Source organism: Nocardia niigatensis NBRC 100131 (genome assembly GCF_000308655.1).
GTDB lineage: Bacteria > Actinomycetota > Actinomycetes > Mycobacteriales > Mycobacteriaceae > Nocardia > Nocardia niigatensis.
Window position 1 is genome coordinate 56,206 of record NZ_BAGC01000040.1, and the last position, 112,333, is coordinate 168,538.

A 112,333-nucleotide genomic window follows, 5' to 3' on the forward strand; every position below is an offset into this window, starting at 1 on the left:
ACTGGCTCGACCACAGCATCGACCTGACCGCCGACCAGCTCGCCGCTCACTGCGCCCACATGTGCATCAGCGTCATCGAACGAACACCGCACTGAGATCTCCGGCAGCCCGCAAAACAGTGTCGCTCAAAGGCGATCGAGAGTCGCGGCCAATTTGGGGAGAAGGTTGCGCCAGCCCCGCTCGACGTTGTTCCGCTGCATACGCTGCCGTTTGTCGGTGATGTCGAAACCGGTGGTGGTGACCGTCAGCCGAGTGCCGCGCCCCTGGGCATGCAGGCCCCAGATCACCGTCCAACGCACGGGATCGGGCCCGCGCATATCCATCCAGCTCCAGGTGAGCGCCTCTGGAGGCGTCGCGGCAAGGACCTCGCAGGCGATCTCGGCCGGCGGCCTGGACGCCACCGTGAACAGGAAATGTGTTCCCACCACCGCACCTTCGTAGCCGATGGACGGCAGCAACCACTGCTCCATGAGCGTCGGGTCGGTGATCCCACACCAGACCAGCTCGGGCGGGTGCGGATAGAACATGCCCAATTCGACTCGTGACGGGTCTAGTTCGAATTCACTGTCCACTGGCCAGTCTCCTCGGTCGGCGCGGTGCGGGATGAATGCCGATGGGCGGCAAAGCAGTCAGGACGCATACGCCTTCTCCTGCCGCCGAACCGATCTCGCATCGCTGCCGAGCGCGTGCGATTCCCTCACAGCGACAACTGTGTCACGCTCCGAAGATGGCCGTGGGATCCCCGGTGTACCAGGTGTTGTCGATGCGCATGCGGCGGATGAGCCAGCGGTCGCCCTCGCGCTGGAGTTCGAGGTCATACGGGTTCCCGAGCAGGGCACGAACATTGGGGTCGGCGACGAGCAGGTGCCGGGCCCGACGCGCCGACGGTGGCGTGGGGGTTGGTTTGGCCCGCGGGCCGCGACACCGCCCGTGTCCGCGCGTTCGCCGCCGCGCCCGGATCCTCCATGCGTAGTCGAAAGGATCCGACCAGACCATGGTCTCCATCCGATTGGCGTCGGGGTGTCACAGATCGGCCGGGCGCGGTGTCTTGTGGGGTGACACAGGTCGAGAGTGAAGGACAGGAGCCACCTATGACCGGGACCACGGCCGCCACCGAGGCGTTCGTCGCGCATCGGAATCTGCTGTTCACCGTTGCCTACGAGATGCTCGGCTCGGCGGCCGACGCCGAGGACGTACTGCAGGAGACCTGGCTGCGCTGGACCGGCGTCGACCTGGACACCGTCCTGGATGAGCGCGCCTACCTGGTGCGGATCACGACGCGGCAGTCGCTGGTGCGGCTGCGCACGCTGGGCCGGCGCAAGGAGTCCTATGTCGGCCAGTGGCTGCCGGAGCCGCTGCTGACCGCGCCCGATGTGGCCGAGGATGTCGAACTGGCCGAGAGCGTTTCGATGGCCATGCTGCTGGTGATGGAGACGCTCACGCCGACCGAGCGGGCGGTGTTCGTGCTGCGCGAGGTGTTCGATCTGCCGTATGACGAGATCGCGGAGGCCGTCGACAAGACCCCGGCCGCGGTCCGCCAGATCGCCCATCGGGCCCGCTCGCACGTGGCGGCGCGGCGCCCGCGCGAGGTGGTGACCGCGGCCGAGACCCGCAGTGTGCTCGAGGCGTTCCAGCGTGCGCTCAATACCGGTGATCTTCAGGGGCTGCTCGACCTGATGGCCCCCGACGTGGTCGCGCTCGGCGACGGCGGTGGCATCAAACAGGCACTACCGCGGCCGATCACGGGTGCGGACCAGGTGGCGCGGCTGTTCACCGCGGGCTGGCGGACCATCGTCGCGGGCATGGACATCGAGCCGGCCATGGTCAACGGCCATCCGGCACTGGTCTTCCTCGCCGACGGCGAGGTGGACGCGGTCATGGCGATCCGCATCGACGACGGTCTCATCACCGGGTTCTACTCGGTGCGCAACCCGGAGAAGCTCTCGCGCATGACGCAGGAGGTCAGCCTCAGCCGGTGAATCCGGTTACGCGGCAGCGCCGTTCAGGTACGCGTCCACGGTGGCGCGGGCCAGTTCGGCCATGCGGGAGCCGTAGGCCCCGTGTCCGTCTCCGACGAAACCGCCGTCCGCGTCGCGCAGGTCGTGCACCGACCGCGCGAAGCGGGCCGGGGTGCCCGCGGGCAAGGGCCGATATGCCGCGAGCGCGTCGGTGTCATAGGCGAAATCCTTGCCCTGCAAGGCGTTTCGCCGGCGTTGCGTCTGCCCGAACCGGTTCAGCGCGCCCAAGCCCTGGTCCAGGTACAGCTGCAGGATCCGGAACTGACTGTCGAGATACTGGTCGCGTGCCGCCGATTCGCTCGGATGCTGCAGCACATAGGCCAGCACCAGCGGGGTATGCCAGGCATACATCGCCGGATCGCCCTGCTCCCGCGCCAGCGCCTCGTACCAGGTGGGTGCGCACGGCGGGGCCGCGCCGCACGAGCAGGTCTCCGAATGCTGTTGCACGCCTTGTGATACCACGAGCCGCTGGCAGTCAGCCGCGCCCGATGTAGGGCATGCCGGTGGCCATGACGGTCAGGAACGGCACGTTCACCTCGAGCGGCAGTTCGACGGTCTGGACCACCAGCCGCGCCACGTGGGTGGCGTCGATCGTCGGTTCGGGCCGGATGCTGCCGTCGGCCTGCAGCGACCCCGCCGCGATCCCGGCGGTGAGTTCGGTTGCGGCATTGCCGATATCGATCTGCCCGGCGGCGATATTGTGCGCGCGCCCCTCCAGCGCCAGCGCCTTGGTGAGCCCGGTGATGCCGTGCTTGCTGGCCGCGTACGCGACGGTGTTCGGCCGCGGCGTGTGCGCGGAGATCGACCCGTTGTTGATGATCCGGCCGCCCTGCGGCGTCTGGGCCCGCATGAGCCGGAAGGCGGCCTGCGCGCACAGGAACGACCCGGTGAGGTTGATGTCGACGACCTGTTTCCAGTCCGCCACGGACACTTCGTCGATCGGCCGGGTGGGCCCGAAGATCCCGGCATTGTTGATCAGCACATCCAGCCGGCCCCACCGCTGCGTGATGTGCGCGAACATCGCGTCCACGGCCGCCGGATCGGTGACATCGGCCGGAATCGCCTCCGCACTTCCCGGCCCGGGCGCCGCGGCGACGACCTCGTCCAGGGTGGCCGACGTGCGCCCGACCGCGACGACCTGATGTCCGGCCGCGGTCAGCGCGTGGGTCATGGTGCGGCCCAGCCCGGTCCCGGCGCCGGTGACAAGAACGATCTTCGATGTGGTCACGGATGCCGAGCGTATTCCACCGGAGCCGGGGCCCGGCGACACCGTCACGTCACGCACTCCGGATATGTTCCGGCGGCAGGCACATTCAACGCCCTGACCGTCGAGCTGATCGAGGTCATTCCGCGGGTTTGTCCGTGGCGAGGACGTTCATCCGCAGATGCCGCACCAGCGCTACGAGTCGTTCGATCGTGGCGTTCTCCGGATCGGCCAGCCGCAGCTGCAGCAACTCACGGCCCGCGGCGTGCAGGATCCGGGCGGAGTATTCCGGATCGGGCAGATCGGGAAAAGCTTCTACCAGTTCGTGTTCCAGGAATCCTCGGACCGCCGCCGCCGAGCGGGCCAGCCGCTGATGCAGTTCCGGTGGCGCTCCCTCGGGCGGGAACAGGAACAGCCGCCAGGTCGAGGGATGGGTGTCGATCGCGCGAACCGCGCCGGAGAACGCGCGCACGAACGGGTCGGTTTCCTCACCGTCGTCGTCGGGTTGAACGAGCTTCTCGATGAACTGGGCGGCCGCACGCCCGGCCTCGCGGTCGATGAGCGCGACGAACAGCCCGGCCAGATCACCGAACTGCTGGTAGAGCACCGGCCGGGTGATCCCGGCGGCCTCGGCGATCCGGTTCGGGGTCGCGGCGTGAAATCCCTCGGCGTCGACGATCGCGTGGGTGATGTCGAGGATCTGCTCGCGGCGGCCTTCCGCGCTCATCCGCCTGCGTGTGCCCGGATCGGTCGTCACCATTGACAGCCTAACTTACAACCTGTCAGCCTTCTAACTAACAGGTTGAAAGTTGAGGTGTTCCATGACGCTCCACTACCCCGAACTCGCCGCGCGGGCACGCACCCAGCGCGAACTCCAGCCCGCCCTCTACGGCACGTTCGACTTCGACGAGATCCCCTACCGATTCACCACCGATCCCAGCGTCAAGTCCTCGCTGCCGGGGTGGGTCGCCGAGCGTGCGCCGCTGCTCGCGGACGAGCGCATCGTCGAATTGATGCGCACGGCAACGATGCTCGGCGACGTGGTCGCCGACCCGTACGCGTCGCTCGCGCCGCGATACGGGGTGCGCGGGCTGATCGGCATGCTGCAGCAGGCCTGCCGCGAGGGCGTGGACGCGGTGCCCGGCGCTCCTGCCGAGCTGCGGGCGTTCATCGAATCGATGGAGTCGACGCCCGGCTGGCTGGATATGCGACTGGTCGAGGAGGGCGCGCTGGCCTCGCGGGTCGGGGCCGCGTTCCTGGCACCGTTCATCACGCGCGGCGCCTTCCTGGCGACCTTCCTCAACACCTATGCCGCCCTGCCCATGACTCTCACCGGGGCTTTGTCGGGCCGGCGCGCCGCGCGACGGGTCAACGAGACGTCGAATTTCTTTGCGGTGACGACACTTCCGGGTGCCCTGGAACGCTTCGGTGAGGGATTCGAGGCCGCGGCCATGGTGCGGTTGATGCACTCGATGGTGCGCTACAACGCTCTCGAACGCACCGAGCAATGGAACGCGGACGTGTACGGCGTCCCGGTGCCGCAGGTCGACCAGATGCCCGCCGGCCTGATCAACATGTACCTGCTCGCCATGATGGCCGTCCGCCGCGGCCGCACCGAATTCAATGCCCGCGAGCGAGCGATCCTGGAGTTCAGCCGCTACCGCTGCTTCCTGCTCGGCCTCCCCGAGGAGTTGCTTCCCACCACCGCCGAGGGCATCATCGAGGTCTTCCACGCCCGCGCCGCCGTCCTGCGCGACGACTTCGACGACGCCACCTGCGGCGAACTCGTCCGCTCCACCATGGCCGCTTACCTGCGCCCCGGTGCCTCCCGCTACGACCGCGTCGCCGACGCCGTCGAAAAGAGCTGGAGCCGAGCCTTCTTCCTCGGTTTCTGCGGCGGCGACCGCAAAGCCGCCGCCGCCATGAGCATCACCCTCACCCCCGCCGACTATGCCCGCATCGCCCTCACCGCCCCCTTCATCACCCTCCGCTTCCTCCTCATGACCATCATCACCGCCCGCCCCACCCTCACCGGTCTCGCCGACCGCTACACCACCCGAACCGTCAAGAAGCGCCTCGCCGCCTACGGCAATGCCGAATACACCACCGAATCCCACACCTACCCCACCCAGCCCAGTACCACCCCCGCCGCCTGAAGGCCGGAGGCTGCGAGATTCGAGTTCAGGCAGCTCTCACAGCCCAAGATGAAGACCGAGAGCTCCTGATCTTGTTGTGCGCGAAGGGTTTCGCCCCGATCAGCCAGTGACAAGGTTGATCAGGGTTGGGGCTGACGATCGTTGTGGTGATTGCGCGGCCGGCCAGAGCGGCCCGGACGGTGGCGGAGGCCGGCGCGCCGGGCCGCGCAGTGTGGGTGTGTCGGCCGTGGTCGAAACCTGTAGGCGCTCGCGGACTCTGCCGTTGATGTGCACGATGCAGGTTCTCGTCCAGGCGGCGTGACTACCGTGCTGCCCCGGCCTCCGAGAGCCTGAGCACGACTCCCCCGATAGGCCCGGGTTACGGCGTGCGGGAGAACCAGCGGCGTAGCCGGCCGCCGGAGGAGGTGCTGCGCTGCTGGGCACGACTCTGTTCGAACCAGGCGGGCAGGGGTTCTCGTGCGGTCAGCCAGGTTCCGGGCAATCCGCCGGGACGATCGCCGGTGTATGCCGCGACGATTCCGCCGACGATGGCGCTCGTGGTGTCGGTGTCGCCGCCGACCGACAGACAGGTGGCGATGGCGGCGCGGTAGTCGTGCAGGAACGTCGCCGCGACCCACAGTGTGAAGGGCACGGTGTCCTGGGCGGTCACGGCGGCGCCGTTGCCGACTTCCGCGGCGACCTGGTCGGCGGGCGCCCCGAGCAGCGCGTACGCCCGGCGGATCAGGCGGGTGGTCTCGCCGTCGTCGAGCCGGTCCAGGACGGCCGCGAGGAATTCCTGTGGGGCGGGCCGGGTTCCGGCGAGCCGCGCCCGGGCAGCCGTCGCCCCCGCCACCGCCACCGCGACGGCGCCGCTGATTCCCTCGCGGTGCGCATGGGTGACCTGCGCCGACCGAACCGCTTCGGCAACAGCCCGATCCGGATCACTCGCGTAGAACGCGCCCAGCGGAGCGACGCGCATGGCCGCACCGTTCCCGCAGGAACCCTGCCCGCCGAACGCCGCCGCCGTCACCTGCCGCCAGGGCACGCCACGCCGGATGCGCCCCAGCGTGTCCACGGTCATGAACCCGTAGTCGCGGCCCTGGTCGATGCGTTCGGCGAAGGCCGCCACCAGCCGATCCTGGTCGACCGCACCATGTTCGAGCAGTTCCCCCGCCACCGTGCAGGCCATCTCGGTGTCATCGGTCCATTCCCAGCGTCCGGCCGGGAGATCACCGGTCCGCAGTTCGTCCAGCGGCCGGCGCAGGACGAGGAACTCGGCGCCGACCGCGTCCCCCACGGACAGTCCGTTCAACGAATCCAGCATCAAGTCGACATGCACCGCGTCGATGCTAGCCATGGTCGGTGATGACGGCATTGTCTGCGCCGACCGCGCAGGGCCGATCGCGCCCACCGCCCAGGGACCGTCTCGACCCGCTCCATCGCACCGTCGGTCCTCGCCACAGGCATCACCTGCATCCGCCGCCAAGGGATCGCCAGTGTTCACTGCGCCAGGATTGTCTGTGCCCACTGCAAGACTCATCGGTATGCGATGGGCGCTGGCGGAGACGAGTGACGGCGGGGTACGGGTATGCCCGCTGGATCCGGCCGGTCGACCCGCGGGCCCGGTGGTGGACGAGGCCTCACCGGCCGAGGCCGTACGCTCGCGTCCCGACGTCGATCGGTGGGTGTGGCGGTCGACCGCGGGGCTCTACCGGCGGCTGCTCGACACAGGTGTGCGGGTGGATCGCTGCTATGACGTGGAGGCGGCGGAGTCACTGTTGATCGGGCATGAGGAGGGCCAGTCCGGGCAGGCCCGCTCGCTGGCGGCGGCCTGGGCGCGCCTGCACCGCCTGCCCGTGCCGGAGGATGCGCCCGCCCGCGCCGCAGACACTCAGCCCACGCTCTTCGAATCCGGGCCGGTGCCACTGCCGTCCGGGACCGACGAGTTCACCGCGCTGCTCGAGGTCTACGCGGGGCAACTCGCCCGCACGGCCGCGGCCGTGGATCCGCATCGCATCCGCATGCTGCTGGCCGCCGAGTCGGCGGGTCTGCTGGTGGCCACGGAGATGTCGCGGGCCGGGATCCCGTGGCGTGCCGACCTGCACCGCGAACTGCTCGATTCCATGCTGGGCGAACGCATTTCGAGCGAATCCGAACCGCGCCGGATGGCTGAGCTGGCCGAGCAGGTGTCGCGCGCGTTCGGCGGCGCGCGGGTCCGCCCGGACCTGCCCCAGGACATCATCCGGGCCTTCGGTCGCGCGGGAATCTCGTTGTCCTCCACCAGGAAATGGGAACTCCAGGAGATCGATCACCCGGCCGTCGCCCCGCTGCTGGCCTACAAGTCCCTGTACCGCCTCTACACCGCGCACGGCTGGTCCTGGATCGACCAGTGGGTGCACGACGGCCGCTTCCGCCCCGAGTACCTGCCGGGCGGCACGGTGACCGGCCGCTGGACCACCAACGGCGGTGGCGCCCTTCAGATTCCGAAGGTGGTGCGCCGGGCGATCCGCGCGGATCCGGGCTGGCGGCTGGTGGTGGCCGACGCCGATCAGATGGAACCGCGCGTGCTCGCCGCCATCTCCCGCGATCCCGGACTGATGGAGGTGGCGGGCCGCGGCGAGGATCTCTACGCCGACCTCGCGGCCCGCGCGTTCGGCGGTGACCGCGCCCAGGCCAAGATCGCGATGCTGGGCGCGATCTACGGCCAGACCTCGGGCGACGCCCTCACCCACATGGCCGAGCTGCGGCGTCGCTATCCGGCCGCGGTCGCCTATGTCGACGATGCGGCCGCCGCCGGTGAGGAGGGCCGCCTGGTGCGCACCTGGTTCGGTCGCACCTGCCCGCCGCCGACTTCCTTCGACCAGGCCGACACCGAGGATGGGCCGGCATACAGCGCCACGCCGAGGGCGCGGGCGCGCGGTCGCTTCACCCGTAACTTCGTCGTACAGGGCAGCGCCGCCGACTGGACGCTCCTGGTCCTGGCGGGGCTCAGGAATGCCATGCACACCGCCGGATTGCGGGCCGAGCTGGTCTTCTTCCAGCACGACGAGGTCATCGTGCACTGCCCCGAGGAGGAAGCGGCCGCGGTCGCCGCGGCGATCACGGCCGCCGCGGACACCGCCGGAGAGCTGGCGTTCGGCCCGACTCCGGTCCGGTTCCCCTTCACGACCGCGATAGTGGAGTGTTATGCGGACGCGAAGTAGGAAATCCGCGGCGGCGCCATGGTTTTCGCTCTTACGTCCGCAGTGCCGACAGTCCCGCCGCCAGCAGCGGCTCGACCCCTTCGCCCACGTGCTCGAACCCGGATCCCACGGTCTGTCCGTGAATGTGCCGGAAATGGATACCCTCGCTGATCACGGCCAGTTTGAACGAGGCCAGCGCGACATAGAACCCGATCTCGGACACATCGCGCCCCGTCCGCGCCGAATACCGTTCCAGTACTTCGGTTTCGGCCGGATAGCCGGGTGCGAGCCCGACATCGCTGACCCCGAGCATCCCGCGATCGCTCATGCGCTGATAGACCAGCAGCAGCCCGATATCGGTGAGCGGATCACCGAGTGTGGCCATCTCCCAGTCGATCACGGCCGCGACCCGGTCCTCGGCGTCGACGAGCACATTGTCGAGCCGGTAGTCGCCGTGCACGATGCCCGTGGCCGATTGCGCGGGCAGGTTCTTCGCCAGTAGGTCGTGCAGTTCGTCGGCGGCGGGCAGGTCCCGGCTGTAGGAGGCGTCGAGCTGCTTCTTCCAGCGGCGCACCTGCCGTTCCAGGAATCCGTCCGGCCGCCCGAAGTCGGCCAGCCCGACCGCGTCCGGGTCGACGGTGTGCAGAGCGGCCAGGGTGTCGATGAAACCGGTCACGATGACCCGCGTCCGGTCGACGCCGAGCTCTGCCAGTTCCGCCGCGTTGCGGTAGGGCGTGCCGACGATCCGTTCCATGACATAGAAAGGCGCGCCGATGATTTCGTCGTCCTGGCACAGCGCGAACGTGGCGGGTACCGGGACGGGGGTGTCCGCCAGCGCGGTGATCACCCGGTACTCGCGGGCCATGTCGTGCGCGGTGGCGAGCACGTGCCCCAGGGGCGGGCGCCGCAGGATCCACGCCGATTCGCCGTCGCTGATCTCATAGGTGAGATTGGACTTCCCGCCCGCGATCAACCGTCCGCGCAGCGGCCCGGTAACCAGGCCCGGCCGGGTCTCGGCCAGCCACACCGCGAGTCGTTCGAGATCCAGGCCGGGTAGCCCGGCTCGCTGATCGTCGCTCAATGTGTCTCCCGAATGCTCAGTGGCCGTCGCCGCCGGCCAGCAGCCGCGCCTGATAGTGCCGCATGCCCGACAGCCAGCGGTCGTAGTCCGCGCCCTTGCGACGGTACATCTCGAGCACCTCCGGATGAGGCAGGATGAGGAACCGCTCGTCATCGAGCGCGGCCATGACCAGCTCGGCCACCGCGTCGGGGGTCAGCACCGCGCCGGCGGAGGTGACCGCCCGGGTGGCGGCCACGCCGATGGCGTCCCCGGAGTTCTCCCCCGCCCGCAGCAGCGGGGTCTCCACACCCATCGGGCACAGGCAGCTGACCCGGACGCCCTGGTCACCGTAGGTGACCGACAGCCACTCGGCGAAACCCACGGCCGCGTGCTTGGTGACCGAGTATGCGGCCGAGCCGATCTGGGTCAGCAGCCCGGCCGCCGACGCCGTGCTGACGAAGTAGCCCTCGCCGCGTTCCACCCAGCCGGGGATCAGCAGACGCGCCGCGCGGATGTGGGCATTGAGATTGACGTCGAGGGTGGTCTCCCAATCCTTCTCGTCGCCGAGCCCGACCGGCCCGATCACGCCCGCATTGGCGAAATACAGGTCGACCGGCCCGAATTCGGCCTCGGCACGCGCGATGAGCTCCTCGATGCGGCCGGTGTCGGACACATCGGCGCCGACCGCCACGGCTGCCCCCGGGTACTCCGCCGTCAGCTCGGCCGCCACCGCGGCGGCGGCCTCGCCGTTCAGATCGGCGACGACGACCCGCGCTCCGGCCCGCACGAGCCGGGCGGCGATCGCGCCTCCGATGCCGCCACCACCTCCGGTGACGATGGCGTTCTTACCCGCGACCTGCACGTGTGCTCCCTCCGGCCTGAACCGGCGCCCGACCCGGACTGGATCGGAGCGACCGGCTGATGGAATATGAAACCTGCGTCGGATTCAAGTTCATGACCCGTCCGGCGTCAACCGGCCCGGCGGCGAGAGGTGAACGACCGATGCGGACAGCACATCTGGTGGACGAGTGGAAGAGGCTGGGCAGCACGCAGGTGGCGGCCAATGGCATCGAGCTGCGGGTGGTCGAGCACGGCACGGGGACGCCGGTGGTGTTCTGCCACGGGTTCCCGGAGCTCGGGTTCTCGTGGCGGCATCAGGTTTTCGCGCTGGCCGAGGCCGGATTCCGGACGCTCACCCCGGATATGCGCGGGTACGGCGGCAGTTCGCGGCCCGAGCGGATCGACGAGTACGACATGCTCACGGTGTGCGCGGATCTGGCCGGGCTGCTCGACGCCTACGGGCTCGAGGACGCGATCTTCGTGGGCCACGACTGGGGCGCGTCGGTGGTGTGGCACATGGCCCGCGAGTATCCGGAGCGGGTGCGGGCCGTGGCGGGGCTGAGCGTGCCCGCGACCCCGCGATCGTCGGGGCCGCCGGTATCGATCATGCGGGCGCGGCTGGGCGACGACTTCTACATGGTGTGGTTCCAGCAGCCCGGGGTCGCCGACGCGGTCCTGGCGGCGGACCCGCGGCGCACACTGCTGCAGGACGAGGTCCTGAGCGCCGCCACCTTCCTCGACACGTCCACGCCCGAACCGCCGCTGCCCGAGTGGCTGAGCGAACCCGAATTCGATTACTACGTCGATACTTTCACCGCCACCGGGTTCACCGGCGGGCTCAACTACTACCGCAATCTGGATCGCACCTGGGAGCGGACGGCGCATCTCGAGGGCGTGAAGATCGCCCAGCCGTCCCTGTTCATCGCCGGGTCCACCGATCCGGTCATCCGGTTCACGCCGATGGAGAAGATGTCGGCGCTGCTCAGCGATCTGCGCGGGACGGTCATCCTCGAGGGCGCCGGGCACTGGATCCAGCAGGAGCGGCCGGAGGAGGTCAACGCCGCGCTGATCGAATTCGTGCGCGGGCTCTGACCGCTATTCGGTCAGCTGCAGCGCGTTCACCCACAGCTGGGTCAGCGTGGTCACCAGCTTCTCGAACGGAATCCGTTGCTTCTGCACGTAAACCATGTACGCCATGCGGCTGACCATGGCCGAGAGCGCGTGCGCGGTGATCATCGGATCCAGGTCGGTGCTGGCCCGCCCGGACTCCTGCAGTTCGCGGATCATCCGGGCATTGCGCTGCGCGAACGCCTTGCCGCGTTCGACGCGCAGGCGGCGGAAGTTCTCGTCGATGTGGGCGACCTGCTCGAACAGCGCCATCAGGCGGGCATTGCGCTTGTAGGACAGCAGGTAGTCGCGGTTGGCGGCCTCGATGAGTGCGCGGGTATCGGTGATCCCACTGCGCTCACGCACATGCGGGTGCAGCATCTCCTCGGAGACCTGCTCGACCAACGCCGCGAAGATCTCCTCCTTGCTGTCGAAGTAGGTGTAGAAGGAGCCCGACGCCATGCCGGCGGTCTTGGAGATGTCGGCGATCTTGGCGTCGAGGTAGCCGTCGCGTTCGAACACCTCACGCGCGGCTGCGATCAGCGCGCTGCGGGTGCGCTGACCGCGTCGGGTGGGCGGGGCGGCGCGGCGGGACTCGCCCTCGCCTGCCATCGATTCGGACGCCAACACTGATCACTGCCTGTCGTTTCGCGGACAACTTTCCAGGCGGCCACCGTATCAACCCGGCGCGGCCGCAGGTGACCGCCGGTTACCGGGAGTGCGCGGCCAGGCGCCGGTCGATGACCGGCAGCGCGAACTCGGCCCAGCGAATATTCTCCTGTTCGAACGCGATTCCGCGCAGCAGGCTCAGGTACGGGCCGATGCGATCGACCTCGGCGAGGTAGGCCTGTTCGCTGCGCCCGTCCAGCAGACGGCCGCGAAGGCGTTCGTAGCGGGCCAGTTTCGCCTTCGACCATTCCAGCTTCTCGGCGACGGCCGCGCGCACCGCGGGGGCGTCCTCGGCCTCCATGGCCTGCACCTTCACCATCATCTCGTCGCGGATGGCGGTGGGTTTGGAGGGCTCGGCGATGAACGCGCGCAGCGCTGCCCGCCCGGCCGCGGTGATCGAGTGCAGGCGCTTGTTGGGGCGGCGTTCCTGCTCGACGACGCGGGTCTCGATGAGTCCCTCGGCGGCCATGCGCTCGAGCTCCTTGTAGAGCTGCTGTGGGGTGGCCTGCCAGAAGTTGGCGACCGAAGCGTCGAAGCCCTTGGCCAGGTCGTAGCCCGAGGCCTCGCCTTCCAGCAGGGTGGCCAGAACCGCGTTGCGTAGCGCCATCCGCCCAGGCTACCACCATCGGCGATTATTCAATTTATTGTCTAATTTGCCATCGAAATTTCTATAGTGCCGCGTATGAAGTGCGAATCAATTACTCAATTAATTGGTTACTGCAGCTGGGTAAGCAGGGCTGCGACGCGACTGTCATCGGCGTGGGCAATGCTGGATCGACGACGTCGCGAGTCGAGCGCCGCACGGACCGGCTGCACGCGGTGACACGCGCTCCTGGTCGCGGCCGGCCGGTTCGCTCGGGGGAGACTGGGCGGGTGGAGGATGCCGGGCTGGTGGTTGTGGTGGACGCGGCGAATGTGGTGGGTTCGCGGCCGGATGGGTGGTGGCGCGATCGGGCGGCGGCCGCGCGGCGGTTGCTCGGGGAGTTGGGGATGTTGCGGGAGCGGCTGCCCGGGGTGACGGATGTGGTCGTCGTGCTCGAAGGGGCTGCGAAGGCCGCTGCCGATGGCGCCGACGGCGAAGGGGCGGGATTGCGGGTGGTGCCCGCGGAGGGGTCCGGGGACGACACGATTGTGGAGGTGGTCGCGGCCGAGATCGAAAAGAGCACGGCCGGAACGGGATCGGTCACCGTGGTTACGGCCGATCGCGGGTTGCGAGCTCGGGTGGAGGCGCTCGGCGCTACGACGGTCGGTCCGAGTTGGCTGCGGAACGCCTTGGAGTAGTACCGGGCTGGGGGCCATACCCTGACCGCACCCTGAGGGCGCATCCCCCGCGGGTGGGATTTCCGGGCGGCGGTTTTTCGGTAGCTTCGGAATGGTGCAGCCGCCGTTGATCGTTCGCCTGCGCGGCGCATGCCTGGTGGTGGGCGTGCTCTGCGCATTCCTGCTCGGGTGGGGATTCGCGTCCGCGCCCGACGCCCGGGCCGATGGCGCGGTGAGCGGGGGTGATCTGACGGTGGCGCAATCGCTGGGGGCGCGCGAGCTCACGGTGGTGATCCGGCGGGCCGAACCGGGGCCGCTGCGGATCGAGGTGGTGAGCCATGCGGGGTCGGCGGCGGGGACGTTGAACGTGAGTGCCGCACCGGTCGATCAGGGTGGTGAGACCTCCTCGGGCACGGTCGAACTCGGTGACGAGCCGGGGCTCTACGCCACGACGCTGCGAGTGGATCACGCGGGGCCGTGGGAGCTGTCGGTCTCCGACGGTGAACGGACCGCACGGATTCCCTTCCTCGTCGCCGCGCGCGTCGTGACGCCTTGGGAGCGAGCGGCCTACGGGGGATTCTCCGCGGCGGGCGTGCTGCTGCTGGTGGCCCTGGGCACGGCGCTCATCTCGAAAAGGGGCTGGCCGACGCTGATTCCGGTGGGAGCGCTCATCGCCGCGCTGACCGTCGGAACCACGGGGGCGGTGCTGTCGTCGAGTGCGCCGCAGCCACGGCCGGCGGGCAGCCTGCTCGATCCCACCTCGGGCAATATCGGCAATCCCTTTCCGGAGCGCGATCTGCCGCTGACCACGAACTATTCACGCCCGCCGGTGAATCTGATCGTGCGGGCGCAGCCGGCGGCGGGGCAGCCGGCCGAGGTCCAGTTGTCGCTGACCGATTCGGCGACGGGGCGGCCCGTGGATGACCTGCTGGTCACCGATGACGCGCTGCTGCATCTCATGGTGGTCGGGCCGTCCGGGAAGTTCTGGCATCGGCATCCGATCCGCACCGGACCCGGGGAGTACCGGGTCAGCCTGGGGCTCGGGGAATCCGGTGACTACGCGGTCGCGGCCGAGATCGCCCGGCGTGGCGGCGGCGCGCAGTTGCTGCGGTCGGCCCTGCATGTGAGCGGTCAATCCGGTTCCGGCGCGGCCGATCCCGCGGCGAACGGGACCACCCTCACCACCACCGACACGGTCGCGGGCGAACCCGTCACGCTCACCGCCGCCTACGGCGGTGCCGCGGACCTGCAGCTCTGGCTCGGAATGGTGGGCCATCTCATCGCGGTCGGCCCACTGCCGGACGGTGCGCCCGCCGGGACCTCCGCGACGACCGCGCCGATCTGGGCGCACGCGCACGCCATGGCCCCGCTGCCCGCCGCCGGCGCCCAGCCGCCCGACGAGACGGTCGCCGCCTACGGCCCGAATGTGGCGTTCACCTTCACTTTTCCGCTGCCCGGCCGCTACCTGGTGTGGGCGCAGGCCGAGCGCGGCTATTCCGTCATGACCATTCCGACCACGGTCGATGTCCGAGCGGGGGTTCCGCAATGACCAGGCGCGCAGGACTGATCGCGGCGGTCGTCGTCGTGGTGGCCGCCCTGCTGACGTGGTGGCTGTGGCCGTCCGACCACGCGAAACCGGTGCAGCGCACTACCGCCGGGCCCTACCAGGTGCAGTGGAGCGTCTCCGACGGATCACCGCACACCGGCGACAACACCGTCGACCTCGATATCACCGACCAGCACGGCACCGCCGCGTCCCCGGATCGCGTCTCGGTGGAGCCCGCCATGCCGCAGATGGGGCATGCGCTCCCGCCGAGCACGGCCGCCGTCGTCTCGCCCGGCCACTACCGGGCGACGGTGACCCTGCCCATGCCGGGCCAGTGGGAGATTGCCGTGAAACTGTCCGGCACACCGGGATCCGGCAGCGCCATCTTCTCCGTCCAGGCCAACTGAATCGCAGGAAAGAGGATCAGGAGCAGATCATGGACCTCACCGCCAATGGTCGCGGGCTCACCGCCGAGGCGACCGCACCGATCACCATCCGCCCCTGGCTACCCGCGGCCATCCTGTTCGCGGCCAGCCTGACCTTCGCCGTCGGATCGACCTGGGACATCCAGTGGCACTCCGATGTCGGGCCCGACACGTTCTTCACCCTGCCGCACCTGTTCATCTACGCCAGTGCGGCGGTCGCCGGATTCACCGGTCTCACGGTCATTCTCGTCACCTCGGCGGCCGGCCGGGCGGGCCGGCGGGTGGACGGCGAACTGGGCGGGCCGGGCATCAACGTGTTCGGGCGGACGTTCACCGCGCCGCTCGGATACATGGTGGCGGCGCTGGGCGCGGCGTCGTTCCTGCTGTACGGGTTGTGGGATCTGTGGTGGCACAGCCTCTACGGGTTCGACGCGATCATCGACTCGCCGCCGCACATCGGACTGTTCCTGTCCAGCACCGTGATCTCGGTGGGCACGGTGATCGTGTTCGGGGCGGCGCGGGCGCATCGCTGGGGGCGGATCGGCGCGCTGTTCGCGCTGGCGCACCTGGCGACCTCGAGCACTGTCACCGCGCTGGCGGTGCAGCGGCTCAGCGCCGGGAACGTGCGGTGGACGGTCGCGGTCACCGCGTTCATGGTCGTGCTGCTGATGGTCGTGGGTGCCGGGTTCCTGCGGTGGGGCGCGACCGTCACCGCCGTGTTCTCCTCGGCGATCCAGGGCGTGTTCTGGTGGTTCGCGCCGTGGGCGGCGCGCACCTACGCCGATTTCGTGGGATTGCCGATGCGCGAACACATCCGGGGCATCCCGGCGACGCCGGCGTTGATTCCGTTCTGCCTGATTCCGGTGGGCATCGTCATCGATCTGCTCCTGCGCCGCGCCGCCGGCCCGGCACGCCTGCTGCCCGCGCTGGCGGGTGGGATCGGCGGCGCGATCATCGGCGGGTTCAATCCGGTTCAGCAGCGCATCATCTACGAAGTACACCCCTCGCACGCGTCCGTCATCATCGCCACCACGGTCGCCGCCGCCCTGCTGGGTGCACTCGGCGGCTTCCTGGGCTGGCGTTTCGGCGACATGCTGCGGCTGTCCGCCCCGTCCGAAAAGGTCAGCGCATGATCAACCGCCTGCTCGCCACCGCCGCAACGATTCTCGCGATCCTCGGCCTGACCGCCGGCACCGCCGCTACGGCGTCGGCGTATCAGCCGGTCAACATCGTGCACACCGAGCACGTGCAGGCCGGGTCGTACTCGCTGACGGTGGGGTTCAGCGAATGGCCTTTGCGCGCAATGCAATCGCTGGACTTCACCTTCATCCCCGACGGCGGCATCGAGGACAAGACCGGCACCCTCACCGAGTATCAGCCCAACGGCAAAGTCCGCCGCGCCGAACAACTCTCGCGGCATCCGCGCAAGCGCGACGTCTGGGGACTGGACGTCCGCTCCCTGGATCAGGAGGGCGCCTGGACCTTCCACTTCGTCATCGACGGCCCCCAGGGCCGCGGTGAAGGCGACCTGGCCAACCTCCCGGTTCTCCAGCAGCCCGGTCCCCCACTGGGGGTGAGCTGGGCCGTCAGCACTGTTCCGCTGATCGGCCTGATCGCCTTCCTGGCCTACGCCTGGCGCCGCACCCGCCGCCCGGCGGCGACGCCGCAGCCCGTCTGACGGTCAGTCGGTGTATCCGGCGAGCGCGCCCGCCTCGTAGGACCCACCCTGCTGATGCAGGATCACACCCATCCGGTTGGCGGCGTTGATCATGGCCACCAACGCCACCAGGGCCGCGGTCTGGTTGTCGTCGTAGTGCTTCCGAACCAGCGCCCAGGTCTCATCGGATACACCGAGGTGGGCATCCGCGAGCCGCGTGCCCTCCTCGGCGAAGGCCAGCGCCGCCTGTTCGGCCTCGCTGAACACCGACGACTCCCGCCACGTAGCCACCAGATTGATCCGCACCGCCGGCTCCCCCGCGGCGGCCAACTCTTTGGTGTGCGCATCCGTGCAGAACCCGCATCCATTGATCTGGCTGGCCCGCAAACTGACCATCTCCTGCGTCGACTTCGGCACCTCCGACTGCGTGATCACCAAACTCGCATTGGCAAACCGCTTCGAGAACTTCGCCCCGAGCTCATTGGCGAACATATCCAGCCGAGCACTCATAACGTCCATCTCCTTCATCGTCAGTAGGACGCCCATCAGGTGCCGCCGACCCCGAAAATGTGACACCCGACCGCTATGACCCATCCCACACCCGCCCCGTCGACCACGCCGCCACGGATGGACAGAACGGCGTATACCTGCCTTTGTGACCGATCTGCGTGACTTCCACAGGGTTTGCTACGCAGCCGCCGAGCAATCCAGCGGAAGAGTGGTCGAGTTCCGCGTTGCCACTGACGTAACGCTCAACTTCCACCAGGGCATCGTCACCCACTCTGAACGCCGGGCCGGAGTCGTCTGCCCACGTGATTCGAAGGTCCTCGCAGTCGCCGAACCTCGAACGATCGAATTCCTCGACAACGCACGCACGTCAGGCCCGCTGCCCTTCATCGAGGCCCCTGCCCTGGTGTGTGTCCTCCGTCGATGGCCAGAGTTCCACGTGCTCGACACAGCCGAACTCAACGGCCCGTTCGACCCGACAGCCTGGCCCGGCATCAACCCGACAGACATCGAGTACTGGCAGCCCGAGACCCTCGGCGAAGCCCTGTTCAATTACTGGGACTGAGGACTTCGACCCGAGGCGATAACCGCCTTACCCACGGGGCGGATGCACTTTCCGTCCAACCGTTCTCTGCGGCAACGTTTTCCCATCTCCGGCATCACCGCTCCGGGGAGTGTCGGCACTCGGTGCTACGGTCCTGTCTGCCAATGAGGGATGGGGAATCATGAGCTATACCGTCGCCGCCTGTGCCGTCGATCTCGACATGCTCGGCCGGATGATCGGCAGTGGTGACCAAGAGCTGGCCGAACACCTGCTGGAACGCTTGTCGGGCGAGCTCGGTGACATCGCTCGTGGGCGCGTGACTACCCAGGCGAATCGCTGTCCACACGACAGGCATTGGCGAACATGATTCTTGTGCCCGACTACGACAAGGGCGTACCGGACCATTACCCCGCCGCCTTGTACGGCTACATCTTCGACGCGCCATGTGCAAAAGCTAGGGTACGTGGCTCGATGACAACTACTGGAACAGCATGCGGTACAGCTGGCGACCTTCTGAAGCTCGGCATCACCACCGACACGGTGGGTGTGGAATACGAGTTTCAGAAGGGTGCCGATCGGATGCTGTTGTGCCGCAGAGATATCCGCTGGCGCGAACGCTAGTGGGGCCAGCACGCGGGAGCGGTGCTGTCCATCCAGCACTCCGAGCTGCCTGTGGGGACGAGCAGCGGGCCGAACATCCCCAACGCCATCGAGATGAAGTACATGTCTTCCAACCTTTCGCAATAGGAATAGAACCGGCACGGTAGTTCGCCTCCGCGTCGGTGGGCAGCCCCGACTCCCAGGGGCGTTGCGCATGGTCGACGGCCACGGTGGGTTCAGAGGTCCCGAACTCTCGGCTACCCCGTAGCCGGGAGGGCAGGCTGTCGGGATCTCGAAATGTGCGGTGGGCCTTGCACTGTGGCGGGGTCACTGACAGGTGAGGGAGGGCAACCGTGGGACGCATGATCGGTATCGATCTGGGGACGAGTAGTGCGCGGGCGAGCGTGCTGAAGGATGGACGGCCGGTGGTCATCGCCGGTCCGGTGAGCGGATCGGCGTCGCAGATGCTCGCGCGGCCGAAGCACGATGCGGAGGCGCGGCTCGGCGTACCGGTGACCGATGTGGTGGTGTCGATTTCGACGGCGTTCGGCGGGCGCCCACGAACGCAGCCACCTTTCCGCGCCCCGCGAGTCGCCCCGACTCCCCGGCCGTGAGTAACGGCGATGAGTAATTGGGCGGATTCCCCGGCGGTCACGGATCAATACTGTTGTGGTGTCGGCGCATTCGGGAGGAAAGGCGGCACGACGATGAATTCTCCGCACTGGCAGGGATCCGAGGCTTCACGGCGGGCGATACAGTCCGCCCAGGAATCGGGGCGGCTCGCGCGGCGGGGCGGAGATGGCGGCGCCGGCGGCGGATGCCTGGCGAGCACGCTCGTCGCACTGCTGATCGTCCTGGCCCTGCTGGGCCTCGCCGCACCGATCGCGTGGCAGATTCTCACCGAGGCCGGCCTGTAGAGCCACCCGCGGATGCACCACCCATCGAGCCGCTCGCGGCCTCCCGCGGAGAGGCCGAGCGGACACGCGGATGATCTCTTGCCGTATTCAGGCAGCCTCGGCGCCCGGATTCGCCTAGCGTGAGCAGGGTTGACGTCGAGAGGGGTCAAGGATGCGGGCCGGGATGCTGAGCGTGACGGAGCTGGTGGCACAGGTCGAGGCGGGAACGCTCGACACGGTGCTGGTGGCCATGACCGACATGCAGGGGCGGTTACAGGGAAAACGTTGTTCGGCACGGTATTTCGTCGAGGAGGTGCTGGATCAGGCGACCGAGGCGTGCAACTATCTGCTCGCCGTCGATGTGGAGATGACCACGGTCGAGGGCTACGAGATGTCGTCCTGGGACACCGGCTACGGCGATTTCGTGCTGCGGCCCGACCTGAACACACTGCGCCTGCTCCCGTGGTGGCCGGGTACCGCACTGGTGCTGTGCGATGTGGAGCAGGTGGATCCGCACGGCAGGCACGGGCAGCCGGTCGCCGCCTCGCCGCGGCAGGTGCTGCGCGCCCAGCTGGATCGCCTGGCCGAACGCGGTCTGTCCGCGTACGTCGGCACGGAACTCGAGTTCCTCGTGTTCGACGACAGCTACGAGTCCGCGTTCCGCGGCGGCTACCGCGACCTCACCCCCGCCAACCAGTACAACGTCGACTACTCCATGCTCGGCACGGCTCGCATCGAACCGCTGCTGCGCCGCATCCGCACCGAAATGGACGGCGCGGGAATGTATGTCGAGTCCGCCAAGGGCGAATGCAACCCAGGCCAGCACGAGATCGCCTTCCGTTACGACGAGGCGCTGACCACCTGCGACAACCACAGCATCTACAAGACCGGCGCCAAGGAGATCGCCGCCCAGGAGGGCCGCAGCATCACCTTCATGGCGAAATTCAATGAGCGGGAAGGCAATTCCTGCCACATCCACCTGAGCCTGCGCGGCAGTACGGGCGAGCCGGTCTTCGCCGATGGCGACAACCCCTCCGCCCTCATGCGGCACTTCATCGCGGGCCAGCTGGACTGCCTGCGCGAACTGACCTACCTACTCGCCCCGAACATCAACTCCTACAAACGATTTCAGGCCGGCAGCTTCGCGCCGACCGCGCTCGCCTGGGGTCGTGACAATCGCACCTGCGCCCTGCGCGTCGTGGGCCACGGCCCGTCCCTGCGCCTGGAGAACCGCATCCCGGGCGGCGATGTGAACCCCTACCTCGCCGTCGCCGCCGTCATCGCGGCCGGACTGCACGGCATCGAGCACAATCTTCCGCTCGAGCCCGAGTTTCACGGCAACGCCTACCGCTCGCACCGCCCGCGCGTCCCGCACACCCTTCGGGACGCCGCGCAGCTCTTCGGCGAGAGCAAGGTGGCGCAGAAGGCCTTCGGCCCGGAGGTGGTGCGGCACTACCGCAATGCTGCGCAGGTGGAGCTCGACGCCTACGACGCGGCGGTCACCGACTGGGAGCGGATCCGTGGCTTCGAACGACTCTGACCCAGGCCGCCGGCCCGTCATCGGCCTGCCCACCTACTCCGAACGCTCCCGCTTCGGCCACTGGGACGTCGACGCCGCGGTGCTGGCGCGCAGCTACATCGACCTGACCGAGCACGCGGGCGGCATCCCGGTCCTGTTGCCGCCCACCGGAACTCCGCGCCCCGAGCTCATCGAGCGGCTCGACGGCCTGGTGCTCACCGGCGGCGCGGACCTGGATCCCGCCCGCTACGGCGCGCCACCGCATCCCGCCACCCGCGGCCTGCGGCCCGACCGCGACGAATCCGAATTCGGCCTCTTCACGCTCGCCCTCGCCGCGGGCCTGCCGATCCTGGCCGTTTGCCGCGGACTGCAATTGGTGAACGTCGCCCTGGGCGGCACTCTGCTGCAACACGTCCCGGATACCGTCGGGCACACCGACCACTCCCGCTCGCCCGGTGTCTTCACGGTCAACACCGTCACCACGGTCCCCGGCAGCCGCCTCGCCGCCCTCGTGGGCCCCGAGGCGAAGGCGCACTGCCACCACCATCAGGCCATCGGCACGCTCGCCGCCGAGCTCACCGCCACCGGGCACACCGCGGACGGCATCATCGAGGCCGTGGAGACCCGTGACGGCCCGTTCCTGCTGGGCGTGCAGTGGCATCCGGAGGAGAACCCGTCCGACCTACGCCTGATGCGGGCCCTGGTCGACCATGCGGCACAGTATGGAAAGGAGCGAAACCCGTGACATCCACAGACATCATCGATCCCGCCACCGAGCAGGTGCTGGCCACCATCGACGCTGCCGACGCGGCCGCCACCGATGCCGCCATCGAACGCGCGCACCGCGCGACGGCGAGCTGGCGTGCGGTCTCCCCCGGCGACCGCGCACGCCTACTGCGCCGCTTCGCCGAGGCGGTCGACGCCGAGATCGAGCAGCTGGCCCGGCTCGAGGTCAGCAATGCCGGCCACACCATCGGCAATGCCCGCTGGGAGGCCGGCAATGTTCGCGACGTCCTGCACTACAGCGCCGGCATGCCGGAACGCTTGCTGGGCAATCAGATTCCGGTCGCGGGCGGCGTGAACATCACCTTCTGCGAGCCGCTGGGCGTGGTCGGCATCATCGTGCCCTGGAACTTCCCCATGCCCATCGCGGCCTGGGGCTTCGGCCCGGCACTGGCCGCCGGGAACACCGTGGTGCTCAAACCGGCCGAGCTCACCCCGCTCACCGCCATCCGGCTCGGGGAGCTCGCCGTGGAAGCGGGTCTGCCACCGGATGTCTTCCAGGTGATCCCGGGCCGCGGCGCGGTCGTCGGGGCCCGCTTCGTCACCCACCCGGCCGTGCGCAAGGTGGTGTTCACCGGTTCCACCGAGGTGGGCAAGCAGATCATGGTCGGCTGCGCCGACCAGGTGAAGCGGGTGACCCTCGAATTGGGCGGCAAGAGCGCCAATATCGTGTTCGCCGACGCGGACCTCGAGCGCGCCGCCGCCACCGCACCCTACGGGGTGTTCGACAATGCCGGCCAGGACTGCTGCGCTCGATCCCGGATCCTGGTGCAGCGCAGCGTCTTCGATCGCTTCCTGGAACTGCTCGAACCGGCCGTCCAGGGCGTACGGGTCGGCGATCCGGCCGACGAGTCGACCGAGATGGGCCCGCTCATCTCGGCCGCCCACCGCGACCGCGTCGCCGGATTCCTGGAACCGTCGACCGAGGTGGCGTTCACCGGCACCCGCCCCGACGGCCCCGGATTCTGGTTCGCGCCCACGGTCGTCCTCCCGTCGAGCCCCGAGGACCGGGTACTCACCGAGGAGGTGTTCGGACCGGTGGTGGCCGTGCTGCCCTTCGAGGACGAAGCCGATGCCCTGCACCTCGCCAACGACACCGAGTACGGCCTGTCCGGCTCCATCTGGACCTCCGATGTCGGGCGCGCGCTGCGGGTGGCCCGCGGCGTCGAGGCCGGGAACCTGTCGGTGAATTCCCATTCCTCCGTGCGCTATTGGACGCCGTTCGGCGGATTCAAGCAGTCCGGTCTGGGCCGCGAACTCGGCCCGGACGCCGCGCGCGCCTTCACCGAGACCAAGAACGTCTTCCTCGCCACCGAATGAATCCGCCCGCCCCTCATCGAAGGAGATACGTTGCAGCGCTTACAGGATCGAGTCGCGGTCGTCACCGGCGGCGGCAGCGGCATCGGCCTCGCCACCGTCCGGCGCTTCGCCCAGGAGGGCGCGAAGGTCGTGGTCGCCGATATCGACGCCGCCGCCGGTGAGGCCGCCGCAGCCGAGGTCGGCGGGCTCTACGTGAAGGTCGACGTCACCGACGAGGACCAGGTGCGGGCCATGTTCCAGGCCGCCGTCGACACCTACGGCGGCCTCGACATCGCTTTCAACAACGCGGGCATCTCACCGCCGGAGGACGATTCGATCCTCACCACCGGCCTCGACGCCTGGAAGCGGGTGCAGGAGGTCAATCTGACCTCGGTGTACCTGTGCAGCAAGTACGCCATCGAGCACATGCTCGTGCGCGGCAAGGGCTCGGTCATCAATACCGCGTCCTTCGTGGCCGTCATGGGCGCGGCCACCTCGCAGATCTCCTACACCGCCTCCAAGGGCGGCGTGCTGGCCATGAGCCGGGAATTGGGAGTCCAGTTCGCGCGCCAGGGCATTCGCGTGAACGCGCTGTGCCCCGGCCCCGTCAACACCCCCCTGCTGCGGGAGCTGTTCGCCAAGGATCCCGAGCGCGCCGCCCGCCGCCTGGTACACATTCCCACCGGCCGCTTCGCCGAGCCGGAGGAGATCGCCGCCGCCGTGGCCTTCCTCGCCAGCGACGATTCCTCCTTCATCACCGCCTCGCAGTTCCTGGTCGACGGCGGCATCTCGGGCGCGTACGTCACCCCGCTGTAGCCCAACGCATTTCAGGCGCTGACCGGGGCCTCCTCGGCCTCCGGCGGCTCCTCCACCGTCCGTTTGGGCCCGGTGAACCAGCGCCGGGCCGAGACGAACCACCAGATCGCGATCGCGCCCACCACGCCGACCAGGGTGAGGGGCGCGTAATTCACCGCGTTCCAGGTGAATCCGTCCACCCACGGATAGCCGTGGTCGTCGGTGGGCAGGATGAACAGCACACTGATGATCACGATCCAGATCAGCGCGATGATCCCGATCGGCCGATACCAGCGGCCCAGCTGCCACGGGCCGGCCTGGAATCGGTTGCCGCGCAACAGCCGCAGCAGCACCGGAATCCCGTAGGCGATGTACAGACCGATGGTGGCCACCGAGGTGGCGGCGGCATACGCGGTCGGGGCATTGGCAGCGGGCACCAGCATCGACGGAATCAGCAGCATGAACGCGAACACCGAGACGAAGAAGACCGCGTTCACCGGAACCCTCCGCACCGACAGTTTCGCCCAGAGCCTGGACCCCGGCACCGCGCCGTCGCGCGCGAACGCGAACAGCATGCGCGAGGCCGCGGTGACCGAGGCGTAGCCGCAGAACAATTGGGCGACGGCGGCGATGATCAGCAGCAGCCCCGACCAGAACGAATTCAGCGAATTCTGCAGGATGTAGATGACCGGATATCCGCTGTTCTTCGTCGGGTCGAGCGCGTCGTCGAGATTCGGGATCGCGAAGGTCACCGCCATGATGAGCAGATAGCCCGCGACCGCCGACACCACAATCGTGTTGATGATCCCCTTGGCCGCCATGCGGGAAGCATCGTGCGTCTCCTCCGACATGTGCGCCGAGGCGTCGTACCCGGTGAACGTGTACTGCGCGTGCAGCAGCCCGAGCAGGAAACTGAACGCCACGCCGCCGAACCCGATCGCGCTGTTGTCCACGGTCTTGGTGAACACGAACCCGATGCTCTGATGGTGGCGCGCACCGAAACCCAGCACCACCACGAAGATGGCCACACCGCCCACATGCCACCAGGCCGACACATTGCTGATGACCGCCGACAGGTGCGGGCCGATGATGTTCAGCACCGCGTGCAGCACCAGGATCCCGGTGAACACCGCGAAGATGGCGTTGCGGTCGGTCCCGATATCCCAGCCGATCACGTTGAGTACCACGGTGGTGAAAATGGCCGCGCCGTAATCGATGGCCGCGGTCACCGCGATCTGCCCGATCAGGTTGAACCAGCCGGTGAACCAACCCCACATCGGGCCGCCCAGCTCCGACGCCCACCAGTAGAGCCCGCCGGAGGTCGGGTAGGCCGAGGCCAATTCGGCCATGGCCAGCCCGACGAACAACACCATCACCGAGACCAGCGGCCAGCCCCACGCCATGGTGATCGGCCCGCCATTGGACAGGCCGATCCCATAGCTCGCCAGGCCACCGGTGAGAATCGAGACAATGGTGAAACTGATGGCGAAATTGGAGAATCCGGACCAGGATCGCGCCAATTCCTGTTTGTAACCGAGTTCGGCGAGCCGCCGTTCATCATCGGATCGAGGCTGAGTTGCGGTCATGCTAGCTCCCGAGTGAAAACGCCGCCCTCACACGGCGTTTGCCAGGAGCCCAGTGTGCGGTAATCCGGTCCCGAACGCAGGCCAACGGGCAAACTAGTCGGCCGGTCCGGAAACCCAGGGGAGCGCGCGGCGCGGGACGTCACCGCGGCGCGGCTTCCGTCCCGCCGTGGAATGGGCGCGGGCGCCGAGCTTTTCGGCGATGGCCGGCCGCTCGGGACAGCTCGCGACGGGCGCCCGCGGTCAGCACCCCGGCGGGCAGGGTCAGGTGAATCAGCGGCATCTACGTGTTCCTTCGCTTCCGATCGGCTGCCTATAACAGTCGTTATGATCGAGGGACGGTACGCTATGACGGTTGTTATAGACAGGGAGGAAGTCGATGGCGGGGACGCCGGGCGAGACCGCGGATTCGCGCGGGAAACTCGTAGCCGGGGCGGCCGACATGATCCGGCGGCGCGGTCTGAACGCGACCAGCGTGCGCGAGCTGGCCAGGTACGCCCGCGCGCCGCTGGGATCGACCTACCATTACTTCCCCGGCGGCAAGACCCAGCTCGCGACCGAGGCGGTCACCTTCGCGGGAGATCTCGCGGCGACGCTGCTCGCCCGGGAACTGGAGAAGGGGCCGATCAACGGACTGCGGGCCTTCCTGCACATGTGGCGGAAGGTCGTGGTGGACAACGAATTCCGCGCCGGCTGCCCTGTGCTCGCAGTCGCCGTGGAGGACCTGCCCGAGGCCGAGGGCGCGCCGCGCGAGGCGGCCGCGGCGGCGTTCGGTCGCTGGACCGAGCTACTGGCCGACTCCATGTGCGGACATGGGGCCGAGCGGGCCGAGGCCGAGCACACGGCGACCCTGATCGTCGCCGCCGTCGAAGGAAGCGTGGCCATGTGCCGGGCACAGCAGAGTGTCGAGCCCCTGGACCGGATAGCCGCACAGCTGGAACCGCTTGTGCGGTCGACGATTTCGCGCCACCGGACCTGAAGCTCGAACCGGCGGTCCCGTCAGGCCCCGATCGCGACCGGATACCCGGCCAGCCGCCACTCCAGCATCCCGTCGGTGAGGCGAACGGCGGTGCGCCCCTGCGCAGTCAGCAGTCTGATGGCGTCATAGGCCAGCACGCAGTACTCGCCACGGCAGTAGGCGACGACCCTGGTGTCGGCGGGCAGCTCCGAAATGCGTTCGGCCAGTTGCTCGATCGGGATCGACAGCGCCCCCGGGATGTGCCCGGCCAGGTATTCCGCCACCGGGCGCACATCGAGCACGACCACCGACGGATCCTCGGCCACGGCAAGAAGTTCGGCGGCGGTGATCTCCTGCGCCCCGTCTTCGCCGAGATAGTCGGCCCGCGCGCCCGGGACGGCCGCCTGGTGCGACTCGGCGACCTTGAGCAGCAGAGCCAGCAATTGCGCGACATCATCACCGGCGAGCCGGTAGTGGATGCGCACCCCCTCCCGCCGGGTGGTCACCAGACCGGCCTGCTTGAGGGTCTGCAGATGCGCCGACGCGGTGGTCAGGTTCAGTCCGGCGGTACTCGCCAGCGCCTCGACCGTCCGCTCGCCCTGAGCCAGCAAATCCAGCAGCTCCAGCCGCTTTCCGCTGGACAGCGCCTTACCGCTGGCCGCGAACGCCTCGTAGAGACGGGTCTTCTTCTCACTCTGGGCGGTATCCACCACGACATCCTCCAATAATCCTTGGAATATTCTACGCCTCGTAGCATGGAGCGCCCGCCGCAGTCACGCCGATCCGCACCTCAGGCGCTGGACCGCGGGGCAGTCAGACCGCGCGAAATCCCGACGCGGTGACTGCGACCAGCCGATCCACCGCGGCCTCCGAGGTCGCGTAGACACAGTGTCTCGATAGATTCGAAGGACCAACCACGGCCGACCCTCCCGACAGGAGAATTCCGTGTTCCCGCCCGAAGACCCCCACCCCGAGTACCACGACCCCAACGCACCCGACACCCTGTACGCGACGAAACCGCCGTGGGACATCGACCGCCCCCAGCCCGCCTTCGCCGCCCTCGCCGAGGCCGGCGCCCTGCGCGGCCGGGTCCTCGATCTCGGTTGCGGCACTGGCGAACACGCGCTGCTCGCCGCGAGCCTGGGTCTGGACGCCACCGGGATCGACCAATCCGCGCACGCACTCGAACTGGCCCGCGCCAAGGCCGCCGACCGCGGCCTGAAAGCCCGTTTCGTACGGCACAGCGCCCTGGATCTGGCCACCCTCGGCGAAAGCTTCGACACCGTGCTGGACTGCGGTCTGTTCCACCTGTTCGACGGCGCCGACCGCACCGCCCTGGTGGACGGGCTGGCCACGATCATCCCGCCCGGCGGGCGCTATTTCCTGCTCGGTTTCAGCGACAGCCAGCCCGGCACCTGGGGTCCGCATCGCTTGCGCCGCACCGATATCGAGTCCGCGTTCACCGATGGCTGGCGAATCGATTCGCTCGAACCGACCACCCTCGACATCCTTCCCAGCCCCACCCCGGTGGCAGCCTGGCTCGCCGCCCTCACCCGGCAGTGATTCCCGTGCCCGCACTCGAATCCCGCGTTCCGACGGACCGGTCGGCCCCCAACCTGCGTCAGTTCCGCACCCACGCCGAGGCCATGGCGTCTCCGCGCGGCCACCGCGTCCACGCCGATGATCCCCAGTCCGCCAATGACATTCACCTGCGCGTCGAGGGCGCCGACGGCAGCACCACGGCTCACTTCGACCCCTGGGGCCACTGCACCGTCACCGCCGAGCCCCAGGCGCTGGTGGTCCGCATCGACGCGACGGACACGGCCGCTCTGCACCGCATCCGCGACATCCTCACCCGCGATCTGACCCGTTTCAGCGGCGGCACGCTCACCGTCGACTGGCGCGATCCGGACTGATCCGAGCGTTCCATTGCTCAGCCGAGCAATCCGGCTGGTCCGGGACAGCTGGCGCTCCGGCGCACCGGGGCTGTGGACACCGGCCACGCTGTTCACGCAGCGACCCACGATGCGCGGCTTCGCCCGCACCATCGTCACGGTCAAGATCGGCGAAGCGGGCTCCCGGGAGTGGGATGCCCGCTGGGACAGCGACTCCCGCTTCCGGCACCAGGCGCGCGTGCTGACCGCGGTGTGGGGCACGGCGTTCACCCTCGACGCCGTCATCCGCGTGGCCTTCGCCTACACCCTGCCCCTCGACCCATTCCCCTGGCCACCACGCTGCAATGGCTTGTCGTCCTCACCGGGCTGATCACCTTCCACATCGTCCATGTCGCCCGCCACGGCCTGAAAGTCCGAAGCGCGCCCGGCAGCCGGTCAGCGGCCGGGCGGCGCGAGCAACTGCAGCCCCTCACGGACCGCGAGGGCGGCGAGCTCTGTACGGGAACCGCAGTGCAGCTTGGCGAGGAGATGTTCGATATGGGTCGCGACAGTCTTGGGACTGACCACCAGCCGGGCCGCGATCCCCGCATTGGTGTCGCCGAGGGTGACCAGGTGCAGGGTGTGCAGTTCACGAATGGTCAGCCCGTGCGGGCGGGCGGTGCGATGCTCGGTGACCAGCACCTCGCCACGCGGTCCCGGAATGAGTTCGACACGGTGGCAGACTCTTTCGGCGTCGAGCCACAGGAATCGCCCGGCCGCCGGGACATGAGCGAGCAGGTTCCACAGCGCGGCGCCGTCGCGCAGGTGCGGGCCCGGCTCGCGATGATCGAGAGCGACACCGCCCGCGGCCGTGCGCACCCTCGCATGGGTAGCCGGATCGAGCCGGCGGGCCAGCAGATTCGGTTCCTTCATGAGGTCGCAGGCGTGAGCGAAAACCGGCAGCAGCCGGTCGATGGCCTCGCGCCGCCGGTCGGTGGCGGCATCGGCCCGGGTCCAGCTGACATGCACCGACCCCACGTAGCGACCGCCGCGCACCTGCAGCGCGGCCGACGCCCCCTCCCGGAAGCCCGCCGGAATCAGCAGCCTGCCGGTGACGGTATCGGTCACGTCGATGTGCCAGCCATCGCGGAAATCGCGCCACCGCATGGCGTGCGGCACCGTGCTGACCAGGTGATAGGTCGCGGTATCGGCGCCGAAACCCGTGGTGGCGTGCCGCAGGATCGCGGCGGAGTAGCCGTGGCTGGCCAGCACGTGATGGCGGCCTGCCGTGTCCAGCGGATCGAACACGATGACCGCCACCGCCTGGGCGGCGGTGAATCCGCGCAGGGTGTCCAGCAACTGCGCGGCCTGTTCGCCGATCTCGGGATCGAGGTTCGGTGGCGGCGAATCCGCCTGTGCGGCAGCCGCTTCCGTCCCTCCGGGGGCGAGGTGATCGTGAACTTTCGTGGGCGTGCGCTTTCCGTGAATCCGCTGAGCTGACCCGAGGCTAGCAGTCCCGCGAGCGATCCGGGGGCAAACTCGGGCGGTCCGAGAAATCGGTGAATCGACCGATGGTCGTGCCGCACCACGACGGTCAGGATGACTCGCAACGAACAGCGATTCAGTGTTCGGACCAGAGTGCAGAGGAGATTCCGGCATGGGTGAGCAACTGTGGCGCAAAGGGGCGGGCGAGCTCGCGGCGCTGATCCGGGAGCGCGCGGTATCCGCGAGCGAGGTGGTCGAGGCGCACCTGGCGCGCATCGAGGAGGTCAACCCGGAACTCAACGCCGTGACCGTCGTCCTCGCCGAGGACGCCCGCGACGGCGCCCGCCGGGCCGATCGGGCGGTCTCCGAGGGCGCGGAACTCGGCCCGCTGCACGGGGTTCCGGTCACCATCAAGGAGAACATCGACGTCGCCGGCACCGCCACCACCCAGGGCATGGTCGCGCTGGCGAGCGCGATCGCGGCCCAGGACGCCCCCGTGGTCGAGCGGCTGCGCGCGGCCGGGGCGATCGTCCTCGGGCGCACGAACATGCCCGACTCGGGATTGCGGATCGCGACCGAGAGCTCGCTGCGCGGCATCACCGAGAATCCGTGGCGGCGCGGGCGCACGGCGGGTGGATCCTCCGGCGGCGAGGCGGCGGCGCTGGCCGCCGGCATGTCACCGCTGGGGGTCGGCAACGATCTGGGCGGCTCACTGCGCAATCCCGCGCACTGCTGCGGAATCTCGTCGCTGAAGCCGACCACCGGCCGCATCCCGCAGGCCACCGATCTCGAGCCGCGGGATCTGCCGCCGTCGATCCAGCTCATGGGGGTGGCGGGACCGATGGCCCGGACCGTCGCCGATGTCCGCCTCGGATACGGGATTCTGTCCGGCGCGCATCCCCGCGACCCGATCAGCGTCCCCGCACCCCTGCATCACCCCGATGCCGCGCAGCGCGTGCGGGTGGCCGTGATCGCCGAACCGCCCGGCGGCAGTACCGATTCCGCAATCGCCGACGCGGTCCGGCAGGCGGGCGCGCACCTGGCCGCCGCGGGCTACGAGGTCGAGGAGGTCACCCCGCCGGAGTACGAGGCGGTGCTCGACCTGTGGCGTCGCTTCCTCATGACCGATGTGCGGATCATGTGGCCCGCGCTCGCACAGATCCTGGGCCGGCCGGGAAAGGAATTCGTGCTGGCCGCTTTCGACGAGATCCCGGCCCTGGACCGGGACGGCTATATCGGGGTGTTGATCCAGCGACAGCGCCTGCAACGCCTGTGGTCGGAGTTCTTCCTCGACTACCCACTGATCCTGTCGCCGATCTGGACCCGGCCCGCCTTCGAACACGGCTGGGACGTCGTCGATCCGGACCATTCCTCGGCCACCCTGGAACTGCTGCGGCCGGTCATGCCCGCCAATGCCCTCGGGCTGCCCGCCGTCGCGACCACTGGCGGATTCGCCGACGGCATGCCCGTCGGGGTCCAGCTCATGGCTGCGGCCTTCCGCGAGGACCGGGCGCTGGCCGCGGCCGAGGTGCTGGAGGCGGCGATCGGCGTCCACACGCCCGTCGACCCGTTCGTCCGCGGTCGGTAGCCGTTCGTCGGCGAGAAGAAGAAAGCCGCGCGAAAGAAATCTGCTGTGCGGTCGCCTGTTCCGGGGCTCGATATTGCCTCGGAACAGGCGAAAATTGTGTCAGCCCCCTCGACAGAGCTCCGGTCTTTGCGTCGCAAAGTGATACGTTTTCTCTATGGCCGGTTCGGCCGATAACTCTCATTGCGCATCAGGGAGATGCCGTGTCCAAGGCTGTGAAAGCAACCGCCGCATGGGTTTGCGGGGGAATCCTCGGGATTGTTGCCGGTTTGTTCGGCGCGGGCAGCGCGTACGCCGACGGGTCGGGCGGGCCCGTCCAGATCGGCGACACCGTGTATTTCAGCCTCGGCGACTGGAACTGTTCGATCGGCGCGGGCGGCGCGGTGGGGTGTGATCTGCCGGTTCCGGTCACCATGAATGTGCTCTACGCGGGGGCCCAGGTGCCGTTCCCGAATGTGCCTGCCATTGCCATAGATTCGACCGCGCTGCCGGCGCATCCGGAATGGAACTCCAACGGCAGCCACACTCTCGCGGGCGGAAATCCGAGCCTGGCGCCCATCGCTCAGGTGAGCGGACACGATCCGCAGTTCTCGATTACCCATGCCGGCGCGACCTGTCAGATCACCTTCAATGGTTCGGCCGTGTGCACGGCGATGGGGCACGGGTTCAGCCAAAGGGGATCAGCGCCTTTCGGCTACTGATCCCCTTCGAATCACGGTGATTTACCGGTACCAGATGCCGGAATCCCAGTCACCGTAGTCCCAGACATTGAAATCGTAACGACCGTGCGCACCCCCGAAGAGGTAACCCCACCAGCCGGCCGAAGTGTCGCAGATCTGGTCGTCGCTGTTGCACACCGTCAGTACCGGGAAGTCGCCGAACCAGTCGTCGACGCCGGCCAGCGGATAGCCGATGATCCCGCTGCCGGGAGTCGAGGACAAACCGCCCCAACCCGGGCCGGGAGCCCGCTTGGGATCCGACAGCAGAATGGCATTGGCATTGTCGACGTCCTGGTGTGCGGTGACCCAGGCGTGCACGATGCCCGCACCTTCACTGTGTCCGATCAGCCGGATGTGGTCGCCGGGACATTCGTTGCGGTGCTGCCAGAACAGCCGATCCAGTTCGTTCAACCCCGACATCGGATCGGCGGAGTTGTATCCGACCGGCTGATCGACGTACGGGGCGAAGATGGACGAGGTGTTGTCGCCGAGACCGCCGATACCGATCGCCCAATCACCGGTGCAGTCATCGGCATGGGCCGTCGGCGCAGTCAGGTGTGTCATGGAAAAGAGGATTGCCAACAGTAATGCGGCGAAGAGCGCCGTTGCTCTACGCATGGTCGTAACTTTCTTTATTTGTGTAACCTCCGGGGCGGACCCGGCTTGCGCATCATGTACCCAGAAATTGCTGGGGTTCTTGATTTCTGGCGAAACAGTTACACACGCACTGTTTTTGTTGGCCGTATCGCGATGTCAGCGGGCCGCGCCCGCCCGGGACCGCGCGCTTGCCGGACATTGACGCCGACAGGCCGCAGTCGAAAGCCCTGTGCGAGTGGGAAACTCCCCGTAACCACGGATGCGCTGTGCGAAATCCCCGCGCCGCCGGCTCAGTTGCGCAGGCGAACCAGCACGATCGGGCACTCGCTGCCCTGCAGCAGCGCGTGACCGGTCGAACCGAGCGCCATGCCGGGATAACCACGGGTGCCGTGGCTTCCGATCACCAGCAGTTGTGCACCGGCGGCGGCATCCAGCACAACCCGGGCCGGATGCCCTTCCACCACAAGTGTTTTCACCTCGACACCCGGGTAGTTCGGGATATTGTGGTCGAGCACGCCGGTGAGCAGCCGGACCGCGTCGTCCTCGGAGCGGGTGTCGCTCTCCGGGGCCGGTTCCCAGGCATGGACCACGATCAGGGGCACGCCGCGCCGGGAGGCCTCGTCGAAGGCGATCTCGAGCGCGCGGACGCTGTGCGGTGACCCGTCCACACCGGCCACCACAGGCCGGTCCGAGAGCGCCTCCGTCTCACCGGGAACCACCACCACCGGTCCCTGCGCGTGCCGGGCCACACCGGTGCTCACCGATCCGAGCAGGCTGCGGTGATAGGCGCTCATCCCGCGTACACCGACGACCACGTAGAAGGCGGTCTCGGCGAGACCCGAGAGCACGGTGACGGCCGGGGCGTCCACGAGGAAGGTGCGGATATCGGGAATCTCGCGGTCCCCGGCCGCTTTCCGCGCCTCCTCGGCGGCGGTGTCGAGGGCGGCCTGGGCGGTGTCGCGCAGCCGATCGTGCAACAGCCGGATCGGGCTCTCGTCCAGGGGCGACTCCGCGACCGCCGGCACCGCGTACACCAGGTGCAGGGGTGCGCCGCGCAGCGCCGCGTCCACGGCCGCCCAGCGCACGGCGTGCAGGGCGGACTCGGAGGCATCGACACCGACCACGATCGGCCGGTCGAGACTGTTGGCAGGCACCGCGTTCGGCCTCCTTCCGCGGGGAAAGATCCTTCCGCGGCGATCCTACGAGCCGACCGGCCGGTCTTCGGGTCGACTCGCCGTGGGCAGTCCGACGATGAACAGGGGCTGATCCGGATTCATCTGCGTGGACTGATCCCGCAGGATCTGCCACAGCAGCGCATACGGTTCACCGGTCTCGGCATCACGCAGGTGCATGACCGTCGGTCCGCCGTTGAGGCTGTGGTGCTCCTCGGTCCACATGCGCCGGAAGATGTCGAAGCGGCCGAACTCGGTCAGCAGCCGGGCATCGTCGTCGGCCTCACCGACGATGGCCATCACGCCGCGCAGTGTGGCGATCGCGCGCCGCAGATCGGTCTCCCAGCGCGGAAGCACCTGGTGCGCAGCCGGATTGGTGAGCAGCCACCGCAGATAGTTGCCGTCCTCGCCGACGCCCGGAAACGTCCGCAGATGAGCGGTATTGGAGGCCAGCACATTGAGATACCGGTCCAGGTAGGCGGCGGGGTGCGGGAGGTGCGCGGCGAGAATGCCCGGCATTTCCGCGGTGATCAGTCCCCGGTCCGCGGCCGGATGCTGCGGCAGGGCGGCCAGCTCGAGCAGGTGCCGGTATTCGACCGGCGTCACCGAGCCGACGCGGTCCAGAAAGCGCACCATGGCGGTGAGCACCTGCTCGGTCGGCCGGTCGCGGTCGCCGCGCTCCATGCGGGTGATGTAGCTGGCGCTGACCCCCGAGCCGAAGGCCAGCCGCTCGCGGGAGACGCCGCGTCGTTCGCGCAGCCGCCGCAGCGTACTGCCGAAGCTCGGCGGTTCCACCCGCCCGAGCACCGCGTCGCCAAAAGTACTATCGCTCATATCCCGCCCCGGAAACACTCCACCCACCCGTATGGACCACGATACTGGCTACTGCGTAGCAGCGTGCTCTCTTGTCGGCAGATCGAGAATACGGCAGAAATAGGGGCAGAACAGCGAATTCCCAGCGGCTCACTCGCCGCCCGCGGGGGCCGCGAGCGCCGGCGGGGCGGCGGGAACGTCTCGCCGCGAACGGTATTCGCCGCGCCAGCGCACGAACCCGAGCACGACGAGCACGAAGAACAGGCCGTACACCGCGCCCGAGGCGTACAGGCCGGACTTCATCGCGAGCGGCACACCGACCAGATCGACGAGCATCCAGATGATCCAGAAGTCGGTCAGCGCCCGGCTCTGCGCGAAGGTGGCGATGGCGCTGCCGACGAAGACGTAGGCATTCGCCCACGGCGACCAGGCGATGTGCAGCCAGCCGAGGTGGGAGAACGCCTCGGCCACCGCGGCCGTGCCCACCACCAGCAGGGTCAGCAGCGTCAGGCGTTCGCGGCGGGTGGCCGGCCGGACCATCAGGTCCCGGTGCTCGGAAGTGCCGCGCCGCCAAGCCATCCAGCCGTAGCCCGCGAGCCCGATGAACAGCAACTGCTTGAGTGCGTTGCCCGGAACGTGGGCGTGAATCGACGCGGCCAGCAGCAGGATCGCGCCGGCCAGCTGGACGGGCCAGGTCCACGTGGTCTTGCGCATGGCCAGCCAGACCACCGCGAGAGAGAGCAGATTGCCGAGGGCATCGGTCCAGAGGATGTGTTCACCGAACAGGTCGAATCCGGCGTCCACCGGGCCTCCTCCGCTGCCTGCCGAGCACAGCTACCGGATCCGGGTTCCGGGGCGTGCGTTCTGATGGTGTGCGGAACCACCGTGCCACAGCGCGATATTCCCGCCGTCGGCACGGCGGGTGAGGCCGCGGCGGCAAACTCGGCGGACCGCGCCGCCGGAGAACCACAGCTTCGTGCGGGCCGAGAGTGATCGCCGGTTGCGCACCCCACGGGCGGGCTCGGGATCCTTCCCGGCCTCGGTCTCCTCGGAATTGCCGATTCACCGGCGGGTGATCAACACCGCGGCTCGTGCTGTGCGGCGGATCTCCGGGTATCTGAACAGCCAGGATGATCAGATCGATCGCTGATCAGATATTCGACGGCGTAAATCACGACGAAGCGGCAGATCCGCGTCGGATTCCAGCCGACTTCGCGTCGCGGAATGACCTTGTACGCAAGCGTGAGTACGTTGGCGAATATGCGCACCGAAGGTGATTCCTGGGATATCAAGACCAGTGTTGGATCCACGGCATTGTTCGTGGCGGCCGCCCGGGTGCTGGGTGGCCGCGCGGCCGATGCGCCGGCGCACGACGAGTACGCCGAGCTGTTCGGGCGGGCGGCAGGCGGGGAATGGGCCGACCTGGTGGACGGGCGGACGCCCGATCATGCCCTGCTGACCCCCGAGTTCGGGTTGGGGTTCCAGCAGCATCAGATCGCTCGCACCCGATACTTCGACGACTACCTGGCAGCCGCCGTGGACGCGGGCATCCGTCAGGTGGTCATTCTGGCCGCGGGCCTGGACTCCCGCGCGTACCGGCTGGCATGGCCGGAAGGCACCGTGGTCTACGAGCTGGACCGGCCGCAGGTGCTCGAATTCAAGCACGAGACCCTCGCCGCGGCCGAGCGCCGGCCGCGCGCCGAGCGGCACGAGGTGGCGGTGGATCTGCGCGAGGATTGGCCGAAAGCCTTGCGCGCGAGCGGATTCGACGCCGACGCACCGACCGCCTGGCTGGTGGAGGGCCTCCTGATCTATCTGACACCGGACGCCCAGGACCAGCTGTTCACCACAGTCGCCGAGCTCAGCGCACCCGGCAGCCGCGTGGGCATCGAGCAGATGGATCCGCTGCCCCAGGAGTCCGTCGCCGAAATCACCGCGGACGACGATGCGGGCTCGGACTGGGTGGGCATGATCTACAACGAACCGCGCAGCGATGTCTCCGAATGGTTCGCCGACCGGGGCTGGGCGGGTTCGCAGGTCAATCTGGCCGACTACATCGACGACCTCGGCATGACTCCGGCCGGCGAAGGTCCCCGCCAGCAGTCACTGATCAACCTGGTGACCGTCACCCGGCCCTGACCGTCGACACCTCCACCGCGCGGTCCTGGACTCACAATGGCACCCTGTCCAGGGCCGCGCGAATTTCGGCGAGCGCCAGCGGAAGTTCCTCCGGGGCAGGCGATCCCAGTGCGATACGCAGGCCGTGGGGCACGTGGGCGGTGGTAGCGAAGGCTTCGGCGTCCTGAAGGCGCTCTGATCGACGTCCGGCGATCGGATCGCAGCTGTCCTCCCCATCGTGCCGCAGATACGAAGCAGCGCAGGCTATTTGCGGGCGCCGACGATGCGGAGGGCCAGGTCGACGTAGTAGTCGCCGATCTCCTCGGGGGACAGCGGACCGCCCTCGCGGTACCAGCGGGCGAGGTCGATGCCCAGGGAGAGCAATGCCACCGCGGCCATGCGGGGGTTCGGGTTGTCGAATACGCCTGCGGTGACGCCGCGTTCGATCAGTTGCCGCATCTCGGTGTCGATGATGTGGCGGATGTCTTTGATCTCGCGCTGGTGCTCGGGACTGAGGGCGGAGAGTTCGTAGTTGATGACGCGGGCCACGGTGTGGCCGCGGGCGTGATGGATGGCGAACTCACGCATGACCGCGATCAGTTGCTCGACCGGGTCGTCGGAGGCGGCCACGGCCTCCCGCATGCGCTCGAGGGTGTTCAGGTGCCCGCTGCGCGAAACCTGGTAGAGCAGTTCTTCCTTGGAGCGGTGGTGCACGTAGATGGCAGCGGTGCTGAGCCCGGCGATCGAGGTGATGTCGCGCGTGGTGGAGCCGTGGAAGCCGCGTTCGGAGAAGGCGGCTACCGCGGCGTCCAGTAGTCGGGCGCGCGTCTCGTCCGCGCGCGAGCGATCCTCTGATTCGGTCACCGGGACAGTCTTACATCACAGCGCCAGCACGAGCTTGCCGGTGTTACCGCCGGTGAACAGCAGGTTCAGCGTCTCACCGAAGTGCTCCACCCCGCCCTCGACCACGTGCTCACGGCTCTTGATCTTGCCTTCCGACAGCCACTTCCCGATGTCCGCGATCGCCTCGCCGTACCGGTCGGCGTAGTCGAAGACCACGAAACCGGTCATGGACGCCCGGAACACCAGCAGCGACATGTAGCGCGACGGCCCGGGCCGGAGTTGGTCGTCGTTGTAGGCGGCGATCGCCCCGCACAGCACGATGCGGGCGCCGCGGCGCAGATTCGCCAGCGCCGCATCGAGAATGTCGCCGCCGACATTGTCGAAGTAGATGTCGATGCCCTTGGGAGCGAGTTCCCGCAGCCGGTGCAGCACGTCCTCGTTGCGGTAGTCGACGGCGGCGTCGAAACCGAATTCCTCGGTGAGCAGCCGGCACTTCTCCGGGCCGCCCGCGATGCCGATGACGGTAGCGCCCTTGGCCTTCGCGATCTGCCCGACCACGCTGCCGACCGCGCCCGCTGCCGCCGAGACCACCACGGTCTCACCGGCTTTCAGCTTCCCGACCTCCAGGAGCCCGAAATACGCTGTCATGCCGGGCATCCCGAGCGCGCCCAACCAGGTCGGCCCGGGCGCGACGCCCAGATCGACGTGCTGGACGCCGCGGCCGTCGCTGATCGCGTACTCGGTCACCCCGAAGGTGCCGCTCACGGCGTCGCCGACCGCGAAATCGGGGTGGGTGGATTCGACGACGGTGGCGATGTCCAGCGACCGCATCACCTCGTCCAGCCCGACCGGCGGGAGGTAGGAGCGCACGTCGTTGAGCCAGCCGCGCATGGCCGGATCAAGGGAGATGAAGGCGATCTTCACCAGGATCTGCCCCGCCTCGAGCGGAGGCAGCTCCTCGGACGTCACCTTCCAGGTGCCCACACCGGGCAATCCGGTGGGGCGCTGGGCCAGCCGTACCTGCTGTGTCTTGGTCATGGCCGGTGCCTCAGATCGCGCCCAGGTCGGGGTCACCGGCCGGCAGCGGCTCGAAGACCGTCACCTCCGGCGGTGCCGCGAGCGCCGTGGCCAGGGCGGTGCCGACCTCACGCAGGGCGGCGCCCTGACCGTGTTCGCGCAGCGCCTCCTTGGACGCCCACTTCTCGATCATGACGAAGTGCGCGGGATTCTTGGCGTGCCGGTGCAGCGCGTAGCGCAGGCAGCCGGGTTCGGCGTGCACGGCCGGAGCGGCCGCGCGCAGGGTCTTCTCGACCAGGTCTTCCTGGCCGGGCTTGGCGATCATGGTCGCGATGATGACGCAGGGATCGGCCATGGGGTCCTCCTGAGGAGCGATGGTGTGTCGAAACTCGGTGCGGTTACCCGCGTTTACCCCAGTTGGGGTCGCGACGGCGCAGTTCCCACTGCGCGATGGAACGCTTGTGGACCTCGTCCGGTCCGTCGGCCAGGCGCAGGGTGCGCAGGTGGGCGTACATGCCGGCGAGCGGGAAGTCCTCGGAGACGCCGGCGCCGCCGTGCACCTGGATGGCCCGGTCCACGACCTTCAGCGCGACATTGGGCGCGGCCACCTTGATCGCGGCGATCTCGGTGCGGGCGGCCTTGTTGCCGACGGTGTCCATCAGGTGCGCGGCCTTGAGCGTCAGCAGGCGGGCCATGTCGATCTCGATGCGCGATTCGGCGATCCAGTCCTGGATATTGGCCCGGTTCGCCACCGGCTCACCGAAGGTCGTGCGCGACTGGGCACGGTCGATCATCAGGTCGAGGGCCCGCTCGGCCATGCCGATGGCGCGCATGCAGTGGTGGATGCGGCCCGGGCCCAGGCGGGCCTGGCTGATCATGAATCCGTCGCCCTCACCGGCGAGCAGCGCGGTCTTGGGCACCCGCACGTTCTCGAACAGCACCTCGGCGTGCCCTTCGCGGTCCTGGTAGCCGAAGACCGGCAGACCGCGCTGCACGGTCACGCCCGGCGCGTCGATCGGGACCACCATCATGGACTGCTGGCGGTGCGTGGGCGCGCTGGTGTCGGTCTTGCCCATGACGATGAGGACTTTGCAGTTCTTGTGCAAGGCGTTGGAGGTCCACCACTTCCGGCCGTTGAGCACGTAGTCGTCGCCGTCGCGGTCCATGCGCAGCTGGATATTGGTGGCGTCGGAGCTCGCGACCGCGGGCTCGGTCATGGCGAACGCGGACCGGATCTCACCGTCGAGCAGCGGGCGCAGCCACTGCTCCTGATGCTCGGGGGTGCCGAAGAGGGTCAGCACCTCCATGTTGCCGGTGTCGGGGGCGGCGCAGTTGGTGGCCTCCGGCGCGAGATGCGCACTGCGGCCCATGATTTCGGCCAGCGGCGCGTACTCCAGGTTGGTCAGGCCCGGGCCCCACTGCGGGTGCGGGTGGAAGAGGTTCCACAGTCCCCGCTTCTTGGCCTCGGTCTTGAGCTCCTCGACGATCGGCGGCTGGAAGTGCGGGTCCCCGGACTCCACCATCTGCGCCTCGTACACCGCCTCGGCCGGGTAGACGTGCTCGTCCATGAAGGCGAGCAGATCGTCCCGGTAGCGCTGGGCCCGTTCGGTCATGTCGAACATGGTCACTCCTCGTAATAGTCTGTGCCGCGCAGGCGCAACTATACTTGAATCCGGATTCAACTTCGGGGGCGGTCGGCCGGGCCGAGATCGACCAGGCCGGCCAGCGCGGCGCGGTGCCGGCCGGGGCTGCCGAGCCCGAGCTGATCGGCCTTGGCACGCTTGAGATACAGATGCACCGGATACTCCCACGTCATGCCGATGCCACCATGCAGCTGGAGGGTTTCCTCGGCGGATTTCACCGCGACGTCGGCGCAGTAGGCGGCGGCGACCGCGGTGGCCACGGCAGCGTCGGGATCCCCCGCCGCGATCGTGCCCGCCGCATAGCGAGCGCTGGCCGCCGCGGCCTCGACATCCACGAACAGGTCGGCGAGACGGTGCTTGAGCGCCTGGAATCCACCCACGACACGGCCGAATTGGCGGCGCATCTTCAGGTAGTCGACGGTGGTCTCCAGGCACCACGCCGCGATGCCCGCCTGCTCCGAGGCCAGCAACGCCGCACCGGTCCGCAGAGCCGCACCGAGAGCGGCTGCGCCCGCCTCGGCCGGGACCACAAGTTGTCCCGGCGCGGAGTCGAGCACGACATCGGCCAGTGGCCGGGTCATATCGAGCGACACCACCGGCGTCACCGTGGCCGCGGCCACCGGAACCGCGTGAATCTCGGTACCGGAGGCGGTTTCGACCGCGGCCAGCAGCACGTCCGCGTCCAGCACGCCCGCGACACTGGTCACGCGACCCGACAGGCGGCCGTCGGCGTCCTTGCCGAAGGACGGCACCCCGGCCGCCGACTCGGCGGTGAAGGGCGCGAGCAGCGCGACCGTCGCCTCGCCGTCGGCCAGCATCCCGACCAGATCGTGCTCACCGGCCAGCAGAACGGTCGCGCCGATGACACTGCTGGTGAGAAACGGGACCGGTGCGACCGCACGGCCCAGCTCCTCCAGCACGACCGCGGCATCACGCGCGGAGCCGCCCGCGCCGCCCCGTTCCTCGGGCACGAGCAGTCCCGCCAGACCCAGGTCCCGTGCCAGCGCCTTCCACAGTCCCGGCGTCACCGCGCGATCGCCCTCGTAGGCCCGCGCGACAGCGGCCGGATCACACTGGGCCGCAAGCAGATCCCGCACGGCGTGCCGCAGCGCGGCCTCGGTGTCGGTATCGAGCAGCAGGATGTCGTCGCTCATCGGGTCAGGTCCTTCCAGGCGGCGTCCTTGTCCCCGCGCGCCTCGGCGGGCAGGCCGAGGACCCGTTCGGCGACGATATTGCGCAGGATCTCCGACGTGCCGCCCTCGATCGAATTGCCCTTGGCGCGCAAGTAGCGGTAGCCCGCCCCGCGTCCGGCGAAGTCGACGCGGTCGGGCCGCACCATGGTCCAGTCGTCGTAGCGCAGCCCATCCTCGCCGAGGATCTCCAGTTCGAGACCCGTCAGCAGTTGATTCGATCGCGCGAAAGCCAGTTTGAGAGCGGAACTTTCGGGTCCTGGACTGCCGGCGGCGGTCCGCTGCCGCATCCGGGTGGCGGCCAGCCGCCCGGCTTCGGCCTCGACCCACAGCCGCAGCAGCCGGTCCTGCAGCTCCGGCGTGTGCTTGTCGGGATTATCGCGCCAGCTGCGGGCGACCGCCGCCAGCACACCGCTCTCGCGCGGTGTCGCGCGCCCGCCGATCGCGGCCCGCTCGTTGTTGAGGGTGGTGGTGGCGACGCGCCAGCCCTCCCCCACCGCGCCCAGCCGCTGGGCGTCGGGGATGCGGACGTCGGTGAGGAAGACCTCGTTGAACTCCGCCTCACCGGTGATCTGGCGCAGCGGCCGCACATCGACGCCCGGATGGCGCATATCGCAGATGAAGAACGACAGCCCCGCGTGCTTGGGCCGGTCCGGATCGGTGCGCGCCAGCAGAATCGCCAGATCGGCCTTGTGGGCCACCGACGTCCACACCTTCTGCCCGTTGACGATCCAGTCCCCGCCGTCACGAACCGCGCGGGTGCCGACCGCCGCCAGATCCGATCCGGCGCCCGGCTCGCTGAACAGCTGGCACCAGATCTCCTCACCGGTCCACAGCGGGCGCAGATACCGCTCCCGCTGTTCCGGCGTGCCGTGAATGGCGATGGTGGGCGCCGCCATACCGAGGCCGATGCCGTTGAGTTCGGCCTGGTGGCCGGGGGCGCCCGCCTGCTCGAACAGCTCGTCGACGAACAGCTGGAAGTCGCGGTCGGCCCCGCGGCCGCCCATGCCGACGGGGAAGTGCACCCAGGCCAGCCCGGCGTCGAAACGGGCGCGATGGAAGGCCACCGGGTCGGTGGTGGCCGGATCATGTTCTGCCAGCAGGGATTCCACCCGCCGGCGCAGGTCGTCGCGAACCGTGTCGCTCATCGATCCGTTCCTCTCAGGGCACCAGCAGGGAGACGGATTCGGCGACGCAGGCCGGTTTTGCGGCGCCGTCGATCTCCACGGTGACGCGGCTGATCGCCTGGTACCCCATGCTCGCCTGTGTCAGCGACACCAACTCCACTCCGGCACGCAGCCGGGAGCCGACCGGGACCGGGGACGGGAAGCGAACCTTGTTGGCCCCGTAGTTGACTCCCATCGACAGTCCCTCGACCGCGTACACACTCGCGGTGAGCATGGGCAGCAGCGACAGGGTGAGGAAGCCGTGCGCGATGGTCGTCCCGAACGGACCGGCCGCGGCCCGCACCGGATCGACGTGGATCCACTGGTGATCGCCGGTCGCCTCGGCGAAGCGGTCGATCTGTTCCTGGGTGACGGTGTGCCAGTCGCTGTAGCCGAGGTGGGTGCCGACTGCCTTCTCCAGTTCGGGGAGCCCCTGGAATACCCGCATTGCTCGCGTCCTTCGTGTCGATGGTGTGGTGGGCCGCTGCGGCGGCCGGGTGAATCAGGCTGTGGGCGTGCAGACCACGCGGCCGACGGTCTTGCCGTCGGCCAGTCGCTGGACACCGTCTGCCACATCCGCCAGGGTGAGCCGCTCGCCGATCAGCGGGCGGATCGCGCCCGCGGCGGCCAGCCGGGTCAGCTCACGGTGGCATTCGGAGACCGCGGCCGGGTCGTGGGCGTTGTAGAGCCCCCAGTGCAGGCCGACGATCGAATAGTTCTTGACCAGTGCGTGATTGAGCGCCGCGCTCTGGATGTCACCGCCCGCGAAGCCGATGACCAGGATGCGGCCCTCGAACGCGATGCACTTCGTCGAGCGGGTGTAGGTGTCGCCGCCGACCGGGTCGTAGATGACGTCGGCGCCGCGGTTGTCCGTGACCCGCTTGACGACCTCGACGAAATCCTCGCTCCTGCGGTCGATCACGACGTCGGCGCCGAGTTCGCGGGCGTACTCGGCCTTCTCGGGCCCGCCCACCACGCCGATGACGCGCGCCCCGGCCGCCTTGCCGAGCTGTACGGCGGCGCTGCCGACGCCGCCGGCGGCCGCGTGCACCAGCAGCGTCTCCCCTGCCTGCAGCGCGGCTCGGCGATGCAGCCCGAACCATCCGGTCTGGTAGCCGACGAACAGGGACGCGGCCTCCGCATCGTCCAGAGCCGGTGGCGCGGTAAAGGTCTGGGCCGCCTCCATGATCGCGTACTCGGCGAAACCGCCGTACGGCAGCGAACTGCCGCCGAGCACGCGCTCCCCGATCGCGATGCCGGTGACCTCGGCGCCGACGGCCACCACCTCCCCGCACAGCTCGATGCCCGGCGTGAACGGCAGCGGCGGCTTCACCTGATACAGGCCCCGGCACATGAGGACGTCGGGAAAGTTCGCCGCCGCGCCCGTGACCCGGACGAGCACCTGACGCGGGCCCGGGGCCGGGCGATCCACGGTGTCCAGCCGCATCACCTGCGCGGGCTCACCCAGTTCGTGCACGCGCCACGCCCGCATGCCCGCCACGCTAGACACCCCCGGTCAGCGTGATGCCGCCGTCCACCACGAGCAGCTGGCCGGTGAGCCAGGCCGCGTCCTCGGAGAGCAGGAAGGCGACCACGCTGCCGATGTCCTCGGGGACGCCGAGCCGCTTGAGCGGATAGGTGGCGGCGATCTGCTCCTCACGGCCCTCATAGAGGGCGGTGGCGAACTGGGTCTTCACGACCGCGGGCGCGACGGCGTTGACGCGGATGTCGGGACCGAGCTCGACCGCGAGTTCCTGGGTGATGTGGGTCAGCATCGCCTTGCTGGAACCGTAGAAACCGATGCCGGGCGCGGGCTTGAGACCGGCGACCGAGGAGACGTTCACGACCGCCCCGCCGTGTTCCTTCATCCACGCCCGGTAGGCGTGCTGCACCCACGACAGCGCGGCAAGGCAGTTGACCTCCACGATCTTTCGCGCCGCGTCGAGCGAGAGCTCCACCATCGGCCCGAACACCGGATTGATGCCGGTGTTGTTCACCAGCAGATCGGCGCCGCCGAAGGTCTCGACGGCCCGCTCGAGCGTCTCGGCCTGATGCGCGGCGTCGTCGGCGCGCCCGGCCACGGCCAGCGCCTTCGACGGTCCGCCCAGCGCCGCGACGGCTTCGTCGAGCGCGTCCTGCTTACGGGCGGTGATCACGACCTTGGCGCCCTCATCCACCAGGCGCTGCGCGATACCGAGGCCGATACCCCGGCTGGCGCCGGTGACAATGGCGGTCTTGCCTTCGAATCTGTTCACGGACAGGTCCTTTCAGGTCGCCCTCGGCCGCGACGGTCATCGGCGCGACACGGCCCGGGTCCAACCTTCGAGCGGGAGGTTACTAAGCGCTTATTTTCTTACGCAACCATGCTTGAAACGCCCGCCGCGGTCAAGACCGCAGACGGGGTTGAATGCCTGTGATACGGCACACAGCGATCACGAAAGTAGAGGTCGCACCAGGGAAAACGATGCGAACCCGAACCCGGATTCAGATTCCAAGGCCGGTCGCGACGACCGCCGGCCGGGCCGTGGACTACTCGGACTTCAGCTGCAGGGCATTGACCCACAGCTGAGTCAGCGTGCCGACCAGCTTCTCGAAGGCAATGCGCTGATTCCGAGCGAAGACCATATAGGCCATACGGCTGACCATGACCGACAGCGCCTGGGCGGTGATCAGCGGGTCGAGATCCGCACTGGCCAGCCCGGATTCCTGCAGCTCGCGAATCATCCGGGCATTGCGGGCAACGAAGGCACGGTTGCGTTCCGCGCGCAGCGAGCGGAAGTTCTCGTTGATCTGGGTGACCTCTTCGAACACCGCCATCAGGCGCGCATTGCGCTTGTAGGCGAGCAGGTATTCACGATTGGCGGCCTCGATGAGGTCGCGGGGGTCGGTGACGCCGGTGCGCGCCCGCACGTGCGGGTGCAGCATTTCCTCCTGCACCTCCTCGACGACAGCGGTGAAGATCTCTTCCTTGCTGTCGAAGTAGGTGTAGAACGACCCCGAGGCAGCGCCGGCCGCCTTGGAGATGTCGGTGATCCTGGCATCCAGGTAGCCGTCGCGTTCGAACACCTCCCGAGCTCCGGCGATGAGGGCGGCACGGGTGCGCTCTCCGCGCTTGGTGCGCGGGAGCACGCGGCGAGGCACAGTCTCGCGGGCGACAGATTCGGACGTCACGGCGGATCACTCACTCGGTCACAGGGACGGCTGCCGATTGCCACCGTATCACCGCTCACACCAGCGCATATCGCCCAACGTCGACAATATCCCGTCCGCCGGCGCGCATCGCAGACACGACGGCGACGTTTATTGAAGTTGACACCGGATTCATATATGGTCGCGGCCAGGGCCGTGACACCCCTCACAATCGGCCCGGTCTCATTCGATCTCTACATATCTGGATGTTCTATGACAAATGTCGCCGACCGCGTCTGGCAGCACGCGTCCGAACGCCCCGACGCCATCGCGCTGCGTCACCTGGACGACACCCTCTCCTACGCCGAGCTGGCCCGCCGCAGTGCGGCCTTCGGCGGTCACCTCACCGAATCCGGTGTCGCGGTGGGAGATCGCGTGCTGCTGGTGGCGCCGACCGTGCCGGAGTTCGTGATCGCCTATCTGGGCGCGCATCTGATCGGAGCCGTCGCCATCCCGGTGAACACCATGGCGACCGCGCCCGAAATCGGTTATGTGCTCGACGATTCCGGCGCGCGGTATGCCGTTGCCTGGCATCTGGCGCGCACCGCGACCGAACAGGCCGCAGCCGAGCGCGGTATCCCGGTGCAGGTGCTCGAACCCGGTGCGCACACCTCCCCCGCCCAGCCCGTGGTCGAACCGGTCCGGCGCGATCCGGACGACACCGCGATCCTGCTGTACACCTCGGGCACCACGGGCAAGCCGAAGGGCGTCGAGCTCACCGTCGCCAATCTGATCGAGACCGCACGCATTTTCATCGATCAGCTGCGGCTCACTCCCGAGGAGCGCTTCGGCACCGGACTGCCGCTGTTCCATGTATACGGGCAGGCGGTGTGCCTTATCACCACCCTGCACGCGGGCAGTTCGTTTTCCGTGGTGTCGCCGTTCACCCCCGGGGCGATGATCGAGACGATCCGCGATCACGGGCTCACCGTGGTAGCGGGCGTGCCGACCATGTGGAATGCCATGCTGCACAGCGCCGGCGACTACGGGCCGGAGGATTTCGCGAGCCTACGGCTGGCCTGTTCGGGTGGCGCGTCGCTGCCCGTGGAGGTGATCCGGGCCTTCTCGGAACGTTTCGGGTGCACCATTCTCGAGGGCTACGGGCTCACCGAATCCAGCGGGGCCGCCACCTACAACGCCTTGGATCGGGAGCAGCGGGCCGGATCAGTGGGCACCGCGCTGCCCGGCACATCGATCGAGGTGCGTGATCCGGAGGGCACGGTGCTGCCCTCCGACACCGTCGGTGAGCTGTTCATGCGCGGTCCCAGCGTGATGAAGGGGTACTGGCAGCGCCCCGACGCGACGGCCACGGAACTGTCCGGCGGTTGGCTGCGCACCGGCGATCTGGGCCGCGTCGATGCCGACGGCTACGTCTACATCGTCGACCGCGCCAAGGATCTCATCATTCGCGGCGGCTACAACGTGTATCCGCGCGAGGTCGAGGAGGTGCTCTACGAGCATCCCGGCATTGTCGAGGTGGCGGTGATCGGGCTGCCCGACGACCACTACGGCGAGGAGGTGGGCGCGGTGGTGGCGTCCGCGCCCGGGGTCGACCTCGATCCCCAGGAACTGCGCGCCTGGGCCAAGGAACGTCTGTCGGCCTACAAGGTGCCGCACCGCTTCGCCTTCACCGACCAGCTCCCCAAGGGCGCGACGGGCAAGATCCTCAAGCGCGCCATCGACCCGAACCTATTCACAGACAAGGCATCCCGATGAGCACAGTCCCCACCGTCAGCGGAACCGTCGATTCCAGCGCGCTGGGCCGGGTGCTGGTGCACGAGCACGTCTTCGTGCTCGGCGAGGAGTACCAGCAGAACTACGGCGACTGGGATGAGCAGGCCCGCGTCGACGACGCCGTGAAAAAGCTCGACGAGCTGAAATCGCTGGGCATCGATACCATCCTGGACCCGACCGTGCTGGGACTGGGGCGCTACATCCCCCGCATCCAGCAGATCGCCGCCCGCACCGAGCTCGAGATCGTCGTCGCCACCGGCATCTACACCTATAACGACGTACCGTTCCAGTTCCATTACAGCGGGCCGGGTTTGATGATGGACATCCCCGAGCCGATGGTGGAGCTGTTCGTCAAGGACCTCACCGAGGGCATTGCCGGGACCGGGGTGCGCGCGGGATTCCTCAAGTGCGCCATCGAGGAACCCGGGCTGACGCCGGGTGTGGAACGGGTGATGCGCGCGGTCGGACAGGCCTCGGTGCGGACGGGCGCGCCGATCACGGTGCACACCAACCCGCACACCCGGTCCGGGCTGGTGGCCCAGCGGGTGCTGCGGGAGGAGGGCGCGGATCTGACCCGCGTGGTGATCGGCCACTCCGGTGATTCCACCGACCTGGACTATCTCACCGAACTGGCCGACGCGGGTTCCTATCTCGGCATGGACCGCTTCGGCGTCGACATCCTGCTGCCGTTCGAGGACCGCGTGAACACCATCGTGGAACTGGTCCGCCGCGGCTACCGCGACAAGATCGTCATCGCCCACGACGCCGCCTGCTTCATCGACTGGTTCGACCCGGCCGCCAAGGCCCAGATCGCCCCCAGGTGGAATTACCGCCACATCAGCGAGGACGTCCTCCCCGCCCTCCTCGCCAAGGGCCTCACCGAGGACGACATCGACACCATCCTGGTCCGAAACCCCCGCCGCTACTTCGAGCAGTGAGAACGCGTGCCGCCGCACGGGATTCCCTGCGGCGGCAAGCGATTCGATCCGTCATCGGTCGCGCCGACGTGGTCCCGGCGGCCGACGCCCGGCACAGCCGGGGCGCGGGCCCGCCGCTGCTCGCAATTCACGATGGATCAGGACACGGAATTCGGTGCCGGTCCAGGCGCGGAGCGTGGCGTCGGCGTGCACCGTGCTCGCACAACGCAGCAGGGCGGGCGGGGAGAGGGGTTCGTCCCGCATGGTGCTGGGCATGGGCAGGTCGAGCTCGTCGTAAGTCATTACGCAGATGTCTTGCTCGGATTCCGTCCGGCGGTGCCGCCGGTGAGCCGGGCCGGGTGCGCTGCTGCGCGGGGAAGGCGCACCCGGCCCGGTTCGCCGCGCTCAGCCGCGCAGCGCGGAGGCGAAGATGCCCGGCAGTGCGGCGGCGCCGGGACGCTTCGCGAAGTCGGTCAGACGCCGCAGGGTGGTGGCGCCGGTGCGGTTGGTGACGAACCACGGCGGTTTCGGGGAGAGCGCGAACTCGCCGTGCAGCAGCGACCGCGGGGCGGGGCGGAAGGGTCCCCGGACCACGGTTCGCTCGGGTTCGGCGATGAGCAATCCGTTGTGCACCACGCCGATTCCGCTCTGGATATCGGCCAGGGAGTGCCCGGGATAGGCGCCCCACGTGGCCCGAGCGGTCAGGTAGCCGAACCCGGTCCAGGCGTTGATGGCGACAGTGCCGTAGCGGAGATCGGCGACGGCCTGATCGAATTGGTCGCCCAGCCGGTCGATGGTGGCAGGGTCGGCGATGATGTTGACGCCGAGGGTGCCCTCGAAATCCGCATTGGCCACCCGCACCGCGTGGGACAGGAATTCCGCTGCGTCGCCGGGCAATTCGAGCACGCCCAGCACGGGGGCGAAGTACTCGGTGCGCAGCGCGGTCTCGTCCGGATCGGGCAGCAGGCCCGTGATGAGGGTGCGCGGGCCGATCCGCTCGGCGTCGGGATAGGACTGCCGGGCGTCCTCGACGCGGGCGGCGGAACCCGGGTAGTAGTCCGGGCGCTGCGGTGCCCGCTCGAGCGCGGCGCGCAGTTCGGCCAGGAACCGGTCCTTCTGGGGCCAGTCCGCGGAGACCACCGCCACCTGCGCGGCGACGCAGTTGTAGCCGTTGTTGTGCAGGCGCTGGGTGGCCAGATGCTCGGCCTGGAACCGCAGGTCGGCATCGGACCACTGACCCGGGATCACGAGGGTGGGTGATACGCCGCCCAATTCGCTGGTGATGGGCTTGGCCAGTATCGGCGTGCCCGCCGCCTTGTTCCGCGCGCCCTCCTCGCCGGTCCCGAAGACGATGGCGTCGTGGGTGAGCGCGCTGCCGGTCATGTGGACCGCGTCCACGCCGGCATGGTGCACGAGCGCGGTGCCCACCTCGGGGCCGCCGGTGAGCAGACGCACGAAGCCGCGCTCGATCAGGGGCGCGAAGATCTTCTCCAGCACCGGCAGCAGCCGATCGGTGATCGGATTGAGCTTGAGCGCCACCACCCGGTTGTCGGCGTAGAGCTGGTAGAGCACGTCCAGCGGCGCGATCGAGAAGATATTGCCCGCGCCCAGCACCACGCCGACGCCGCCGGTCTCGGCCGGAGTGCGCTGACCCAATCCGGCGCGGGCGCGCACGGTTTCGGCGTCCACGCCCGGTCGCGACCACACCTCGGCGTGGAAGCCGTTGAGCAGCAGCCAATCGAACATGCCGTGCGGGAAGACCTCCACGGCGGTCCGCCCGCCGGGCGCGGAACGGATCGGGTAGCCGTCGACCGGGCTGCGGCCCTCCTCCAGCGCCAGCAGCGATTCCGCGAGCGCCGCCGCGCCGGCGAGCAGCGAGTAGGGGCCGCTCACCCATTCCTCGCCGAGCAGGGGCGAATCCAGGGGCAGCTGTTTGATGGCGGCGGCGGTCTCGACCCACTCCTCCGCGTAACGCGCGGTATTGGCGTGAATCTCGTTCAGCAGCTGCCGTCGTGCGGGCAGAGTGGTTCGGGCCCAGTCGATCTCGCCCTGCCGGAGCGCGGCGACGGCGCTGTCGACGGTCGCCGCGATGGTGGTGGTCACGATGCGTTTCCTTCCGAGTAGGCGTCCTCGACGAGCATGGCGGCGGCCTTCTCGCCGATCATGATCGTGGGCGCGTTGGTATTGCCCCGCACCACCGACGGCATGACCGAGGCGTCGGCGACGCGCAGGCCCGCGATGCCCAGCACGCGCAGGCGCGGGTCCACGACCGCGCCGATGGCGCAGGTGGAGGTGGGGTGGTAGAGGGTCTGGCCGGTGCGGGCGGCGAAGTCGAGCAGCTCGGCGTCGGAATCACCGGCGGGAGTGGAGAATTCGCCGGTGGTCAGGTCGCGCAGGGCGGGCTGGTCGGCGATGTCGAGGGCGCTGCGCAGACCGGCGATGATGCTGGCGCGATCGGCCTCGGTGTCGAGGTAGTTGTGCCGGATGCGCGGCGCGGTACCCGGATCCGCCGAGCGCAGCGTCAGTTCGCCCCGGCTGGTGGGATTGATCAGGCAGGGGCCGAAGCCGTAGCCGTGCTCGGTGGCCGCGCCCATGCCCTCGGCGTGGAAGAGGACCGGGGCCTGATGGAACTGGATGTCCGGGCCCGCCAGTCCGGTGCGGGTCTCGAGGAAGCCGCCGGCCTCACCGATATTCGAGGTCAGCGGGCCGCGGCCGGACTCATGGAGCAGAGCCAGGTTGTCGGGCGTGAGCGCGGTCATCAGGGATTCGTGGTCGGTGCGGTAGTTGAGGAACACCGCCAGGTGGTCCTGGAGATTCTGCCCGACCGGGAGATCGCGGACGGTCTCGATGCCGAAGGCCGCCAGCTGCTCCGCCGGGCCGACACCCGACAGCAACAGCAGCTGCGCGGAACCGTAAGCGCCTGCGGCCAGCACGATTTCGCGCCGGGCGTGAAGGGTCTCGGTGCTACCACCGCGCGCGATCACGACACCGGTGGCCCGCCCGTTCTCGATGACGATCCGATGCGCGAGGGCGTCGGTGAGGACGGTCAGGTTCTCGCGCTCCAGCGCCGGATGCAGGTAGGCGACCGCGGCGCTGCAGCGCATGCCGTTGCGCTGGGTCACCTGATAGCGGCCCATGCCGAGCTGGGTGGCGCCGTTGAAATCGTCGTTGCGCGCGTGCCCGGCCTGCTCAGCGGCACGCAGGAACGCCTCGCCCAGTGCGTGATTCGAGCGGCTGTCGCTGACCGACAGCGGACCGCCGACACCGTGATAGGCGTCCTTGCCGCGTTCGTTGTCCTCGGCCCGCACGAAATACGGCAGCACCTCGTCGTAGCTCCAGCCGTCCGCGCCGGCGGCGGCCCAGGCGTCGTAGTCGGCGCGGGCGCCGCGAATGTAGATCATGGCGTTCATGGAGCTGGACCCGCCCAGGACGCGGCCGCGCGGCAGATAGGCGCGGCGGCTGTGCAGGCGGGGTTCGGGCTCGGTGTCGTAGTCCCAATCCAGTGCGCTCTTGAACAGGGACGGGAAGGCGACCGGCAGATGGATCTCCTCGGCGGTGTCGCGCGGCCCGGCCTCGATCACGGCCACCCGGATCGCCGGATCCTCGGACAACCTGCTGGCCAGCACGGATCCCGCGGATCCCGCGCCCACGACGATGTAGTCGTACACGGTCGGCACCTCTTTCCACCTCATTCGCCCCGGGGCGGCTATGACCCCGGTCACTGTCGCTGTCGGTGTCGATACTGCGGTTCCGGCGCATCCGCCCACCATGTGCACGGGTTTGCCGATGCCGCCCGGGCCACTGTGCTGGAGCACAATCGCCGTCGAGAGCAGGTGCCTACTATCGAATCCATGACAGCGCTGACCGAGCCGCCCCGCAACGGCTCCCCCGCAGTGCCGACAGGTACCACCGCAGTGTCTTCGAACGGTTCGACCGCAGTGCCCTCGAGCGATTCGACCGCAGTGCCCTCGAACGGTTCGACCGCGGTCGCACGCACCCTGCTCATCGAGGTCGACGACCTCACCACCGAGCTCGTCGGCCGCATCCTCACCGGCGAACACGCCTACGCCGAGGCCGCCCTCACCGAGGCGCAGCTGCGCCCCGTCGTCCGCGACAACCTGGCGGCTCTGCTCGAGCAACTCTCCGGGGGCGCCGGTCGCCGGCTGCAGCCGGCGACCGTGGTGGGACGAGTCAAGGCCGAAGTGGGGGTGCCGATCGCGGCGGTGCTGCACGCGTACCGGATGGCCGGACGACTGCTGTGGGAACGCGCGCTCATCGCGGCGACCGGAACGAATCTGGATGCGCTGCCCCAGCTCGGCTCGGAGATGTGGCGGATCCTCGACGACTACTCCGGCGCCGCCGCCGACGCGTACGCCGACTACCTCACCGAACGGGTCCGCCGCCACGACTTCGAACGCCGGGCCATGCTGCGGCGGCTGTTCGACGGCGAGGCCGACGATCCGACCCAGCGCGATATCGCGCGGGCCCTGCACCTGCCGCCGGTCGGCAGCTTCGTCGTCGTGCACGCCGAAACCGATTCCGGCGCAATCGAACCGCTGTTCGGAATCGAGGAGCGGTTGCGCACCGACTTCGTCGAATCGATCTGGCTCAGCGAGCCGGGAGCGCGGATCGGGCTGCTCAATGTCGCCACCGCGCGATCCCACGACCGGGCGCTGTCGCGCCTGCGCTCCCACGCGACCGGGCGGATCGGGGTGAGCCGTCCGTTCCCGACGCCTGGATCCGCCGGGACCGCCCTGCGCGAGGCGGAACTCGCGGGCCGGTGCGCGCCGCCCGGCAGCGCGACCGTGACCTCGTACGGGAGCACGCCGATCCCGCTGGTGCTCGCGCACGCGCCCTCGGCGTCACGGGAACTGGCGGATGACGTCCTGGGCCCGGTGCTCGAACTGCCGCCCGAGGAACGCGACACCCTCCTGGACACCCTCGAGCTGTGGTTCGAGTGCGGTGGCTCCAATACCGAGGTGGCGCAACGGCTGCATTATCACCGCAACACCATTCACTACCGGCTACGGCGCATCGAGACGCTCACCGAGCGCCGGTGCTCGGACCCGAAGGCCGCCGCCGAGTTGTACATCGCGTTGCACGCCGCGCGGCTCACGGGATTCGACCAGGCCTGAGCCAGCAACCGAGTTCAGCGCCGCGATCGCCCGAGTCGTCCCCGCATCGGGCCGGGTGACGCTCATTCGTGGCGGCGCGTGAACGGCGCCGTGCGGCGCGCCGCCGGGCCGATGCCTCCCGCGCGGCGGCGCTGCGGGCCGAGATCGGAACGGGCGAACCGGCCCGGCGTCTGGCCCTTCCAGTCCCGGAAGGCGGTCGCGAAGGCCGAGGGGCTGGTGTACCCGAGCCGGGCGGCCACCGTGTCGACGGTGAAGCCCGCGGCCAGCAGCTCCTCGGCGAGCAGGCCCGTTGTCTCGCAGGCCAGTTCGCGGAAGGTGGTGCCCTCGTCCGCCAATCTGCGGCGCAGGGTGCGGACGCTCATGTGCAGGTCGGCGGCGATGGCGGCCTGATCGATGGCGCGGCCGTGCCGCATGAGCAGGGCCCGGACCTGACCGGCCAGCCCGACCCGGGCGCGACGGCGTTCGACGATCTCGGCGCACAGCTGCTCATACTGCTTGCGCAGCATCGAATTCGCCTGCGGCATGGGACGTTGCAGGTCGGCGGCGTCCAGGACCAGGGTGTTGGCGGGCTGGTCGTTGGCGATGTCGCCGACGCCGAGCAGCACGCCGACCGCCTCGTAGACCGGGGTGTAGGGCAGGGTCAGTTCCAGGCGGTGGACGAGGACATCCCAGGACAGCAGCTCGCGCTGAATCGTGCGCAGGGCGGCCAGGTCGCGCTCGAGGGCGAAGCGACGCAGGCGCGGCGGGACGGGTTCGGTGTCGAGCGACACCAGCACCCGGTCACCGGCGTCGGTGAGGGTGAATCGACAGTAGGCGAAGGACAATTCGGCGCGGCGGGCCCACAGTTCGGCCATCTCGCGCACGGTGGAGCAGCTGCTCATGGCGATGCCCAGGCTGCCGAGCATGGACAGGTGCACCGAAAACCCGGCCAGCAGGCCCATTCCCGGGTCGTCGCCGGTGGTGTCGAGGATATTGCCGATGATCCGGAATTCCTGAGCGATGTCGATCTCTATGTCGGGGTCTTCCAGGTCGGCCACGGTGAGCCCCGTGTCGGCGAGTGCGGCGGCTATGGTCATCGACCGGCTAGCGGCGAATTCGACCAGTACGGCCGCGCTGTGTATCGAACGGACACACCAGGAGTCGTCGAGCATGCCGACGATGATCTCCCACCGAATCGCTTCGCCGGCGCAATTCAGCAATTTGTCAGCTAATGCCATGTCGGTCCGGGCGTGTCGCCCACGCGCCGGTCACAGCGGGTGTGGGCATGGCCCAAATTCGCAGAGGCATGGCCTCGTGTCGTGCGGGCAAACTCGCGTGGCGGACATAGCCTGATCCTCGTCGGTCGCTCGCCCTTGGCGGCCTACCCGTTCCCGGCCGGCACGGGACCGGACGCTGTACCCAGCAAGTCCCCCCTCGGCGGGCGCGGTACCCAACAGGCAATCCTGCCGCGCCCGCCGGCCCCGAATCCCCACGCCCCGGTGCCTTCCGTGCCGGAGCGTCGAGCACCCGGTGGAGACGATGACGACGGCGAGCGACACCCCCGGCGGCGCATTGCGCCTGCTGGCCGCGATCCTGACCCGCTACGACACCCTCGATGCCTTCCTCGCCCAACTGCACCGCGAACTCGACGATCCGACCCAGGAGATCCCGCGGATCACCGCCGACACTCAATATCCGACTTATCCGCAGGTCACCCCGCACTGAGCGGGCGTCAGGGAGTGAACGGGAGCCGTTCGGGAATACGGGAGACCGCTCGGCCCGCGGCGGCGGCGAGTGCACCGAACCGGATCGCGTCGCGAACGGCCGCGCCACCGGCATCGTTGTTGAAGTAGACGTAGCCGTCGAGTGCCGGATCCCACGCGTCCTCGATGCGCCGAACCCATTCACCCAGAACGCGTTCCGGGTAGCGGGGCGCGGACCGGCCCGGGCCTTCATGAAACCGGACATAGCCCCAGTCGGCGGTGCGCCAGAGCGGCGTGATCGGCTTCCCGAGGCGGTCGGCCCAGCACAGGGCCGCATTATGCGCTTCGAGGACGGCCCGGACGCGGTCGTCCCACCAACTGTCGTGGCGGGGTTCGACCGCGACGCGCAGTCCGGCGGGGAACAGCCCGAGTACGCTGTCGAGCCGATCGGGCGCGGCCGCGAGGGTGGGCGGCAGCTGAATCAGTATCGGCCCCAGCCGATCCCCCAGTCCGCGCGCCGCGTCGATCATCTTCTCCACCGGGACTTCGACGTCGCCCAGCCGCCGATAGTGGGTGATCACCCGGCTGGCCTTCACGGCCATCACGAAATCCGCCGGCGTATGTTCTCGCCAGCCCTCGAAGGTCTTGCGCGCCACGGGCCGATAGAAGGCCGCGTTCAATTCCACCGTCGCGAAGGCTCGCGCGTAGACCTCGAGCCAGCGCCGCTGACCGGTTCTCGGCGGGTACACGATCTCCCGCCAGTCGGCATACTGCCATCCCGATGTCCCGACGAACATCGTCACGGTTCGCCGCCGTGGCCGCGCATCATGAGAGCGAATCTCCCGACGCCATCACCCCACTGTCCCACCACGGGTCCAGGAATGCACGGAGTCGGGTCCGGGCAAGGCCGGCCGCCGCACAGCACCGTGCGACAGACCGGACCGAGCCCTACCGGACAGGACACCCTGGGATCCGGACCTGCCTCGGCAGGATCAGCGAGGTCGCGGATCGTTGATGCGATCGTCCCTCGCGGCGGGGGATGTCCTCGGAAAAGACCGGCGCGCCGAGGATTTCGTCATCGCGGGCGACGATCGTCAGGGTGCGCACGTTGAACAGGCTCATCCGGTCACCGAAGTCCGCGGCATCGTGCAGCACGACCTCGGGCACCGGCTCCAGTGCCAAGCTCGACGCCGAGCACGCGGACCGCTAGTTGCGGTTCAGGCCGTACTGGCGTGTGAGCAACGCGCGCTTGAAATGCGCCTCAGCCTGGTCCACATCGGCGGACGGGGTGCTCGGCCCGAAGACCCGCAGGATGCTGAACTGGAAATGGCGAGCGTGGCCAGCGTCGAGTCCGGCCAGCGCACGCAGAGCGACGTTGCCACCGTGGCCGTCCCGCGCATACGCGCTCCACCGTGCGAATATTCGTTCAGCTCCGTTGGCCTTACCCACGTAGAGCTGGCCGGTAGTGGTGTCAGCGATGAGGTAGATGCCCTGCACCGCGCTGAGGGCGGTGCGCCACGCCGCGTATCGGGAATCCTCCACAACGGCCCCGAGCTCGTCGAAGGTAATGAGCACCTCATCGTAGCCGGGGAAGGGCACCGACTCGGGGTCGGCGATCTCAACGACAGGGAAATCCGCTGCGGTCGTGGCACTTTTGGCCCAGTTGACGGCGTCGGGCGACCACTCGATGACGAGCCGATGGATCAGAGCCGACAGCACGTCGGAGGAACGAAGGTCGAACAGGCGGTATGCCGCCGTACCTTCGGCGGGATGCGCACCATGGTTTTCGTAGGCCGCCAAGAGCCGAGAGCGCCGACCGCCGTCGGCGATGAAGACGAGCCACACTCGCGGCGGGTTCTTCCCGAGCTTGCTGTTCTTGTTCAATTGGCGGCGGGTATAGCCGAGCACCTTCTCCGGTGTGAGGTCGACGGGTGATGCGAGCCCGTCGTCGTTGGAGGTGTGCCGGAGAATCGCGATGTCGCTCAGGTCGATCCCGGTCGCGGCAAGGATGTGACCAAGGCAGAGATCGCCGGTCATGGTCGCTGGTGTCACGACGGCAACCTAACGACTCAGGCCGGCACATTCCCCCACCACCAGCACACTCGAGCAACGACGCTCGTGTACCGCAGTCGCAGTGAGAGCGTGATGCGCTGTGCCTCTACCAGAGCGGCCTACCGGGCCGGGACTGGCCCCAGCGACGCAGCAATTGCTAGAAGCTGCGCTTCCCGTCCGTGTCCGCCGCCTTCCCGGTGTTCGCCGCGCTTGCGACTGGACGTGGCTCGATATGGGCCGGGCGGAAGTCCGGAACAGGATCCAGTGGGACTGGTGGCGAGGGAAGCTGCCGTTCCGCACCGAGGGTGAGTTCCCCGATGGTGGACACGACCGGCGTTACGCCCGGCCCTTGAACAGGATCTCGTTCATCTCGACGTCCCAGTACACCTGGCGAGCCCGGCGAGATCGCTCGCGCGGCGAGTCGCGCCAGTCGTAGCCCGGGAACTCCAGCAGTTCCCGCAACCGCTCCACCGATGTGGTCGTGTTGGTGACCAGATCGGGCGAAGCAGTTTGACGCATCGCCCCTCGATCGCGAGGACGGTCCGTCCGGCCTGTTCGGCCATCTGCTCGACGCTGAGCCCGGACTGCACCAGCGAAACCAACTCGGCATTTCGTTCATCGGTCCACCACTCACCATGATGGCTTGCTTTCTCGGACACAATCCCTCCCTGCGCCGAACCACACCGACTCCTCGCAGTATCGACGGCACCCCCGATAGACATGGTCCGATCATCAAGAAGCCATGCGGCATGAGTCCCCCTGCGCAAGAACGACTCCCAAAGACCGCGGCGCCGATCAGCGTCCGGAACAAAGTCGTATCCCGTTGCCTGAGCACGCGAACCGGCTATATCCGACGGCCTCGAGCGTTTCGCTGACGCTCTGGCCCACGTAGGAGAATACGAACCGACAAAGTGGTTGCCCAGACACAGCCGGCCACAGACGGAAACCGTCTCCCGAGCCGTTTCGGACGGCTGCTCCGCCATAGTCGTCGGATGGTCAGCGAACGGCCGCGGAAGGGCGCGCGAAGATGTTGTTCAGGGGGCCGGATGGGGCGGGGTGGAGGCTCTCCTCGGCGAACCATTCCCAGCGGAACAGCTGGGTGCGGATCGGGGCGGGGAGGCGGTGCAGGCCGCGGGCGATGGTGGCGAAGCGGCTGCGGCCCTCGAGGACGGTGCGGTGTTCGGCGAGGGCGTTCATGCGCTGGGCCGCATAGGCTCCCACATCGATGCGGTGGGTGATGTCCGCCCGGGCCGTGTAGCCGGTGCGGATCTCGGTGGCGTCGTAGCCGAGCCAGCGGGCGGGAGTGGTCAGCCGTAGCAGTAGCTCCCGGGGCAAGGTCGCATCCAGGACGCGTTGGACGCCAGCCATTTTCGCGGCCGCCGCGCCGACCTCGTGGACGCGGACGTGATCGCGGTGTCCGTATCCGCCATTGCGGTCGTAGCTCAGCAGGATCTCGGCGCGTTCTTCGCTCAGAATCGAGGCCAGCCGTTCGGCGGCCTCCGCAATATCGGCGCGCGCGAACCGCATCCGGTCCGCGGGATCGGGATACAGAATCGGCCCGTGCCCGCTGTCGGCGTACCCGAGGTGCTCAACCCGGTCGACGCCCAGCACCGCCGCGCTGGCCCGCAATTCCCGCAGCCGGGCCGCCCCCTGCTTGCCGAGTTCCTCCATGTGCCCGTCGCTCGCCACCACGATGACCGTGCGATGCCCGGCGTGCGCCAGTTTCGCCAGCGTTCCGCCGGTCAGAATGATCTCGTCATCGGGATGTGCGTGCAGAGCCACGATCGTCGCCATCGCGGCAAGTATGCCCGACCCGTCGCCGGGGCGGCTGTCGCCTACTCTCGGATGGCATGAGTTCAGCCGATGACACAACCGCTGTGACGAACTTGATCGCCAAGTACGCGGAATTGGTCGACAGTGGGGACTTCGCGGGAGTGGGCGCGCTGTTCGCGCACGGCGCGTTCACCGGCGGCGGGGCCTGCATCACGGGCAGCGAGGGCATCGAGAAGATGTTCCGCGGCATGGTGATCCTGTACGAGGACGGCACCCCGCGCACCCACCACGTCACCACGAACATCGCCGTCGAATTCGGCGACGATCCCGACACCGCCACGGCCCGTTCCTATTTCACCGTTTTCCAGGCCACCCCCGACCTACCCCTCCAGCCCGTGGCGGCCGGCCGCTACCGCGACCGATTCGAGCGCAACGGCGGCCGGTGGCGATTCGCCGAGCGCGAGGTCCACATCACCCTGACGGGCGACATGGCCCACCACCTCCGCACCGCGGCCCCGCAGCAGGGCTGACAAGCGCGTCGAACCGGCACTCTTCGACCCGATTCCGAACAGGCGCTGGTGGCCTGCCAGATCGACTGCACCCGGCTGCCGAACTCCCCGAGATCGAGTACGCCGGCGTCCACGGCACGGCGCAGCGTCTCCTCCAGCTTCTTCCGTTCCGCATCGGAAACGCGAATGTCGTTGGGGTGCACCGGCTCACTCACGATCCCGATCCTGCCGTCCCCGGGCCGGCCCCGCTCGCGAGTCGATGCCGGTGCCGCCGATCAGTCGAGGCGCCCGACTCCGTAGCGGCCCGGCTGGTAACCGATCTGCTCGAGGTCGACGGGCCCGGCGTCGTCCCGGCGGAAATGATCGACCCAGGATCGATCGAGCCGGTGTGGACGGGCGGACTGGAACCTCATGTACGAGTTGATGATCGGCGGCGCGATGCGCCGCACGGCGGCGGACGGGTCCGGGAGCCGGTGGGTCGCGCGTAGCTGGTCGTCGAGGATCAGCAGCAGCACGTTGTCGGCCAGCGGGCGCAGCGGACCCGGGAACCAACGTTGCCGCCAGTCCTCGAAGAGCTGGTCGACGATGACGCGACCACCTTCGGTGTAGGCATAGTGGGTGTTCTCGTAATCGATTGTCCAGGAAAGCAATTCGCTGCGCGTGGCAGGTACCTCGAGCCCCATGTGCTCGCCGACACTGCGCCAGAAATGGAACCGCGCCAGCCGCTCCGCGTCGGTGAAGACCGTCAGACCGAGGTGGTCGAGGATCCGGTCCGCCTCGAAGGCGAGGGAGCCGAGGGTGTAAAGCTTGTCCTGATCGCTGATCCCGAAACGGCTGTGGATGGCTTCCATCCGATCGATGGCCGCGCGCCCGCTCACACTGCTGTGGCCGTGCCTCAGCATCTCGCCGAAGAACACCAGTGTGTCGTCGTTGCGGCGGCGCGCGTCGTGCATCATGTCGCCGGTCCCCCGCCGGTACAAGACCCGGGAGATGGCCGGAACCGCGACCTGCCGCGCGAAGGCGACCGTGTAGGCGGCGTGCACGAAAATGGCGTCGCCGTACCGGACTTCGATGCCGAGCCGAGTCGCTTCCTCGTTCTCGCGCACCGGGTCGAGGGCAGCCAGCCGGCGGGTGAGCGCGCGGCCGGAGATCAGTTCTCCCCTACCGCGGGGCGATGTGCATTTCATGACGACCTCCGAGATCGATGTCGATGAGGGCTTCGCCGGTGAGCGACGCGGCGAACTCCGCGTCCCGTGCTCCCGCCACGGGCAATACCGCAACCCATACCTGACACACTGTCAGCTTGTCTGACACGGTGTCAATAGTGGGTAGACTGAGCGAGGAACCCAGGATCCGGAGGTGCAGTCGATGACACAGGCAGCCGCGCGCAATGTGACAGGGGACCGCCGCCCGCCCAGCCGCGGCGACCAGCAGCGTGCCCTGATCATCGACGCGGTCACCGACCTGCTGCGCACGGTGCCCATCACCGACATGTCGGTGCTGCGGATCGCCAAGCACGCCGGTGTCTCCCGCCCCGCGTTCTATTTCTATTTCGAGTCCAAGTATTCGGTGGTCGCCGCCGCCCTCGAAGAGGTCTGGACCGAAATAGACCAGGAGACAAGCGAATTGACCTCCTATGACAACGAGGAACCCCCGACGGACTTCTCCATCCGCATGATCGACAACGCGGTCGCGGTCTGGCGCCGCCACGCCCACCTGGTCAATGCCTGCGCCCAATCCCGCGACACCGACGCCCAACTGCGCACGATGTGGGACACGTTCGTCGGAAACCTGGAGAACAAGCTCGCGACCTTCATCCAGTCCCAGGTCGATGCGCACCGGATGCGCCCGGCCAGCGCCGATGTGCCCGCACTGGTCAGCGTGCTGGTCGCCATGACGGTCGCGGTCGTGCGCGAAGAAACCGTTGGCAGCGACACCGCGGCCGCCGACCGCAGAATGGCCGCCGCCCGGCGGGTGTGGCTGACGTCGGTGTGGGGCAACGAGATTCGATGAACGACGATCGGCCCGCCACAGTTGGTGGCGGGCCGATCGTCGTCGGGATCAGCGGCGGTTCGCCGCGGGACCGACGGCCCGGAAGGTCAGCGCTACCACGAAGGTGAGAGTGGCGATGGCCGCCGCCGCGGCGAAGGCGGTGGTCATGCCACTGACCAGGGCATGCTGGGGCGAGCCTCCGGCGCTGCGGGTCGCGGTGCCGAAGAGGGTGACCAGAATGGCCAGGCCGAGCGAGGCGCCGGTCTGCTGCAGGGTCTGCAGCGCGCCGCCGGCGGCACCGGCTTCATGCGGTTCGACATTGGACATGATGATGACGTTCAAGGGTGAAACGGCCAGGCCGAGACCACATCCCATGAGGATCATGGCGAGGAACAGCAGCGGGAAGTAACCGCTGTCCGACGTCAGCTGGGTCAGCAGGACCAGGCCGGCGACCATCGATCCGGCGCCGGTCAGGGTGACCGGCTTCGGGCCGAATCGGGGCAGCAGCCGGGGGATCAGCCGGATCATGGTGAACATCAGCGTGGCGGTCGGCAGGAAGGCGAAACCTGTTGCCAGAGCGCTCAATCCGAGCACATCCTGCAGGAACTGGGTGAGAAAGAAGAACATCGACATGCCTGCCATGGGGGTCAGAAACATGTTGGCATAGGCGGCGGCGCGATTGCGGTCGGCGAACAGCCGGAGCGGCAGGAGCGGTTGGGCCGTGCGCGATTCGATGACCAGGAAGGCGATGAGCAGGGCCGCGCCGACCGCCAGGAAGATGTCGGTCGTCGCACTGCCCCAGCCGTCGGAGGCTGCGCCGATGAAGCCGTAGACCAGGGCGGCCACGCCGCCGGTGGCGGTGAAAGCGCCGGGCAGGTCGAGGTGCGCCGACTGTCGTTCGACCCTGGGCAGATACCGCAGCGCCAGCGCCACGACGGCCAGCCCGAACGGCACATTGATGAACAGCACCGAGCGCCAGCTCAGCCATTCGGTCAGCAGCCCGCCGACGATGAGGCCGATGGCGAAACCGGCACTGGACATTCCAGAGAACAGCGCGAGGACGCGCATCCGGGCTTTCGGATCACTGAAGGTGGTGGTCAGCAGGGCGAGGGTGTTGGGTCCAGCCATGGCGCCGCCGATGCCCTGCACGACACGCGCGGCGATGAGCCAGCCCGCGGAGGGCGCGAGACCGCCCGCGAGCGAGGCCAGGGTGAACAGGGCTGCGCCGGCGATGAACAGGGTGCGGCGGCCGAACAGGTCGCCGGCGCGCCCGCCGAGCAGCAGCAATCCGCCGAAGGCCAGGCTGTAGGAGTTCATCACCCAGGACAGTCCGGTGGCGCTGAAGTGCAGGTCGGCCTGAATGCGCGGCAGCGCCACATTCATCACGGTGATGTCGAGGACGATCATCAATTGGCAGGTCAGCAGCGTGACCAGCACGATGCCCGACTGCAGCCGGTGAGCGCGAGCAGGTGCCGGTGCACGCACGGCAGTGCTCGAAGTGAGGGTGGTCGACAAGGAATGCTCCATCGAATGGGATTCAAACGGAGGAATCCTCCGTTTCCGATGGAGCTATCATATGGAGGGTTCCTCCATTTGTGCAAGTCTATCCGGAGGGTCCATCCGTTTCTAGGTGGAGGGTTCATGGAAGCACCGTCGACGGGAAAGCCGATGCGCGCCGACGCGCGCCGCAACTACGAGCGGATCGTGACCACCGCTCAGCAGGCGTTCGCCGAGCTGGGACCCGAAGCGCCACTGGAGGAGATCGCGCGCCGGGCGGGCATCGGGATCGGCACCCTGTACCGGCACTTCCCCAATCGCGAGGTGCTCATCGAAGCCGTCTACCGCTCCAATATCGAGCAGTTGAGCCAGCGCGCCCACGACCTGCTCGAAACCCACACGCCGGCGACGGCTTTCGAGTATTGGCTGCGCGAACAGGTGCAATGGGTGATGGCCAACCGCGTCCTCGCCACCACTCTCAAAGCCGGAATGGACCGGGAATCACCGACCTTCACCCTGTGCCGCGCGTCGATCCTCGACGCGGCCACCCTGCTGGTCAAGGCGGCCCAGGACGCGGGCGCTATCCGCGGCGACATCGAGCCCGTCGACCTGATCCGGTTCGGGCACGGCATCGGCATCGCCTGCGAGACCACTCCCGACGCGGCCGAGCGCCTGATCGCAGTGACCATCGACGGCCTGCGCAGCGAACCCGGCACGCAACGGCCGTAGCTGCGGTCAGCGGTTGCAGTGCTGCTCCTGGACCCAGCTGAAAGCAACGGAACGACTTCGGATCGAGCTGGGTGAACCAGGCGTGGATGCGATGACCGGAGTAGGCCCTACAGCAGGCTGCTGGTGGCGAGTCTCGTGAGGCAGTTCTCGACGACGTCGGCGGCGGTGCCGGATTCCTCCCCCGCGGCCCAGAGTTCGGTCGCCAGACGCACGGCGGCGTTGGCCATGGCGGCGGCGAGGGCGACGTCGAGGTCGCCGGCGGGGCGGCCGGTGCGTGCGGCGATGATCGGGATGAGCTGGGTTTCGCAGTCGTATTGGACGCGCAGCCAGGTCGCGCGCAGGGCGGGCAGCTGGGTGGCGGCCAGGACCAGCGGCCGCAGGCGGCTCTCGGCAATGCCCTCCGCCGCCAGGGTGCCGACCGTGGCCGTGCGGTACGAGCGACTCAAGGCCTCCCGCAGGGACAGTTCGGGTGGGCAGGCGGCGAGTTCGTCGGCCCAGGCCTGGGTTCCGATGGCCAGCAGCGGCGCGACGACGTCCTCCTTCCCCGCGAAGTAGCGGTAGAACGTGCGCAGGCCCATCCCGGCGGCCGCGGCGATTTCGTCCACAGTCGTTGCGGCATAACCGTTCTCGATGAACAATCGGGCCGCCACCAGCGCCACTTCCCGGCGGGTGGCCGCCCGCCGGGTCTCACTGAGCGCCGGACGCCCGGCACGGCTTCGCTCGCTGGTCACCCGGGGAACTCTACCGATGCGGAAAACGTTTTATGGCGCGTCGTGCCATTTGCGGCATATCGTGTCAGAAAGTAGTCCTACCGATCAGGAAGTGATCCATGAACCGTCTCGAGCAGCGCCGCGTCCTGGTGACCGGCGCCGGATCCGGCATCGGCCAGGCCACCGTCCTCCGTCTGCTGTCGGAAGGCGCGGTCGTCGTCGGCGCCGACGTGAACGCCGACGGTCTCGCACTGACCCACAAGCAGGCCGCCGAGGCGGGCACCGACGCGCGGCTGTCCACCGTCGAGCTGAATATCGGCGTGGAGGCCGAGGTGGTCGCGGGTGTGCGCACCGCCGTCGAGGCGCTGGGCGGGCTGGACGCGGTGGTGAACGCGGCGGGCATCCTGCGCGCGGCCCACACTCACGAGACATCCCTGGATCTGTGGAACCAGATCATCAACGTGAACCTCACCGGCACCTTCCTGGTGATCCGTGAGGCACTGCCCGCCCTGCTCGCCAACCCGCGCAGCACCGTCGTCAACTTCAGCTCGACGTCGGCGAATTTCGCCCACCCGTACATGGCCGCGTATTCCGCGAGCAAGGGCGGCATCCAGACCCTCACCCACGTGCTGGCTCTCGAGTACGGCAAGCAGGGTCTGCGCGCGGTGAGCGTCGCCCCCGGCGGCATCAAGTCCGGTATCACCGACGCCACTCCCGGCTACCTCCCCCAGGATGCCGACTGGTCGCTGTTCAGCCGCCTGATCGCCGTTCTACCCCAGGACAATCCGGAGGAATTGGCCGGCCCCGAGAATGTGGCCGGTGTCATCGCCATGCTGGTCTCCGATGACGGCCGCTTCATCAGCGGCACCGAGATCCGCATCGATGGCGCGGCCCACACGTAAAGCCGAATACGGCAGGCCCCGATCGGCGATCCGATCGGGGCCTGCTGCCGCTGCTACTTCCCGGCGCCCACCAGTTCGGCCGACGCGCCGCGCAGAATGCCGTCGGCCGTCCCCGCCGCCCATTCGAGCGCCGCGTCCAGCTTGGCCAGCACCTCCCCCGCAGGCGCCTCGACCAGGCCCCGCTCGATCTGACTGATCACACCGGCCGACGGCCCGCCCTTCTTGGCCACATCAGCCTGCGTCCACCCGTTCTCCCGCCGCCGCGCCTTGACCCGCTCGCCCAGCGCCTTGATGTCCGGCGCGCCGGGCGCCCCCTCGGCAACAGGCTCCAGGGCAACAGACTTCGAACCCTCGGCCATATCCGAGACGCCGACTCCGGCCGTCTCGGTCACCGCGACCTGCTCCCGCACAGCCCTCCCAGAACTGATCACTCCCTGCGTAATCAGCCGAGACCGCTTCCGCCTACCCAGTTTTGCCATACACCGCTCCTCAATCCGCAATCCCAGCCTTCACTGAAGCCCCGGCAAGGTTGCCACAAGTTCGCGAGAATCCCCCACCACCACCCTCTCCTCGGCGTGCCACCCGCCCGGAACCCACTCGGACAATAGATGAATCGGGCAGCACGGACCTCGCGCCCGGCGGCTGGGCACGCCTACTCGAACTCGGCGAGAACCTGGCGGAGGAAGACACGGAGGACTGGCTGGGTTGATGTCGTTGTGTTGTAGAGGGTTTGGATCGCCGGCTGGAGGGCCGCACCGGTGTCCACGACCAATCGGATGAGGCCATTCTCGGCGCAGCGGGTCAGGGCGGGTTCCAGGTATTCGGCGGCGCTTTCCGGGTCGCCGGCGGCGGTCAGGCAGGAGGCGTACAGGAGTTCGGCGATCAGTTGGGCGCGAGGACGATTCTGGGTTTTGATCACTTCGACGAGTCGATGTGCGCGGCGACAGGCCAGATCGACGGCGGTCCGGGTGCCGTCGCGGAGCAGTAGCCGGATGGCGGAGTCGTGGTCCAGTTCCGCGGTGACGGCGGTCGGCGCGTCGGGGTGGACGGTATAGGGGGCGAGGTGCTCGAGGTCGTGCCGGTCGGCGTCGGTGATCGGCAGGCCCAGTCGGATGCGTTCGTTGACCATGCGGGCCGCGAGGCGGGGCAGGGTCATGTTCGTCGCCAGTTTGGCGCCCTCGTCCAAGCGGTGATTGATGGCGTCGCGGTCGCCGCGCACCGCCGCCAGGCGCGCGCTGGTGCCGTAGCCCGCCATCTGAAACTCGGCCGCCCCGCCTTCGACCCCGAGGCCGTCCGCGAGCAATTCTTCGGCCTCGATGAATTGTCCTTTGTCGTACAGCAATTCGCCGAGCAGTACGCTGGCGATCCGGGTGGCATGCGATTGCCCGCCCGTCTTCGAAGCCTCGGCCAGGGCGGTGCGGAATCGGGACTCGGCCGCGGCGACGTCGAGCTGTTCGTAGGAGGCGCTCCCGTCGATGCAGTCGCAGTAGACCGGGCCGAACGGTCCGCGCACCCGATCGCGGAATGGGTCGATCCATCGATGCCAGCTGTGCACTTCGGCGAAATCGAAGCGATACAGCGCCGATATCATCGCCGCTACCGCCAGTCCGTGGGCCATGAAGGGCCGCACCGAATCTCGTTCCCGCACGACTTCGGGCGCCAGCACAACCGTCTGGTCATTGGTGAACGCGATAGCAGCACGCACCAGCTTCACCTCCAGCTCGAGGCCCGCGGACCTACGATCACCGGCGTCTGCCGCGGCGAGCGCCGTCTCGGCGCGTTCCAGCGCGAGCGCGGCGGCGGCCGGCCGTTGCACGGCGACGCTCGCCCAGGCGATCTGTAGTTGCAGCTGCGGCATCGACGCGGTGAGCGAGCCGGGCAGTTTGGCCGCGAGGCCGAGCAGAGTCCCCAGACGCGACTGCTCCAGCAACTGTTCGCCGTGTTCGGCGACGAGCCGGCAGGCCCGCTCGGGTTCACCGGCGGCGAGCACGTGATCGACTGCCTCGGTGAGCATGTCGTGGTCGGCGAACCAGTCCGCGGCGATGAGGTGCAGCTCCTCGAGCAGTCCCGGATGCTGCCGGATCAGCCGTTCTCGCAGGAAGTCGGCGAACAGCGTGTGGTAGCGGAACCAGCGCAGGTCGTCATCGATGCTGCGCAGGAACAGATCTTGCTGCCGCACCTGTTCGAGCATGTCCTGACCGTTGCTCACCCCGGTCAGCACCTCGGCGAGGTCACCGCTGATGCGCGCCGGAACCGAAGTGCGCATGACGAATTCGAGCAGTTCGGGTTCGAGGGTGTCGACGACGTTCTCCATCAGGTATTCCTCGATGGCGTAGTGCCGTCCCGAGATCTGGTCGATGTACGCGCCCGGATTGTCGCGGCCGCGGAGCGACATGGAGGCGAGCTGCAGTGCCGCCGCCCAACCTTCGGTGGATTCGCGCAGTCGCTCGACCTCCGCCGCGCCGAGCTTCGGCGCGCCGTTTCCGGCGAAGAAGGCCGCGGCCTCCGCGCCGTCGAAGCGCAGCGCGGATTCGTCGATCTCCACGAGTTCGTCTCGAACCCGCATGCGCCCCAGTGGAAGTCCGGTCCGATGCCGGCTGGTGACGATGACCCGCAGGTGATGGCAGCCGTTGTCGAGCAGAAACGCCATCGCCGCGATGGTGGCAGAACTGGTCACCCGATGCCAGTCGTCGATCACGAGGGCCACCGTCTCGCCGCTCTGGTGGATCTCGTCGATGAGGGTGGTCATGACGTGCCGCGCGGCGTCGCTGGCATGCTCCTCGAGCAGGCGCTCCAGGTTGGCCGCGACTCCCGGATGGGCATAGCGGATCGCCTCCACGACATGCGTCAGGAACCAGACGACATTGTCGTCATCGTCGTCGACGCTCAGCCAGGCCGCTCGAATACCTTCGGCGGCAAGCGCATTCACCCATTCGGCGGCCAGGGTGCTCTTACCGAACCCGACGGGTCCGTGGATCAGCACCAGCCGCCGGGCCTGACCTTCCCGCAACCGGTCGAGCAGCCGGCCGCGCAGCACCGGCCGACGCGGAGCGCTCGGCGGCCGATAGCGGGTGGAGGGTATCGGCGCCGGCGCCGGACTCGAACGCGGCGCCGGAACGGGTACGGGCGGCGCGACCGCCTGCACCCCGACATCGGCCGGCAGCGCCATGGAGTCGACCGTGAGCCCGGTGGCGAATTGAATATTGCGGAGTCGATCGCCGAACTCCCGGGCGGTGGCCGGCCGATCCGAAGGATCCTGTGCCATAGCGGATTCCAGCGCCGAGCACAGTGCGGCCGGCACATCGCTGTCGCGCAGGTTGGGCACCGGCTCGGAGGTGATCCGCACGAACTGCGCGACCATGGACTCGCCCTCACGGCGTTCGAAGGCGGCGTGCCCGGTCAGCAGGCAGAACAGTGTCGCGCCCAACCCGTAGATGTCGGCGGCCTCGGCCGGTTCAGCGCCCCGCAGCACCTCCGGCGCGGTGAATGCCGGTGTGCCGGCGATGAGTCCGGACCCGGTCTCGAAAGCCCCACTGATGCGGGCGATTCCGAAATCGCTCAGCAGTGGTTCGCCGTAGTCGGATTGCAGGATATTGGCGGGATTCACATCGCGGTGCACGATCCCGTGCGAGTGCGCGACCGCCAGCGCCCCGGCGATCTTCACCCCGACTGAGAGCACCTCCTGCCACGGCAGCGGCCCCCGCTCGCGCAGCCGGGTCTGCATCGACCCGAGCGCGTAGTACGGCATGGCCAGATAGGGCCGTCCGGTGACGGTGACGTCGGCGGACAGCACCTGCACGATGTGCGGATGCCCGCCGAACCGTCCCAGCGTCCGCTGCTCCCGCAGAAACCGCGCCCGTTCTTCCTCGCTCGACCGCGTATCGAGCACCTTCACCGCGACCAGCCGGTCCAGCGAATGCTCGACGCACCGGTACACGACCCCGAATCCCCCGCGCCCGATCTCCTGGGCATCGTCGAATCCCGCCGCGGCAAGTTCCGCCGCGACACCTATTCGCAGGTCAGGCTGCGTACCTTCGCTATCCCGTTCGACCATGCCCCGCTCATTTGCTCGACGAGTTGGGCCCCGACCCCCCGATCGTAACCACCGGTATGCCCGATCCGGGAGCGTTCCCCGGGCGCGCCGGTGGGCGCGCGAGAGTTCCGCCCGGTCAGCGATGGATGTGGTAGTGCTGGCCGCTACCCCGATTGCCGCGTACATGGCGAGTACGGCCGCTGAGGGGTGCGGCGGCCCGCCGGCCGGTGCCCGTCGGCGGCCGGCGAGTCGGGATTCCCGCTGACTGGTCAAATGTCCGAATTCTCCCCGCGATGCCGGCGCAGGTTGCGAGAATCCCGGGACGATCGGCTAATCGATCGCGGCCCCGCCCGGTCGGGACCATCCCGGCTGCCGCGATGAGCAGGAGATTCCCATGACAGCACCCGATTCGATGTCCGGTTATGTCGCTACGGTCGAAGCGGTGCTGACCTTCTGGCTGACGCGCGCCGACACCCTCGGGATTCTCGGCGGACCTGCCGTACGCCACAGCCATCGGCACATCGATGCGCTGCTCCGCCGATTCGGCGCTCTGCCGGCGGTCGAACTGACCTCGGACCGGCTGCTGGCGGCCTATCGGCACGATCCCGCGACCGATGCCGCCGACCTGGCCGCAGGAACCGAAAGAGCGTTGCTGTACTGGGCTTTCGAGACGGCGGCCGGAGCACACCTCATTCCGGTCAATCCCCTCGGCGGCCCGGCTGCGCGGGCATCGGCGGCCCTCGGCCCCGCCGCGCCCGCCCCGGACCCCTTCGATGGCTGGGCGACCATCCTGTCGCCTCGGCTGTGCCGGCCGGCCGGATCCACGGGCACCGTCGCGAACTCGGGCCGCGGCGGCTACCTGCCACCCCGCGGCCGGCTCGCCGCCGGGCTCGCCCGCCACTGATCCGGCGCCGCCTGCGCCGATCCGAATCCGACCCGCACACCGATGCCTCTGGCGCGGAGAGGTGTTCAGCGGATTTCAGTGTTTTCCAGGATGAGGACCTGGACCCTTGCGGATGTGATGTGCTCGATCGGTGCTGGGCACACATCGGCCGGCGGCCCCGATGGCGTGGCGGGAGGGGTGTTACGCAACGGGAAGCCGCCGCCGGTGATTCCGGAGGATCGAGTCTGCTCGCCCTGATCAGGAGGTCCTCCGGGAGTCCCGGCCCACTTCGCCGGGCGGTCCGGCGGATCGACCGCCCGGGTTCGTGTTCAGCCGCGCCTTGATGCGGTCGGCCGCTGTCCTGTCGCCCAGCCGCAGATAACCCGCCAGCGCCAGCCGCCAATATCGCCGCGCGGCAAGCCCATCGGCCCGCGCCGCGGCGATCCGGCCCATGCCCTCCTGCCCGCGTGCCTGCTCGAGGATGCTCCCGGCGGTACACCCGAGTTCGGCGGCGCGTTCGAAGGCCTCGAACGCTTCGGGGAAGCTGCCGAGCCGTTCGTAGCCGGAGCCCAGCACATTGCAGGCCATCGCCTCGTCGATGTGCAGGTCGAGCGCCCGGAACAGCTCGATCGCGGCGAGCAGCCGGCGCACCGCGTCGTGGCACCGCCCGAGACAGATCTCGATCTGGGCGGTGTCGCGCAACAGGATCGCGGTATTGCGCACGGTGCCGAACTCGGTGACGTAGGCCAGGGCCGCGGAACTCTGCCGCAGCGCCTCCTCGAACTCGCCACGATGGAAGTGGATCCATGCCTGATGGGCCATGGTGGTGTGCTCGCCCTGCGCGTCACCGATGGTGATGAACACCGCGCGGGCCTGCTCGTACATCCGCGCCGCGCCGATATCGTCACCCCTGGTCAACCGGGCCAGCCCCAGATTGTTGCAGGTGACGGCCTCGGCGTACCGATCACCGGCCCGCAACGCGGCACGCAGCCCGAGTTCGTGGGTCTCGATCCACAGATCGGTGTCGTTGGCGATGAAGGCGAATTCCCTGAGCGCGAAGGCGATTTGCCAGCATCGGCTGTCGAGGCCCGCGTCGAAGGCCGTATGCGCCACCGCCGCCAGGTTGTCCCGGACCGCGGTCAGATCGCGCACCGCGCTGTCGTAATCCCGGTAGCGGTAAGAGTTTTCGCTCGGCAGCGGAGCCATTCGGGCGCGGTGCCGGTCCGGGGTCAGCAGCCGATCGGCGGCGTCCGCTCGGGAAAGGTAATGGTCGACGACGCGGATAATGGCCCGGCGCTGGGCATCCGGGCTCAGTGCGGACATCGCCCTCCGGTGCGCGAAGGCGCGCAGGAGATCGTGGTACCCGTATCGGCCGGGGGATCGCGTATCGAGCAGATTGGCCTCGACAAGCCGGCGCAGCTGCCGCCGGGCCGCCCCGCGGTCGAGCCCGGCGAGCGCCGCGGCGGCGTCCAGGTCCACGGTCGGCCCCGGATGCAGACCCAGCAGGGTGAAGGTCGCGGCGGACTCGGGCGCCAGCCGGGCCACCGACTGCTCGAAGAGCGTTTCGACATCCCGATCGCCATCGTCGAAGACCGCGATATCGGCCGGGGCCGGCCACGGCTCGCTGCGCAGGATGGCCGCGGCGATCCTGATGGCCACCGGCAGGCCGTGACACTGCGCCGAAATCACCGCACGCTCAGCATCATCCGGGCAGTTATCGGCGGGAAGATCGGCCGTCAGCCCGTCGAGCAACTCCGCCGAATCCTGCTCGGACAGCGGCGCGATCCGAATGTGGCGAGCATCGTCGAGCCCATTGAGATTGCTGCGACTGGTGATCAGAACGGCACAGCCGCCGTCGGCGGGCAGCAGCGGCCGCACCTGGTCGGCGTCGACGGCATTGTCCAGCACCATGAGCAGAGATCTGCCGCGCAGCTGGTCACGCAGCATCGCGGTGCGCCCATCCTGGTTCACCGGCACCGCCTCGGCGGCAATGCCCAACTGCCGCAGGAGTTTGTCCGCCGCCTCCCCCGCGGGCATCGCCGGCTCGGCCGCGTATCCGTGCAGGTCGACGAAGACGCAGCCGTCGGGGAAGTCCGTCAGCAATTCGCGCGCCGCACGCACGGCCAGTGTGGTCTTTCCGACGCCGCCGAGCCCGGACAGCACACAGAGCGCTCCGGAGTCGCGGTCGGCGGTCAAGGCCGCGCGTATCCGCCGCAGCTCTTCCTCCCTGCCGCACAGGAGGCGAATGTCGCGAGGCAGATCGGTCGTGACCGGCTCGGCGGGGAGCCGGCTCTGCTGCTCGTCGAGTCGCACCAGCTGCACCTCGTCGCGCAGTGCGACAAGACGTTTGGCGTCTTCCCCGACGATGCCCAGCTCGATCAACACGCGGTCGAACATCTCGCTGGTCGGCAGTGTCGTGCCGTTCAGATACGCGTACACGCTGCCGCTGGCGACATTGAGCCGTTTGGCGAGCTGGGTGCGGTTGACGCGGCCGTGCTGCTTCTCCGCCCGCAGTATCGCCACGCTCAGTTCGGAAACGAACCGCCGCAACACGGTTTCCGCCCTGTACCCGTTCGCGCGTTTGCCAGCCACCACGCCCTCCGGCCCGAAACTCGCCCGCTATCGGGGTTCCTCCCGATTGTGGGCCACCGTCACGGCCGCGTCCACAACCCGGATGCGTTCCGGCGCAACCCGCGACGCCCCCGCGACGCGTCGAGCAGTTGCCGCTGTTCGGCTTTGAGTGCGGAGAAGGCGTCGCGCACGTAGGACACGTAGGCCGCGCCCGGGTGCCCGATCAACGCGTGCTCGAGGGGCGATGCCGTCTCGATGGCCACCTCCAACGCACTCACGTGCGCACAGAACGTCAGCAACGGTACCGGGATGGCGCTTTCCAGAATCAGGTCCGCATGCTCGACGATGAGATCACGCATTCTCCGGTTGGCCGGCATCAGGGAATGGTCGCGCCAGCCACGCCAGGTCGCCGAGTCGGCATCCGGCCGCCGGGATTCTCTGGGCGGCAAGTGAGATGCGCGCAGCACCTCCCAGATGCGCTCGTTCACATCCAGCCACGCGTGCAACGGCCCGTACAGCTCGCGCAGTTGCGCATTGACCCGGTCGAGCCGGGCGCGGCGGCGTTCCTGCAGCACCTGGCCACGCTGGTTGAGCAGGTAGGCGAGCACCGCGACCAGAATACTGGCACTGGCCGTGATCACCGCTGCGGCCATGCCCCCACTCACTGCCCGGCGTTCCAGGTCGGCAGCCGCACCACGGACGGATTTGGTTGCGGCCGTTCATAATACGGCTGCGTCGTGATCACCCGCAGCAGGTCCTCGGCGCCCTGGACGGTGAAATCGGAGACGATGTAGTGGTCGGCGATCCCGGGCTGCAGAAACAAGGGGATCTCCTCGATCGAGCGTCCGGGGAGCACCACCGGGAGCAGTCTGCCCAGCCAGGTTTCGCGGTCGCTGTGCAGGCGGTCCATCATGACCGACATCTCGGATTGCAGACCACGATTCGTCCGGCTGTCGGCCTGACCGTCCGCGGCGCGCCTACAGTCCGGTGAGGCGATGACGAGCACGAAGTCCGCGGCGGTGATCTGGCCTATCGCCCAGTGGAACCAGTTCCGCCGGTATTCGAGTTCCCACCGATCCAGATGTACGTCGAGACCGCATCGTATGGCGAGGAATTCGCTGAAACGCAGAACCGAATCGGTGTGCGCGCGATCGTCGTGGGCGTAGGAGACGAACACCCTGGGCGCCCGCGGCGGGCGGTCCGCCGCGCGGGAACCCGTGGATTGCAGGCTCTGCGCGATAGCAGAGGCCGAATCCGGCAGTGCCAGTCGGATTCTCACCGGTTCGGAAGCCGGGTCGTATGCCCTCGCAGGGCCGGATCCCGCGGCGAGGTCGAAGCGGGCGCCGGCATCGAGCGTCAGTTCCGCACAGCCGGCCGGCACCGTGACGGTCATCCATGAGGTGTACGACCCGGGTCGCAGTCCCGAGGCCGTCGCGGCAGTGTGACGCCAGCGGACCTCGGATCCGCCGACGCCGAAAAGGTCCACCATCGGATCCGTCGCGGGCAGCTGCACCCCGTCGCCGGGGGCGAACGTCAGATATCGGTCCGGCGCATACGATCTCGGTGGCTGCGGCGTCAGTACACACCCCGGGATCGCATCGACGACGACCACCCGACCTTCGGTCCCGGGGACAGACAGCTCGATGTCGATCTCGAACCAGGCCGGTCCCGGGACACCCGGTTCCAGCAGCAGGTCGTAGGTGATCCCGGCCAGGTACGCGTCCCGGCCGCTGAAATACTCCGGCCGCGGCGTGACGGGGTAGACCCGGCAGTCACGAATGCGCAAGGTGCCCAACGCGATCCGATGCGGCGGCGATGGCGCATCGCGACCGCCGACCTCGGACAGCAAGAGTCGAACGGCGACGGGCTCCCCGCTCGCGTCCGGCGCTCCTCGCACCGCCGCCGGACCGGGAGACGGTGCGTTCGCGGGCCCGCCCGGCGCGGTGTTGGCAACCCGCGCGTTCCGGCCCGCCAGCGCCGAACCGGTCATGGTGACGTCGCCACCGATGTGCACGCCGGAGTGATCATCGCGCTGCATGATGCCGCCTTTCGATGGATCGGCCGGTTCTGCTCGATGGCCTAGTGGCCGGTGGCCGAACCGGAGGTCGGGGCGCTGACCGAGGCCGACGCGCCGCCCAACGCGGAATGGGACATGTTCAGGTCGCCGCCGACCGTGACGCTGTTGCTGATGATCTGCTCGCTGCGCCGTTTCAACTCGGCGGGATCGACGTTCTTCTCGGAGAGAAAGGCGAGCAGAGTATTGAAGACGCGTTTGTCGACGATCTTCATGACCATCTGCTCGTCCAGACTCTGGAAATACCGGTGGTAGCCGATCGCGCCCTGCGAATCGCGGTGCGCCGCGCTCTCGCGCAGGCTGACCAGGGCGCCGTGGTGGAATCTGGACAATTCACGAATCTGCCGCAGCTGCAGGCGATCCTTGCGCCAGCGGCGCAGCCCGGCCAGCAGATGGTGAGAGACGCCGGGGAGGCAGCCCACCATCGCCTTCGGCAACCGTCTCGCACTGCGCAGCGCCAACCGCACCAGGTCGGCCGCGGTCGGCTGGGCCAGCAGATCATCGATCACGTAATAGTCGGGGCTGAACGGCGGCACCACCGTGTAGTTCGCCTCGACGAACAGCGAATCCTCGTTCAGCACCAGCCTGAGGAAGGCCGACCACACCATTTCGCCTTCCCAGCAGACGATCTCGACGGTGAGATAGGGCCGGGCCCGGTCCTCCGGATGGGTCATCAACTGGGCGAGGACGACCGGGTCCGCCCACGGCGTCGGGGCACCGTACGGATCGGGCAGGAAGCGGCGGTCGTTGTGGACGTCGGCGCCGTTGACCAGCAATCGGTTGCCGACGGTCAGGTCCGGGATATCGAGCCGGGCGAGGTCGGCGGTGAGCCGGGTGTTGAGTTCCACCGCGGTGAACGGCAGGATCGGCGCGGCCGGGTCTTCCGGCTGGGTGGTATCCAAGGCCACCGACCAGCCGGCCCGCAGCCAGCCGTGCCCGGCGAACGGGTTGTACCCGCGATAGACCGTCACATTTCCCGTGGCGTAGCCGGCGACGTGCGCGATTTGCCGCCGCATCCGGTCGGTCCGGGCCACCGGCGGCGAGGAGGTCGCGAAATTGTCCTTGTGCAGGCCCTGCGCGATGTTTCCCCAGCAGGCGATGTAGGTTTCGGCGAAGACGGCCGCCCAGGCGATCACCGCCGCGAGCCCGATCAACGGAAGCCGCTGCGGGAATCCCGACAACCCGGACATCGCCACCACCAGCGCACCGACCAGCGCGGCATCACGCACCACATGCCGACGGTGGGCCGCCAGGGCATGCAAGCACACCGTCACCAGGTCGACCGCCGGGGACAGGGTGACCGCCAACCGTGGTTCCTCGAGCACATCCTCGATCACCGTGCGCGCGATTCGTGCGTCGAGATGCGTTGCGATGCACAGATATCGGGTCGCGGCGGAGGTACGCGCGGAGGAGTGCACGGCGACCGACCCGGATGCGCGCGAACCGGGTGCGGTGGCGGCGGACGCCGTTGCGGCGGGGGCCGTCGACGCCGCCGTGCCGGTTCGTGCCGGGCCCGCGCTCGACTGTCGAGCCGGAGAACCGTTGGGATTGCTGCTCCAGGTCGGCATCTCCCCTCCAATGTTCCTGAATTTCTCGGTTCCTGAAATCTCTTGGGGCTTATCGCATTCCGGGCTCAGCACGCACGCGGTTGCGTGATCGGGGTCGAGTGGTAGATCAGATACCCGGCGCCGGACCAGGACAGGGTGTAGCTCAGGTCCCAATTCGTGCAGGTCTCCCATTCCTGTCCTCGGGGACCCATACCGGCCGCCTGCGTGCTCTGGAAGGTGACCCGGGCGGAGGTGGCGGTCGACAGCGAACCGGCCGGATCGATGGAGATCACCTCGACATCGCGATCGAAGGTGGTGGACAGGGCATCGGCGAAGCTGGCCCGGTTCTGCGGATTGCCGGGGTCGAAACTCCCCGACGGATCCAATGTCCCCAGAGCCACGTCGTAAGCGTGGTTGTCGATGCCGCTGAAATAGGTGTTGAACAGGGTGGCCACCGCGACCGCACGCGGGTCGCCGGTGAGCGCGGGCGCGATGTCCACGATGCCCACCCGGGTCACGGCCGTCGGGGTGGAGGTCGTGGTGGCCGCGGAATAGCCGTGCTGCGCGGCCGATGTCGCGGCCACGGGCGCGCCGGAATTCCGGGCCGGATGTGGCCACATCGCCACCAGCGCCACCACCAGCGCGATGATGACGACAACGGCGATGCCGAGACCCAGGGCCATGGCGGTCTGCGAGTCAGGCGGGCCGGGGACGGGGGGCGGTGTCGGAGTGACCGCGATCGGCGACGGCCTGGACGCCGATCGGGACGGTGCCGCCATGGCGGCGGTAGGGGTTGCGGCGCACAGCATTTCGGTCCACATTCCGAGGCTGGGCCGCAGGGCAGGCTCCGGGGCGAGGCTGGTCCGGGCGAGGTCGCCGAGCGCCGGGGTGACGGCGGCGAGCGCCGACGGGTCGGCGGTGGTCTGGCTGCGGTCGAACAGCCGGACGGCGAGCAGCCCGAATTTGTAGATGTCCCCGGGCCGCGTCGCCTTCTCCTCACCGGGCGGCAGCTGCCAGTCGGGCGTTTCGGCCTGCGGGAGCACACTCGCGCCGCGCAGCCGCATGGCGTCGCAGTCCAGCAGAAAGCACGCGGCGCCCGGAACCGTGCTGAACAGCAGGTTCTTCGGTGACAGATCACCCACGACGATGTCCAGGCGATGCAATCGGGCCAGGGTGGCGGCCAATTCGGCCAGCAGGGCCACCCGATCGGAATCGCTGATGGTCAAACCGATTCCGGCGATGTAGGCGTCGTCATTGAGCAGGTACTCGACATTGGCGAGCCGTGGGCCGGTGGTCGTCGCACCGGACAGGCTGCGCAGGTCGAAACGGAAACGATCGGGAACGGCACGCATCAGGAACCCGCATGCCCGGCCCTGCCGTTCGACGACCGCGGCGGGCCAGGCGGCACGCTCACACAGCCAGGCCCCATTCCATCGCGTTCAGCTCGAACACCATGGTCACCATCGCGGCCAGGGCGTCGGCATCCAGTCGCGATTGCAGCGCCGCGTCGTACTCCTTGAAGACCACCGGCCAGCCCGGGCCGCCGCCCACGCTGATCGTCCGGTTGGTCACCTCGTGGACGGTGCCCTGCCCGCCCTGTCCCAGGCGCCTGCCGAGCACCAGATCGGCGTGGTCGACGCTGTGGAGCCGCGCGGCCGTCATCGTGGCCCCGCGGCACTGCGCGGCCAGACGGCCAGCAGGGTGCGGTCGTCGTCGAAGGTGGCGCGGGAGAAGTCCAAGACGTGAGCGAGCCAGGTCGGCGCCGGCGGCATCGCGAGCTCCCGGGCGAACAGGGAACCTATTCGGCCGTCGCCGTCGCCCAGCGGGAGACCGAACCCGTCGGTGCCCACCAGCAGGACGTGTGCGGGACTCAGCTGGACCTCCACCCGGTCCAGCCGTTCGGGCCGGTACGGCAGCGGCGTGACAGCGGTGGAGACGACAGCGGAGCGCTCGTCGGCTCCGGACCCGAACAGTGGGTGATAGCAACCGTTCTCACGATCCAGAATCCAGGCTCCCGAGTCGCCGATCCGGCACAGTTCGGCCACCGGCCCGCCCGGGGAGGGCCGAACCAGGCCCGCCACCAGGGTGGTCGCGTAGAGTTCGGCGATTCGGGACAGGGACGGCCGCGCCTCGCGCAACCACCAGCGCGTCAGCCCCGCCAGCCGATGCGTGCAGTACGACGTCAGGTCTTCGAAGTCGGCCCAGGCCGGGTCATGGCTCAGGCCGCGCAGCATGCGGTGGACGGCGTTTCCGCAGACCGCCAGCGCACCACGGTGGGCGAGCGTCGCACGAGAGACGCCGTCCGCCACCGCGAAGACGATGGTGCCGGTGCGTTCGTCCAACGCGGCACGGGCCGAATCCTGGCGTGGCTCACGGTGATAGCGATGCCGGGCGCCGCGGACAGAGGCGAAACGCAGGGTCAGATCGGCGGTGGACCAGCCGTCGCATTCGGTGTCGGGGAAGTCGAAGAAGTCGGGGCCGGTCGGCGGGCGGGCCTCGAATACCGGGCCGGCCTCGTCCACTTCGATCTGCTGCCACTGTTCCGAAGCCGGCCCGGTCTCACCGCGGGGCGGTGCCGCAGAAATGTGGTCGACATATTCCGCGGCGTCTCCGTCCGCTGCCGATTTCCGTCGCAACATCGTTACCCGACCTCGTCGATCGCCATGGTGAACTGGTCCGGTCGATTGATGATCAACTGTGGCGTACCGGAATTCAGCGCGATACTGGAGGCGACCAGACTCGCGGTCAGGGCATGGAAGAACTCCGAGATCGCCTGGCCGATATCGACTCCCGGCCTGGCGATGAACGCGAATTCGGGGCGGGTGGCGACCTCGACCATCGTCGCCGGCTCGGCATCACCGATTCCGCACGCGATGATATTGGGCGCGACGGGAGTTCGGGACTTGTCCGTCAGCAGACTGTGCGGACCGCGCCACGCTCCGCCGTCGGTCGGCTGGCCGTCGCTGAGTATGAACACCACCGGGCGGTGCACCTTGTACCCCTCGCCGCGCAGCCATCGCACGTCCTCGGGGATCCGACCGAGCAGATCGTCGAATACCGCCTGATAGTTGGTCAACCCCCGAATGATCACCTGCGGCAGCGCGGTCTGCACTCGCATATCGGCGATGGCGAGGCGAACCTGCACATCGTCGGAGAATCCGAGAATCGCCAGCCGCAGCTTGGCAGCGATCATGGGTTCGGCCCGTAATCCTTCACACAGTGAAACCAGCCCGTTATACAAATCATTACGAAACGGACTCATCGACCCCGACTCATCCGCCAGCACATAGGCAGGCAGCAGCACGCCCTTGATTTCCGGCACGATATCCCCCTTGCCTGTCCCCTGATGGGGCCGGCCCCTCCGAAGCCCCCCGAGGATCGATACATCTACGGTAAGCCCACTTTCGGGGCTTGCACACACAAATGCATCATCAGACTTATGAATTGACAGCGAACATCGCGGATTCGATTATCTGATCATGAATTTCGAGCCGCCCGATGCCGCCCGAAACCCCGCACCCCGTGGATGCCGCGGTCGCCGAGTTCGTCGGCGATGAACCGGTAGCCGAACACGGGGTCGCCGGCGTGAATGTCGCGGACAACGTCGATCAGGTGTACATCGTCCCAATCACGCTGCGCGACAAGTGTTTTCTTCCAGTCATGGAATGCCTGCGGTGTGAAACCGAGGGCCCGGCAGATCACCGCGACAGGAGACCTTTCCGCGGCCAGGTCGAGGACCAGCGGAAACCTCATGCCGGGGGCAACTCGCGGGCGAAGAACGCCGCGGCGCGGCGCAGGATCTCGTTCTCCCGTCCGGTCCGTTTACTCGCCCCCACCAGCTTGGCGGATTCCTCGCGGGTCAGGCTCGATTCAGGGGAATGCGCCTCAGCCTGACGTCTTCGCCAGCACCTCGACCGCGATTGGCGCGGCGTCAGTGGGGATGATCACCCCGCCAGCACCTGGCAACCTGATTGCAGGATTTCTAAACTAATAAGCTAATAATCCAGAAAGCGAGCAGTTGTGACTGACAGCGCCCTAGCCACCCCGTCGTCCGGACCTACGCCGCCCATCAAGGAATCCCGCCGCCGGTCATCCGCGCGGTTACCCTTGCGCGCACTGCTACCGGACTGGTCGGAGTGGAAGCCGGCTGTGCGCTCACCGGGCGCCGACCTGATGGCAGGCGTGATCGTGGCCCTTGTCGCTCTGCCGCTGGCTTTGGGCTTCGGTATCAGTTCCGGGCTCGGCGCCGCGGCCGGGCTGGCGACCGCGGTGATCGCAGGAATCGCGGCCGCTGTTTTCGGCGGCTCTCGATTCCAGGTTTCCGGGCCGACGGGCGCGATGACGGTGGTGTTGGTGCCCATCGTGCATCAGCACGGGGCGAGTGGCGTGCTGACGGTCGGACTGATGGCGGGGCTGATCTTGGTAGTGCTCGCGATGGCCGGTGTCGGTCGCGCGGTGCGCTTCATGCCGGCTCCGGTGATCGAGGGGTTCACCGCCGGAATCGCGGTCGTGATCGCGCTGCAGCAGTTTCCCGCCGCCCTCGGCATCTCGCACGCCGAGGGCGAGAAGGTGTGGCAGTCGGCGTTCGACGCGGTACGGCAATACCTCGCCGATCCCGGTGTGGTCACTCCGGTGACCGCAGTCGTCGTGGCCGTGGTCATCCTGATCGGTGGCCGGTTCCTGCCCAAGCTGCCGTTCGCGCTCATCGCGGTAGCCGCCGCAACCGTCGCCGCCTCGATGTTCCACCTGAATCTGACCCGAATCGGGTCGATCCCCGCCGGCCTGTCCGCTCCGTCGCTCGGGTTCGTGCACCTCGATCAGTTGGGGGCGCTGGTCGCACCCGCTTTGGCGGTGGCGGCATTGGCCGCGCTGGAATCACTGCTGTCGGCCACCGCCGCCGACTCGATGGCGGTGGGAACTCGACACAATCCCGACCGTGAGCTGTTCGGGCAGGGTTTGGCCAATATCGCCGCGCCTTTGTTCGGCGGCGTGCCCGCAACCGGGGCCATCGCCCGCACCGCGGTGAATGTCCGCTCCGGCGCGCGTACCCGGTTGGCAGCGTTGACTCACGCACTGCTGCTCGCGGCGATCATCTACCTTGCTTCATCGCTGGTGGCCGATATTCCGCTGGCCGCATTGGCAGGAGTGCTGCTGGCGACCACGGTACGAATGGTCGAGACGGCCTCGCTGAAGGCGATCGCCCGAGCGTCTCGTGGGGACGCGATCATCATGACACTCACCTTCGCGGTCACGGTGGCGCTGGACCTGGTCACCGCGGTCGCGGTCGGGGTGGGTTTCGCGATCGTGCTCGCCCTGCGGTCGGTGGCGCGGGAAGCCCGACTCGAGCAGGTTCCCCTCGACGAGGACGATCACCTCACCGAAGAGCACGATCTACTGCACGACCACATCGTGGCCTACCGCATCGACGGGCCCCTGTTCTTCGCTGCGGCACACCGGTTCCTGTTGGAGTTGGCCGAGGTCTCGGATGTCAAGGTCGTCATTCTGCGCATGTCGAAGGTCACCGCGCTCGACACCACCGGCGCGCTGGTGCTCAAGGACGTCATCGGCAAGCTCGAGCACCGCCACATCACGGTGCTGATGTCCGGACTTCGGTCCGACCATCGCCGTCGGCTGGCCGCCGTGGGGGCACTGCCCGCCGACGGCGAGAACGCGATCTTCGCGGACACCCGGCTGGCCATCGACTACGCCCGGCGCTACCTGCCCGTCAATCACCTACCACGAGCACGCCATGCCGCGGATGACGAAACCGAAGCCGTCGCATAGCGCACGGCCAGAACGTTGCTGCCCGCCGAATCACGCAGTGAGACAGTGCGATCACACACGTTCGACAACCGGCAAACACGCTGATCCGCCCACCGAAACGCCCAAATTGCGCGTTTTCGCAACTAGATAGGTTGTGGGGTAACTATCTGGTAGACCTCTACCTGTGGCAGATGCACTAGTGGGTCTTCCAGCCGCCGCCCTCGGCGAACGGTAGAGGCCACATCATGGGCTGGGTAAGCAAGATCTGGCGGGTCGGCCGGGTGGCCGAACCCGCTCCGGGCGCGCCTGCCTCGGTGCCGAATGTGCCTGCGGCGCTACAGGGTTCGCTGCAGATCCGGCATGTCGACGCGGGCTCGTGCAATGGGTGCGAGGTGGAAATCTCGGGCGCGTTCGGACCGGTATACGACGCGGAACGTTATGGCGCACGCCTGGTCGCCTCGCCCCGTCACGCCGATGCCGTACTTGTGACGGGAGTGGTCACGCGCAATATGGCGGTTCCTCTGGCGCAGACTGTCGAAGCCACGCCGCGACCGCGCTTGGTGATCGCGTGCGGCGACTGCGCCCTCAACCGAGGGGTTTTCGCCGACGCGTACGGAGTGGTCGGCGCGGTCGGTGACGTGGTGGGCGTCGATGTGGAGATACCCGGCTGCCCGCCACCACCGGAGCGGATCATCGCCGCATTGCGCTCGGTGACCGGCCGATGACCGCCATCGGACAAGCCGACGCGCCGACGGAGCCGGCTTCGCTGCGCCGCACCAGTTTTGCGGCCCTCGTCGCCGGCCTCGCCACGACGATGCTCGGTGCGGCGGGAGTGGCCGCCGGTGCGATCGGATTGTTCGGCGCACCCGGCCCGATCGACATCGGATGGTTGCTGCCGTTGTCGGGGGTTTATCTGCATCTCGATCCCCTGGGCGGCTTCTTTCTGGCGTTGACCGGAGCGGTGGCGGTCCCGGTCGGCCTGTACTCGATCGGTTATGGACGTATCGAGCAGCTGGGACGGCTGCCCTCGGCGCTGCTGCCCCTCTTCGTCGCGGCCATGATGCTGGTGCCGGCGGCGGGGTCGGTGACCACGTTCTTGCTGGCATGGGAGTTGATGGCCATCGCGTCGCTGGTGCTGGTGGTGACCGAGCATCGGCGGACCGCGGCCCGGGCGGCGGGGGTGTTCTATGCGGTGATGACTCAGCTCGGGTTCGCCTGCATCCTCGTCGGATTGATGGTGGCCTCTGCAGCGGGCGGCGCGGATCGGTTCACCGAGTTCGGCGCCTTGTCTCCGGGTACCCGGGCCGTGGTGTTCGCGCTGACGGTGGCCGGGTTCGGCTCGAAGGCAGGTCTGGTGCCGTTGCACGCGTGGCTGCCGCGTGCCCATCCGGAGGCGCCGAGCCCGGTCTCGGCGCTGATGAGCGCCGCAATGGTGAATCTGGGCATCTACGGCATCGTCCGCTTCGACGTGACCGTGTTCGGTCCCGGCCCCGGCTGGTACGGACTGGTATTGCTGATCGCCGGAGGGGTGACCGCCGTCTACGGGATCCTGCAAGCGTCGGTGGCCACCGATATCAAACGGCTTCTTGCCTTTTCGACCATCGAGAACATGGGGCTGGTCACGCTGGCGGTGGGCACGGCCGTGCTGCTGACAGCGTCCGGCGCGCATGCGGCCGCGACGGTCGCGATGACCGCCGCGCTGCTGCATCTACTCGCCCACGCGGCGTTCAAGAGTCTGGGATTCCTCGCCGCCGGGTCGGTGCTGGCGGCGACCGGACTGCGGGATCTGGATCGGCTGGGCGGGCTCGCGCGGCGAATGCCAGTGACCACGAGCTTGTTCGGGGTCGCCGCGCTGGGCGCTTGCGGTCTGCCGCTGGGCGCGGGCTTCATCAGTGAGTGGCTGCTCGTGCAGGCGTTGATCCACGCCGATCAACCACGCGACCCGGTGGTGGCCTTGGCCGCTCCGCTGGCGGTCGGCGCGGTCGCGCTGACCGCCGGTCTGGGCGTGGCGACGATGGTGAAGGCGTTCGGAATCGGATTCCTCGCCCGGCCGCGTTCCGATCAGGCGGCGCGAGCGCGTGAGGTCCCGGCCTCGATGGTTGTCGGCATGGCGATCCCGGCGGCGGCCTGCCTTGTGCCGGCAGTGGCACCGGTGGTGTTGTCCCCAGGTTTGCAGCGCGCGCTTGCCGCGATACCGGTGTCCAGGGATCCGGCGTTCACCGGCTTGGGCGCGACCGTGCATTTGCCGGGGCTGCCGGGGTCGATTGCACCCGGCGTGATCGCCACGACGCTGGCGATCGCCGCGCTGGCCGTTTCAGCGGTCACATGGTGGGCAGCCAGGCGACAACCTGCGGCACAGGTACTGCCGTTGTGGGCGTGTGGTGCGGACCAGCCGAATGCGCGAATGCAGTACACCGCAACGTCTTTCGGCGAACCATTGCAGCGGGTGTTCGATGACGTGCTGCGACCCGACACCGATATCGAGATCACTCATCTGGCTGAATCCCGGTATCTGGTGGACAAGGTGGCTTACCGAGCACGCATCAGCGACATGATCGAGGACCGGTTGTATCGGCCGGTGACGCGTGTGGTGCGGCGGGCGGCTCTGGCGATGGCTCGCGCTCACAACGGCAGTGTGCATCTGTATTTGGCATATGGCGCGATCGGAGTGTTGATCGTACTGGTGGTGGCACGATGACGGTGCTGTCGTACGTGGCCGGCGCGGCGCAGATCGGCGGCGTCGTAGCGGGCGCACCGCTGGCATTGGGGGTGATGCGGCAGACCCGAGCCCGGTTGGAGGGCCGTGCCGGAGCGGGTGTGCTGCAGCCGTGGCGAGACCTGCGCAAGCAGCTCGGCAAGATGGCGATCATTCCGGTCGGTACCACGGTCGTCTTCGCCGCAGCCCCCGTGGTGCTGGCGGGCACGACTCTGCTTGTCGCGGCCATCTCTCCGTTGGTGGCGACCGGTTCTCCGCTCGACGGTGTGGCCGATCTCTTCGCGGTGGTCGGGTTGCTGTTTCTGGGCACGGTCGCGCTCACTCTCGCCGGGATCGACACCGGCACCGCCTTCGGCGGCATGGGTGCCAGCAGAGAAACGGTCATCGCGGCCCTGGTCGAGCCGACCATCCTGCTGTCGGTATTCGCGCTGTCGATTCCGGGCGGCTCGTCGAATCTCGGTGCGCTGGTTGCCGGTACGCTCGCACACCCGAGCCGGGTGGCGTCGCTGACCGGCCTGCTGGCCGCCGCGGCGCTGGTGATCGTGATCATCGCCGAGACCGGGAGGCTGCCGGTCGACAATCCGGCGACGCACCTGGAACTGACCATGATCCACGAGGCGATGGTGCTCGAATACGCCGGCCCGAAGCTGGCGTTCATCGAATGGGCGAGCGCGATGCGCCTGACCGTGCTGCTGGCCTTGCTGGCGAATCTGTTCCTGCCATGGGGGATCGCGGGCACGGAACCGAGTGCGGCCGCGGTCGGGGTGGGTGTGGTCGCGATCGTCTTGAAAGTCCTCGTGCTGGCGGTCGCACTGGCGAGTGCGGAGGTATTCATCGCGAAGCTGCGGCTGTTCCGGGTGCCCGAGCTGCTCGCCGGGTCCTTCCTGCTCGCATTGCTCGCGGTGACCGCGGCGAACTTCTTCACGTCCCATTCCTGATCGGAGACGGAGCGCAATGACCGAGACAGGTTATGTGAGCATGCTGGACCTGGCCGCGGGCGGGCTGGTGCTTGCCGCGGTGTTCGTCGTATGGCGTCGTGATCTGGGTGCCATCGTGCGTTTGCTCGCCGTTCAGGGCATCGCGCTGGCGGCGATTCCGTTGGTGCAGGGCGCGCATCACAGCGAGATCGCATCGCTGGTAGTGGGTTTGGTCGTGCTCGCGCTGCGGGGCGTGGTGCTGCCGCTGCTCCTGGGCCGCGCCGCCGGTGCCGAACGCCGGGAGTATCGCGAAGCGACTCCACTGGTGAACACCGCCTCGTCACTGCTGGTGGCGGCTGCGCTGGTGGTGGTCGCCTTCGCGGTGGCGCGACCGGTGGTGGCGTTGGAACCCGGACCAGCCTCGGATGCCGTGCCCGCGGCCTTCGCCGTGGTGCTGATCGCACTGTTCGTCATGGCGACCCGCCGCCATGCCATCTCCCAGGCCGCCGGATTCCTCATGCTGGACAACGGGATCGCGGCCATGGCTTTCCTGCTCACCGCCGGTGTCCCGCTCATCGTCGAGCTCGGTGTCTCGCTGGATGTGTTCTTCGCCGTCGCGATCATCGGCGTGCTCACCGGACGATTGCGCCGCGCCTTCGGCGGAGCCGACCTCGACCAGTTGCGGGAGCTGCACGACTGATGACGATCCTCGTTTTGCTCGCGATCCTCACTCCGGTCACCGCCGCCGTCGCGGGCGTGGTCGCCGGATGGCGGCGAAGCACAGCGCTTTTCACCACGATGAGCGCCGCGACCATCCTGGTGTGCGCGGCCCTGCTGGGTACCCGGCTCTCCGAGCACGACCACGTTCTCGTCGGCGGCCTATTGCGCGTGGACGCGTTGTCGGTGACCATGCTGGCGGTCATCGGTGTGGTCGGCACGCTGGCCACCTGGGCCGGGATCGGCTACATCGACGCCGAACTCGATCACGGGCACACCGACGCCGACGGGGCGAGACTGTACGCGGCGCTGGTGCCGACGTTCCTGGCCGCCATGGTGGTCGCGGTATGCGCCAACAACATCGGCCTCATCTGGGTCGCGGTGGAGGCCACCACCATCGCCACCGCCTTCCTGGTCGGGCACCGCCGCACCCGCGCGGCGCTCGAGGCGACCTGGAAGTACGTGGTGATCTGCTCGGTCGGGATCATCGTGGCCTTCGGCGGGACCGTGCTGCTGTACTTCGCGGCCCGGCACACGGGCGCGCCGTCCGAACACGCCCTCGACCTCGACGTGCTCACTGCTCACGCCGCCGCCCTGGATCCCGCCGTCACCCGATTGGCCGGTGGACTGCTGTTGATCGGCTATTGCGCCAAAGTTGGTTTGGTGCCGTTTCACACCTGGCTCGCCGATGCCCACAGCCAGGCCCCCGCGCCGGTGTCGGCATTGATGAGCGGGGTGCTGCTATCGGTCGCCTTCTCCGTGGTGCTCCGGATGAAGGCGCTCGTCGACGCCGCCGCGGGTCCCGGCTATCTGCGGACCGGGCTATTGGTCGTGGGACTGGCCACCTTGGCGGTGGCGGCGCTGCTGCTCACCGTCACCAGAGATCTCAAGCGCATGCTCGCCTACTCGTCGATGGAGAACATGGGCCTGATCGCAGTCGCCGCCGCGGCAGGCACGAAACTCGCTGTCGCCGCGCTGCTCCTCCATGTGCTCGCGCACGGGATCGGGAAGACCGTGTTGTTCCTGTCCACCGGGCCATTGCAGGCCGCGCACGATTCGACCGCCATCGCGGCCATTCGAGCGGTGGCCGGCCGGTCGACTCTGATCGGCACGAGTTTCGCGGTAGGTATGGTCACCTTGCTCGGTCTGCCGCCGTTCGCGATGTTCGCCAGCGAACTGGCCATCGCTCGATCTCTCGCGGATGCCCGGCTGGCCTGGGCGCTGGCCGTGGCGATGCTGCTGATCGCGATCGCGTTCGCCGCACTCGTGCGAAACTCGAGCCGCATCCTACTCGGTCCCGCCTCCAGCGCTGCGCCCGCGATCGCGGTACCGGTGACGCTGGCGGGCGCACTCGTGGCCGGGGCCGTGGCGGCGGTCGTGCTCGGCGTGACCGCCGGACCGCTGACCAGCCTGTTCACGACCGCCGCGACCCAGGTGGCGACACGATGACCGGACCCCGGCGCAGCCGCCGCGCCGTCACCGCCGCAGAGCTGCGTGACGCGGCCGAAGAATTGTTCGATGCCGGATACCGGCTCGCGCTGGTCGCCGCCCACGACGACGGAGCGTGGCTGCGGGTGGTGTATCTGTTCCTCGCCGGCCGCCCGGACCGACGCGCCGAGCTGGAATGCTCACTCCCCGCGGAGGATCCGGTGCTGCCGTCGCTGGCGTATCTCTCGTTCCCGGCCGGGCGATTCGAGCGGGAGATGGCGGATCTGTACGGTATCCGGCTGAGCGGCCATCCGCGACCACGGCGACTGGTGCGGCACGCACACTGGCCCGAGGATTGGCATCCGATGCGCGAGTATTCGACTGTGGCACCGGATTTCGGCTCGGTGGATGAACTTCGGTTCCTCACCGTCGCAGGTGATGGCGTGTATGAGATCCCGGTCGGGCCGGTGCACGCCGGCCTGATCGAGCCAGGCCATTTCCGTTTCTCCGTCGTGGGCGAGACCATCGTGCGGCTCAAGGCGCGGCTATGGTGGGTGCATCGCGGGATCGAGCGCCAGTTCCAGGGGCGTCCCGCGAGCGCGGCGACCGATCTGGCCGAACGCATCAGCGGCGACACCTCCGCCGCGCATGCCCTCGCCCACAGTCTCGCCGTCGAGGAAGCCTGCGACATCCAGCTTCCCGCTACGGTGCACCGGCTGCGCGCCATGCTCGTCGAGCTGGAACGGCTCTACAACTACGCGGCCGATCTGGGCGCGCTCGCCAATGACGTCGGGTTCGGCCTGTCCAACGCGCATGCCCTGCGCATCCGCGAGCAGCTATTGCGCATCAACGCCACCGTCACCGGAAATCGACTGCTGCGCAGCGCCATCCATCCCGGTGGCGTCGCCGTCCATGCCCTGCCCGACCCGGCCCGGCTCCAGAATCTGGCCGCCGACCTCGCCGAGATCGCCGAGCTGACCCTGGGCAACGCCGTTGTCTACGACCGCTTCGCCGGCACCGGCGTGCTCGCGGGCGACGACGCTCGTGCGCTGGGCTGCCTGGGATATGTCGCCCGCGCCAGCGGACTGGTCACCGACGCTCGTCTCGACCACCCCGTCGTCGAACTGCCGGTGAGCGACAGCGGCGCGCGCGACGGAGACGTGCTGAGCCGCTACACGATACGGCGTGACGAGTTCGCCGCGTCCGTCCGGATCATCGGGGAACTGATCGACAACCACTCCGGCCCAACGCAATTCATGCAGCGTGACGGTGTCCCGGGGCAGGCGGGCAGTGGCGTCGGCATTGTGGAGGGCTGGCGAGGCACGATCGTGCATCGGGTCGAGATCAATGATTCCGGCCGGATCACCCGGGCCAAGGTCGTCGACCCGTCCTGGTTCAACTGGCCCGCCCTGCCGGTCGCCATGGTCGACACGATCGTGCCGGATTTCCCCCTGGTCAACAAGAGTTTCAACCTGTCCTACGCGGGCAACGACCTTTGACCCGCCCGGCCCCAATGCCAGGCGTGTCTTCGGCCCCATCCCGCTCAGCCAGCCAATATCTGTGAAACACCCCCTCGGATGAAGACCACGATGACGACGCTCTCGGTATCGACGCCCGTTCTCGCCGAACTCCTGACTGCGAACGGCTGCCGCCGAAGTTCGGTGATCGTGTCCGCCCGCCGGCCGCGCCTCCTGGCCTGCGGCTGATGGAACACCCCGTACTACAAGGACTCGGTCGCCAGCGGCACCGTCGAGGGGCGCCGACGGCCGAAAAGATCGCCGAAATCGGAACTCCGGCCGGATCGTCCCACTCCGAGGCCACGGAAGGGCGTTGCGCGATAGGCGTGCAGCAACGCGAGTTCGGATGCGCGGCAGGGATTCCCGAGGCCGGGTCCAATCGTGACGACGCCAAGCCGATGGCACCGCACCACCCGATCGGGTGTAGCGACACCGGCGACGCCTTCGACCCAGTTGAAGATCTCGGGATGGACTGTCGGAGCGGTGGTGAGTCCGGAAACCGTCGATGCGGTCACGAGAGTGATTCTCCTTTGCCGTGATTCGGCGGATTGATGATCGTCTGTGGGATCTGCGCCGGAGGGTAACCGTTCGAGCGGAGAGAAAGGACCCTGCCGACGTGCCGGGCAACCGCAGGTACCAGACGCTCGTCGTGCAAGTCCGGCAGCGTCCGATCGGAGTGGGTGGTGAGCAACGCGATCGCCCGCGCCGCGGCGACCAGCGCATCGACCGTCAACACCGGGTATCCGTGCCCGCAATGGGCGCTGAGCAGCCCCGGCAAGGCCAGTGCGGCGCACTCGAACGGATCGGGCGGAACCACGACCGTCCGATCCGAAGCCACCGAAGACGGTGAATCGGTGAGATCGACGAGAATGTCGTGCCCGGCGACGAGCTGCCGCAAAGACAGCGACCCCGGCCCCGCATCACGCCAATGTGTGACACTGCCCGTGCCCGAAGCGAGCAGCACCGGTTCCAGTTTCGGTGCGGCATCGCCGCCGACCAGCACCACGCTGCCGCGACCGGGGGCTCGTCCACGGTTGCGTAGCGTGGAGACCGCCGCCGCCGAGAGTCCGGCGGTCAGCACATCGATCTCGGCGACGACCAGCGGTCCGCGGGCCGCCGCAACCACGGCCTGAACCATGATCGACTGCACCGCGTCGAGCCCGATCACGAATACCGCCGCGACCCGCGACGGCAGATCCAGCACCCGATCGGCAACGGCTTGCGGACGACGATCGTTGAGCGGCAGCGGGATTGCGCGCATGGCAGTGGACTCCTCCAGCAACGCCGCGTAGTGCTCCATCGCGCCCCAGCACGATCGTCGCGATCGATCCAGGAGGCCACGCGTTCGCGTGTCCGACACCGCCACCACGCCCACATCGATACCGGCCGCAGCCGGCCTACCCCATCTCACCGCGTCACCCGCGGCGGAATCGACAGTCACCGCCGACGCCTCGCTCCCACGAATTCGATTCGATACGAAATAGGCAAATTCGAAAAATTGCAGTCAATGAGCATGTGCCGACGCCCTATCCGACGATCAGCCTGCTGCTTCGCCGGCGAAGCTCGAGCCCGACAGTTCCTCCAACAGCTCGATCTGACCTGCCACAACTCCCGTCAAGATCGCCCGCGCCGCGGCCAGCAGATCAGCCACCTCAGGCGAGGTGAGCACATACGAAACGGACAGTCCCTCGCGACGTGCGGTCACCAAACCCGTACGACGCAGGATGGCCAGCTGTTGCGAAAGATTCGCCGGCTCAATGCCGATCTCGAGCAGCATCTCCGACACCGCATACTCACGCTCACTGAGCAGCTCGAGCACCCTGATCCGCACCGGGTGCCCCAGGGTTTTGAAGAAGTCGGCCTTCATCCGATAGAGCGGCTGCCGCACATCCGTCACTGCGCCCTCCACCTTCGAACACCGGTAGGAATATACTGCTTTCGAATCTTAGCAACTTACAAGGCCGGAAGCGTCAAGTCCGCACACGGACATGGATGACCCCTCCGCGCACGGCCGGGAGGTGGCCGACGCCATCTCCGGCGCACGCGATGTCGAAATCGAGCGCTGCGGAAACTAGGGCTGCTTGGAGCGCCCCGACCAGGTCAATCGCACCATCAAGAAATTCTGATGGCACGTAGGCCGCTGTTTTCGGGGTCGGGACGGTAGGAGAAGCGCCCGGTCAGCACCGGCAGCCGGGCGAATCCGGTGGCGCGGTATCACCTCGGCTCGCTGCTCGCGCGCGGGGTCGAACACGAATTCGTGCCTACCCCGGATATCGGTCGGCGATCGGACCTATTCCGGCTAGCGTGCCGACACAGTGGATTCGAGTGTCACGGTGATCACGTCGCGGTCGACGAAGACGCTGACCGCGTCCGGGTATGCGTCTCGGACCGCCTGCTCGACGATTCGAGCGTTATGCCCGCACATCAGCACGATCGCCAGGGTGTCCGAGGTCAGAACGTGCACGGCGGCATGGTCGGCGACGACGGAACAGCCCAGCAGAGGCAGCTCCAGCGCCCTGATCCCCCGCTCGAGTTCGAGGATCGCCTTCATCCGCCGGCTCCGGTCGGCTCCCCCTGCCGACGTGATCGCCGGTCCGGAAAGACTGCTCCGGGGATGACACGACCGGAAGCGGTTCGGAGTGATCATGGACGGCTCCTCGCGGTCGATCGGATCACCATGGTTGCTCACCGCAGCTCCTCACTCCGACTGCTCGGGTCGACGGTGGTAGGCGAAAAAGCCGTTCGGAAAGGTCAGCCGCGGCCGTGGCGTTGTTCGTATGCCCTGCGGGCGGCGGCCCCGCGCTCGCGTTCGCGCTGGTCAGCCAGATCGGGGTCCAGGCCGTGCTTGGCCAGACGGGCTCGCCGGTACACATACATCAACGCGGCGGTGAAGTAGATCAGCGGCAGGTACAGCAGCGCCATCATCGCCCATCCCATCCACAGCGGACCGGGGATGAGCAGGAACAGGCACAGCGGCGGGATGATCGGGATCAGGATGCGCAGCAGGTAGCGGCGCGCCGCACCCGGTCCGGTGAGGTCGTTGATCACCCAGTCCGACATGGACGCGGGCAGGGTGCCACCCGCGATGTAGCGGATCCGCTGCACAAGGGTAGGGGTCGTGGGACCGGTCATCGTGTACTCCCTACCAGGGCGGGCGCCAACTCCCGGGCACAGGCGATGGCGTCGGGCGTGTGGGTGAACAAGTGCGCGGAACCGCCTGCCGGTAGCGCATCCATCGCGGCCAAACGTCGATGGTGGTTTTCGCGCAGCCCTGACATCAACACGATGATGTGGCGATGCTCGAGCTTTTCGATGGCGTCCTTGAGCACGAGCGCACCGGTGGTGTCCAGGGCGGTGACATGGGACATGCGCAGGATCACCACGTGCACGTCCGACACCTCCGCCAGCTCCAGCAGGAAGCGGTGCGCGGCGGCGAAGAACAGCGGGCCGTCGAGACGGTAGGCGACGATGTGCTCGTCGAGCAGCTCGTGTTCCTCGGCCAGATGGTCTGCCTCGTCGAGCGGAATCTGGTGCAGCCGTGCCTCTTTCGCGACCGCGCGCAGGGCCAGCACCACGGCGATGCCGACGCCGACCGCGACCGCGGTGACCAGATCCATGGCGACCGTGACCAGGAAGGTGATCCCCATGATCGCCGCGTCACCCTTGGACGCCCGGGCGATGGCGGACAGCGACGCCGTCTCGACCATGCGGACGGTCGTGGCCAGCAGCACGCCGGCCAAGGCCGCCAGCGGAATGTGCCCGACCAGCGGCGCCGCCAGATAGATGATCGCGGCCAGCACCACGGCGTGGATGAGTGCCGCCAACCGCGTGCGCGCCCCCGACCGCACGTTCACCGCGGTGCGGGCGATCGCCCCGGTCGCGGGAACACCGCCGAACAGCGGCGCGGCGATATTGGCCAAGCCCTGGCCGAACAGTTCGCGATCGGGGTTGTGGCGGGTGCCGACCGCCATGGAGTCCGCGGCGGTGGCCGACAGCAGCGATTCCAGCGCCGCCAGCGCCGCCACCGCCAACGCGGGCGCGATCAGCGCGCCCAGCTGACCCGGGTCGACGAAATCCAGGGTGGGAGCCTGCAATCCGGCCGGGATCGAGCCGATACGGGCCAGCGGCAGATCGAACGCCGCGGCGGCGATCGTCGCGAGCGCCACGGCAACCAGCGCGAACGGCAGGCGCGGCAGATACCGGCCACCGATCAGCAGCACGGCGGCGACGAGCAGTGCGGTGACCAGCGGCAGCGGATCCGGGTGCGAGATATATTGGCGCACAGCGTCATAGGCGACCTGCCACACCTTCTCACCGTGCGCGTGCGCGATGCCCAGAGCGGACGGAAACTGCTGCAGCGCGATGACCACCGCGATGCCCGCGGTGAAGCCCTCGATCACCGGGGCGGGCATGTAGCGAACCGCCCTGCCCACCCCGGCGACCGCGAGCACCACCAGCGCGAGGCCGGCCAGCAGCCCCACGGCCAGCACCCCGCCCGATCCATGCTGGTGGAAGATCGGTACTAGCACGACTGTCATCGCACCTGTCGGCCCCGACACCTGGAACCGCGAGCCGCCGAAGACTGCCGCCACCGCGCCGGCCACCACCGCGGTCGCCAGCCCCGCGGCGGCGCCGAGCCCGGAGGAGATGCCGAATCCCAGGGCGAGCGGCAGTGCGACCAGCGCGACGATCAAGCCCGAGAGCAGATCGGCGCCCGGCGCACGCAGCGCCAATCGCCATTCCGACCAGTCGGGTAGTAGCGCTCGCACCGCTAAAGCGCCTGTGCCAGACGCATTTTCAGCGCGGCGAGCTGCTCACGAAGAGCCTCCGGAAGCCGGGCTCCGCCGATCGTGGCGTACCAGTCGTCGATGGACTCGAGTTCGCGCACCCACTCGTCGATATCGACGGCCAGCGCCGCACCGGCCGAGTCGCGATAGGCGGGGGCGAGTCCCTCGAGGTTGAGCGCTTCCGCCGTCGGCACGTATCCGATCGGCGTCTCGACGGCCTCGGCATTTCCGTCGAGGCGGTCCAGCGCCCACTCCAGCACGCGCACATTGTCGCCGAAGCCGGGCCACAGGAACTTGCCCTCGGCACTGCGACGGAACCAGTTGACCTGGAAGATCTTCGGCAGTTGCGCACCCGCGCGCTCCCCCATGGCCAGCCAGTGCGCGAAGTAGTCGCCCACGTGATAGCCCAGGAACGGCAGCATGGCCATCGGGTCACGGCGCACCACACCCACCGCGCCGGTCGCGGCAGCGGTGGTCTCCGAGGACAACACCGAGGCGGTGAACACGCCGTGCGCCCAGTCGAAGGACTCGGCGACCAGCGGGATGGTGGTGGCGCGACGGCCGCCGAAGAAGATCGCCGAGATCGGCACCCCGCGCGGGTCGTTCCATTCGGGAGCCACCGAGGGGCACTGTTCGATCGGGGTGCAGTAGCGCGAGTTCGGGTGCGCGGCCGGGGTTCCCGCGTCAGGAGTCCAGTCCTGGCCGCGCCAGTCGACGAGGTGGACCGGAGGCTGGTCGGTCAGCCCCTCCCACCACACGTCACCATGGTCCGTACGGGCGGTATTGGTGAACAGGGAGTTGCCGACCTCGATGGTGGCGATGGCGTTCGGGTTGGTCTTGGCGCCGGTTCCCGGTGCGACGCCGAAGAATCCGGCCTCCGGGTTCACCGCGTAGAGCCGCCCGTCGGCTCCGAAGCGCATCCACGCGATGTCGTCGCCGACGGTCTCGGCCTTCCAGCCGGGCAGGCTGGGTTCGAGCATGGCGAGATTGGTCTTGCCGCACGAGGACGGGAACGCCGCGGCGATGTAATGCGTCTTCCCCCGTGGCGAGGTGAGCTTCAGGATGAGCATGTGCTCGGCCAGCCAGCCCTCGTCACGGCCCAGGACCGAGGCGATGCGCAGCGCGAAGCACTTCTTGCCCAGCAGCGCGTTGCCGCCGTAGCCGGAGCCGTAGCTCCAGATGGTGCGGGACTCGGGGAAGTGCGCGATGTACTTGGTCTTGTCACACGGCCACGGCACATCGGCCTGGCCCGCGGTGAGCGGCGCGCCCACCGAATGCAGGCACTTCACGAATTCCGTGTCGCTGGTGAGCTTCTCCCACACCGGCGTGCCCGAGCGGGTCATGATCTGCATCGAGACCGCGACGTACTCCGAATCGGTGATCTGCACACCGAATTTCGGATCAGCCGCGTCCAACGGGCCCATGCAGAAGGCGATCACGTACATGGTGCGCCCGGCCATCGCGCCCCGGTAGTGCTCGGTCATGACAGTGCGCATGTCGACCGGATCGACCCAGTTGTTCGTCGGACCAGCGTCGCTCTGGTTCTCCGAGCAGATGAAGGTCCGGTCCTCCACCCGCGCCACATCGTCGGGATCGGAGGCACACCAGAAAGAATTCGGCTTTCCGGTCAGCGGCACGAAGGTGCCCTTCTCGACCAACTGCCCGGTCAGGCTGTCCCATTCTGCGCGAGAGCCATCGCAGAACACGATGGCCTCGGGCGCAGTGAGTTCGGCGACCTCGGCGACCCAGGCCAGCACGGCTTCATGGTCGGTCGGCGTATGCACGGTGCCGGAGGTGGCGGGACGATCAGTCACAGCGACTTTCTCCTTCGCGAAAACTACTAGGTATTAAGTTTAGAAAACCTGCAATCAGCGGGAGCAGGCGGGCCCACGAAAGCGCCTGTCGAGTCAGGCTAGGCGGGCCGCCCCAGGACTTCGGCTTGACCGGCCACGACACCGTTGAGGATGCCGCGAGCAGCGGAGAGCAGCTCGGCGACCTGCGGCGAAGTGAGTTCGTAGGTCACCGACAGGCCCTCGCGCCGAGCCGTGACAAGGCCGGCGCGACGCAAGACCGACAGTTGCTGCGACAGGTTCGCAGCCTCGATGCCGATCTCATCGAGCATCTCCGAGACGGTGTGCTCACGTTCGCTGAGCAGTTCCAGCACCCGGATGCGCACAGGATGCCCAAGGGTCTTGAAGAAGTCGGCCTTCATCTGATAGAGCGGCCGCTGCATTCCAGGCATTCGATGCCACTCCTTACTCCCTCGAGCTGACGCGCGTGCGGGCAACTCTCCACTGTTTGCAGAGTTTAGCAAACAACATAAGCATGCCCAGCCCGAGTGCCTGTGCGCGACGCGTCAGGGTGTTGTCGATGAGCGCGGAGTCGGAACGACATGCCCACTGTGGCAACAGGAGTCGGGACCTCGACGCTCAGCGATGTCACACGCCCCGGCGAACAAATGCCGATGCGACTACGAAAACCACCAGGGCATGGGCATCTGGGCCATGAGTTCAGCCGGGCCGGCCCGCCAACGGGGATGAGCAGTTGGACAACACACGCACTAAAACTCGCCCGACACGCGGGTGGGAAACCAAGCCCCCTCCGCCCGGCGGCGCAGCGCCTCGAGCGGAAGAGGAACGCGACTGGCGGCGAGGACCTGATTGCCGTCGTAACCGGCGAACATGTCGCCATCCAGCAGCACCCGGTGCGGAAAGACCGCGTAGGCCACGTCCAACGAGTCCAGCGGGGCGATCAGGTTCAGCAGGTACACGCCATCGGGTCGCAGCACTCGGGCCACCTGGTCGGTGAACTCGCCGCCGGTTATGCCCTGCCCCATCTGCAGCCCCTCGAACGCGTCCGCGACCACCACGTCCGCGGAAGCCGTGGGCAGCGCCGAGATTTCCGTCACGCCGTCACCGATTCGCAACTCGACGCCCGGTACCGCCCGCAGGCCCAGGCGCTCGTCGACGAACTCCGCCAATGCCGCGTCCGCCTCGATCACCAGATTCCGGGAGCCGGGCCGCACCGCGGAGACGTAACGGGGGAACGTGCCGGCGCCGCCGCCGACGTGCACCACGTCCAGCGGCGCACCGGAGGGCTCCAAGGAGTCGACGACATAGGCCAGATACCGGACGTATTCGAACTCGAGATAGGTCGGATCATCGAGGTCGACGTACGACTGGGAGATGCCGTCTACCGTCAACAGCCAACCGCCCGGCCGGTCCGCATCAGCCGACAGCTCCGCGCTGCCGAATCGCACCGCGCATGTCCCCGGCACCGGTCCACGCACTGCTCGGCCGCTCTCTCTACCGGGGTCATCAAGCATGCTGATCATCAGTCCATGATCACCGAGCGGTCTTCCCATGGTTCTCTCCGGTCCGGTGATTCCGGGCTTGTCCCAGCAGCTTTCCATCACGCGCCGCGCCGGTCACCGCCCGCCGGGCGACGCCACGGCAAGGGCCGAACCCGGTGGCATCCAATCCTGTTGACATTGCGTCTGGTTGCAAACTTTCTAAGGTAGAAATACTACGTCCGCTCGCGCCGTGAAAGTGAGGCATCAGCCAGTGACCATCCGTATCGACTCCGGTCACGGGAACAACGCGGCCCGGCGCGGAAGGCCCGACTCGCGAAGCCTCGGAGCCGCAGTGGTCGCGGTGTGGGGACGCCACGGCGATCGAAGCAACAGCTCGTGCTGGATGGCGATGGAGGATTACGCGGCGCTGCTGACCGATCACACGGTGCTGCACGCCTCGGTCGTCCCGTTCACAACGGGTCGGCCGTATTCGGTTGCCACGCGGATCGCGAAACTACCGAAACACCTCACCGCGGTTTTCCTGATCGGACTGAAGGCGGCGGAATCCGCTGCCGTGCAATCGATCACAGCCGCCTCCAGCGGGCGATTGGTGATCTCCGAGACCGACGCACTCACCGCCACCGTGGCCGCCGCAGCGGTAACGGCACTGCGCGCCAGGAAAATACCACTACGACACAGCAGGCTGGCGGTGATCGGCGCGGACCGGACACCGCGATTGGAGGCTGTGCTGCTCGCATGCGGGGCGGCCCATGTCACCGTGCGCGGCAACGAACTTCACGGGCCGGCAATCCGGCAGTTGATCGTCGACCACGACATCACGGTCGACCTGACCGGTCAAGACTCGATGTGGGCGGTCCCCAGGCGTACGCTCGCGGTCCCCGCGGACTCCTACCATTTCGCCGCGCTGGCACTGCCCGGCCTCCTCGGCGCACTGTGCGGTCACGGCGCGACACAGGTCACGGTCGATGCTCTGGCCGCTGCCGCGCGAGCGCTCGCACTCATCACTCCCGTCGGCCGCACACTGCCCGATGCGCGCGACCACCGACTCGACCGGACAGTCGCGCAACACGTCACCCGGGTTCTCGGCGCACCAACCCAGAGCTGACCCCAGGCGTACCGATTCCGGTCATGCCCCGGGTCCCGTGTTCCGAAGGCCACTCTCACTCCACTCGGCCGATCGATCCCCGGAAATGGTTCATCCCGAGACGACGGTACGGCCGGCCGCTCGTTCGGGACCGGTGTCGTTGGTACGGGCGACCTCGTATCCGAGGAGGTGTTCGGCTTCTTCGATGCCGCCCTGCAGGTCGCCGACGGCGTGCATTTTCGAAAAGTCCAGGCCGATGGTGACCAGCGTGAGCGCGATCTCCGGGGACAGGCCGGTGAGGATGACGCCGACGCCCATGAGCCCGGCGGCGTCGACAATGTGGACCAGATGGTTGGCGACCGTCGAGTCGATGGTGGGCACACCGGTGATGTCGATGACCACGAACTTGGCACGGTTGGCACGAATCGCGCCGAGTAGCTGTCGAGTGAGCTGACGGGCCCGTTGCGCGTCGAGTACGCCGATGATCGGCAGGATCAGCAACTGCTCACGGACCTTCAGCACGGGAGTGGACAGTTCCCGGATGGCTTTCTGCTGTTGGAAGATGACCCGCTCGCGCTCCTGCACGAACGACACGCCGACGGTCTCGGCGATGCGATTGGCGGCCGGCTCGTAGGTGTCGAGTACGCGATTGAGCAGTTCGAAGTCGGACTGATACTTCTCGAACAGGCTGCGCGCCAGCACATCCCGCAGCAACAGCACGATCCCGAGCACCTCATCGGTCTCGACGCCGCGCGGGATGATGCGCTCGGACAGGTCGCGGGCATAACTCCGCAGCGCCTCGACCTCACCTGTTTCCAGGACCGCGACATAGTTGTCGTACACCGAAGTGGCCTCGGAGAAGATCTCCTCCGATGTCATCGCCGTCAACAGTCGGGCATCGGTGATCCGGTGGGCCCACTCCCTGCGCAGCGCGGTTCGCTTCTGCCTCAGATGCTCGACCAGCTGTGGCAGCAACAACTCCCCGTGCACGGGTGCCGCGACATCGGTCACCTTGGATGTCGTCGACATTCAGCTTCTCCAGGGATCCCAGCAGTGACGCGGCAATCATATCCGGCTTATCTGCCAACTTCACCTCATCTGCATTTGCTAAAGTTAGCAAATATCAAGGGAGGTAATGAATGCGTTCGACGCCGATCAGCGCGCTGCTCCGCGGGCAGATCCTGCGTTGCTCCGACTGTGGGCTGCTGTGCCGGACTTCCGCGCTGCGCCCTGGAGACGACTCATGCCCGCGATGCTCCGCGCACACGCTGGTGACCGTCAGTACCGGTAGGCCGTACAACGATCCGGAGCGATCCGTCCGCTCAGCAGTATGCTGACCTCGGCCCAGGGGGCCGAGCAGCGAAATCTCACCCATCAGGGGTTCCGATCAAAATCGTTGATGGACAACACATCCACCAATCCCGACCGACCGATCCTGCACAAGGCCAGAGTCCGGATCCGGGGGTAGAACTCCCGTCACCGAGAACAGACGGTCCGTCGGGCTCGCTATCGGGGGCGGGCAGTCATCGGTTGCTTTCCCTCTCGATAGGCGTTGTTTCGGCGAGGCGGCGTTTGAGGGCAGCGAGTTCCTGGCGTAGCAGGAAGGGGAGTTTGGTGGCGCCGATTCTGGCGTACCAGTCTCCGATCGACCAGATCTCGGTGGCCCATTCGTCGGGGTCGACCGTCAGTGCCGCGGCGAGTTTCGCATCGTCGAGGTTCAAGCCTTCCAGGTCGAGGGCTTCGGGGATGGGCACGTAGCCGATCGGAGTCGACCGTGCGTCAGCCGTACCGCCCACACGTTGCAGGGCCCATTTCAGGACACGGGCGTTCTCGCCGTACCCGGGCCACAGGAACGCGCCATCGTCGTCGCGGCGGAACCAGTTGACGTAGAAGATCTTCGGCAGCTTGTCCGCCCTTGTCCGGGTGCCGATGTCGAGCCAGTGCTGCAAATAGTCCCCCACGTGGTAACCCAGGAACGGCAACATCGCCATCGGGTCACGGCGCACCACACCGACGGCACCGGTGGCGGCGGCAGTGACTTCCGAGGACAGGGTCGATGCGAGGAATACTCCGTGCCGCCAGTTGAAGGACTCGACAATGAGCGGGATTGTGCTCGCGCGGCGGCCGCCGAAGAAGATCGCCGAAATCGGCACCCCGCGCGGGTCGTCCCACTCGGGAGCGACCGTGGGACACTGCGCGATCGGGGTACAGTATCGCGAATTGGGATGCGCGGCAGAAGCTCCCGAGGCCGGTGTCCAATCCTGACGCCGCCAGTCGGTGAGATGGACCGGCGGCTGATCGGTCAATCCCTCCCACCAGACATCGCTGTCATCGGTAAGCGCCGTGTTGGTGAAGATCGAATTGCCGGCGGCGACTGTCGCGATCACGTTCGGGTCGGTGCGGGGACCGACGCCCGGTGCGAGGCCGAAGAATCCGGCTTCGGGATTGACGGCGAAAAGGCGGCCGTCCGCACCGAAACGCATCCAGGCGATGTCGTCGCCGATAGTTTCCGCGGTCCATCCCGGCAGTGCGGGTTCGAGCATGGCCAGACTCGTCTTCCCACACGAGGACGGGAACGCCGCCGCGATGTAGTGCACCTGCTTATCAGGGGCGGTCAGCTTCAGGATGAGCATATGCTCGGCCAGCCAGCCTTCCTGGCGGGCCATGGTGGAGGCGAGACGCAGCGACAGGCACTCCCTGCCCAGCAGCGCATTGCCGCCATAGCTCCAGATCATGCGCTCCTCGGGGAAGTGCGAAATGTACCTGGTGCGATCACACGGCCATGCCACATCGGGTTGCCCCGGATGCAGGGGCGCGCCGGCCGAATGCAGACAGCGAACGAACTCGGTGCCTGGTGTGAGCCGCTCCCAGACGGGCGCCCCGGAGCGTGTCATGATGCGCATCGAGACGGCGACGTATTCCGAATCCGTGATCTGCACGCCATATTTCGGCTCGGCGGCATCGAGCGGGCCCATGCAGAACGCGATCACATACATGGTGCGCCCGGTCATGGCGCCGCGGTATTCCTCGGTCATCACGATCTTCATGTCGACCGGATCCATCCAGTTGTTCGCCGGCCCGGCGTCGGCCTTGGCGTGTGAACAGACGAAGGTGCGGTCCTCGACCCGTGCAACATCCTCGGGATCGGACGTGCACCAGAACGAATTGGGCTTGCCATGCAACCGCACGAAGGTGTCCTTCTCCACGAGAAGCCCGGTCAGCGTGCGCCATTCGTCATCGGACCCGTTGCACCACACCACCCGATCGGGCGTGGCGACAGCGGCAACGCCCTCGACCCAATCGGTGATCGCGGAATGGCGAGTGGGAGCCGAATTCAGCCCCGCGATGGTGAAGGCGGTCAAAGAGCTTCTCTCCTTTGCCATGGCTCGGCGAGATGAGTGGACGGGCTTGGGAAATGGGCGCTAGCCGGACGAGGCCGAGAGCGTTCCGCTCACCTGCTGCGCGACGGCCGAGGTCAGAAGTCGATCGTGTGGATCAGGCAGTGACCGACCCGCTGAAGTGGAGAGTGCGATCGCCCGGGCAGCCGCGGTCAGAGCGTCGACCTGCAGCACCGGGCATCCGTGCCCGCACAACGCGCTCAGTAGACCCGGGAGCGCCAAGGCAGCCAGGTCGAATGGTTCTGCCGGCAGCGTCAAGGTGCTTTCCGGGGCCGCCAGCGAGGACACCGTGCCGGTGAGGTCGATCACCACATCCTGGTGAGACATCAACTGGCGCAACGGAAGCGTGGAGATCGTACGCTGGCGGAAACTGGTGACGGTTCCCACGCCGACGCCGCTCAACACCTGCGCGAGGTGTGGCGCGCTATCGACGCCGGTCACCATCACCCGCCCCAGTCCAGGTCGAATCCCGCGGGCGCGCAGCTTCGCTACGGCGGCAGCGGCGAGTGCGACGGTGACGAGATCGAGTTCCGTCACGACCAGCGGGCCTCCCGCCGCAGTCACCTCGGCCTGCATGTCCATCGATTCAGCCGCCCGCAGCCCGGTGACGAACACCGCCGTAACCTGCTCTCGAAGCGCCATGACCTGTGTGGCCACCGCCGCGATGTGACGATCGGCGCGTGGGATCACCACCGCGCGCAACGCGGTGCGCCCGTTGATCAGCGCCGCGTAGTCCTCCATCACCTCCCGCCGTGAGCGCGCCGTCCGATCGCCCCGACCGCGACCGGATGGCTTCCAAACGCCCACTACACCGACATCGACCCGAGCCGAACCCGGGGAGCCGGGCACGGCCGCGCCTTCGCCGGCAGCGGAATCAGCGGTCACCGTGGGTGCAGATCCAATCTACTAAGGTATTTATTTTAGAAACTATGCAATCAGTATTCCAATCTTAGCAAGTCATGGACCGATCGGGATCAACCGCTCAGTGGAAGAGGCCGAGTCAACCGGGCAGCGCTGTGTCACTCATCAGGACGGTGTCCAGTGCCTGCCGGGTCAGAAGGCGAGGAAGGACATGCTTCTCCATCGAGACCCATCCGGCCACCATCGAACCGATGGTCAGCGACGAGAAGAACCACCTCGTCGCAGCCCTCCATCAAGCCGACCATGCACGAACCAGTCCCACATCATGCGGAGAATCGACAGAGGCTTACCCCAACGAGCGAGCGGGCTGGTTGGAATAAGCCTCTTGTGGTGGTTCCAACAATGATCAACCCGAACCACCCGACGGCGGAGGGACCGAAACTATGGGTCGATCCGGTGGGCACGCGCCGGGCAAAATCTCGATCCGGCGATGGTTGACGGACTCCCCGGCCGGTAGATGTTGGTGATGTACAATCGCTTGTACATAACCAACATGGACGGAGGCTTGCCATGACAGTCACGCAGATCGACCTCGACGACGACGCTCTACAGCGCGCGATGGCTCTATCGAAAGCAAAAACGAAGAAGGACGCGGTGAACCTTGCCCTGCGGTTCTACGCGGAGAAGCAGGAGCGTGCCGCCCGCATCGCCCAGCACTTCGAGCGAGCACGGCATTGGGGAGCGATCGACGACGCTGCTCGTCGGCACGAGGAGGAAAAGGCTCGGTGATCTACCTGCTCGACACCTCGGCCCTGGTTCGACTGCTGTCGAACGAGAAATTGCAGCATACGTGGTTCGACGCGATAGATGCCGAAGCCATCGGCTCATGCTTTCCACAACGTGCGGAGTTCCTGTACAGCGCTCGAGATCGAACCGAATACGACGAAATTGCTGAGATGTTCTCCGACCTGTACCCCGACGTCACAGTTCCCAAGCATGCCGATCGATGGGTTGCAGCAACGCAGTATCGGATGTCTCGGGCAGGCGAACATCGCAGCGCCTCAGCAATCGATCTCATCATCGCCGCGACTGCCGCGCACCACGGGTTGACTGTCCTGCACGACGACAACGACTTCGCGACCGTCGCACGCCACGCACCCGAGTTGCGGCAGCACAACATTCACGACATCGCCTGAACACCCTGGCTGCTCGTCCCGGCCGACAGGTGTCCGGTGGTCCGGACGAACCACCCCACCGCCCACGGACCACAATTTTGGATCAGGCCGGTTGGCACGCGCAGCGCGTCATCAAGGGATTGACCTGTGGCTTCGCCCGACGCTTCGGCGACGGCTGCGGGTGTGCGGGCCTTGATGCAGCTCGGATTGGACCCGCTGCCCGATCACTGTCTTCGATTCACCAGATTTGCGCTGTCGCACCAAGGCCGATAGCGGCGAGTCCACGAATTTGGCCGCTTCGGCGGGGATATTCTCCCGCAGGGACTCGATCTGCCTGCTTGGCTTACCAGCGACGAGGTCGCTGCGGGCTCGTCTGCGATCGCCGTGACCGAGCTGAGCCCCGGCGAGTTGATCGAGCTGATCAGGGCCGCGGCGGAACAATTGCAGCGGCAGATGCTGCCGGAACCCGATGACCAGCAAGACGGTCAGGGATTCCAACAGCGTCGCAAAAAGGCATGGAAGGGTTGGGTGTGACCACCGAGTCGATCGGCTACCTGCTGTTGAGCGCCGTGTCCGCGACGGTTGCCGGCCCGCGGGCCTCGCAATGGCATGACCGACCGGAATCGCGGACGGTCACCGTCGTGTCGGCGCTGTTCTCGGCGGGATACCTGCTGGCAAATCCACGGCTGCGCGGATTTCTCGCCAGCGACGCAGCCGCTGAGCACCATCTGGCCAACTGGGCCAACGTAGTCGGAGATTCGCTGGCGACTGCGGCCAGCGTGTGCCTGATCGCGAATATCGCTCGGGCGTGGGGGGTTTCAGCGGTCCCGGATATGGGTCATGGGCCTGTCGGTGGCGGGGTGGTTTGCGATGGTGCTGCAGTGGCAGACATCGCCGACTGACCGCGGCTGTATCGGCGCGTGGCGTACGCGATGGCACGGGTAGCTTTTTCGGAATCGCCTACGGCGTCGTGCGATTCATGAATGTGTTCGGAGGTTCTGCGCGACTGCGAGATCAGTTCAGCCCCTGGCTGATAAGCCTCGCGTTGATCCTGTACACGATGGCAGGATTGTTCAGGTACCTGATGACACGCCGCTCTGTCACCGCTGAGCATTCTGTGGCATGACCTGACAAGCTCGTCCCGGGTACGCAGGCGATGGCCCCCTCAGATACCTGCCGCACCGACGATATTTCGGCTACACGCGGTCGAGGGTTGAAGCGGTTCGGGTTGATAGTAATTCGCAGCGAAGCCGCAGGCCCTCTGGCCCGCGGCTTCGCCTTGTTGTGGTTCTAGCTGGGATCGAACCAGCGACCCCTCGCGTGTGAAGCGAGTGCTCTCCCGCTGAGCTATAGAACCAGGCCTGCCGCCGAAGCGGCTGTCCGGCTCGGGGTTTCCCGCCGCGCCGGTGAGAGAACCATAGCGCGTCCAGCCGGTGTCACACCAAATCGGGTGCGGCAGACTGATGTCCATACCGCGCGTGCCCGCGGCGACGCACTGCGACTGCTGGCCCTGCCGACAGACTTCGGCCCGGTCGGCAGTACTCATGGCTCCGGCAGCGGCGGGGAGGGGGTGAAGACGACGGGTAGCGCGGTCAGGGCCCGGTGGAATGGGCCTGGCCGCCAGGACAATTCGTGCGCCGGGACCGCCAGTCGGACTTCTGGGAGCGCGTCGAGCAATTGGTCGACGGCCTCCTGGGCGATCAGGTAGGCCAGCGAGCTGGCGGGGCAGGCGTGCGGGCCCGCACCCCAGGCGAGGTGGGAGCGGTTGCCGGTGAACTGGCCGGTGCGGATCGCCGGGTCGGTGTTGCACGCCGCCATGCTGATGACGACCGGCTGATGCGCGGGCAGCCAGTAGTCGTCGATGAGCACGTCCCGGGGCGGGAAGCTGATGCAGAAGTTCGCCATCGGCGGATCGTCGAACAGCACCTCGTCGAGGGCGTCGCGGGTGGACAGGCTGCCGCCCAGGGCACTGCTGCCGAACCGGTCGTCCACCAGGAGCAGCAGCAGCGTATTGACGATCAGATTCTGCTGCGGTTCGATGCCCGCCCCGTAAAGGGTGGCCAGCTGGTGCACCATCTCGGTGTCGCTCAGCCCGGTCGGGTGGTGCAGCATGCGGGTGGTGACGTCGTCGCCGGGGTGTGCCCGTTTGTGCAGCGCCAGTTGCAGCAGGGCGTCCGCGAGCAGCTTGTTGCCGTGTTCCGCGCCGACGCCCTCGAAGATGGCGCGGAACCCCTCGGCCGCCTGCCCCGCGATGTCGACCGGACAGCCGAGCAGCTGGTTGAGCACCCGGAAGGCCAGCGGAAACGCGAAGTCGCGCACCAGATCCGCCGATCCGGACGCGCAGAACGAATTGATCAGCGACACCGTGACCCGCTCCACGGTGCCCTGCAGCCGATACCGATCGATCCCGGCCAGCCCCGCGGTACTGGTCTGCCGATACCGCGCGTGGTCGATCCCCGAGCTGCGCAGGGCATTCGGCCGCCACTGCATCATCGGCAGCACCGGGCAGTCGGCGGGAACCCCGGCCTGCCACGATCGCGGATCGGCCGGGAACCGGTCCGGATCGTTGAGAATCCTTACCGCCGTGCGATATCCGATCACCAGCGTGGCCGGGATTCCCGGCGCGAGTTCCACCGGAGCCATCGCCCCGAACTTCTCCCGCATCTCGCGATAGGCCCGATGCGGGTCCGCCGCGAACTCCGGGGTGTACATCGGCACCCGCGCACCGACGGCATCGACCTGCTCGGCGTGCCGGCCGGCAGCCGACCGCACTGACTCTGACATCGAACCCATTCCACGCGGCGCCCGACACTCCCCCGCTGCCGACCACCGCACATCCCGGACGCGGAAACGGCAACCCTACCGACGTCGGCGCTCCCGCGCAGGCCTATCGCCTCGTTTCCTCCCACGAGACCGAGCGAGCGGTCAGGCGACGGCGTCGGCCCAGGCCTCGGGCAGCGCCGTACAGGACACGTCGGCGATGTCGCGCAGCCGTTCGGAGGGAGTTCCCAAGCGGCTCAACTGGATCAGGCCCTGGGCCACCACGATGATATTGCCGCTGATGGCCGACAGGTCGGCGCCATCGCTGCCCGGCGTGCGTCGCAGGCGCTCGGCGACAGCCTGTTCCATGGCCGTCGTGGTCCGGGTGCCGATGGCGGCGACTTCGGGAATCCGGACACCGAGCTGGGCGATGCTGTTGATCATCAGGCAGCCCCGCCGATCCGGGTAGGCGGCGCAGTCGTCGACCACGGCCTGCAGGAGAACCCGCACGGCCGTGCGCGCCGAGCCCGGCGCTCCGAGGACGGTATCGCGGATGAACCGGGCACGCCGTTCGCAGTAACGCTCGAAGGCGGCCAGGAAAAGCCCGCGCTTGCTGCCGAACGCACCATAGATGCTGCCGTTGCCGACGCCGGTCGCCTGGGAGACATCCTCGACCGAGGTGCTGTCGAAGCCCTTCGACCAGAACAGTTCGGTCGCGGCGTCGAGCAGATCCGCTTCGTTGAACTGTCTGGGCCTGGCCATGCCGTCACCGTACCAATCGAACTGCGACATCACCCACATCGCTTGTTCTGGAGCCGCGCCTCCATAATACTGGTTGACATGTCCAACACTCTCCGTGGTGTGCCCGTCCGACGCATGGGCATCCTGCTCTTCGACGGCGTCAAGACGCTCGACTTCGTAGGTCCCGCAGAGGTTTTCGTAGAGGCCAATCAGCGCGTCGCGGGGTACGAGCTGGTCCTGCTGTCGGCCGACGGGAAACCGGTGCAGACCTCCATCGGCACCCGAATCGAGGTGCACGCGGCCGCGGCCGATGCGGGGCGTTTGGACACGGTCATCGTGCCGGGCAGCGAGCTACCGCCCGCGAAATTCGTGACGCCCGAGCTGCTCTCGGCGGCCCGGCAGCTGTCGTACAACACGCGGCGGCTGGCCAGTATCTGCAGCGGTGCCGTCGTGCTGGCACAGCTGGGTCTGTTCGACGGCCGGCGCGCGACCACGCACTGGAAGTTCGCGGCTGATCTGACCCGGCGATTCCCGGCGATCAAGGTCGACGCGGACGCGATCTTCGTGCGTGACGGCAACCTGTACAGCTCGGCCGGGGTGGCGGCGGGAATCGATCTCGCACTGGCCCTGGTCGAGGAGGATCACGGCGCCGATGCCGCCCGGCAGGTCGCGCAGTTGCTGGTGGTCTACATGCAGCGGGCCGGTGGGCAGTCCCAATTCTCGGCATCACTGGCCGGTCCCGCGCCGCGCAGTCCGCTGATCCGCAAGGTGGTCGATGCGATCTGCGCCGATCCGGCCTTCCCGCACACGGTGCAGACGCTGGCGGCCCATGCCCAGGTCAGCGCCCGTCATCTGACGCGCCTGTTCCGCGCGGAGCTGGAACGCTCACCCGCCGAATACGTGGCCTTCATCCGCTTCGGGGTGGCACGGGACCTGCTGCACGCCGGGTGCGGCGTCACAGAAGCCGCCATGGCCGCGGGCTACGGCACCAGCGAGGCCCTGCGGCGCGCTTTCATTGCGCGGCTGGGCATCTCGCCCCGCAAGTACCAGCAGCGATTCCGGTCGACCGGGGCGACCGCGGCGCTGGAGCCGATGCCCGCCGTGTCCTGATCGGAGGCTTTCACGGCCGGTTGAGCGGGGCGCGCAGCGGGTTGCCGGGATGAAACTGGATGTGAGGCAGGGCGGTTCATCGCTGTTGCCGCCGCGGCCCGACCGCACCACTTCATCGACCATCCGAGCACGAAGGACATCCGCAATGACGGCAAACCCGTTGGGTATCTCGCTGGAACCGGCCGCGCAGCAGTTCGTCGAGGCCACCGCCAATCCGCCCTACCTGTACCAGCTGCCGCCCGAGGAGGGGCGCAAAGCCGTTGACTCGGTGCAGGATTCGCCGATCTTCAAGCCGGAGGTCGACGAGGAGTGGGTCACGGTCGAGGGCGGCCCGACCGGTTCGGTGCGGGCTCGGATCGTCAAGCCGCAGGGCGCCACCGGGCCGCTGCCGGTGATCATCTACACGCACGGCGCCGGTTGGGTGTTCGGTGACGCGCACACCCATGACCGCCTGGTGCGCGATCTCGCCGTCGGCGCGCACGCCGCCGTCGTGTTCCCGGAGTACGACCGCTCCCCCGAGGTGCGGTACCCGGTGGCCAATGAGCAGTCATATCGGGTCGCGCAGTGGGTTGGCGCCCTGGGCGCCGAGAAGGGGCTGGATGCGTCGCGGATCGCCATCGCGGGCGACTCGGTCGGCGGCAACATGGCCATCGCGCTGACCCTCATGGCCAAGGAGCGCGGCGACGTGTCGTTCGTGCAGCAGGTGTTGTTCTACCCGGTCACCGACGCCAATTTCGACACCGAGTCGTACGAGAAGTTCGCGGAGGGCTATTTCCTGACCCGCGAGGGGATGCGCTGGTTCTGGGACCAGTACACCACCAGCGCGGAGGATCGCGCCCAGATCACCGCTTCCCCACTGCGTGCCACCACCGAGCAACTGACCAGCCTCCCGCCGGCGCTGGTCATCACCGCCGAGAACGATGTGCTGCGCGACGAGGGCGAGGCCTTCGCCGGCAAGCTGCGCGCCGCCGGAGTGCCGGTGACCCAGGTGCGCTACGGCGGCATCATCCACGACTTCGTCATGGTCAACGCCATGCACGACACCAATGCGGCCACAGCGGCTGTGGCCCAGGCCGTTTCGGTCCTGAAGTCCGCCCTGTACCCGGCCTGACCCGCCCGCACCCCCGCACTCGAAGGACCCAGTTCGTGACAACTCCCACCATCGTGCTCGTGCACGGCGCGTTCGCCGACTCCGCCAGTTGGAACGACGTCATCGAGCAGCTTCGCGGCCAGGGCTTTCCCGTCCTCGCCGCGGCGAACCCGCTGCGGGGTCTCGACTCCGACGCCGCCTACCTCGCCTCGGTGCTGGACACCGTCGAGGGCCCGATAGTCCTGGTCGGCCACTCGTACGGCGGCAGCGTGATCTCGGTCGCCGCCGCCGCGAAATCCGCTGTGACAGCGCTGGTTTACATCGCGGCCTTCATTCCGGCCGAGGGCGAGTCCGCCTTGGAACTCACCGACAGGTTCCCCGGTTCGACGCTGGGCCCGACCACACGTCCCGCGCCGTACCCGTTGCCCGACGGCAGCACCGGCACGGAACTGTACATCCGTCAGGACGAGTACCCACAGCAATTCGCCGCCGACGTCCCGGCCCCGACCGCGGAGCTGATGGCGATCACCCAGCGTCCGGTCGCCCTCGACGCCCTGCAGCAACCCGCGACCGCCGCGGCCTGGCGGGCGATCCCGTCCTACGCGCTGCTCACCACCGCGGACAAGAACATTCCGATCGAGGCCCAGCGCTTCATGGCCGAGCGCGCCGGCTCCCACACGGTGGAGGTCGCGGCCTCCCACGCGGTGTCCGTCTCCCGGCCGACCGCGGTCGCCGATCTGATCGCGACCGCAGCGAAGTCCTCACACCGCTGAATCCCGCGTTTCGCCACAACGGCAACGGCCGGTTCATCGCGCTAGGCGATGAACCGGCCGTTCGAGTGGTTCTAGCTGGGCGTTATTCCAAATGCGCTGACCTGCAGGAACTCGAAACCACCCGCGACTGCAGCGCACAGCTCGCGACGCGCTTCGGCACCTCCGAAACCGCGGTCCTGTCTCTGCTGAACAAAGTTGCCACAAAACGCTTCCGGTCGATTCCCACGGACGACATCGACAACGTCGAACGGCCCCCGCTCATTCTCGGACTTGCTGACCTGTGGTGACAATCGGCAGCGGCGCGGCGGCTGCGGGAATGGAGGGCCGATACACACATCTGGTGCCGGTGTAGATGGTGGTCATGCATTCGTTGCAATGGATACACGCTGACCGAATTGATGCTTCGGATTGGATGCGGTGCAGCAGATTCGGTTCGCGCAACAGCGCTCGCCCCATTGCGACGAAGTCGAAGCCTTCCGTCATGGCCAGCCGCATGGTATCGAGGTTCGTGATGCCACCCACGAGGATCAGTGGCATCGTCAACTCTCGCCGGAAGTGACGAGCCCGCTCGAGTAGGTACGCATCCTGGTACGGGTAGTCCCTCAGGAACCATCGGCCGATCGCCCGAAACCCCCAACGCGCAGGGACGGTAAGCACTTTCGCGAACGACCGCCGCGGCGCGTCCCCGTGGAAGTACAGCATCGGATTCAACAGCGAACTGCCCGCGGTCAATTCCAGCGCGTCCAAGGCGCCGTCGGCTTCGAGCCACGCGGCCACCTGCAGCGACTCCGGGATGGTCAACCCGCCCCGGAAGCCGTCCTCCATATTCAGTTTCGCGGTCACCGCCACCCGATCGCTCACGGCTTCCCGCACTGCCAGCGCGATCTCGCGGGCGAGCCGCGCCCGGTTCTGCTCGGACCCGCCGTAGCGGTCGGTGCGCCGGTTCAACAGTGGGCTCAGGAACGAGCTGACCAGATAGTTGTGGCCGAAATGGATTTCGATCGCATCGAATCCTGATTCCTCGACGAGACGCGCGGCCGTGGCGTGGGCCGTGACAAGTTCACGGATCTCGTGCTCGGTCGGCACGGTCATAGGTTTCATTCCCAACGGGCTGAACATGGGGCTCGGTGCGAGCGTGGGCGACCGGTTGGAGGCCCCATTGGCTACGGGACCCGCGTGCCCGATCTGCGCGCTGACGGCCGCCCCTTCTGCGTGGACCGCATGGGTCAACCGCCGCAGACCGGGGACGGCCTCGGGACGCATCCAAATCTGGTGCCGGTCGGTGCGACCACCGGGCGCGACTGCACAGTAGGCGACGGTTGTCATTCCGACCCCGCCGGCCGCCACCTCGCTGTGGAAGGCGATCAGATCGTCGGTCACGAGCGCGTCAGGGGTCCGACCTTCGAAGGTCGCTGCTTTGATCACCCTGTTGCGCAATGTCAATG

The 112,333-nt window shown here is 68.0% G+C and carries 116 protein-coding genes, 1 tRNA gene and 2 pseudogenes (2 of these 119 running past the window's edge); 51 read left to right on the forward strand and 68 right to left on the reverse strand.

The window, feature by feature from the left end; genetic code table 11:
- Positions 1-95: the 3' end of a TetR/AcrR family transcriptional regulator gene (locus tag ON33_RS12960; protein ID WP_040859152.1), read on the forward strand. 532 nt of this gene lie to the left of the window's left edge; the window shows 95 of its 627 coding nt (coding positions 533-627); its start codon lies beyond the left edge, outside the window; its stop codon occupies positions 93-95.
- Positions 96-125: 30 nt separating this feature from the next.
- Here ON33_RS12960 and ON33_RS12965 read toward each other — a convergent pair whose 3' ends face one another.
- Positions 126-527, reverse strand: a complete 402-nt coding sequence (locus tag ON33_RS12965) for an SRPBCC family protein (RefSeq protein WP_063710989.1) — start codon at positions 525-527, stop codon at positions 126-128.
- Positions 528-714: 187 nt separating this feature from the next.
- Positions 715-1,005 carry a hypothetical protein gene (locus ON33_RS42745; RefSeq protein ID WP_040858776.1) on the reverse strand — a complete coding sequence of 97 codons (291 nt, stop codon included), beginning with the start codon at positions 1,003-1,005 and terminating at the stop codon, positions 715-717.
- An 86-nt stretch (positions 1,006-1,091) separates the two neighbouring features.
- Here ON33_RS42745 and ON33_RS12975 point away from each other — a divergent pair, with 86 nt between their 5' ends.
- A complete protein-coding gene (locus ON33_RS12975) occupies positions 1,092-1,979 on the forward strand; it encodes an RNA polymerase sigma-70 factor (RefSeq protein WP_040858777.1) in 888 nt (295 codons plus the stop codon).
- A 6-nt stretch (positions 1,980-1,985) separates the two neighbouring features.
- Here the strand turns inward: ON33_RS12975 and ON33_RS12980 are convergent, their stop codons facing one another.
- The 3 genes from ON33_RS12980 to ON33_RS12990 form a co-directional block, all read right to left on the reverse strand.
- Positions 1,986-2,465 (reverse strand): DUF5946 family protein, encoded by a 480-nt coding sequence (locus tag ON33_RS12980; protein WP_040858778.1) that lies wholly within the window; start codon positions 2,463-2,465, stop codon positions 1,986-1,988.
- A 28-nt stretch (positions 2,466-2,493) separates the two neighbouring features.
- Positions 2,494-3,246: an SDR family oxidoreductase gene (locus ON33_RS12985; RefSeq protein WP_083868919.1), complete on the reverse strand. Its 753-nt coding sequence runs from the start codon at positions 3,244-3,246 to the stop codon at positions 2,494-2,496.
- Positions 3,247-3,361: 115 nt separating this feature from the next.
- Positions 3,362-3,949 carry a TetR/AcrR family transcriptional regulator gene (locus tag ON33_RS12990; RefSeq protein WP_051152018.1) on the reverse strand — a complete coding sequence of 196 codons (588 nt, stop codon included), beginning with the start codon at positions 3,947-3,949 and terminating at the stop codon, positions 3,362-3,364.
- Positions 3,950-4,043: 94 nt separating this feature from the next.
- Here ON33_RS12990 and ON33_RS12995 point away from each other — a divergent pair, with 94 nt between their 5' ends.
- Positions 4,044-5,378, forward strand: a complete 1,335-nt coding sequence (locus ON33_RS12995; protein WP_040858779.1) for an oxygenase MpaB family protein — start codon at positions 4,044-4,046, stop codon at positions 5,376-5,378.
- A 358-nt stretch (positions 5,379-5,736) separates the two neighbouring features.
- Here ON33_RS12995 and ON33_RS13000 read toward each other — a convergent pair whose 3' ends face one another.
- On the reverse strand, positions 5,737-6,696 hold the full coding sequence (locus tag ON33_RS13000; RefSeq protein ID WP_245550508.1) for an ADP-ribosylglycohydrolase family protein: 960 nt from the start codon (positions 6,694-6,696) through the stop codon (positions 5,737-5,739).
- 181 nt (positions 6,697-6,877) lie between these two features.
- On the opposite strand from ON33_RS13000, the gene ON33_RS13005 reads away from it, so the two are divergent.
- Positions 6,878-8,560, forward strand: coding sequence for a bifunctional 3'-5' exonuclease/DNA polymerase (locus tag ON33_RS13005; protein ID WP_245550509.1), 1,683 nt, complete (start codon positions 6,878-6,880; stop codon positions 8,558-8,560).
- Between the two features lie 31 nt (positions 8,561-8,591).
- On the opposite strand, the gene ON33_RS13010 is transcribed toward ON33_RS13005, so the two are convergent.
- Both ON33_RS13010 and ON33_RS13015 read right to left on the reverse strand, forming a co-directional pair.
- Positions 8,592-9,620, reverse strand: coding sequence for a phosphotransferase family protein (locus ON33_RS13010; RefSeq protein ID WP_040858782.1), 1,029 nt, complete (start codon positions 9,618-9,620; stop codon positions 8,592-8,594).
- Between the two features lie 16 nt (positions 9,621-9,636).
- Complete coding sequence (locus ON33_RS13015; RefSeq protein ID WP_040858783.1) at positions 9,637-10,461, reverse strand: SDR family oxidoreductase; 825 nt, start codon at positions 10,459-10,461, stop codon at positions 9,637-9,639.
- A 140-nt stretch (positions 10,462-10,601) separates the two neighbouring features.
- On the opposite strand from ON33_RS13015, the gene ON33_RS13020 reads away from it, so the two are divergent.
- Positions 10,602-11,531, forward strand: a complete 930-nt coding sequence (locus tag ON33_RS13020) for an alpha/beta fold hydrolase (protein ID WP_051152163.1) — start codon at positions 10,602-10,604, stop codon at positions 11,529-11,531.
- A gap of 3 nt (positions 11,532-11,534) precedes the next feature.
- Here ON33_RS13020 and ON33_RS13025 read toward each other — a convergent pair whose 3' ends face one another.
- Both ON33_RS13025 and ON33_RS13030 read right to left on the reverse strand, forming a co-directional pair.
- Positions 11,535-12,158, reverse strand: coding sequence for a TetR/AcrR family transcriptional regulator (locus tag ON33_RS13025; RefSeq protein ID WP_040858784.1), 624 nt, complete (start codon positions 12,156-12,158; stop codon positions 11,535-11,537).
- Positions 12,159-12,255: 97 nt separating this feature from the next.
- The gene (locus ON33_RS13030) at positions 12,256-12,822 is read right to left on the reverse strand and encodes a PadR family transcriptional regulator (protein WP_040858785.1); all 567 of its coding nucleotides are present in this window, start codon (positions 12,820-12,822) and stop codon (positions 12,256-12,258) included.
- A 266-nt stretch (positions 12,823-13,088) separates the two neighbouring features.
- On the opposite strand from ON33_RS13030, the gene ON33_RS13035 reads away from it, so the two are divergent.
- From ON33_RS13035 to ON33_RS13055, 5 genes are all read left to right on the forward strand, one after another.
- Positions 13,089-13,496, forward strand: a complete 408-nt coding sequence (locus ON33_RS13035; RefSeq protein ID WP_040858786.1) for a hypothetical protein — start codon at positions 13,089-13,091, stop codon at positions 13,494-13,496.
- 94 nt (positions 13,497-13,590) lie between these two features.
- The gene (locus tag ON33_RS13040; protein WP_245550510.1) at positions 13,591-15,024 is read left to right on the forward strand and encodes a DUF8832 domain-containing protein; all 1,434 of its coding nucleotides are present in this window, start codon (positions 13,591-13,593) and stop codon (positions 15,022-15,024) included.
- Entirely contained in the window at positions 15,021-15,428 is a 408-nt protein-coding gene (locus ON33_RS13045) for a FixH family protein (RefSeq protein ID WP_040858787.1), read from the forward strand. Before ON33_RS13040 ends, ON33_RS13045 begins: the two co-directional genes overlap by 4 nt.
- 29 nt (positions 15,429-15,457) lie before the next feature.
- Complete coding sequence (locus ON33_RS13050; protein ID WP_040858788.1) at positions 15,458-16,579, forward strand: hypothetical protein; 1,122 nt, start codon at positions 15,458-15,460, stop codon at positions 16,577-16,579.
- A complete protein-coding gene (locus ON33_RS13055; RefSeq protein ID WP_040858789.1) occupies positions 16,576-17,124 on the forward strand; it encodes a hypothetical protein in 549 nt (182 codons plus the stop codon). Before ON33_RS13050 ends, ON33_RS13055 begins: the two co-directional genes overlap by 4 nt.
- 3 nt (positions 17,125-17,127) lie before the next feature.
- On the opposite strand, the gene ON33_RS13060 is transcribed toward ON33_RS13055, so the two are convergent.
- A complete protein-coding gene (locus ON33_RS13060; RefSeq protein ID WP_040859159.1) occupies positions 17,128-17,613 on the reverse strand; it encodes a carboxymuconolactone decarboxylase family protein in 486 nt (161 codons plus the stop codon).
- 145 nt (positions 17,614-17,758) lie between these two features.
- On the opposite strand from ON33_RS13060, the gene ON33_RS13065 reads away from it, so the two are divergent.
- From ON33_RS13065 to ON33_RS13105, 9 genes are all read left to right on the forward strand, one after another.
- On the forward strand, positions 17,759-18,175 hold the full coding sequence (locus tag ON33_RS13065) for a hypothetical protein (protein WP_040858790.1): 417 nt from the start codon (positions 17,759-17,761) through the stop codon (positions 18,173-18,175).
- Positions 18,176-18,335: 160 nt separating this feature from the next.
- Positions 18,336-18,521, forward strand: coding sequence for a hypothetical protein (locus tag ON33_RS41175; RefSeq protein WP_157184509.1), 186 nt, complete (start codon positions 18,336-18,338; stop codon positions 18,519-18,521).
- Positions 18,522-18,526: 5 nt separating this feature from the next.
- On the forward strand, positions 18,527-18,775 hold the full coding sequence (locus tag ON33_RS13075; RefSeq protein ID WP_157184510.1) for a hypothetical protein: 249 nt from the start codon (positions 18,527-18,529) through the stop codon (positions 18,773-18,775).
- Positions 18,776-19,107: 332 nt separating this feature from the next.
- On the forward strand, positions 19,108-19,368 hold the full coding sequence (locus tag ON33_RS13080) for a hypothetical protein (RefSeq protein ID WP_157184511.1): 261 nt from the start codon (positions 19,108-19,110) through the stop codon (positions 19,366-19,368).
- 93 nt (positions 19,369-19,461) lie between these two features.
- On the forward strand, positions 19,462-19,671 hold the full coding sequence (locus ON33_RS13085) for a hypothetical protein (RefSeq protein ID WP_040858794.1): 210 nt from the start codon (positions 19,462-19,464) through the stop codon (positions 19,669-19,671).
- A 163-nt stretch (positions 19,672-19,834) separates the two neighbouring features.
- A complete protein-coding gene (locus ON33_RS13090) occupies positions 19,835-21,190 on the forward strand; it encodes a glutamine synthetase family protein (protein WP_174391519.1) in 1,356 nt (451 codons plus the stop codon).
- A complete protein-coding gene (locus tag ON33_RS13095) occupies positions 21,171-21,914 on the forward strand; it encodes a gamma-glutamyl-gamma-aminobutyrate hydrolase family protein (RefSeq protein ID WP_040858796.1) in 744 nt (247 codons plus the stop codon). Before ON33_RS13090 ends, ON33_RS13095 begins: the two co-directional genes overlap by 20 nt.
- Positions 21,911-23,272 carry an aldehyde dehydrogenase family protein gene (locus ON33_RS13100; protein WP_040858797.1) on the forward strand — a complete coding sequence of 454 codons (1,362 nt, stop codon included), beginning with the start codon at positions 21,911-21,913 and terminating at the stop codon, positions 23,270-23,272. The genes ON33_RS13095 and ON33_RS13100 overlap by 4 nt, the downstream gene beginning before the upstream one ends.
- A gap of 15 nt (positions 23,273-23,287) precedes the next feature.
- The gene (locus ON33_RS13105) at positions 23,288-24,067 is read left to right on the forward strand and encodes a 3-oxoacyl-ACP reductase (protein WP_373281028.1); all 780 of its coding nucleotides are present in this window, start codon (positions 23,288-23,290) and stop codon (positions 24,065-24,067) included.
- Positions 24,068-24,078: 11 nt separating this feature from the next.
- Here ON33_RS13105 and ON33_RS13110 read toward each other — a convergent pair whose 3' ends face one another.
- On the reverse strand, positions 24,079-25,632 hold the full coding sequence (locus ON33_RS13110; protein WP_040858799.1) for an amino acid permease: 1,554 nt from the start codon (positions 25,630-25,632) through the stop codon (positions 24,079-24,081).
- Between the two features lie 376 nt (positions 25,633-26,008).
- On the opposite strand from ON33_RS13110, the gene ON33_RS13115 reads away from it, so the two are divergent.
- The gene (locus ON33_RS13115; RefSeq protein WP_040858800.1) at positions 26,009-26,608 is read left to right on the forward strand and encodes a TetR/AcrR family transcriptional regulator; all 600 of its coding nucleotides are present in this window, start codon (positions 26,009-26,011) and stop codon (positions 26,606-26,608) included.
- A gap of 20 nt (positions 26,609-26,628) precedes the next feature.
- Here ON33_RS13115 and ON33_RS13120 read toward each other — a convergent pair whose 3' ends face one another.
- Positions 26,629-27,300, reverse strand: coding sequence for an ArsR/SmtB family transcription factor (locus ON33_RS13120; RefSeq protein WP_040859160.1), 672 nt, complete (start codon positions 27,298-27,300; stop codon positions 26,629-26,631).
- A gap of 232 nt (positions 27,301-27,532) precedes the next feature.
- On the opposite strand from ON33_RS13120, the gene ON33_RS13125 reads away from it, so the two are divergent.
- The 3 genes from ON33_RS13125 to ON33_RS13135 are packed head-to-tail and all read left to right on the forward strand — an operon-like array spanning position 27,533 to position 28,852.
- Positions 27,533-28,150 carry a class I SAM-dependent methyltransferase gene (locus ON33_RS13125; RefSeq protein ID WP_040858801.1) on the forward strand — a complete coding sequence of 206 codons (618 nt, stop codon included), beginning with the start codon at positions 27,533-27,535 and terminating at the stop codon, positions 28,148-28,150.
- A gap of 5 nt (positions 28,151-28,155) precedes the next feature.
- On the forward strand, positions 28,156-28,503 hold the full coding sequence (locus ON33_RS13130; RefSeq protein ID WP_157184512.1) for a DUF2218 domain-containing protein: 348 nt from the start codon (positions 28,156-28,158) through the stop codon (positions 28,501-28,503).
- 13 nt (positions 28,504-28,516) lie between these two features.
- The gene (locus ON33_RS13135; RefSeq protein WP_051152020.1) at positions 28,517-28,852 is read left to right on the forward strand and encodes a VC0807 family protein; all 336 of its coding nucleotides are present in this window, start codon (positions 28,517-28,519) and stop codon (positions 28,850-28,852) included.
- 65 nt (positions 28,853-28,917) lie between these two features.
- On the opposite strand, the gene ON33_RS38190 is transcribed toward ON33_RS13135, so the two are convergent.
- The gene (locus ON33_RS38190; RefSeq protein ID WP_051152022.1) at positions 28,918-29,820 is read right to left on the reverse strand and encodes a helix-turn-helix transcriptional regulator; all 903 of its coding nucleotides are present in this window, start codon (positions 29,818-29,820) and stop codon (positions 28,918-28,920) included.
- Positions 29,821-30,118: 298 nt separating this feature from the next.
- Here ON33_RS38190 and ON33_RS13140 point away from each other — a divergent pair, with 298 nt between their 5' ends.
- Both ON33_RS13140 and ON33_RS13145 read left to right on the forward strand, forming a co-directional pair.
- Positions 30,119-31,534, forward strand: a complete 1,416-nt coding sequence (locus ON33_RS13140) for an amidase (RefSeq protein WP_040858803.1) — start codon at positions 30,119-30,121, stop codon at positions 31,532-31,534.
- 200 nt (positions 31,535-31,734) lie between these two features.
- Positions 31,735-32,232 carry a hypothetical protein gene (locus tag ON33_RS13145; protein ID WP_157184513.1) on the forward strand — a complete coding sequence of 166 codons (498 nt, stop codon included), beginning with the start codon at positions 31,735-31,737 and terminating at the stop codon, positions 32,230-32,232.
- Positions 32,233-32,253: 21 nt separating this feature from the next.
- On the opposite strand, the gene ON33_RS13150 is transcribed toward ON33_RS13145, so the two are convergent.
- The 4 genes from ON33_RS13150 to ON33_RS13165 form a co-directional block, all read right to left on the reverse strand.
- Positions 32,254-32,814 (reverse strand): cutinase family protein, encoded by a 561-nt coding sequence (locus ON33_RS13150; protein WP_157184514.1) that lies wholly within the window; start codon positions 32,812-32,814, stop codon positions 32,254-32,256.
- Positions 32,815-33,137: 323 nt separating this feature from the next.
- Positions 33,138-34,001, reverse strand: coding sequence for a universal stress protein (locus ON33_RS13155; protein WP_040858805.1), 864 nt, complete (start codon positions 33,999-34,001; stop codon positions 33,138-33,140).
- Positions 34,002-34,046: 45 nt separating this feature from the next.
- Positions 34,047-34,853 (reverse strand): helix-turn-helix transcriptional regulator, encoded by an 807-nt coding sequence (locus ON33_RS13160; RefSeq protein ID WP_063710990.1) that lies wholly within the window; start codon positions 34,851-34,853, stop codon positions 34,047-34,049.
- A gap of 129 nt (positions 34,854-34,982) precedes the next feature.
- Positions 34,983-35,636 (reverse strand): nicotinamide mononucleotide transporter family protein, encoded by a 654-nt coding sequence (locus ON33_RS13165; protein WP_218001419.1) that lies wholly within the window; start codon positions 35,634-35,636, stop codon positions 34,983-34,985.
- A 456-nt stretch (positions 35,637-36,092) separates the two neighbouring features.
- Between ON33_RS13165 and ON33_RS13170 the strand changes: the two genes are divergently transcribed.
- Positions 36,093-36,971, forward strand: a complete 879-nt coding sequence (locus ON33_RS13170; protein ID WP_040859164.1) for a class I SAM-dependent methyltransferase — start codon at positions 36,093-36,095, stop codon at positions 36,969-36,971.
- Between the two features lie 243 nt (positions 36,972-37,214).
- Here the strand turns inward: ON33_RS13170 and ON33_RS13175 are convergent, their stop codons facing one another.
- The 10 genes from ON33_RS13175 to ON33_RS13220 all read right to left on the reverse strand — a co-directional run bounded on the left by ON33_RS13175 (position 37,215) and on the right by ON33_RS13220 (position 45,980).
- The gene (locus ON33_RS13175) at positions 37,215-37,814 is read right to left on the reverse strand and encodes a TetR/AcrR family transcriptional regulator (protein WP_040858808.1); all 600 of its coding nucleotides are present in this window, start codon (positions 37,812-37,814) and stop codon (positions 37,215-37,217) included.
- A gap of 15 nt (positions 37,815-37,829) precedes the next feature.
- Positions 37,830-38,831, reverse strand: a complete 1,002-nt coding sequence (locus tag ON33_RS13180; RefSeq protein ID WP_040859165.1) for an NADP-dependent oxidoreductase — start codon at positions 38,829-38,831, stop codon at positions 37,830-37,832.
- A 10-nt stretch (positions 38,832-38,841) separates the two neighbouring features.
- Entirely contained in the window at positions 38,842-39,165 is a 324-nt protein-coding gene (locus ON33_RS13185) for a putative quinol monooxygenase (RefSeq protein WP_040858809.1), read from the reverse strand.
- Positions 39,166-39,208: 43 nt separating this feature from the next.
- A complete protein-coding gene (locus tag ON33_RS13190) occupies positions 39,209-40,432 on the reverse strand; it encodes an acyl-CoA dehydrogenase family protein (RefSeq protein WP_373281026.1) in 1,224 nt (407 codons plus the stop codon).
- 56 nt (positions 40,433-40,488) lie between these two features.
- Complete coding sequence (locus ON33_RS13195; RefSeq protein ID WP_040858811.1) at positions 40,489-41,607, reverse strand: acyl-CoA dehydrogenase family protein; 1,119 nt, start codon at positions 41,605-41,607, stop codon at positions 40,489-40,491.
- Complete coding sequence (locus tag ON33_RS13200; protein ID WP_040858812.1) at positions 41,604-42,791, reverse strand: acyl-CoA dehydrogenase family protein; 1,188 nt, start codon at positions 42,789-42,791, stop codon at positions 41,604-41,606. The genes ON33_RS13195 and ON33_RS13200 overlap by 4 nt, the downstream gene beginning before the upstream one ends.
- A gap of 13 nt (positions 42,792-42,804) precedes the next feature.
- Positions 42,805-43,257, reverse strand: a complete 453-nt coding sequence (locus ON33_RS13205; RefSeq protein ID WP_040858813.1) for a MaoC family dehydratase — start codon at positions 43,255-43,257, stop codon at positions 42,805-42,807.
- Between the two features lie 54 nt (positions 43,258-43,311).
- The gene (locus ON33_RS13210; protein ID WP_040859167.1) at positions 43,312-44,301 is read right to left on the reverse strand and encodes an NADPH:quinone oxidoreductase family protein; all 990 of its coding nucleotides are present in this window, start codon (positions 44,299-44,301) and stop codon (positions 43,312-43,314) included.
- Positions 44,302-44,311: 10 nt separating this feature from the next.
- The gene (locus tag ON33_RS13215) at positions 44,312-45,064 is read right to left on the reverse strand and encodes an SDR family oxidoreductase (protein ID WP_040858814.1); all 753 of its coding nucleotides are present in this window, start codon (positions 45,062-45,064) and stop codon (positions 44,312-44,314) included.
- A gap of 274 nt (positions 45,065-45,338) precedes the next feature.
- The gene (locus tag ON33_RS13220; RefSeq protein ID WP_245550511.1) at positions 45,339-45,980 is read right to left on the reverse strand and encodes a TetR/AcrR family transcriptional regulator; all 642 of its coding nucleotides are present in this window, start codon (positions 45,978-45,980) and stop codon (positions 45,339-45,341) included.
- Positions 45,981-46,211: 231 nt separating this feature from the next.
- On the opposite strand from ON33_RS13220, the gene ON33_RS13225 reads away from it, so the two are divergent.
- Together ON33_RS13225 and ON33_RS13230 are read left to right on the forward strand one after the other, a co-directional pair.
- Positions 46,212-47,714 carry a long-chain-fatty-acid--CoA ligase gene (locus ON33_RS13225; protein WP_040858816.1) on the forward strand — a complete coding sequence of 501 codons (1,503 nt, stop codon included), beginning with the start codon at positions 46,212-46,214 and terminating at the stop codon, positions 47,712-47,714.
- Entirely contained in the window at positions 47,711-48,670 is a 960-nt protein-coding gene (locus tag ON33_RS13230; RefSeq protein WP_040858817.1) for a phosphotriesterase family protein, read from the forward strand. Before ON33_RS13225 ends, ON33_RS13230 begins: the two co-directional genes overlap by 4 nt.
- Positions 48,671-48,721: 51 nt before the next feature.
- Here ON33_RS13230 and ON33_RS13235 read toward each other — a convergent pair whose 3' ends face one another.
- The 3 genes from ON33_RS13235 to ON33_RS13245 all read right to left on the reverse strand — a co-directional run bounded on the left by ON33_RS13235 (position 48,722) and on the right by ON33_RS13245 (position 52,326).
- The gene (locus tag ON33_RS13235) at positions 48,722-48,952 is read right to left on the reverse strand and encodes a hypothetical protein (RefSeq protein WP_040858818.1); all 231 of its coding nucleotides are present in this window, start codon (positions 48,950-48,952) and stop codon (positions 48,722-48,724) included.
- 102 nt (positions 48,953-49,054) lie between these two features.
- Entirely contained in the window at positions 49,055-50,755 is a 1,701-nt protein-coding gene (locus ON33_RS13240) for an aldehyde dehydrogenase family protein (RefSeq protein ID WP_040858819.1), read from the reverse strand.
- A complete protein-coding gene (locus ON33_RS13245) occupies positions 50,749-52,326 on the reverse strand; it encodes a GMC family oxidoreductase (protein ID WP_218001420.1) in 1,578 nt (525 codons plus the stop codon). The genes ON33_RS13240 and ON33_RS13245 overlap by 7 nt, the downstream gene beginning before the upstream one ends.
- Before the next feature lie 261 nt (positions 52,327-52,587).
- Here ON33_RS13245 and ON33_RS13250 point away from each other — a divergent pair, with 261 nt between their 5' ends.
- Positions 52,588-53,784: a PucR family transcriptional regulator gene (locus ON33_RS13250; protein WP_085996734.1), complete on the forward strand. Its 1,197-nt coding sequence runs from the start codon at positions 52,588-52,590 to the stop codon at positions 53,782-53,784.
- 62 nt (positions 53,785-53,846) lie between these two features.
- Here the strand turns inward: ON33_RS13250 and ON33_RS13255 are convergent, their stop codons facing one another.
- Complete coding sequence (locus tag ON33_RS13255) at positions 53,847-54,935, reverse strand: AraC family transcriptional regulator (RefSeq protein ID WP_169336806.1); 1,089 nt, start codon at positions 54,933-54,935, stop codon at positions 53,847-53,849.
- A 367-nt stretch (positions 54,936-55,302) separates the two neighbouring features.
- On the opposite strand from ON33_RS13255, the gene ON33_RS13260 reads away from it, so the two are divergent.
- Entirely contained in the window at positions 55,303-55,488 is a 186-nt protein-coding gene (locus ON33_RS13260) for a hypothetical protein (protein ID WP_040858820.1), read from the forward strand.
- A 7-nt stretch (positions 55,489-55,495) separates the two neighbouring features.
- Here ON33_RS13260 and ON33_RS13265 read toward each other — a convergent pair whose 3' ends face one another.
- The 5 genes from ON33_RS13265 to ON33_RS13285 all read right to left on the reverse strand — a co-directional run bounded on the left by ON33_RS13265 (position 55,496) and on the right by ON33_RS13285 (position 59,312).
- Positions 55,496-56,263: a DUF72 domain-containing protein gene (locus tag ON33_RS13265; protein WP_218001430.1), complete on the reverse strand. Its 768-nt coding sequence runs from the start codon at positions 56,261-56,263 to the stop codon at positions 55,496-55,498.
- A 151-nt stretch (positions 56,264-56,414) separates the two neighbouring features.
- Positions 56,415-56,648 (reverse strand): hypothetical protein, encoded by a 234-nt coding sequence (locus tag ON33_RS13270; RefSeq protein WP_040858822.1) that lies wholly within the window; start codon positions 56,646-56,648, stop codon positions 56,415-56,417.
- Positions 56,649-56,672: 24 nt separating this feature from the next.
- Positions 56,673-57,503, reverse strand: coding sequence for a GIY-YIG nuclease family protein (locus ON33_RS13275; protein WP_040858823.1), 831 nt, complete (start codon positions 57,501-57,503; stop codon positions 56,673-56,675).
- A gap of 351 nt (positions 57,504-57,854) precedes the next feature.
- Entirely contained in the window at positions 57,855-58,037 is a 183-nt protein-coding gene (locus tag ON33_RS13280) for a hypothetical protein (protein WP_040858824.1), read from the reverse strand.
- Between the two features lie 477 nt (positions 58,038-58,514).
- On the reverse strand, positions 58,515-59,312 hold the full coding sequence (locus ON33_RS13285; protein WP_040858825.1) for a PIG-L deacetylase family protein: 798 nt from the start codon (positions 59,310-59,312) through the stop codon (positions 58,515-58,517).
- Between the two features lie 56 nt (positions 59,313-59,368).
- Between ON33_RS13285 and ON33_RS13290 the strand changes: the two genes are divergently transcribed.
- Positions 59,369-59,821, forward strand: a complete 453-nt coding sequence (locus tag ON33_RS13290; RefSeq protein ID WP_040858826.1) for a nuclear transport factor 2 family protein — start codon at positions 59,369-59,371, stop codon at positions 59,819-59,821.
- A 56-nt stretch (positions 59,822-59,877) separates the two neighbouring features.
- Here ON33_RS13290 and ON33_RS44400 read toward each other — a convergent pair.
- Positions 59,878-60,015, reverse strand: a pseudogene (locus ON33_RS44400) (DUF1707 SHOCT-like domain-containing protein); the annotation flags it as partial.
- A gap of 60 nt (positions 60,016-60,075) precedes the next feature.
- Positions 60,076-60,987 carry an oxygenase MpaB family protein gene (locus ON33_RS13295; RefSeq protein ID WP_051152030.1) on the reverse strand — a complete coding sequence of 304 codons (912 nt, stop codon included), beginning with the start codon at positions 60,985-60,987 and terminating at the stop codon, positions 60,076-60,078.
- Here ON33_RS13295 and ON33_RS43990 point away from each other — a divergent pair.
- The gene (locus ON33_RS43990) at positions 60,986-61,111 is read left to right on the forward strand and encodes a hypothetical protein (RefSeq protein ID WP_281033212.1); all 126 of its coding nucleotides are present in this window, start codon (positions 60,986-60,988) and stop codon (positions 61,109-61,111) included. The genes ON33_RS13295 and ON33_RS43990 overlap by 2 nt on opposite strands.
- A 57-nt stretch (positions 61,112-61,168) precedes the next feature.
- Positions 61,169-61,813 carry a TetR/AcrR family transcriptional regulator gene (locus ON33_RS13300; protein WP_157184515.1) on the forward strand — a complete coding sequence of 215 codons (645 nt, stop codon included), beginning with the start codon at positions 61,169-61,171 and terminating at the stop codon, positions 61,811-61,813.
- A 48-nt stretch (positions 61,814-61,861) separates the two neighbouring features.
- Here the strand turns inward: ON33_RS13300 and ON33_RS13305 are convergent, their stop codons facing one another.
- The gene (locus ON33_RS13305; RefSeq protein WP_245550513.1) at positions 61,862-63,277 is read right to left on the reverse strand and encodes an MFS transporter; all 1,416 of its coding nucleotides are present in this window, start codon (positions 63,275-63,277) and stop codon (positions 61,862-61,864) included.
- Between the two features lie 156 nt (positions 63,278-63,433).
- Between ON33_RS13305 and ON33_RS13310 the strand changes: the two genes are divergently transcribed.
- Positions 63,434-64,018 carry a TetR/AcrR family transcriptional regulator gene (locus tag ON33_RS13310; RefSeq protein WP_040858829.1) on the forward strand — a complete coding sequence of 195 codons (585 nt, stop codon included), beginning with the start codon at positions 63,434-63,436 and terminating at the stop codon, positions 64,016-64,018.
- A gap of 107 nt (positions 64,019-64,125) precedes the next feature.
- Here the strand turns inward: ON33_RS13310 and ON33_RS13315 are convergent, their stop codons facing one another.
- On the reverse strand, positions 64,126-64,749 hold the full coding sequence (locus ON33_RS13315; RefSeq protein ID WP_040858830.1) for a TetR family transcriptional regulator: 624 nt from the start codon (positions 64,747-64,749) through the stop codon (positions 64,126-64,128).
- A gap of 98 nt (positions 64,750-64,847) precedes the next feature.
- Here ON33_RS13315 and ON33_RS13320 point away from each other — a divergent pair, with 98 nt between their 5' ends.
- Positions 64,848-65,630 carry an SDR family NAD(P)-dependent oxidoreductase gene (locus ON33_RS13320; RefSeq protein ID WP_040858831.1) on the forward strand — a complete coding sequence of 261 codons (783 nt, stop codon included), beginning with the start codon at positions 64,848-64,850 and terminating at the stop codon, positions 65,628-65,630.
- A gap of 53 nt (positions 65,631-65,683) precedes the next feature.
- On the opposite strand, the gene ON33_RS38195 is transcribed toward ON33_RS13320, so the two are convergent.
- Positions 65,684-66,040 carry a helix-turn-helix domain-containing protein gene (locus tag ON33_RS38195; RefSeq protein ID WP_051152031.1) on the reverse strand — a complete coding sequence of 119 codons (357 nt, stop codon included), beginning with the start codon at positions 66,038-66,040 and terminating at the stop codon, positions 65,684-65,686.
- Positions 66,041-66,282: 242 nt separating this feature from the next.
- Positions 66,283-69,684, reverse strand: coding sequence for a serine/threonine-protein kinase (locus tag ON33_RS13330; RefSeq protein WP_063710991.1), 3,402 nt, complete (start codon positions 69,682-69,684; stop codon positions 66,283-66,285).
- A gap of 373 nt (positions 69,685-70,057) precedes the next feature.
- On the opposite strand from ON33_RS13330, the gene ON33_RS13335 reads away from it, so the two are divergent.
- A complete protein-coding gene (locus ON33_RS13335) occupies positions 70,058-70,567 on the forward strand; it encodes a hypothetical protein (RefSeq protein WP_157184516.1) in 510 nt (169 codons plus the stop codon).
- A gap of 237 nt (positions 70,568-70,804) precedes the next feature.
- Here ON33_RS13335 and ON33_RS13340 read toward each other — a convergent pair whose 3' ends face one another.
- From ON33_RS13340 to ON33_RS13380, 9 genes are all read right to left on the reverse strand, one after another.
- A complete protein-coding gene (locus tag ON33_RS13340; RefSeq protein WP_169336808.1) occupies positions 70,805-73,069 on the reverse strand; it encodes an NB-ARC domain-containing protein in 2,265 nt (754 codons plus the stop codon).
- A gap of 128 nt (positions 73,070-73,197) precedes the next feature.
- On the reverse strand, positions 73,198-73,770 hold the full coding sequence (locus ON33_RS13345) for a hypothetical protein (protein ID WP_218001421.1): 573 nt from the start codon (positions 73,768-73,770) through the stop codon (positions 73,198-73,200).
- An 8-nt stretch (positions 73,771-73,778) separates the two neighbouring features.
- Positions 73,779-75,155: an SEFIR domain-containing protein gene (locus ON33_RS13350; RefSeq protein ID WP_051152035.1), complete on the reverse strand. Its 1,377-nt coding sequence runs from the start codon at positions 75,153-75,155 to the stop codon at positions 73,779-73,781.
- Positions 75,156-75,196: 41 nt separating this feature from the next.
- Positions 75,197-76,759: an AbeC-like domain-containing protein gene (locus tag ON33_RS13355; protein ID WP_040858833.1), complete on the reverse strand. Its 1,563-nt coding sequence runs from the start codon at positions 76,757-76,759 to the stop codon at positions 75,197-75,199.
- 65 nt (positions 76,760-76,824) lie between these two features.
- Positions 76,825-78,090: a hypothetical protein gene (locus ON33_RS13360; protein WP_040858834.1), complete on the reverse strand. Its 1,266-nt coding sequence runs from the start codon at positions 78,088-78,090 to the stop codon at positions 76,825-76,827.
- A gap of 58 nt (positions 78,091-78,148) precedes the next feature.
- A complete protein-coding gene (locus ON33_RS13365) occupies positions 78,149-78,400 on the reverse strand; it encodes a hypothetical protein (RefSeq protein WP_040858835.1) in 252 nt (83 codons plus the stop codon).
- Positions 78,397-79,260, reverse strand: coding sequence for a protein phosphatase 2C domain-containing protein (locus ON33_RS13370; protein ID WP_157184518.1), 864 nt, complete (start codon positions 79,258-79,260; stop codon positions 78,397-78,399). The genes ON33_RS13365 and ON33_RS13370 overlap by 4 nt, the downstream gene beginning before the upstream one ends.
- A gap of 119 nt (positions 79,261-79,379) precedes the next feature.
- Positions 79,380-80,159, reverse strand: a complete 780-nt coding sequence (locus ON33_RS13375; RefSeq protein ID WP_218001422.1) for a vWA domain-containing protein — start codon at positions 80,157-80,159, stop codon at positions 79,380-79,382.
- Positions 80,160-80,215: 56 nt separating this feature from the next.
- A complete protein-coding gene (locus ON33_RS13380) occupies positions 80,216-80,491 on the reverse strand; it encodes a hypothetical protein (protein WP_157184519.1) in 276 nt (91 codons plus the stop codon).
- Between the two features lie 315 nt (positions 80,492-80,806).
- Between ON33_RS13380 and ON33_RS13385 the strand changes: the two genes are divergently transcribed.
- From ON33_RS13385 to ON33_RS13415, 7 genes are all read left to right on the forward strand, one after another.
- Positions 80,807-82,522, forward strand: a complete 1,716-nt coding sequence (locus ON33_RS13385) for a SulP family inorganic anion transporter (RefSeq protein WP_051152171.1) — start codon at positions 80,807-80,809, stop codon at positions 82,520-82,522.
- 224 nt (positions 82,523-82,746) lie between these two features.
- Positions 82,747-83,226: an NADH-quinone oxidoreductase subunit B family protein gene (locus ON33_RS13390; protein ID WP_040858839.1), complete on the forward strand. Its 480-nt coding sequence runs from the start codon at positions 82,747-82,749 to the stop codon at positions 83,224-83,226.
- A gap of 89 nt (positions 83,227-83,315) precedes the next feature.
- Complete coding sequence (locus tag ON33_RS13395) at positions 83,316-85,199, forward strand: proton-conducting transporter transmembrane domain-containing protein (protein WP_245550531.1); 1,884 nt, start codon at positions 83,316-83,318, stop codon at positions 85,197-85,199.
- 5 nt (positions 85,200-85,204) lie between these two features.
- Positions 85,205-86,155 carry a respiratory chain complex I subunit 1 family protein gene (locus tag ON33_RS13400; RefSeq protein ID WP_085996747.1) on the forward strand — a complete coding sequence of 317 codons (951 nt, stop codon included), beginning with the start codon at positions 85,205-85,207 and terminating at the stop codon, positions 86,153-86,155.
- Positions 86,156-86,171: 16 nt separating this feature from the next.
- Complete coding sequence (locus ON33_RS13405; RefSeq protein WP_040858842.1) at positions 86,172-86,834, forward strand: hypothetical protein; 663 nt, start codon at positions 86,172-86,174, stop codon at positions 86,832-86,834.
- Positions 86,834-88,300 carry a proton-conducting transporter transmembrane domain-containing protein gene (locus tag ON33_RS13410; protein ID WP_040858843.1) on the forward strand — a complete coding sequence of 489 codons (1,467 nt, stop codon included), beginning with the start codon at positions 86,834-86,836 and terminating at the stop codon, positions 88,298-88,300. The genes ON33_RS13405 and ON33_RS13410 overlap by 1 nt, the downstream gene beginning before the upstream one ends.
- Positions 88,297-89,778 (forward strand): hydrogenase large subunit, encoded by a 1,482-nt coding sequence (locus ON33_RS13415; protein ID WP_040858844.1) that lies wholly within the window; start codon positions 88,297-88,299, stop codon positions 89,776-89,778. Before ON33_RS13410 ends, ON33_RS13415 begins: the two co-directional genes overlap by 4 nt.
- Before the next feature lie 224 nt (positions 89,779-90,002).
- On the opposite strand, the pseudogene ON33_RS41180 reads toward ON33_RS13415, so the two are convergent.
- From ON33_RS41180 to ON33_RS13460, 9 genes and pseudogenes are all read right to left on the reverse strand, one after another.
- A pseudogene (locus tag ON33_RS41180) lies at positions 90,003-90,163 on the reverse strand (phosphoenolpyruvate carboxykinase domain-containing protein); the annotation flags it as partial.
- A 144-nt stretch (positions 90,164-90,307) separates the two neighbouring features.
- Positions 90,308-91,237: a hypothetical protein gene (locus ON33_RS13425; RefSeq protein WP_063710992.1), complete on the reverse strand. Its 930-nt coding sequence runs from the start codon at positions 91,235-91,237 to the stop codon at positions 90,308-90,310.
- 96 nt (positions 91,238-91,333) lie between these two features.
- The gene (locus ON33_RS13430) at positions 91,334-91,663 is read right to left on the reverse strand and encodes an ArsR/SmtB family transcription factor (RefSeq protein ID WP_040859186.1); all 330 of its coding nucleotides are present in this window, start codon (positions 91,661-91,663) and stop codon (positions 91,334-91,336) included.
- Positions 91,664-92,095: 432 nt separating this feature from the next.
- Positions 92,096-92,347, reverse strand: coding sequence for a hypothetical protein (locus ON33_RS13435; protein WP_040858846.1), 252 nt, complete (start codon positions 92,345-92,347; stop codon positions 92,096-92,098).
- A 200-nt stretch (positions 92,348-92,547) separates the two neighbouring features.
- A complete protein-coding gene (locus ON33_RS13440) occupies positions 92,548-92,928 on the reverse strand; it encodes a DUF5313 family protein (protein ID WP_040858847.1) in 381 nt (126 codons plus the stop codon).
- Positions 92,925-94,565, reverse strand: coding sequence for a SulP family inorganic anion transporter (locus ON33_RS13445; RefSeq protein ID WP_051152042.1), 1,641 nt, complete (start codon positions 94,563-94,565; stop codon positions 92,925-92,927). The genes ON33_RS13440 and ON33_RS13445 overlap by 4 nt, the downstream gene beginning before the upstream one ends.
- A 2-nt stretch (positions 94,566-94,567) precedes the next feature.
- Positions 94,568-96,397 carry a phosphoenolpyruvate carboxykinase (GTP) gene (locus ON33_RS13450; RefSeq protein ID WP_051152044.1) on the reverse strand — a complete coding sequence of 610 codons (1,830 nt, stop codon included), beginning with the start codon at positions 96,395-96,397 and terminating at the stop codon, positions 94,568-94,570.
- Between the two features lie 98 nt (positions 96,398-96,495).
- Entirely contained in the window at positions 96,496-96,825 is a 330-nt protein-coding gene (locus tag ON33_RS13455; protein WP_040858848.1) for an ArsR/SmtB family transcription factor, read from the reverse strand.
- Positions 96,826-97,143: 318 nt separating this feature from the next.
- On the reverse strand, positions 97,144-97,842 hold the full coding sequence (locus ON33_RS13460) for a spermidine synthase (protein ID WP_051152046.1): 699 nt from the start codon (positions 97,840-97,842) through the stop codon (positions 97,144-97,146).
- Positions 97,843-98,278: 436 nt separating this feature from the next.
- Here ON33_RS13460 and ON33_RS13465 point away from each other — a divergent pair, with 436 nt between their 5' ends.
- Complete coding sequence (locus ON33_RS13465; protein ID WP_157184520.1) at positions 98,279-99,001, forward strand: hypothetical protein; 723 nt, start codon at positions 98,279-98,281, stop codon at positions 98,999-99,001.
- 90 nt (positions 99,002-99,091) lie between these two features.
- Here the strand turns inward: ON33_RS13465 and ON33_RS13470 are convergent, their stop codons facing one another.
- The 3 genes from ON33_RS13470 to ON33_RS13480 form a co-directional block, all read right to left on the reverse strand.
- The gene (locus ON33_RS13470) at positions 99,092-100,009 is read right to left on the reverse strand and encodes an STAS domain-containing protein (protein ID WP_040858849.1); all 918 of its coding nucleotides are present in this window, start codon (positions 100,007-100,009) and stop codon (positions 99,092-99,094) included.
- A gap of 494 nt (positions 100,010-100,503) precedes the next feature.
- Positions 100,504-102,342 (reverse strand): phosphoenolpyruvate carboxykinase (GTP), encoded by a 1,839-nt coding sequence (locus ON33_RS13475; protein ID WP_040858850.1) that lies wholly within the window; start codon positions 102,340-102,342, stop codon positions 100,504-100,506.
- A gap of 60 nt (positions 102,343-102,402) precedes the next feature.
- On the reverse strand, positions 102,403-103,119 hold the full coding sequence (locus tag ON33_RS13480; protein WP_051152049.1) for a hypothetical protein: 717 nt from the start codon (positions 103,117-103,119) through the stop codon (positions 102,403-102,405).
- Between the two features lie 690 nt (positions 103,120-103,809).
- Here ON33_RS13480 and ON33_RS13485 point away from each other — a divergent pair.
- From ON33_RS13485 to ON33_RS13495, 4 genes are all read left to right on the forward strand, one after another.
- On the forward strand, positions 103,810-104,028 hold the full coding sequence (locus ON33_RS13485; RefSeq protein WP_040858851.1) for a type II toxin-antitoxin system VapB family antitoxin: 219 nt from the start codon (positions 103,810-103,812) through the stop codon (positions 104,026-104,028).
- Positions 104,025-104,435 (forward strand): PIN domain-containing protein, encoded by a 411-nt coding sequence (locus ON33_RS13490; RefSeq protein WP_040858852.1) that lies wholly within the window; start codon positions 104,025-104,027, stop codon positions 104,433-104,435. Before ON33_RS13485 ends, ON33_RS13490 begins: the two co-directional genes overlap by 4 nt.
- A 363-nt stretch (positions 104,436-104,798) precedes the next feature.
- Complete coding sequence (locus tag ON33_RS41185) at positions 104,799-104,948, forward strand: hypothetical protein (protein WP_157184521.1); 150 nt, start codon at positions 104,799-104,801, stop codon at positions 104,946-104,948.
- Complete coding sequence (locus tag ON33_RS13495; protein WP_040858853.1) at positions 104,945-105,316, forward strand: hypothetical protein; 372 nt, start codon at positions 104,945-104,947, stop codon at positions 105,314-105,316. Before ON33_RS41185 ends, ON33_RS13495 begins: the two co-directional genes overlap by 4 nt.
- A 383-nt stretch (positions 105,317-105,699) precedes the next feature.
- Here ON33_RS13495 and ON33_RS13500 read toward each other — a convergent pair.
- The 3 genes from ON33_RS13500 to ON33_RS13510 all read right to left on the reverse strand — a co-directional run bounded on the left by ON33_RS13500 (position 105,700) and on the right by ON33_RS13510 (position 107,936).
- Positions 105,700-105,771, reverse strand: a tRNA-Val gene (locus tag ON33_RS13500).
- 185 nt (positions 105,772-105,956) lie between these two features.
- Entirely contained in the window at positions 105,957-107,198 is a 1,242-nt protein-coding gene (locus ON33_RS13505) for a cytochrome P450 family protein (RefSeq protein ID WP_040859195.1), read from the reverse strand.
- Positions 107,199-107,339: 141 nt separating this feature from the next.
- Positions 107,340-107,936 carry a TetR/AcrR family transcriptional regulator gene (locus ON33_RS13510; RefSeq protein WP_157184522.1) on the reverse strand — a complete coding sequence of 199 codons (597 nt, stop codon included), beginning with the start codon at positions 107,934-107,936 and terminating at the stop codon, positions 107,340-107,342.
- A 78-nt stretch (positions 107,937-108,014) separates the two neighbouring features.
- Between ON33_RS13510 and ON33_RS13515 the strand changes: the two genes are divergently transcribed.
- The 3 genes from ON33_RS13515 (at position 108,015) to ON33_RS13525 (ending at position 110,888) form a co-directional block, all read left to right on the forward strand.
- Entirely contained in the window at positions 108,015-109,025 is a 1,011-nt protein-coding gene (locus tag ON33_RS13515) for a GlxA family transcriptional regulator (RefSeq protein WP_040858854.1), read from the forward strand.
- Positions 109,026-109,170: 145 nt separating this feature from the next.
- On the forward strand, positions 109,171-110,136 hold the full coding sequence (locus tag ON33_RS13520) for an alpha/beta hydrolase (protein ID WP_040858855.1): 966 nt from the start codon (positions 109,171-109,173) through the stop codon (positions 110,134-110,136).
- Between the two features lie 35 nt (positions 110,137-110,171).
- Entirely contained in the window at positions 110,172-110,888 is a 717-nt protein-coding gene (locus ON33_RS13525; protein WP_040858856.1) for an alpha/beta fold hydrolase, read from the forward strand.
- A gap of 258 nt (positions 110,889-111,146) precedes the next feature.
- Here ON33_RS13525 and ON33_RS13530 read toward each other — a convergent pair whose 3' ends face one another.
- Positions 111,147-112,333: the 3' portion of an NADH:flavin oxidoreductase gene (locus ON33_RS13530; protein WP_083868927.1), read on the reverse strand. It continues 49 nt past the right edge of the window; only the last 1,187 of its 1,236 coding nucleotides appear in the window; its start codon lies beyond the right edge, outside the window; its stop codon occupies positions 111,147-111,149.

What these genes read in the sequence shown, in the direction of transcription:
- ON33_RS12965 (WP_063710989.1), bottom strand. Translation starts at nt 527, where the DNA reads ATGTTCTATCCGCACCCGCCCGAGCTGGTCTGGTGTGGGATCACCGAC.
- ON33_RS42745 (WP_040858776.1), bottom strand. Translation starts at nt 1,005, where the DNA reads ATGGAGACCATGGTCTGGTCGGATCCTTTCGACTACGCATGGAGGATC.
- ON33_RS12975 (WP_040858777.1), top strand. Translation starts at nt 1,092, where the DNA reads ATGACCGGGACCACGGCCGCCACCGAGGCGTTCGTCGCGCATCGGAAT.
- ON33_RS12990 (WP_051152018.1), bottom strand. Translation starts at nt 3,949, where the DNA reads ATGAGCGCGGAAGGCCGCCGCGAGCAGATCCTCGACATCACCCACGCG.
- ON33_RS12995 (WP_040858779.1), top strand. Translation starts at nt 4,044, where the DNA reads ATGACGCTCCACTACCCCGAACTCGCCGCGCGGGCACGCACCCAGCGC.
- ON33_RS13020 (WP_051152163.1), top strand. Translation starts at nt 10,602, where the DNA reads ATGCGGACAGCACATCTGGTGGACGAGTGGAAGAGGCTGGGCAGCACG.
- ON33_RS13025 (WP_040858784.1), bottom strand. Translation starts at nt 12,158, where the DNA reads ATGGCAGGCGAGGGCGAGTCCCGCCGCGCCGCCCCGCCCACCCGACGC.
- ON33_RS13030 (WP_040858785.1), bottom strand. Translation starts at nt 12,822, where the DNA reads ATGGCGCTACGCAACGCGGTTCTGGCCACCCTGCTGGAAGGCGAGGCC.
- ON33_RS13045 (WP_040858787.1), top strand. Translation starts at nt 15,021, where the DNA reads ATGACCAGGCGCGCAGGACTGATCGCGGCGGTCGTCGTCGTGGTGGCC.
- ON33_RS13050 (WP_040858788.1), top strand. Translation starts at nt 15,458, where the DNA reads ATGGACCTCACCGCCAATGGTCGCGGGCTCACCGCCGAGGCGACCGCA.
- ON33_RS13055 (WP_040858789.1), top strand. Translation starts at nt 16,576, where the DNA reads ATGATCAACCGCCTGCTCGCCACCGCCGCAACGATTCTCGCGATCCTC.
- ON33_RS13060 (WP_040859159.1), bottom strand. Translation starts at nt 17,613, where the DNA reads ATGAGTGCTCGGCTGGATATGTTCGCCAATGAGCTCGGGGCGAAGTTC.
- ON33_RS41175 (WP_157184509.1), top strand. Translation starts at nt 18,336, where the DNA reads ATGAGCTATACCGTCGCCGCCTGTGCCGTCGATCTCGACATGCTCGGC.
- ON33_RS13085 (WP_040858794.1), top strand. Translation starts at nt 19,462, where the DNA reads ATGAATTCTCCGCACTGGCAGGGATCCGAGGCTTCACGGCGGGCGATA.
- ON33_RS13090 (WP_174391519.1), top strand. Translation starts at nt 19,835, where the DNA reads ATGCTGAGCGTGACGGAGCTGGTGGCACAGGTCGAGGCGGGAACGCTC.
- ON33_RS13110 (WP_040858799.1), bottom strand. Translation starts at nt 25,632, where the DNA reads ATGACCGCAACTCAGCCTCGATCCGATGATGAACGGCGGCTCGCCGAA.
- ON33_RS13115 (WP_040858800.1), top strand. Translation starts at nt 26,009, where the DNA reads ATGGCGGGGACGCCGGGCGAGACCGCGGATTCGCGCGGGAAACTCGTA.
- ON33_RS13140 (WP_040858803.1), top strand. Translation starts at nt 30,119, where the DNA reads ATGGGTGAGCAACTGTGGCGCAAAGGGGCGGGCGAGCTCGCGGCGCTG.
- ON33_RS13150 (WP_157184514.1), bottom strand. Translation starts at nt 32,814, where the DNA reads ATGACACACCTGACTGCGCCGACGGCCCATGCCGATGACTGCACCGGT.
- ON33_RS13160 (WP_063710990.1), bottom strand. Translation starts at nt 34,853, where the DNA reads ATGAGCGATAGTACTTTTGGCGACGCGGTGCTCGGGCGGGTGGAACCG.
- ON33_RS13170 (WP_040859164.1), top strand. Translation starts at nt 36,093, where the DNA reads ATGCGCACCGAAGGTGATTCCTGGGATATCAAGACCAGTGTTGGATCC.
- ON33_RS13180 (WP_040859165.1), bottom strand. Translation starts at nt 38,831, where the DNA reads ATGACCAAGACACAGCAGGTACGGCTGGCCCAGCGCCCCACCGGATTG.
- ON33_RS13185 (WP_040858809.1), bottom strand. Translation starts at nt 39,165, where the DNA reads ATGGCCGATCCCTGCGTCATCATCGCGACCATGATCGCCAAGCCCGGC.
- ON33_RS13190 (WP_373281026.1), bottom strand. Translation starts at nt 40,432, where the DNA reads ATGTTCGACATGACCGAACGGGCCCAGCGCTACCGGGACGATCTGCTC.
- ON33_RS13195 (WP_040858811.1), bottom strand. Translation starts at nt 41,607, where the DNA reads ATGAGCGACGACATCCTGCTGCTCGATACCGACACCGAGGCCGCGCTG.
- ON33_RS13200 (WP_040858812.1), bottom strand. Translation starts at nt 42,791, where the DNA reads ATGAGCGACACGGTTCGCGACGACCTGCGCCGGCGGGTGGAATCCCTG.
- ON33_RS13205 (WP_040858813.1), bottom strand. Translation starts at nt 43,257, where the DNA reads ATGCGGGTATTCCAGGGGCTCCCCGAACTGGAGAAGGCAGTCGGCACC.
- ON33_RS13210 (WP_040859167.1), bottom strand. Translation starts at nt 44,301, where the DNA reads ATGCGGGCGTGGCGCGTGCACGAACTGGGTGAGCCCGCGCAGGTGATG.
- ON33_RS13225 (WP_040858816.1), top strand. Translation starts at nt 46,212, where the DNA reads ATGACAAATGTCGCCGACCGCGTCTGGCAGCACGCGTCCGAACGCCCC.
- ON33_RS13230 (WP_040858817.1), top strand. Translation starts at nt 47,711, where the DNA reads ATGAGCACAGTCCCCACCGTCAGCGGAACCGTCGATTCCAGCGCGCTG.
- ON33_RS13235 (WP_040858818.1), bottom strand. Translation starts at nt 48,952, where the DNA reads ATGACTTACGACGAGCTCGACCTGCCCATGCCCAGCACCATGCGGGAC.
- ON33_RS13255 (WP_169336806.1), bottom strand. Translation starts at nt 54,935, where the DNA reads ATGCTCGACGACTCCTGGTGTGTCCGTTCGATACACAGCGCGGCCGTA.
- ON33_RS13260 (WP_040858820.1), top strand. Translation starts at nt 55,303, where the DNA reads ATGACGACGGCGAGCGACACCCCCGGCGGCGCATTGCGCCTGCTGGCC.
- ON33_RS13265 (WP_218001430.1), bottom strand. Translation starts at nt 56,263, where the DNA reads ATGTTCGTCGGGACATCGGGATGGCAGTATGCCGACTGGCGGGAGATC.
- ON33_RS13275 (WP_040858823.1), bottom strand. Translation starts at nt 57,503, where the DNA reads ATGACCGGCGATCTCTGCCTTGGTCACATCCTTGCCGCGACCGGGATC.
- ON33_RS13280 (WP_040858824.1), bottom strand. Translation starts at nt 58,037, where the DNA reads ATGCGTCAAACTGCTTCGCCCGATCTGGTCACCAACACGACCACATCG.
- ON33_RS13285 (WP_040858825.1), bottom strand. Translation starts at nt 59,312, where the DNA reads ATGGCGACGATCGTGGCTCTGCACGCACATCCCGATGACGAGATCATT.
- ON33_RS13290 (WP_040858826.1), top strand. Translation starts at nt 59,369, where the DNA reads ATGAGTTCAGCCGATGACACAACCGCTGTGACGAACTTGATCGCCAAG.
- ON33_RS43990 (WP_281033212.1), top strand. Translation starts at nt 60,986, where the DNA reads ATGACGACCTCCGAGATCGATGTCGATGAGGGCTTCGCCGGTGAGCGA.
- ON33_RS13295 (WP_051152030.1), bottom strand. Translation starts at nt 60,987, where the DNA reads ATGAAATGCACATCGCCCCGCGGTAGGGGAGAACTGATCTCCGGCCGC.
- ON33_RS13300 (WP_157184515.1), top strand. Translation starts at nt 61,169, where the DNA reads ATGACACAGGCAGCCGCGCGCAATGTGACAGGGGACCGCCGCCCGCCC.
- ON33_RS13310 (WP_040858829.1), top strand. Translation starts at nt 63,434, where the DNA reads ATGGAAGCACCGTCGACGGGAAAGCCGATGCGCGCCGACGCGCGCCGC.
- ON33_RS13320 (WP_040858831.1), top strand. Translation starts at nt 64,848, where the DNA reads ATGAACCGTCTCGAGCAGCGCCGCGTCCTGGTGACCGGCGCCGGATCC.
- ON33_RS13330 (WP_063710991.1), bottom strand. Translation starts at nt 69,684, where the DNA reads ATGGTCGAACGGGATAGCGAAGGTACGCAGCCTGACCTGCGAATAGGT.
- ON33_RS13335 (WP_157184516.1), top strand. Translation starts at nt 70,058, where the DNA reads ATGACAGCACCCGATTCGATGTCCGGTTATGTCGCTACGGTCGAAGCG.
- ON33_RS13345 (WP_218001421.1), bottom strand. Translation starts at nt 73,770, where the DNA reads ATGGCCGCAGCGGTGATCACGGCCAGTGCCAGTATTCTGGTCGCGGTG.
- ON33_RS13350 (WP_051152035.1), bottom strand. Translation starts at nt 75,155, where the DNA reads ATGCAGCGCGATGATCACTCCGGCGTGCACATCGGTGGCGACGTCACC.
- ON33_RS13355 (WP_040858833.1), bottom strand. Translation starts at nt 76,759, where the DNA reads ATGCCGACCTGGAGCAGCAATCCCAACGGTTCTCCGGCTCGACAGTCG.
- ON33_RS13360 (WP_040858834.1), bottom strand. Translation starts at nt 78,090, where the DNA reads ATGCGTGCCGTTCCCGATCGTTTCCGTTTCGACCTGCGCAGCCTGTCC.
- ON33_RS13365 (WP_040858835.1), bottom strand. Translation starts at nt 78,400, where the DNA reads ATGACGGCCGCGCGGCTCCACAGCGTCGACCACGCCGATCTGGTGCTC.
- ON33_RS13380 (WP_157184519.1), bottom strand. Translation starts at nt 80,491, where the DNA reads ATGAGGTTTCCGCTGGTCCTCGACCTGGCCGCGGAAAGGTCTCCTGTC.
- ON33_RS13390 (WP_040858839.1), top strand. Translation starts at nt 82,747, where the DNA reads ATGGGCTGGGTAAGCAAGATCTGGCGGGTCGGCCGGGTGGCCGAACCC.
- ON33_RS13395 (WP_245550531.1), top strand. Translation starts at nt 83,316, where the DNA reads ATGCTCGGTGCGGCGGGAGTGGCCGCCGGTGCGATCGGATTGTTCGGC.
- ON33_RS13405 (WP_040858842.1), top strand. Translation starts at nt 86,172, where the DNA reads ATGACCGAGACAGGTTATGTGAGCATGCTGGACCTGGCCGCGGGCGGG.
- ON33_RS13410 (WP_040858843.1), top strand. Translation starts at nt 86,834, where the DNA reads ATGACGATCCTCGTTTTGCTCGCGATCCTCACTCCGGTCACCGCCGCC.
- ON33_RS13415 (WP_040858844.1), top strand. Translation starts at nt 88,297, where the DNA reads ATGACCGGACCCCGGCGCAGCCGCCGCGCCGTCACCGCCGCAGAGCTG.
- ON33_RS13430 (WP_040859186.1), bottom strand. Translation starts at nt 91,663, where the DNA reads ATGAAGGCCGACTTCTTCAAAACCCTGGGGCACCCGGTGCGGATCAGG.
- ON33_RS13435 (WP_040858846.1), bottom strand. Translation starts at nt 92,347, where the DNA reads ATGAAGGCGATCCTCGAACTCGAGCGGGGGATCAGGGCGCTGGAGCTG.
- ON33_RS13440 (WP_040858847.1), bottom strand. Translation starts at nt 92,928, where the DNA reads ATGACCGGTCCCACGACCCCTACCCTTGTGCAGCGGATCCGCTACATC.
- ON33_RS13455 (WP_040858848.1), bottom strand. Translation starts at nt 96,825, where the DNA reads ATGCCTGGAATGCAGCGGCCGCTCTATCAGATGAAGGCCGACTTCTTC.
- ON33_RS13465 (WP_157184520.1), top strand. Translation starts at nt 98,279, where the DNA reads ATGGCGATGGAGGATTACGCGGCGCTGCTGACCGATCACACGGTGCTG.
- ON33_RS13470 (WP_040858849.1), bottom strand. Translation starts at nt 100,009, where the DNA reads ATGTCGACGACATCCAAGGTGACCGATGTCGCGGCACCCGTGCACGGG.
- ON33_RS13480 (WP_051152049.1), bottom strand. Translation starts at nt 103,119, where the DNA reads ATGGAGGACTACGCGGCGCTGATCAACGGGCGCACCGCGTTGCGCGCG.
- ON33_RS13485 (WP_040858851.1), top strand. Translation starts at nt 103,810, where the DNA reads ATGACAGTCACGCAGATCGACCTCGACGACGACGCTCTACAGCGCGCG.
- ON33_RS13505 (WP_040859195.1), bottom strand. Translation starts at nt 107,198, where the DNA reads ATGTCAGAGTCAGTGCGGTCGGCTGCCGGCCGGCACGCCGAGCAGGTC.
- ON33_RS13510 (WP_157184522.1), bottom strand. Translation starts at nt 107,936, where the DNA reads ATGGCCAGGCCCAGACAGTTCAACGAAGCGGATCTGCTCGACGCCGCG.
- ON33_RS13515 (WP_040858854.1), top strand. Translation starts at nt 108,015, where the DNA reads ATGTCCAACACTCTCCGTGGTGTGCCCGTCCGACGCATGGGCATCCTG.
- ON33_RS13520 (WP_040858855.1), top strand. Translation starts at nt 109,171, where the DNA reads ATGACGGCAAACCCGTTGGGTATCTCGCTGGAACCGGCCGCGCAGCAG.